At 72.8% G+C, this 114671-nt stretch carries 98 protein-coding genes and 2 pseudogenes (2 of these 100 only partly in view); 63 read left to right on the top strand and 37 right to left on the bottom strand.

Annotated elements, in window-relative coordinates; genetic code table 11:
• From AC6JBM_RS35315 to AC6JBM_RS35275, 9 genes are all read left to right on the top strand, one after another.
• Positions 1 to 1084, top strand: partial view of an outer membrane protein assembly factor BamB family protein gene (locus AC6JBM_RS35315; protein ID WP_497978294.1) — the 3' portion only. The gene continues 308 nt to the left of window position 1, outside the view; only the last 1084 of its 1392 coding nucleotides appear in the window; its start codon lies beyond the left edge, outside the window; the stop codon is at positions 1082 to 1084.
• Positions 1081 to 2382 (top strand): outer membrane protein assembly factor BamB family protein, encoded by a 1302-nt coding sequence (locus AC6JBM_RS35310; RefSeq protein ID WP_497978293.1) that lies wholly within the window; start codon positions 1081 to 1083, stop codon positions 2380 to 2382. The genes AC6JBM_RS35315 and AC6JBM_RS35310 overlap by 4 nt, the downstream gene beginning before the upstream one ends.
• Positions 2379 to 3725 carry an outer membrane protein assembly factor BamB family protein gene (locus AC6JBM_RS35305; protein WP_497978292.1) on the top strand — a complete coding sequence of 449 codons (1347 nt, stop codon included), beginning with the start codon at positions 2379 to 2381 and terminating at the stop codon, positions 3723 to 3725. The genes AC6JBM_RS35310 and AC6JBM_RS35305 overlap by 4 nt, the downstream gene beginning before the upstream one ends.
• Positions 3726 to 3735: 10 nt before the next feature.
• Positions 3736 to 4320, top strand: coding sequence for a hypothetical protein (locus AC6JBM_RS35300; RefSeq protein ID WP_497978291.1), 585 nt, complete (start codon positions 3736 to 3738; stop codon positions 4318 to 4320).
• A complete protein-coding gene (locus tag AC6JBM_RS35295) occupies positions 4308 to 5687 on the top strand; it encodes an outer membrane protein assembly factor BamB family protein (protein WP_497978290.1) in 1380 nt (459 codons plus the stop codon). Before AC6JBM_RS35300 ends, AC6JBM_RS35295 begins: the two co-directional genes overlap by 13 nt.
• A gap of 81 nt (positions 5688 to 5768) precedes the next feature.
• A complete protein-coding gene (locus AC6JBM_RS35290; protein ID WP_497978289.1) occupies positions 5769 to 6434 on the top strand; it encodes a response regulator transcription factor in 666 nt (221 codons plus the stop codon).
• Positions 6431 to 7633, top strand: a complete 1203-nt coding sequence (locus tag AC6JBM_RS35285) for a sensor histidine kinase (RefSeq protein ID WP_497978288.1) — start codon at positions 6431 to 6433, stop codon at positions 7631 to 7633. Before AC6JBM_RS35290 ends, AC6JBM_RS35285 begins: the two co-directional genes overlap by 4 nt.
• Positions 7634 to 7714: 81 nt before the next feature.
• Complete coding sequence (locus AC6JBM_RS35280) at positions 7715 to 9469, top strand: diguanylate cyclase domain-containing protein (RefSeq protein ID WP_497978287.1); 1755 nt, start codon at positions 7715 to 7717, stop codon at positions 9467 to 9469.
• 444 nt (positions 9470 to 9913) lie between these two features.
• On the top strand, positions 9914 to 10888 hold the full coding sequence (locus AC6JBM_RS35275) for a LysR family transcriptional regulator (protein ID WP_497978286.1): 975 nt from the start codon (positions 9914 to 9916) through the stop codon (positions 10886 to 10888).
• Positions 10889 to 11030: 142 nt separating this feature from the next.
• Here AC6JBM_RS35275 and AC6JBM_RS35270 read toward each other — a convergent pair whose 3' ends face one another.
• The gene (locus AC6JBM_RS35270; protein ID WP_497978285.1) at positions 11031 to 11612 is read right to left on the bottom strand and encodes a TetR/AcrR family transcriptional regulator; all 582 of its coding nucleotides are present in this window, start codon (positions 11610 to 11612) and stop codon (positions 11031 to 11033) included.
• 64 nt (positions 11613 to 11676) lie between these two features.
• Here AC6JBM_RS35270 and AC6JBM_RS35265 point away from each other — a divergent pair, with 64 nt between their 5' ends.
• Positions 11677 to 12693, top strand: a complete 1017-nt coding sequence (locus AC6JBM_RS35265; RefSeq protein WP_497978284.1) for a hypothetical protein — start codon at positions 11677 to 11679, stop codon at positions 12691 to 12693.
• 37 nt (positions 12694 to 12730) lie between these two features.
• On the opposite strand, the gene AC6JBM_RS35260 is transcribed toward AC6JBM_RS35265, so the two are convergent.
• The 3 genes from AC6JBM_RS35260 to AC6JBM_RS35250 are packed head-to-tail and all read right to left on the bottom strand — an operon-like array spanning position 12731 to position 15342.
• Positions 12731 to 13681: an asparaginase gene (locus tag AC6JBM_RS35260; RefSeq protein WP_497978283.1), complete on the bottom strand. Its 951-nt coding sequence runs from the start codon at positions 13679 to 13681 to the stop codon at positions 12731 to 12733.
• Positions 13678 to 14364 carry a type II toxin-antitoxin system CcdA family antitoxin gene (locus AC6JBM_RS35255; protein WP_497978282.1) on the bottom strand — a complete coding sequence of 229 codons (687 nt, stop codon included), beginning with the start codon at positions 14362 to 14364 and terminating at the stop codon, positions 13678 to 13680. The genes AC6JBM_RS35260 and AC6JBM_RS35255 overlap by 4 nt, the downstream gene beginning before the upstream one ends.
• A 24-nt stretch (positions 14365 to 14388) precedes the next feature.
• Positions 14389 to 15342 (bottom strand): helix-turn-helix transcriptional regulator, encoded by a 954-nt coding sequence (locus AC6JBM_RS35250; RefSeq protein ID WP_497978281.1) that lies wholly within the window; start codon positions 15340 to 15342, stop codon positions 14389 to 14391.
• 91 nt (positions 15343 to 15433) lie between these two features.
• Here AC6JBM_RS35250 and AC6JBM_RS35245 point away from each other — a divergent pair, with 91 nt between their 5' ends.
• The gene (locus AC6JBM_RS35245) at positions 15434 to 15952 is read left to right on the top strand and encodes a VOC family protein (RefSeq protein WP_497978280.1); all 519 of its coding nucleotides are present in this window, start codon (positions 15434 to 15436) and stop codon (positions 15950 to 15952) included.
• Between the two features lie 19 nt (positions 15953 to 15971).
• Here AC6JBM_RS35245 and AC6JBM_RS35240 read toward each other — a convergent pair whose 3' ends face one another.
• From AC6JBM_RS35240 to AC6JBM_RS35225, 4 genes are all read right to left on the bottom strand, one after another.
• A complete protein-coding gene (locus tag AC6JBM_RS35240) occupies positions 15972 to 17114 on the bottom strand; it encodes a peptidoglycan DD-metalloendopeptidase family protein (RefSeq protein WP_497978279.1) in 1143 nt (380 codons plus the stop codon).
• Positions 17115 to 17221: 107 nt separating this feature from the next.
• A complete protein-coding gene (locus AC6JBM_RS35235) occupies positions 17222 to 19294 on the bottom strand; it encodes a 3-hydroxyacyl-CoA dehydrogenase NAD-binding domain-containing protein (protein ID WP_497978278.1) in 2073 nt (690 codons plus the stop codon).
• A complete protein-coding gene (locus AC6JBM_RS35230; protein WP_497978277.1) occupies positions 19291 to 20484 on the bottom strand; it encodes a thiolase family protein in 1194 nt (397 codons plus the stop codon). The genes AC6JBM_RS35235 and AC6JBM_RS35230 overlap by 4 nt, the downstream gene beginning before the upstream one ends.
• Positions 20485 to 20564: 80 nt before the next feature.
• Complete coding sequence (locus AC6JBM_RS35225) at positions 20565 to 21833, bottom strand: HRDC domain-containing protein (protein WP_497978276.1); 1269 nt, start codon at positions 21831 to 21833, stop codon at positions 20565 to 20567.
• A 507-nt stretch (positions 21834 to 22340) separates the two neighbouring features.
• Between AC6JBM_RS35225 and AC6JBM_RS35220 the strand changes: the two genes are divergently transcribed.
• Positions 22341 to 23129, top strand: coding sequence for a S1C family serine protease (locus tag AC6JBM_RS35220; RefSeq protein WP_497978275.1), 789 nt, complete (start codon positions 22341 to 22343; stop codon positions 23127 to 23129).
• Positions 23130 to 23226: 97 nt separating this feature from the next.
• Positions 23227 to 24063 (top strand): hypothetical protein, encoded by an 837-nt coding sequence (locus tag AC6JBM_RS35215; protein ID WP_497978274.1) that lies wholly within the window; start codon positions 23227 to 23229, stop codon positions 24061 to 24063.
• Between the two features lie 40 nt (positions 24064 to 24103).
• Here the strand turns inward: AC6JBM_RS35215 and AC6JBM_RS35210 are convergent, their stop codons facing one another.
• Entirely contained in the window at positions 24104 to 24655 is a 552-nt protein-coding gene (locus AC6JBM_RS35210; protein ID WP_350623890.1) for a DUF3000 domain-containing protein, read from the bottom strand.
• Positions 24656 to 24724: 69 nt separating this feature from the next.
• Here AC6JBM_RS35210 and hemE point away from each other — a divergent pair, with 69 nt between their 5' ends.
• Complete coding sequence (gene hemE / locus AC6JBM_RS35205; RefSeq protein WP_497978273.1) at positions 24725 to 25738, top strand: uroporphyrinogen decarboxylase; 1014 nt, start codon at positions 24725 to 24727, stop codon at positions 25736 to 25738.
• 350 nt (positions 25739 to 26088) lie between these two features.
• On the opposite strand, the gene AC6JBM_RS35200 is transcribed toward hemE, so the two are convergent.
• Together AC6JBM_RS35200 and AC6JBM_RS35195 are read right to left on the bottom strand one after the other, a co-directional pair.
• Positions 26089 to 27279: a HEAT repeat domain-containing protein gene (locus AC6JBM_RS35200; RefSeq protein WP_497978272.1), complete on the bottom strand. Its 1191-nt coding sequence runs from the start codon at positions 27277 to 27279 to the stop codon at positions 26089 to 26091.
• 579 nt (positions 27280 to 27858) lie between these two features.
• A complete protein-coding gene (locus tag AC6JBM_RS35195) occupies positions 27859 to 28638 on the bottom strand; it encodes an SDR family NAD(P)-dependent oxidoreductase (RefSeq protein ID WP_497978271.1) in 780 nt (259 codons plus the stop codon).
• Between the two features lie 22 nt (positions 28639 to 28660).
• Between AC6JBM_RS35195 and hemG the strand changes: the two are divergent.
• Both hemG and hemQ read left to right on the top strand, forming a co-directional pair.
• Positions 28661 to 29975 (top strand): annotated as a pseudogene (gene hemG, locus AC6JBM_RS35190) (protoporphyrinogen oxidase).
• Positions 29976 to 29980: 5 nt separating this feature from the next.
• The gene (gene hemQ, locus AC6JBM_RS35185; RefSeq protein ID WP_497978270.1) at positions 29981 to 30676 is read left to right on the top strand and encodes a hydrogen peroxide-dependent heme synthase; all 696 of its coding nucleotides are present in this window, start codon (positions 29981 to 29983) and stop codon (positions 30674 to 30676) included.
• 811 nt (positions 30677 to 31487) lie between these two features.
• Here the strand turns inward: hemQ and AC6JBM_RS35180 are convergent.
• From AC6JBM_RS35180 to AC6JBM_RS35170, 3 genes are all read right to left on the bottom strand, one after another.
• Positions 31488 to 33014: an FAD-dependent monooxygenase gene (locus AC6JBM_RS35180; protein ID WP_497978269.1), complete on the bottom strand. Its 1527-nt coding sequence runs from the start codon at positions 33012 to 33014 to the stop codon at positions 31488 to 31490.
• Positions 33015 to 33201: 187 nt separating this feature from the next.
• Positions 33202 to 34470: an erythromycin esterase family protein gene (locus tag AC6JBM_RS35175; protein WP_497978268.1), complete on the bottom strand. Its 1269-nt coding sequence runs from the start codon at positions 34468 to 34470 to the stop codon at positions 33202 to 33204.
• A 100-nt stretch (positions 34471 to 34570) separates the two neighbouring features.
• Positions 34571 to 35215: a CatB-related O-acetyltransferase gene (locus AC6JBM_RS35170; RefSeq protein WP_497978267.1), complete on the bottom strand. Its 645-nt coding sequence runs from the start codon at positions 35213 to 35215 to the stop codon at positions 34571 to 34573.
• Positions 35216 to 35514: 299 nt separating this feature from the next.
• Between AC6JBM_RS35170 and AC6JBM_RS35165 the strand changes: the two genes are divergently transcribed.
• The gene (locus tag AC6JBM_RS35165) at positions 35515 to 36435 is read left to right on the top strand and encodes a GNAT family N-acetyltransferase (RefSeq protein ID WP_497978266.1); all 921 of its coding nucleotides are present in this window, start codon (positions 35515 to 35517) and stop codon (positions 36433 to 36435) included.
• A gap of 419 nt (positions 36436 to 36854) precedes the next feature.
• Positions 36855 to 37442 (top strand): TetR/AcrR family transcriptional regulator, encoded by a 588-nt coding sequence (locus AC6JBM_RS35160; protein WP_497978265.1) that lies wholly within the window; start codon positions 36855 to 36857, stop codon positions 37440 to 37442.
• A 216-nt stretch (positions 37443 to 37658) separates the two neighbouring features.
• Here AC6JBM_RS35160 and AC6JBM_RS35155 read toward each other — a convergent pair whose 3' ends face one another.
• Positions 37659 to 38105 carry a response regulator gene (locus AC6JBM_RS35155; RefSeq protein WP_497978264.1) on the bottom strand — a complete coding sequence of 149 codons (447 nt, stop codon included), beginning with the start codon at positions 38103 to 38105 and terminating at the stop codon, positions 37659 to 37661.
• 444 nt (positions 38106 to 38549) lie between these two features.
• Between AC6JBM_RS35155 and AC6JBM_RS35150 the strand changes: the two genes are divergently transcribed.
• Both AC6JBM_RS35150 and AC6JBM_RS35145 read left to right on the top strand, forming a co-directional pair.
• Positions 38550 to 38777: a hypothetical protein gene (locus AC6JBM_RS35150; RefSeq protein ID WP_497978263.1), complete on the top strand. Its 228-nt coding sequence runs from the start codon at positions 38550 to 38552 to the stop codon at positions 38775 to 38777.
• A complete protein-coding gene (locus AC6JBM_RS35145; RefSeq protein ID WP_497978262.1) occupies positions 38774 to 39094 on the top strand; it encodes a hypothetical protein in 321 nt (106 codons plus the stop codon). The genes AC6JBM_RS35150 and AC6JBM_RS35145 overlap by 4 nt, the downstream gene beginning before the upstream one ends.
• Here the strand turns inward: AC6JBM_RS35145 and AC6JBM_RS35140 are convergent.
• Genes AC6JBM_RS35140 through AC6JBM_RS35130 form a run of 3 tightly spaced genes read right to left on the bottom strand, consistent with a single transcriptional unit; the run spans position 39084 to position 42558 of the window.
• Positions 39084 to 40835 (bottom strand): GH25 family lysozyme, encoded by a 1752-nt coding sequence (locus tag AC6JBM_RS35140; RefSeq protein WP_497978261.1) that lies wholly within the window; start codon positions 40833 to 40835, stop codon positions 39084 to 39086. The genes AC6JBM_RS35145 and AC6JBM_RS35140 overlap by 11 nt on opposite strands.
• 27 nt (positions 40836 to 40862) lie before the next feature.
• Complete coding sequence (locus AC6JBM_RS35135; RefSeq protein ID WP_497978260.1) at positions 40863 to 41624, bottom strand: ABC transporter permease; 762 nt, start codon at positions 41622 to 41624, stop codon at positions 40863 to 40865.
• Complete coding sequence (locus AC6JBM_RS35130; RefSeq protein ID WP_497986581.1) at positions 41617 to 42558, bottom strand: ATP-binding cassette domain-containing protein; 942 nt, start codon at positions 42556 to 42558, stop codon at positions 41617 to 41619. Before AC6JBM_RS35130 ends, AC6JBM_RS35135 begins: the two co-directional genes overlap by 8 nt.
• Positions 42559 to 42602: 44 nt before the next feature.
• Here AC6JBM_RS35130 and AC6JBM_RS35125 point away from each other — a divergent pair, with 44 nt between their 5' ends.
• The 7 genes from AC6JBM_RS35125 (at position 42603) to AC6JBM_RS35095 (ending at position 50117) form a co-directional block, all read left to right on the top strand.
• Entirely contained in the window at positions 42603 to 43349 is a 747-nt protein-coding gene (locus AC6JBM_RS35125) for a TetR/AcrR family transcriptional regulator (protein ID WP_497978259.1), read from the top strand.
• An 87-nt stretch (positions 43350 to 43436) separates the two neighbouring features.
• Positions 43437 to 45821 (top strand): hypothetical protein, encoded by a 2385-nt coding sequence (locus AC6JBM_RS35120; RefSeq protein ID WP_497978258.1) that lies wholly within the window; start codon positions 43437 to 43439, stop codon positions 45819 to 45821.
• Positions 45818 to 46672, top strand: coding sequence for a class I SAM-dependent methyltransferase (locus AC6JBM_RS35115; protein ID WP_350621717.1), 855 nt, complete (start codon positions 45818 to 45820; stop codon positions 46670 to 46672). The genes AC6JBM_RS35120 and AC6JBM_RS35115 overlap by 4 nt, the downstream gene beginning before the upstream one ends.
• 13 nt (positions 46673 to 46685) lie before the next feature.
• Positions 46686 to 48188, top strand: a complete 1503-nt coding sequence (locus AC6JBM_RS35110; protein WP_497978257.1) for a deoxyguanosinetriphosphate triphosphohydrolase family protein — start codon at positions 46686 to 46688, stop codon at positions 48186 to 48188.
• Between the two features lie 5 nt (positions 48189 to 48193).
• A complete protein-coding gene (locus AC6JBM_RS35105) occupies positions 48194 to 48331 on the top strand; it encodes a hypothetical protein (protein ID WP_497978256.1) in 138 nt (45 codons plus the stop codon).
• Positions 48328 to 49689 (top strand): FAD-dependent oxidoreductase, encoded by a 1362-nt coding sequence (locus tag AC6JBM_RS35100; RefSeq protein WP_497978255.1) that lies wholly within the window; start codon positions 48328 to 48330, stop codon positions 49687 to 49689. The genes AC6JBM_RS35105 and AC6JBM_RS35100 overlap by 4 nt, the downstream gene beginning before the upstream one ends.
• Positions 49686 to 50117 carry a GNAT family N-acetyltransferase gene (locus AC6JBM_RS35095; RefSeq protein WP_497978254.1) on the top strand — a complete coding sequence of 144 codons (432 nt, stop codon included), beginning with the start codon at positions 49686 to 49688 and terminating at the stop codon, positions 50115 to 50117. Before AC6JBM_RS35100 ends, AC6JBM_RS35095 begins: the two co-directional genes overlap by 4 nt.
• Before the next feature lie 194 nt (positions 50118 to 50311).
• On the opposite strand, the gene msrB is transcribed toward AC6JBM_RS35095, so the two are convergent.
• Both msrB and AC6JBM_RS35085 read right to left on the bottom strand, forming a co-directional pair.
• Positions 50312 to 50719, bottom strand: coding sequence for a peptide-methionine (R)-S-oxide reductase MsrB (msrB, locus tag AC6JBM_RS35090; RefSeq protein WP_350621728.1), 408 nt, complete (start codon positions 50717 to 50719; stop codon positions 50312 to 50314).
• A gap of 199 nt (positions 50720 to 50918) precedes the next feature.
• Positions 50919 to 51662 (bottom strand): TetR/AcrR family transcriptional regulator, encoded by a 744-nt coding sequence (locus tag AC6JBM_RS35085; protein WP_497978253.1) that lies wholly within the window; start codon positions 51660 to 51662, stop codon positions 50919 to 50921.
• A gap of 79 nt (positions 51663 to 51741) precedes the next feature.
• On the opposite strand from AC6JBM_RS35085, the gene AC6JBM_RS35080 reads away from it, so the two are divergent.
• The 5 genes from AC6JBM_RS35080 (at position 51742) to ligD (ending at position 57523) form a co-directional block, all read left to right on the top strand.
• Entirely contained in the window at positions 51742 to 53256 is a 1515-nt protein-coding gene (locus AC6JBM_RS35080) for an MDR family MFS transporter (protein ID WP_497978252.1), read from the top strand.
• The gene (locus tag AC6JBM_RS35075; protein ID WP_497978251.1) at positions 53249 to 53851 is read left to right on the top strand and encodes an NADPH-dependent FMN reductase; all 603 of its coding nucleotides are present in this window, start codon (positions 53249 to 53251) and stop codon (positions 53849 to 53851) included. The genes AC6JBM_RS35080 and AC6JBM_RS35075 overlap by 8 nt, the downstream gene beginning before the upstream one ends.
• 14 nt (positions 53852 to 53865) lie before the next feature.
• Positions 53866 to 54615, top strand: coding sequence for an SDR family oxidoreductase (locus AC6JBM_RS35070; protein ID WP_497978250.1), 750 nt, complete (start codon positions 53866 to 53868; stop codon positions 54613 to 54615).
• 364 nt (positions 54616 to 54979) lie between these two features.
• A complete protein-coding gene (locus tag AC6JBM_RS35065) occupies positions 54980 to 56134 on the top strand; it encodes a hypothetical protein (protein ID WP_497978249.1) in 1155 nt (384 codons plus the stop codon).
• Between the two features lie 375 nt (positions 56135 to 56509).
• Entirely contained in the window at positions 56510 to 57523 is a 1014-nt protein-coding gene (gene ligD / locus AC6JBM_RS35060; RefSeq protein ID WP_350621732.1) for a non-homologous end-joining DNA ligase, read from the top strand.
• A gap of 613 nt (positions 57524 to 58136) precedes the next feature.
• On the opposite strand, the gene AC6JBM_RS35055 is transcribed toward ligD, so the two are convergent.
• The 8 genes from AC6JBM_RS35055 to AC6JBM_RS35020 all read right to left on the bottom strand — a co-directional run bounded on the left by AC6JBM_RS35055 (position 58137) and on the right by AC6JBM_RS35020 (position 69073).
• Complete coding sequence (locus tag AC6JBM_RS35055; protein ID WP_497978248.1) at positions 58137 to 59690, bottom strand: alpha/beta hydrolase; 1554 nt, start codon at positions 59688 to 59690, stop codon at positions 58137 to 58139.
• A gap of 98 nt (positions 59691 to 59788) precedes the next feature.
• A complete protein-coding gene (locus AC6JBM_RS35050; RefSeq protein ID WP_497978247.1) occupies positions 59789 to 60907 on the bottom strand; it encodes an ATP-dependent DNA ligase in 1119 nt (372 codons plus the stop codon).
• Positions 60908 to 60940: 33 nt separating this feature from the next.
• Positions 60941 to 61828 (bottom strand): DNA-3-methyladenine glycosylase family protein, encoded by an 888-nt coding sequence (locus AC6JBM_RS35045; RefSeq protein ID WP_497978246.1) that lies wholly within the window; start codon positions 61826 to 61828, stop codon positions 60941 to 60943.
• Positions 61825 to 62766 carry a hypothetical protein gene (locus tag AC6JBM_RS35040; protein ID WP_497978245.1) on the bottom strand — a complete coding sequence of 314 codons (942 nt, stop codon included), beginning with the start codon at positions 62764 to 62766 and terminating at the stop codon, positions 61825 to 61827. The genes AC6JBM_RS35045 and AC6JBM_RS35040 overlap by 4 nt, the downstream gene beginning before the upstream one ends.
• The gene (locus AC6JBM_RS35035; RefSeq protein ID WP_497978244.1) at positions 62763 to 65240 is read right to left on the bottom strand and encodes an AAA family ATPase; all 2478 of its coding nucleotides are present in this window, start codon (positions 65238 to 65240) and stop codon (positions 62763 to 62765) included. The genes AC6JBM_RS35040 and AC6JBM_RS35035 overlap by 4 nt, the downstream gene beginning before the upstream one ends.
• A complete protein-coding gene (locus AC6JBM_RS35030; RefSeq protein WP_497978243.1) occupies positions 65237 to 66382 on the bottom strand; it encodes an exonuclease SbcCD subunit D in 1146 nt (381 codons plus the stop codon). Before AC6JBM_RS35030 ends, AC6JBM_RS35035 begins: the two co-directional genes overlap by 4 nt.
• Positions 66383 to 66396: 14 nt before the next feature.
• On the bottom strand, positions 66397 to 68169 hold the full coding sequence (locus AC6JBM_RS35025; RefSeq protein WP_497986580.1) for an ATP-binding protein: 1773 nt from the start codon (positions 68167 to 68169) through the stop codon (positions 66397 to 66399).
• 193 nt (positions 68170 to 68362) lie between these two features.
• Entirely contained in the window at positions 68363 to 69073 is a 711-nt protein-coding gene (locus tag AC6JBM_RS35020) for a pyrimidine reductase family protein (RefSeq protein WP_497978242.1), read from the bottom strand.
• A 76-nt stretch (positions 69074 to 69149) separates the two neighbouring features.
• On the opposite strand from AC6JBM_RS35020, the gene AC6JBM_RS35015 reads away from it, so the two are divergent.
• The 11 genes from AC6JBM_RS35015 (at position 69150) to AC6JBM_RS34965 (ending at position 81233) form a co-directional block, all read left to right on the top strand.
• The gene (locus AC6JBM_RS35015; protein WP_497978241.1) at positions 69150 to 69695 is read left to right on the top strand and encodes a plasmid pRiA4b ORF-3 family protein; all 546 of its coding nucleotides are present in this window, start codon (positions 69150 to 69152) and stop codon (positions 69693 to 69695) included.
• 338 nt (positions 69696 to 70033) lie between these two features.
• A complete protein-coding gene (locus AC6JBM_RS35010; protein WP_497978240.1) occupies positions 70034 to 71347 on the top strand; it encodes an extracellular solute-binding protein in 1314 nt (437 codons plus the stop codon).
• Positions 71348 to 71437: 90 nt separating this feature from the next.
• Entirely contained in the window at positions 71438 to 72415 is a 978-nt protein-coding gene (locus tag AC6JBM_RS35005; RefSeq protein WP_497978239.1) for a carbohydrate ABC transporter permease, read from the top strand.
• Positions 72416 to 72477: 62 nt separating this feature from the next.
• Positions 72478 to 73323 carry a carbohydrate ABC transporter permease gene (locus AC6JBM_RS35000; RefSeq protein ID WP_497986579.1) on the top strand — a complete coding sequence of 282 codons (846 nt, stop codon included), beginning with the start codon at positions 72478 to 72480 and terminating at the stop codon, positions 73321 to 73323.
• Positions 73320 to 74723, top strand: a complete 1404-nt coding sequence (locus AC6JBM_RS34995) for a GH1 family beta-glucosidase (RefSeq protein WP_497978238.1) — start codon at positions 73320 to 73322, stop codon at positions 74721 to 74723. The genes AC6JBM_RS35000 and AC6JBM_RS34995 overlap by 4 nt, the downstream gene beginning before the upstream one ends.
• 1 nt (position 74724) lies before the next feature.
• Positions 74725 to 75762, top strand: coding sequence for a LacI family DNA-binding transcriptional regulator (locus AC6JBM_RS34990; protein WP_497978237.1), 1038 nt, complete (start codon positions 74725 to 74727; stop codon positions 75760 to 75762).
• A gap of 39 nt (positions 75763 to 75801) precedes the next feature.
• Positions 75802 to 78231 (top strand): glycoside hydrolase family 94 protein, encoded by a 2430-nt coding sequence (locus AC6JBM_RS34985; protein WP_497978236.1) that lies wholly within the window; start codon positions 75802 to 75804, stop codon positions 78229 to 78231.
• 59 nt (positions 78232 to 78290) lie between these two features.
• Positions 78291 to 79358: a LacI family DNA-binding transcriptional regulator gene (locus AC6JBM_RS34980; protein ID WP_497986578.1), complete on the top strand. Its 1068-nt coding sequence runs from the start codon at positions 78291 to 78293 to the stop codon at positions 79356 to 79358.
• Positions 79359 to 79414: 56 nt separating this feature from the next.
• Positions 79415 to 79870, top strand: coding sequence for a hypothetical protein (locus AC6JBM_RS34975; protein ID WP_497978235.1), 456 nt, complete (start codon positions 79415 to 79417; stop codon positions 79868 to 79870).
• Between the two features lie 185 nt (positions 79871 to 80055).
• Positions 80056 to 80529, top strand: a complete 474-nt coding sequence (locus AC6JBM_RS34970) for a hypothetical protein (RefSeq protein WP_497978234.1) — start codon at positions 80056 to 80058, stop codon at positions 80527 to 80529.
• A gap of 122 nt (positions 80530 to 80651) precedes the next feature.
• On the top strand, positions 80652 to 81233 hold the full coding sequence (locus AC6JBM_RS34965; protein ID WP_497978233.1) for a GNAT family N-acetyltransferase: 582 nt from the start codon (positions 80652 to 80654) through the stop codon (positions 81231 to 81233).
• A gap of 49 nt (positions 81234 to 81282) precedes the next feature.
• On the opposite strand, the gene AC6JBM_RS34960 is transcribed toward AC6JBM_RS34965, so the two are convergent.
• Positions 81283 to 81900, bottom strand: coding sequence for a TetR/AcrR family transcriptional regulator (locus tag AC6JBM_RS34960; protein WP_497978232.1), 618 nt, complete (start codon positions 81898 to 81900; stop codon positions 81283 to 81285).
• 88 nt (positions 81901 to 81988) lie between these two features.
• On the opposite strand from AC6JBM_RS34960, the gene AC6JBM_RS34955 reads away from it, so the two are divergent.
• Complete coding sequence (locus AC6JBM_RS34955) at positions 81989 to 82948, top strand: ketopantoate reductase family protein (protein ID WP_497978231.1); 960 nt, start codon at positions 81989 to 81991, stop codon at positions 82946 to 82948.
• A gap of 132 nt (positions 82949 to 83080) precedes the next feature.
• Here AC6JBM_RS34955 and AC6JBM_RS34950 read toward each other — a convergent pair whose 3' ends face one another.
• Together AC6JBM_RS34950 and AC6JBM_RS34945 are read right to left on the bottom strand one after the other, a co-directional pair.
• Complete coding sequence (locus tag AC6JBM_RS34950) at positions 83081 to 84292, bottom strand: acyl-CoA dehydrogenase family protein (RefSeq protein WP_497978230.1); 1212 nt, start codon at positions 84290 to 84292, stop codon at positions 83081 to 83083.
• Positions 84292 to 85314, bottom strand: coding sequence for a phosphotransferase family protein (locus AC6JBM_RS34945; protein WP_497978229.1), 1023 nt, complete (start codon positions 85312 to 85314; stop codon positions 84292 to 84294). Before AC6JBM_RS34945 ends, AC6JBM_RS34950 begins: the two co-directional genes overlap by 1 nt.
• Before the next feature lie 233 nt (positions 85315 to 85547).
• Here AC6JBM_RS34945 and AC6JBM_RS34940 point away from each other — a divergent pair, with 233 nt between their 5' ends.
• From AC6JBM_RS34940 to AC6JBM_RS34910, 7 genes are all read left to right on the top strand, one after another.
• Positions 85548 to 86312 carry an ACT domain-containing protein gene (locus AC6JBM_RS34940; protein ID WP_350621774.1) on the top strand — a complete coding sequence of 255 codons (765 nt, stop codon included), beginning with the start codon at positions 85548 to 85550 and terminating at the stop codon, positions 86310 to 86312.
• Positions 86312 to 86836, top strand: a complete 525-nt coding sequence (locus tag AC6JBM_RS34935) for an ACT domain-containing protein (RefSeq protein WP_497978228.1) — start codon at positions 86312 to 86314, stop codon at positions 86834 to 86836. The genes AC6JBM_RS34940 and AC6JBM_RS34935 overlap by 1 nt, the downstream gene beginning before the upstream one ends.
• A 107-nt stretch (positions 86837 to 86943) precedes the next feature.
• Entirely contained in the window at positions 86944 to 88197 is a 1254-nt protein-coding gene (locus AC6JBM_RS34930) for a cytochrome ubiquinol oxidase subunit I (protein WP_497978227.1), read from the top strand.
• Positions 88194 to 89144 (top strand): cytochrome d ubiquinol oxidase subunit II, encoded by a 951-nt coding sequence (locus AC6JBM_RS34925; protein WP_497978226.1) that lies wholly within the window; start codon positions 88194 to 88196, stop codon positions 89142 to 89144. The genes AC6JBM_RS34930 and AC6JBM_RS34925 overlap by 4 nt, the downstream gene beginning before the upstream one ends.
• 13 nt (positions 89145 to 89157) lie before the next feature.
• The gene (gene cydD / locus AC6JBM_RS34920; RefSeq protein ID WP_497978225.1) at positions 89158 to 90810 is read left to right on the top strand and encodes a thiol reductant ABC exporter subunit CydD; all 1653 of its coding nucleotides are present in this window, start codon (positions 89158 to 89160) and stop codon (positions 90808 to 90810) included.
• A complete protein-coding gene (cydC, locus tag AC6JBM_RS34915; RefSeq protein ID WP_497986577.1) occupies positions 90810 to 92378 on the top strand; it encodes a thiol reductant ABC exporter subunit CydC in 1569 nt (522 codons plus the stop codon). Before cydD ends, cydC begins: the two co-directional genes overlap by 1 nt.
• A 64-nt stretch (positions 92379 to 92442) precedes the next feature.
• The gene (locus AC6JBM_RS34910; protein ID WP_497978224.1) at positions 92443 to 93144 is read left to right on the top strand and encodes a permease prefix domain 1-containing protein; all 702 of its coding nucleotides are present in this window, start codon (positions 92443 to 92445) and stop codon (positions 93142 to 93144) included.
• A gap of 47 nt (positions 93145 to 93191) precedes the next feature.
• On the opposite strand, the gene AC6JBM_RS34905 is transcribed toward AC6JBM_RS34910, so the two are convergent.
• Positions 93192 to 93527, bottom strand: coding sequence for a PadR family transcriptional regulator (locus AC6JBM_RS34905; RefSeq protein ID WP_433084737.1), 336 nt, complete (start codon positions 93525 to 93527; stop codon positions 93192 to 93194).
• Between the two features lie 116 nt (positions 93528 to 93643).
• Between AC6JBM_RS34905 and AC6JBM_RS34900 the strand changes: the two genes are divergently transcribed.
• Positions 93644 to 94954 carry a hypothetical protein gene (locus AC6JBM_RS34900; protein ID WP_497978223.1) on the top strand — a complete coding sequence of 437 codons (1311 nt, stop codon included), beginning with the start codon at positions 93644 to 93646 and terminating at the stop codon, positions 94952 to 94954.
• An 81-nt stretch (positions 94955 to 95035) separates the two neighbouring features.
• Here the strand turns inward: AC6JBM_RS34900 and AC6JBM_RS34895 are convergent, their stop codons facing one another.
• The 3 genes from AC6JBM_RS34895 to AC6JBM_RS34885 form a co-directional block, all read right to left on the bottom strand.
• Positions 95036 to 95851: a hypothetical protein gene (locus AC6JBM_RS34895; RefSeq protein ID WP_497978222.1), complete on the bottom strand. Its 816-nt coding sequence runs from the start codon at positions 95849 to 95851 to the stop codon at positions 95036 to 95038.
• Between the two features lie 33 nt (positions 95852 to 95884).
• On the bottom strand, positions 95885 to 96634 hold the full coding sequence (locus AC6JBM_RS34890; RefSeq protein ID WP_497978221.1) for a CPBP family intramembrane glutamic endopeptidase: 750 nt from the start codon (positions 96632 to 96634) through the stop codon (positions 95885 to 95887).
• Positions 96635 to 96733: 99 nt separating this feature from the next.
• Positions 96734 to 97993, bottom strand: coding sequence for a L,D-transpeptidase (locus AC6JBM_RS34885; RefSeq protein ID WP_497978220.1), 1260 nt, complete (start codon positions 97991 to 97993; stop codon positions 96734 to 96736).
• Positions 97994 to 98427: 434 nt separating this feature from the next.
• Between AC6JBM_RS34885 and gltB the strand changes: the two genes are divergently transcribed.
• The 7 genes and pseudogenes from gltB to AC6JBM_RS34850 all read left to right on the top strand — a co-directional run bounded on the left by gltB (position 98428) and on the right by AC6JBM_RS34850 (position 109273).
• Positions 98428 to 102969: a glutamate synthase large subunit gene (gene gltB, locus AC6JBM_RS34880; RefSeq protein WP_497978219.1), complete on the top strand. Its 4542-nt coding sequence runs from the start codon at positions 98428 to 98430 to the stop codon at positions 102967 to 102969.
• The gene (locus AC6JBM_RS34875; protein ID WP_497978218.1) at positions 102962 to 104437 is read left to right on the top strand and encodes a glutamate synthase subunit beta; all 1476 of its coding nucleotides are present in this window, start codon (positions 102962 to 102964) and stop codon (positions 104435 to 104437) included. The genes gltB and AC6JBM_RS34875 overlap by 8 nt, the downstream gene beginning before the upstream one ends.
• Positions 104438 to 104493: 56 nt before the next feature.
• A complete protein-coding gene (locus tag AC6JBM_RS34870; RefSeq protein WP_497978217.1) occupies positions 104494 to 105264 on the top strand; it encodes a neutral zinc metallopeptidase in 771 nt (256 codons plus the stop codon).
• A gap of 121 nt (positions 105265 to 105385) precedes the next feature.
• Positions 105386 to 105778, top strand: coding sequence for a hypothetical protein (locus AC6JBM_RS34865; RefSeq protein WP_497978216.1), 393 nt, complete (start codon positions 105386 to 105388; stop codon positions 105776 to 105778).
• Complete coding sequence (locus tag AC6JBM_RS34860) at positions 105778 to 106971, top strand: hypothetical protein (protein WP_497978215.1); 1194 nt, start codon at positions 105778 to 105780, stop codon at positions 106969 to 106971. Before AC6JBM_RS34865 ends, AC6JBM_RS34860 begins: the two co-directional genes overlap by 1 nt.
• A 23-nt stretch (positions 106972 to 106994) precedes the next feature.
• Entirely contained in the window at positions 106995 to 108065 is a 1071-nt protein-coding gene (locus AC6JBM_RS34855; RefSeq protein WP_497978214.1) for a S8 family serine peptidase, read from the top strand.
• A 52-nt stretch (positions 108066 to 108117) separates the two neighbouring features.
• Positions 108118 to 109273: pseudogene (locus AC6JBM_RS34850) on the top strand (mechanosensitive ion channel family protein).
• Here the strand turns inward: AC6JBM_RS34850 and AC6JBM_RS34845 are convergent.
• Entirely contained in the window at positions 109254 to 110354 is a 1101-nt protein-coding gene (locus tag AC6JBM_RS34845; protein WP_497978213.1) for a low temperature requirement protein A, read from the bottom strand. The pseudogene AC6JBM_RS34850 and the gene AC6JBM_RS34845 overlap by 20 nt on opposite strands.
• Positions 110355 to 110456: 102 nt before the next feature.
• Here AC6JBM_RS34845 and pyk point away from each other — a divergent pair, with 102 nt between their 5' ends.
• The 4 genes from pyk to AC6JBM_RS34825 all read left to right on the top strand — a co-directional run bounded on the left by pyk (position 110457) and on the right by AC6JBM_RS34825 (position 114038).
• Positions 110457 to 111875 (top strand): pyruvate kinase, encoded by a 1419-nt coding sequence (pyk, locus tag AC6JBM_RS34840; RefSeq protein WP_497978212.1) that lies wholly within the window; start codon positions 110457 to 110459, stop codon positions 111873 to 111875.
• A gap of 39 nt (positions 111876 to 111914) precedes the next feature.
• Positions 111915 to 112784, top strand: coding sequence for an acyl-CoA thioesterase (locus tag AC6JBM_RS34835; protein ID WP_497986576.1), 870 nt, complete (start codon positions 111915 to 111917; stop codon positions 112782 to 112784).
• Between the two features lie 4 nt (positions 112785 to 112788).
• A complete protein-coding gene (locus tag AC6JBM_RS34830) occupies positions 112789 to 113244 on the top strand; it encodes an RrF2 family transcriptional regulator (RefSeq protein ID WP_433084764.1) in 456 nt (151 codons plus the stop codon).
• Positions 113245 to 113534: 290 nt separating this feature from the next.
• Entirely contained in the window at positions 113535 to 114038 is a 504-nt protein-coding gene (locus tag AC6JBM_RS34825) for an NADPH-dependent FMN reductase (RefSeq protein WP_497978211.1), read from the top strand.
• Between the two features lie 538 nt (positions 114039 to 114576).
• Here AC6JBM_RS34825 and AC6JBM_RS34820 read toward each other — a convergent pair.
• Positions 114577 to 114671, bottom strand: partial view of a hypothetical protein gene (locus tag AC6JBM_RS34820; RefSeq protein ID WP_497978210.1) — the 3' portion only. 133 nt of this gene lie beyond the right edge of the window; 95 of the gene's 228 nt are visible here — the last part of the coding sequence; the start codon falls outside the window, past its right edge; its stop codon occupies positions 114577 to 114579.

Here is a 114671-nt window from a genome sequence, read left to right as displayed (position 1 = left end):
GCAGCGGGCGGGCGCGGCCGACGAATCCTACGTCGCGTTCACCGGCCGGAGCGCGATCGCGCAGGTCGAGCGGGCCGACACGAGCGGGGCGTTCCAGGGTTGGGTCGCCGGCTTCGACGCCGCCACCGGGGCGCAGCGCTGGCAGCGGGAGCGGGCGCGCTTCGCCGGGCTGGCCGGGGACCTCGTCGTGGTGCAGGAGCTCGCGTGGCCCGGCGAGGAAGACAAGTTCGACACCTCCTACGGCAACCCCGACGACCCGGCCGTCGCGCTGCCGCGGGTGCCGCACCACGAGCGGTATCTGGGGCTCGACGAGCGCACGGGCACGCCGCGGTGGACGGCCGAGCTGGCGCCGGGGACCGAGAGCTGGCTCGACTACGCGCCGTACCCCCGGCTGCGGGGGCTGCGCGAGCTCGACCGCGACGGGGCGCTGCGGGTGCGGGACCCGGCCGGCGGGGCGGTCACCGGGCGCTTCCGGCTCGACTTCGCCGGCGTCGTCTCGCGCCATCAGGCCGGGCTGCCCGGGCAGGAGCTGGTGCTGCCGGCCGGGCGCGGCGGGACCCAGGTGTTCGACCTCGCCTCGGGGCGGCGGCTGTGGACGTGGGCGGGGGAGTCGCCCGCCTGGAACGGGCCGGTCCCCTGCCTGCGCGTGCACTACTGCGTCTTCGGCGACGGCGGGACCGACGTGCTCGACGCGGCCACCGGGGCCGTGCTGTGGCGGGCCCCCGGCTACTCGGCGCTGCTGGGCGACACCGGCGACCGGCTGGTGATGTTCCGCCCGGCGGCCGCGCTGGACCAGCCCGACGACGTCGCGGCGTTCCCGGCCGGGCGGGGCGGCGGCGTCGCCTGGGAGCGGCGGGGCTGGTTCCTGGCCAACGGGCCCTTCGAGGCGCCCAGCACCGCGTCCTTCGTCTGGCGCCCGGCCGGCACCACCGACGCGATCGTCGGGCGGCTCGACCCCGGGGACGGGTCGGTGCACATCATCGGCCGCGCCCCCGACTTCTACGGCTCGCCGCAGTGCTCCGCCACCGCCGACCGGGTCGTCTGCCTCGCGATCGGGGTGCTGTACGTGTGGAGGCTGCGGTGAGCCTGATCGATCTCGGCGACGCCGGGGCATGGTCGCCGCCGGACGAGCCGGTGCGCCGGGGCCGGGGGCGCCTGGCCGTGGCGGTGGTGGCCGTGCTCGCCGCCGCGCTCCTCGTCGCCGACGGGCCCCGCGACGGGCGGCCGCTGTTCACGCTCGAGGACCGGGTGCTCGACGCGCAGCTCGCCGGGGGGCTGCTGTTCGTCTCGCGGTACGAGGACGGCGGGCCCGGCCACTTCGAGGCGCGCACGGTCGGCGGGCGGATGCTGTGGAGCCGGCCGCGGTCCGGGGAGAACGAGGGCCTGGCCTTCGCCGCGGGCGAGGTGCTGATGCTGACCTCGGCGTACGGCCGGCAGTCGGCCCAGGAGGCCACCGCCACGGCGCTCGACCGGCGCACCGGCGCGCAGCTGTGGCACCGGTCCGCGTCCGTGGTCATCGGGTCCGCCGGCCCGGTCGTGCTGCTGGAGGAAGTCACCGGGGTGGCGCAGCCGTACACGCGCGTCGGCAACGACACGCCGACGCGGCTGCTGGGCGTCGACCCGCGCACCGGCGCGACCGCGTGGAAGCAGACGCTGCCGGCCGGCTCGCTGGTCTCCTACGACGGCTCGGCCACGAACCCGGACACGATCGGCTCGATCGACGAGCTCACCGGCGGCGGCACCCTGCAGCGCCGCGACCCGGTCTCGGGCGCGGTGATAACCCGCACGCCGCTGGCGGGGCTCGGCGGCAACGCCTCCGACTTCACCGTCTCCGGCGACCGGGTCGTGGTGGGCCGGATCGGCCTGCGGGGGGCGGACGTCTACGACCTCGCCTCGGGCCGGCTGCTGTGGCGCCTCGACCAGCCGGACGGGGGGCCGTTTCCCTGCGGGCCGGAGCGCTGGTGCGCCGTGGGCGGCGACGGCATCCACGGCCTGGACGCGGCGAGCGGGCGCCGCGTGTGGGACGTCGGGCAGTACAACGACATCTTCAACCTCTCCGGGGACCTGATCGTGGCCGGCGGCCTGGGCAACTCGACCTCGCTCACGCACGAGCCCGTGGTGCTGGCGATCGACGCCCGCACCGGCGCCGTCACGCACCGGCTGACCGGCTGGGTCGCCACGTACATCCCCGCCGGCCCCCTTAGCGTGGTCACGCACACCGACGCCGGGCAGTGGCAGGCCCTCGTCGGCCTCTACGATCCGCGGACCGGCCACGTGCGGGTGATCGGCCGCGGCCGCCTCGGCCCGGTGCCGCGCTGCCGGACCGGCGAGGGTGTGGTCGTCTGCCTGAGCGGTGGGCTGAGCGTCTGGAGGCTGCCGTGAGCGTGATCGATCTCGGGGACGCGGCACCCTGGTCGCCGCCGGAGACCCCGCGGCCCCGGCGGCCGCGGCTGTCCGGGTCCACGCGCTGGGCGGCGGCGCTCGCCGTCGCCGTGCTCGCCGCCCTGGTGCCGTCCACCGTCTCGGCCGTCTCCGCGCCCGTGCTGCACATCGGCACCGGGGCGCAGCGGGCCGACCTCGGGGGCGGGCGGATCTACGTCACGCAGTACTCCGGCGAGGGGCCGCACCGGCTGGAGGTGTACGACGCGACCGGCGCCCGGCTGTGGGGCGTCGACCTCGGCGAGGCGCAGCAGCTCGCCTTCGCCGACGCGGACGTCGCCCTGCTGCACGTGTGGCTCGGCGACGGGCGGGCGCTGGAGAACGTGCGCGCGCTCGACCCGCGCACCGGCCGGCAGCTCTGGCAGCGCGGCGGCGTCTCGCTGATCGGGCGCTTCGGCGGCCGGCTCCTGCTCGAGGACACCACGCAGCCGCAGGTGACGGAGGATCCGGCGCAGCACCCGCCGATCGCGGTGCTGGCCGCCGACGAGCGCACGGGCGCGACGCTCTGGAGCAGCACCGTGCCCGCCGGGCGCGAGCCTTCCGTCGGCCGCCCGATCGGCGGGGGATGGGAGCTGACCTCGCTCAACGTCCTCGGCCCGGACGGCGTCCTGACCGGCTACGACCTGGCCACCGGCGCCCCCGCGCGCACCGAGCGCCTGCAGCGGCCCGGCGCCCCCGCGCTCTTCGAGCTCGGCGAGGACCGCGGGGCCCCGGGCGCCCGGGCCGGGCAGGTCGTGGTCACGGCCGCCGGGGGCGACGACGTCTACGACCGGGCGAGCGGGCGGCCGCTGTGGCACCTGCCCCCGGCCGAGCTCGGCGGGCTCATCGGCTGCGCGCCCGGGCGGTGGTGCCGCGGCGACGGCGGCGGGTTCGCGGCGTTCGACGCGGGCACCGGCCGGCCGGCGTGGCGGGTCGAGGGCTACGACACCATCGTCGGCGCGAGCGTGCAGCCGCCGACGCTCGTGCTGACCGCGGGCGGCCGGCAGGGCGATCCCATGGCCCGGGGCGTGCTCGTCGACGCGCACACCGGCGCCGTCCGGGCCCGCCTCGACGACTGGCGGCCCGTCGGGGTGCAGGGCGGCCGCGTCGTCGTCTGGCGCCGCGACGACGGACAGCTCGACACCCGGCTCGGGCTGCTCGACCCGGCCGGCGGCGGGATCACGGTCATCGGGACCGGCGTGTCCTGGGCCGGCGTGCCGGCGTGCGCCGCCGACGAGCGGCTCGTGGCCTGCGGCGTCGGCGGAGAAGTGACTGTCTGGCCGCTGCCGGCGGCGGCCCGGCGTTAGCACAATGGACGTGTGCCGCCGAGCACTGCCGACCGCCGACCGCGCCGCCGTGATCGATCTCGGCGACGCCGGCACCGCCTGGGCCGCCGACGCGGGCCCGGCCGGGCTGCCCCGCGGCTGGGGGCTGGTGCTGTCGCTCGACCGGTTCACCGTCCGGCCCTGCGGACCGGCGCTCTGCGTCGCCGGGCAGCGCACGTTCGTCCTCGACCCGGCGAGCGGGACGATGCTGTGGACCCCCTACGTGCGCGCCGATCTCGTCGCGGCGCCCGGTGGCCGGCTGGCCGTGGCCGGGACGCGCACGGCGACACTGCTCGACCCCGCGACCGGCGCGCCCACGCCCGAGCTGCCCGGATGGGAGCCGCTCGGCGCGGACGCGGACCGCCAGCTGCTCGGCGCCGCCTCCGGCGATGACGCGACGCTGCTCGGGTTGCGGGCGGGGCCGGGGTGGCGCCGATCGGTACCGTCGACGGCCGCCTCGACGCGTGTGAGCTGGACGGCCCGCGCCTCGCCTGCCAGACCGGAGCCGGCGAGGTCGTGCTCCTTCGAATGGCGGCCAAGAGCTGATGCGGGGACGCTGGTAACGTGGGCGAACTGATCGATCTGGGTGAATCGCACGGGGTTGTCGACGGCGAGGCGATGCTGGAGTGGCCGCCGCCGCGCGGGGCCGGGCGCCGGCAGTGGCCGATCGTGCTGATGCTGACGCTCGTGGTGCTCTTCGCCACGGGCTCGCGGCCCGGGACCGCCGTCGAGGAGGCCGGCACCCTCGCCGAGCACGCCTCCAGCCTGGTCGCCGACCGCACCGCCGTCTACGCCGTCCGCGACGAGCCCGGGCTCACCGCCTACGACTGGAGCACCGGCAAGGTCAGGTGGACCCGCTCGCTGGCCGGGCCCGAGGGCGGGCAGGCCTACCTGGCCGCCGACCGCGCGTACGTGCGCCACCGCCCCTGCACCGCGACGACCGGCTGGAGCCTGGAGCGGATCGACCCCGCCACCGGCCGGGCGCAGTGGTCGCGGAGCGGCGCCCCGATCGCCGTCGTCGCCGGCCCGACCGGCGGCGCGCCCGGGCTGCTCACCATCGGCGACCAGGCCGCCGTCTGCCCGCCGGTCGTGCAACCGCGCGGCGCCGCCGCGAACCCGGTCCGCCTGGCCGGCCTCGACGCCGAGTCCGGCGCCGTCCGGTGGGCGTTCGACGTGCCCGGCGGGGCCCGGGTCGTCGCGCCCGACGTGCCCGGCAGCGCCTGGTTCGCGGTCTGGTACTCCGGCGGCCGCACCGAGATCCGCAGCGCCGTCACCGGGGGCGTGACCGTCGCCGCCGACGTCCCCGAGCTCGCCGACACCCCGCCGACCAGCGTCCGGGTCGTCGGCGGCCTCCTCGTGATCGTCGCGGTGCGCGCGGACGGGGCGCTCATCACGGCGTACGGCAGCGACACCCTGCGCTACCGGTGGCACATGCTGTTCTCCTCGTCGGGGCAGGCGCCGATCGCCGAGATCGCCTACGGCCCCGTGGTCGTGATGTGCGGCCCGATGGTCTGCGTGCCCAACTGGCGCGACCTCGCCGTGCTCGACCCGGCCACCGGCGCCGAGGCCTGGCGGCGCCCGGTGCAGCTCGACGCGGCCGGCCCCGGCGTGCTCGTCGCCCGCGACCGCGACGACTTCACGCGGGTGCGCGTCGTGGACTGGTTCACCGGCGCCGACCGCGCCGACCTCGCGGGCTGGGCCGTGGTGCCGACGGCCAGCGATGGCACGGACGACGACGACATCGGCTTCGCCCCGGCCGCCTCGGCGCTCGTGCAGCGTCCGGAAGGCGACGGTTCCCGGCTGGCCCGCATCGACCTGCGCACCGGCGCCATCAGCCCGCTCGGCAACGTCAGCCCGATCCCGTCGCGCTGCTCGGTGCGCCACCACCGGCTCGCCTGCCTCGCCGGCGGGGACTCGGTGCGGCTGTGGCGGTTGCCCGGGTAGCTACATTGGCACCCAGGGCTTTCACGGGAACTTCACGTCTCGTGAACCACACTGGCCCGGATTCGGCTGGGGGTGAAGGGCGTGCGCGTGCTGGTGATCGAGGACGAGACGAATCTCGCCGACGCGATCGTCCGGGGACTTCGGCGGCAGGGCATGGCCGTCGACGTCGCCTACGACGGGACCGCCGGGCACGAGATGGCGATGGTCACCCGCTACGACGTCGTGGTGCTCGACCGCGACCTGCCCGGCGTGCACGGCGACGACATCTGCGCCGACCTGGTCGCCTCGGGCGCGCTGACCCGGGTGCTGATGCTCACCGCCAGCGGCAGCGTCGCCGACCGGGTCGAGGGCCTGCAGATCGGCGCCGACGACTACCTGCCCAAGCCGTTCGCCTTCGACGAGCTCGTCGCCCGGGTGCAGGCCCTGGGCCGGCGCGCCACCCCGGCCGCGCCGCCCGTGCTCACCATCGCCGACCTCGTGCTCGACCAGGCCAAGCGGGTCGCGACCCGGGCCGGGCAGCCGCTGGACCTCACCCGCAAGGAGTTCGGGCTGCTCGAGGAGCTGCTCAAGGCCCGCGGCGCGGTGGTCTCCAGCGAGGAGCTGCTCGAGCGGGTCTGGGACGCCAACGCCGACCCGTTCACCACGACCGTGCGGGTCACGATGATGACGCTGCGCAAGAAGCTCGGCGAGCCGGCGCTCATCGAGACCGTGGTCGGCGCCGGGTACCGGACGCGGCCGCCCCAATGACCATCTACGACGCCCGCCGCACCGCCTTCTTCCGCCCGACCCTGCGCCTGCGGCTCACGCTGCTCAACGGCATCCTGCTCGTCGGGGCCGGGCTGGTGCTGGTCGTGCTGGCCTACATCCTGGTCGACGGCGCGCTCAAGCCCGCCGACCAGCTCCAGCCCGGGACCAGGGTGGTGCTGGCCGACGGCAGCGAGGTCGACGCGCACACCTGGCAGACCGACCTCGTCGACTCCGCCGAGTGGGAGCTGCTCACCCGGGGCAGCCTCGCGCTGCTGCTCATCGGGGCGGTCGGGGTCGCGGGCGCCTACGTCGTGGCCGGGCGCTCGCTGCGGCCGCTGCAGCGGGTCACCACCACGGCCCAGCGCCTCTCCGGCGAGTCCCTCGACGCGCGGATCAACTACGACGGGGCCGACGACGAGGTGGCCGAGCTCGCGAAGACGTTCGACGCGATGCTCGACCGCATCACGGCCGCGTTCGAGACCCAGAAACGCTTCGTGGCCAACGCCTCCCACGAGCTGCGCACCCCGCTGGCCGTGATGCGCACCGAGGTCGACGTGACGCTCGACGATCCGGAGGCGGACGTCGCGGAGTACCGCCGCATGGCCACGGTCGTGCGCGACGCCTCGATGCGGGCCAACGCGCTGGTCGAGTCGCTGCTGCTGCTCGCCCGCACCGAGGCCCAGGCCGGGCGGCGGCTCGGCCGGAAGGTGAGCACCGACCTGGCCACCGGGGTCACCGTCGCCCTGTCGGCGATGGGCAAGGAGGTCAAGCGGCTCAACCTCGACGTCAGCACCGACCTGACCCCGGCCAACGTGGTCGGGGACCCGGGGCTGCTGGAGCGGCTGGCGGGCAACCTCATCGAGAACGCGGTGCGGTACAACCATCTGGCCGGGCGGATCTGGGTGCGCACCGGCACCGACGAGACGCTCGCCTGGCTCGTGGTCGGCAACACCGGCTTCGAGGTCGAGCCGGCCGACCTGCCCGCGCTGTTCGAGCCGTTCCGCCGCGGCGGTCGGGAGCGCACCGGCGCGCGCGGCACCGGGCTCGGGCTGTCGATCGTCCGGGCCGTGTGCGAGGCGCACGGCGGCGGGGTCTCCGCGGTCGCCCTCGACGGCGGCGGGCTGGAGGTCACCGTCTCGCTGCCGGCCGCCGCGGTCACGCCGGTGCTGAGCGGCACCGCGCCCGTCCCCGTCGTGTGACGGCGGGCACTTCCGCTCAGAACCTCCGCGCGCCGGACCGATCTGTCCTGCGTTTCCCCGGATGCGTTGGAGGCGGGTCGGATGCGGCTGCGCAGCTGGCTGGTCGTCGGTGTCAGCGTCGCGCTGCTGCTGGCCATCGGCGCCGTCGGCGTCTCGGTGAACCGTTCCGCGCTGCGGGCGGCCGAGACCGTGCACCGCGCCGACTCCCTCGCCCTGGCCACCAACAACGGCGGCCTCGCCGCGCAGGTGCTGCTCGTCTCGGCCAAGGAGCTCAACGACTTCGCCACCGGCCACCCGCTGTCGATGACGCCCGGCGACCCCGGCGACGCGGCGGCGCTGCAGGAGTACGCGAAGAAGTCGCCGTCGTTCGGCTACGGGCTCATGCTCACCGACCTGACCGGCAACCCGCTGAGCGCCAGCGGCCCCGGCACCATGTTCCCCGACCCGCTGTCGGCCGCGTTCAAGCCGCTCATCTCCTCGCTCGCGCTCGGCCGGCCCGGGTTCTCCTCGATCATGACGGTGCGCGGCACCCTCGTGCAGGCGGTGGCCGTGCCCATCGTCGTGGGCAGCCAGCCGGCGGCGATCCTGTACGGGTTCATCCCCCTGACGAAGAGTCAGCTGCAGGAGTACCTCGTCAAGCTCAAGGACGACTCGCACGTCTCGCTGCTCGTGGACGCCGCGGGGGTGATCGGCGCGTCCAGCGACCCGGCCCGGCTCGGCAGCCGCGTGGACCCGGCGATCGCCGCGAGGGTGACCTCCACCGACTCGGTGTTCGTCACGTACTCCGAGCGCGGCCACTCGATGATCGCCACGGTCCACGGCGGGCTGCCGGGCGGCTGGGCATACGTTCGCACGCAGTCCACGGCCACCTTCGACGGGCCGGTGCGCAACCGCAGCCTGACCATCAACCTGGCGCTGCTCACCATGCTGCTCGTCGGGGTCGCGGGGCTGGCCATCCTCGGGTACCGCTCGCAGCTCGTCCGCCGCCGCGCCGAGGAGCGCTTCTCGGCCCTGGTCGAGCACGCCCCCGACGTCGTGGTGGTGCTCGACGACGAGGGGCGGGTGGAGTACGCCAGCCCGAGCGGCCGGCGCATCCTCGGCGTCACGCGCGTGGGCACCCCGGTCTTCGAGATCGTCCACCCCGACGAGCGCCCGCACCTGCGCGAGCGGTTCGCGGCCCTGACCGGGGAGAAGGGCGCCCTGGAGCGCATGCAGGTGCGGGTGCGCCAGGCCGGCGGCGACTACCGCTGGTTCGACCTCACCGCCTCCAACCAGCTGCACAACCCGGCCCTCGACGGCGTGGTGATCAACGCCCGGGACATCACCGACTCGCGCGAGATGCAGGACCGCCTCGCCCACGACGCCCACCACGACCCGCTGACCGGCCTGCCCAACCGCCGCCGGCTCCAGCAGCGCCTCGCCGACTCGCTGGAGGCCGAGCCGGTCGCGGTGCTCTTCGTCGACCTGGACGGCTTCAAGCCGGTCAACGACGAGCTCGGCCACGAGGCCGGGGACGAGCTGCTGCGGCAGGTCGGGGCGCGGCTGAGCGGCTGCCTGCGGCCGGTCGACGTGCTGGCCCGGGTCGGCGGGGACGAGTTCGTGCTGCTCCTGCCGGGGATCGGCACCGAGGACGAGACGCGCTCGGTCATCGCCCGGCTGCGGGCCTGCGCGGACGCGCCGTTCGTGATCCAGGGCGAGGAGGTCCGGATCGGGGCGAGCATCGGGGTGCACCTGGCGGCGCCGGGGGAGCATCCGGACGCGGTGCTGCGCACGGCCGACCAGGCGATGTACGCCGTCAAGAACGGCCGTGACCGGCCGGGACGGCATCGGGCCTGACGGCGGCGACCGGGAGCAACGTCTTCGCGACGGGCGGGGCGGGGGAGCGGACGGTCAGCGCGGTGCGCACGGCACCCCGCTGCACGAGCTCGATCCTCAGCGCCGTGACGCGTGTGGGTGTCACCTGGTCCCCCTCGGTTGCGTACCCGCCGCCGCTCACCTGTCTACCGCCCCCGTCGCGCGTGCGCACCGTAGTTGCCGAAGGCGTGCGCACCCGAGTGGTTCGATCACTCGGCGTAGAGTGATCCGTCCTCTACGGACCGTGTAACACGCTCGGAAGCGGCGCCGCGTTACGGTCTATCTCACACAGCGTCACGAAGTCCCTGATACGTCAGGTAACCGACGGTCACGAACGCAAGGGGGTATGGGCGGTTTTTGCCCCTGTGGCGAAAATCCGATACACGGCTTCCGCCGGTGCCCGCGCGCCTTCTAGGTTCTCCGGACATGGCCGTCAGCGACGACGTGGCACCCGACGAGTGGGAGTGTCGCGTCTTCCTCGCCGTCGCCGAGCACCGCCAGCACACGAAGGCCGCGGAGGCGCTGTCGCCGACGCGGCCGTCGCACCTGCGGGACCGGCCCTACGCGCGGCAACTGGTGGGCAAGACCATCGCCCGGATCGAGCGCTGGTGCGGGGAGCCGCTCTTCGAGGGCAACCGCGGGCAGCTGCGCCTGACCGAGCGCGGGCGGGACTTCGAGCGGGCGGCCCGCAGCGTCGTCGGCGAATACGAGCTGATGCGCCGGCCCGGCCCGGGCGACGGGCTGCCGCGGCTGGCGTGCCTGCCCCACCACGCGGCGTTCGTCGCGCCCGCGCAGGCGCGGCTGGTCGAGCGGTTCGGGCGGCCGCGGGTCGCGGTCGAATACCTCGAGCCGCATCGGCACGCGGCCCCGGAGCTGCACCGGCACGCGCTGCTCATCGGACCGCCCCCGGCGGCGGGCGGGCGCTCGGTGCGCCTCTACACGGCGCGCCTGGAGGCCATGGTCCCCGCGGCGCACTTCCCGGGCGTGCGGCTGGCGCTGCCGGAGCTGCTGCGGCGGTACCGTCCGATTCCGCACCTCACCGGCGTCCCCGAGGACCGTCGTGCGGCGTGGGGCCTGGACCGGCACCCCGGCGCGGGCACCGGGAGGCCGACGGCGGACACCGCGGCCGCGGTGCTGCGCCTGCGCCACGAGACCGCGGCGCGCTGGGACGGCCGGGTGCTCGTGGTGCCGTCGGACGTGGCGCTGCCGTTCAAGGCGGGGATGGAGTTCGGCGGGCGGTACGCGGACCGCTTCAAGTGGGTGCCGGTCGTCGCCGACGCGCCGCTGACCTACGAGGTGCACCTGACCGTGCGCTCCGGCGGGCCGGACGAGGCGGTGGAGGCGGCGGTCGCCGCGGTGCAGGCGGCCGCGCGCTCCCTGCCCCACCTCGGCGGCGGCTGAACGGCTTCCCGGCCCGGCCACGCCCTGCCGCGGGGTTGCCGCCCGGCCGTGCGCGGGTGGCGTGCGCCGTTGTCGGTCGCGGCCGCCGCGCGGGTGGCGTGCGCGGCTCGGGCGCGGCCGCGCGGGTGGCCGTGCGCCAGGGTCAGGCGCGGCCGCGGACGAGCGGCAGGAAGACCTCGTCGACGATCTCCACCAGCACCTCGTCCGGGACGGTCGGGATGCCGCGCATCGCGTACTCGGCGCGCAGCAGCATCATCGGGGTCGTCGCCACGCGCGGGTGCGCGGCCGCGGGTGGCGCCTCGTCGCGCGCCACGGCGCGTTCGAGCATGGACAGCCAGGCGCGGTCCATGGTGGCCGCGCCCGAGCGCTCGCGCATGAGCTCGAGCAGCGCCGGGTCCTCGGCCGCGGCGGCCAGGAGTCCGCGCAGGATCGCGCCGTGCGGGGACGACCAGGTCTCGTTGGCCCGGCGCAGCATCTCCAGGGCGTCGCCCCGCAGCGTGCCCGTGTCCGGGTTCGGCATCACGGCGTCGGAGAGGTGGCGGTACGCCGCGATGCCCAGGGCCGCCCGGTGCGGCCACCGGCGATAGATCGCGTTCTTGTTGGTCCCGGCCCGGGCGGCGACCCGGTCCATGGTCATGCCCGCGTAGCCGGATTCGCGCAGCTCGTCCGCGGCCGCGCGCAGGATCGCCTGCTCCAGCTCGGCGCCCCGGCGTCTCGTGGTCATGGCTTGCAGGGTACTCGACGTACCCTATAAGGTACTGGCCGTACCGTATTCGAAGGGTGGGGCGATGCGCGTCTTCGGCATGAACTACGACACCGGTTTCGTCAGCGGCGGGTCCACGACCCACGAGCCGTGGGACCCCGAGACCGTGCGGCGCGACCTGCGCGTCATCCGCGACGAGCTGCACTGCGACGCCGTGCGGATCACGGGCGGCGTCCAGGACCGGCTCGAACTGGCCGCGCGGCTGGCGGCCGAGGCCGGGCTCGAGGTGTGGTACTGCCCGTTCACCAACGGCCTCGACCGCGACGCGCTCATGGCGTTCGTGCTCGACGGCGCCGAGCGGGCCGAGCGGCTGCGGCGCGGCGGAACGCGGGTCGTCTTCCTCACCGGCTCCGAGATCGCCATGTTCACCGACGGCTTCCTGCCCGGCCGCGACCTGGCCGAGCGCATGGCGCTGTTCGCCGACCCGATGCGCATGCGCGAGGCGGTCCCGGCCGCGCGGGCCGCCGTGCACGACTTCCTCGCCGAGGCCGTGCCCGCCGTGCGGGAGCGCTTCGGCGGCCCGGTCGGCTACGCCTCGATCCCGCTGGAGGCCGTGGACTGGGCGCCGTTCGACATCATCGCCAGCGACGCCGGCTACCGCGACGCGACCAACGCCGCGGCGTTCCCGCAGAGCCTGGCGGCCGCGGTGGGGCAGGGCAAGCCCTACGCCGCGACCGAGTTCGGCTGCTGCACGTTCCGCGGCGCGGGGGACGTCGCGGGGGCGGCGGAGCCGGTGACGTACGACGCGCACGGCGCGGCCGCGACGATCACCCCCGGGCTGGAGCGCGACGAGGAGGGCCAGGCCCGCTACATCCTGGACCTGCTGCGCGACTACGAGGCCGGCGGCGTGGAGGCGGCGTTCGTCTACACCTTCGCGAACCGGCACCTGCCCACCACCGGGGATCCGGAGCGCGACTTCGACCTGGCCGCGCGCGGGATCGTGCGGGTGCTGCCGGACGGTTCGTGGACGCCGAAGGCCGCGTTCCACGCCCTCGCCGGGTACGGCCGCGCCCGCGCTCAGCGTGGCCTTGAGGCGAAGTGACCGCGCCCGAAGGCCGCTGCCTCTGCCCGGGGCGGGTTCAGAGCCGGGCGAAGTAGTCGCGCGCGGCCGCGACGCCGCCCTCGGCGCCCAGTGCGACCATGAGCGCGGCCCAGGCCTTTCCGGCGGTCAGCTCCGGGGCGAGGATGGCGCCGACGGCGGCCGCCAGCCCGTCGGGGCTCCGGGGCGCCCCGCCCGCGCGGGCGCGGGAGGTCACGACGACCGGGATGTCCCAGGACACCAGGTCGGCGACGGCGCCCAGCAGGGGGACGGGGACGTTGAGCGCGCCGGTGCCCTCCAGCACGACGCCCCTCGCCCCGGCGTCGGTAACGGCGGTGAGCGGCGCCGGGCCGATCCCCGGGTACACCTTGATCAACGCCACGTTCGTCTCCGGCTCGCCCGGCGGCGACGGCGGGCGCGGGGGCGGCGCGGCCGTCAGGGTGACGCGGCCGCCGCGCACGCGGCCGAGCGGCTCGTGCGGGGCGGAGGTGAACGCGCCCGGGCGCGACGTGGCGGCCTGGCGCACCCGCGCCGCCGCGTGCAGCTCCCCGTCGAGGCAGGCGACCGCGCCGAGGCCGGCCGCGGCCGGGTCCGACGCGGCGACCAGGGCGGCCGTCAGGTTGGCGGGGCCGTCGCTGTCCGGGGCGTCGAGCGGGAGCAGGGCGCCGGTGAAGACGATGGCACCCCGGGCCGCGCCCGCGACGAGGTCGGTCAGGTAGGCCGCCTCCTCCAGCGTGTCGGTGCCGTGGGTCACGACGACGCCGTGGAAGCCCTCCTCGCCGAGGGCCGCGCGGACGCGGCGCGCGGTCGCGGCCATCGTCTCGGGGGAGGCGTCCCACCCGGGCTCGGCCAGGACGTCCTCGACCGTGACGTCGACGTCGACGTCGGCCGGCCTCGTGGCGGCGGCGAGGAGGCCGGCGCCGGTGGCGACGGAGCCGGTGCGGTACGCGATGGTGTCCTTGGATGCCAGCAGGAGCACTCTGCGGGTCATGGGAGGCGGTTCTCCAGCCGCTCGATGCGCTCCAGCAGCGGGGCCAGCGCGGACTCCAGCGAGGGGGACTGGGCCTGCAGGTGGACGTAGCCGGCCAGCGCCGCGGTCACGGCGCGGCGGGTCAGGCGCAGCTCGGCGCCCAGGGCGCGCAGGGCCTGACCGGCCGCGCCGTCCGGCTCGGCGACCAGGCCCAGGAGCAGGTGCTCGCAGCCGACGTAGTTGTGGCCCAGCGCGGTCGCCTCGGTGACCGCGAGCTCCAGCGCGGCCGCGGCCGGGGCGCTGAACCGGCGGCCGTCCGCGGGCTCGGCCGGCTCGGGCGTCGCGCTGATCGCCGCGGCGATGGCCGACGGCTCGATGTCGATGGCGCGCAGGACGTGCAGGGCCAGGTTGCCGCCCTCGGCGACGATGCCGGTCAGCAGGTGGGCCGTGCCGACGGCCGGGGCCCGCTCGGCCGCCGCGCGCTCGGCGGCCAGGCGCAGCACGGTGCGCACGCGGGCGGTGAAGTGGGGCAGGCGGGCGGCCAGGGCCGCGTCGTCGAGGTCGCCGAGGACCGTCTCGCGGATCGCGGTCACTCGCCGGACGGCCTGCTCGAGCGCGCGCTGACAGATGGCCGAGACGGGGATCCCGGCGGCCTTGACGGCGTCGGCGAGATCGTCGGGGAGGTAGACGTTGATTTTCGGCACACCTCAGATATACCCCGCATGGGGTTATACGTCGAGTGTCGCGGCCTGGAACAGGGCGGCGATCGACCTGAGGTGGCCGGCCAGCTCCGGCGGGCCGCTGACCTCGAACGGCAGCCCGATCGAGGCGAGCCGGCGCGCATGCCATTCGCCGGTGTCGGCCGGCGCGAGCCACCGGCAGGTCCCGTCCGGCCGGTCGGTCAGGGTCCCGGGCGGCGGCCCGCCGAGGCGGTCCACCACGCGGGCGGCCGGCGCGTGGATCACGACGTCGGCCGGGTAGGTCGGGGCCATCCGCATCGTCCGGTCGGCGACGAAGGCGGCGACGTCCCCGCCGGGCACCTCCCGCGTGGCCGCCCGGGCGCCGGTCGCGGCGAGCTCGGTGACGCGGTCCAGCCGGAAGGTCCGCCAATCGTCGCGGTCGAGGTCGAACGCGAGCAGGTACCAGCGCCTCCCGGCCGTCACCAGGGCGCGCGGCTCGACGTGGCGGCCCTCGTCGCGGTACCGGAACCGCAGCCGCTCGTGGCCGGCGATCACGGCGGCGGTGACGACCAGCGCGTCGGGGTCCACCGGATCCGCGGCCAGGGAGAACGGGTGGGCCACGGTGGAGGAGGTCAGCGCGTCGACCCGGCGGCGCAGCCGGGACGGCAGGACCTGCAGCAGCTTGCGCAGCGCCCGCACCGCCGCCTCGTCGGCCCCGGTCACCGCCTGCGTCGCCGCGGTGGACAGCCCGATGGCGACGGCGACCGCCTCGTCGTCCTCCAGCAGCAGCGGCGGCATCGCCGCGCCGGCCGTCAGCCGGTACCCGCCCAGGCCGCCCTGCTCGGCGTGCACCGGATAGCCCAGCTCGCGCAGCCGGTCGACGTCGCGCCGCACGGTCCGCACGGACACCCGCAGCCGCCGCGCCAGCTCGCTGCCCGGCCACAGCCGAGGGGTCTGCAGCAGCGACAGCAGGGACAGCAGCCGGGCACGCGCGTCGGACATGCCTGTCATGGTGACCCGCGACTAGGACGGAAATTGGCCTATACCGGCCCTACCGTGGGGCGAAGTTCCACCACGACATGAGGGAGAGTTCATGAGCAGCACCCCACCCGCCGGGTACACGACCGTCGCGCCGTGGATCGTCACGCCCGACACCGGGCAGTTGCTGGACTTCGTCACCGCGGTGTTCGACGGGGTCGAGACGGGCCGCGTGCGGCTGGAGGACGGGACGATCGGTCACGCCGAGATCCGCGTCGGCGACACCGTCCTGCTCGCCTTCGACCGGCTGCCCGACTGGCCGGCCATGCCGTCGCTGCTGCGGGTCTTCGTCGCCGACGCCGACCGGGCGATCGAGCGCGGCGTCGCCGCCGGGGCCCGCGTGGTCACCGCGCCGGCCACCCATGCCTTCGGGCAGCGGGGCGGCCGGATTCGCGACCCGTTCGGCAACATCTGGTGGATCAGCGCGGTGGTCGAGGACGTCGCGCCCGAGGAGGGCATGCGGCGCCTCGCCGAGCCGCGGTACGCCGACGCGATGCGCGACGCCCAGGAGACCCTGGACCGGGAACTGAGCGGCCGCGCCCACAGCGTCGTCAGCCGCCTGCCGGCCGGCTGATTCCGCGCCGCGGCCCGGCTCAGCCGATCGGCGCGCCGTGTGTGCGCATGAAGGGCAGCGGGTCGATCGCGTTGCCCGGCGAGGTCGGCGGGGTGTTCACGTGGACCTCGAAGTGCAGATGCGGGGCGGAGGAGTTGCCGGAGCTGCCGACGTAGCCGATGACCTGTCCGGCCGCGACCTTCTGGCCGGGCTTCACGACGCCCTTGCGGACCATGTGGCAGTACAGGGTCGAGATGCCGCCGGCGTGCTGGATCTTCACGTACCAGCCGCAGCCGCCGACCGAGGCGCTGCCCGTCTGGTCGCAGCTGTGGCCGGCCTCGATGTTGCACACGACCTCGACCACGGTGCCGGCCGACGCCGCGTGGATCGGGGTGCCGACGAACGACATGATGTCGACGCCCACGTGGTTGGGGTTCGTCGGGGTGCGGAAGCCGGGCCGGGCCGAGAAGCCGGGCAGCGGGCTCACCCAGCGGCCGGCCTCGGCGACCGGGGCGCCGCCGGTCTGCGGGGCGGCCGCGGGGGCCGGGGCGGCGGCCGGCGGGGCCGCGGCGGGGGCGGTGCACGACGGCGGGGTCGCGCCTCGGTTGACGTAGGCGTCGGAGACGTACGCGCCGGAGTCGAGGCGGTCCCACATCGCGGTGACGCGCAGGGTGCCGGTGATCTGCTCGCCCTGGACCTGGCAGGCGATGTTGAGCGGGGTGCCGTTGGGCAGGCCCGCGTAGAGGATCGCGCTGCGGGCCGGGCCGCCGCGGGTCTTCAGCGGGATGGCGCCCGACGCCACGGTGCCGGCGGTCGTCGGGGCGCCGGGAGCGGCGGCGGGGGCGGCGGTCTGCTGCTCCGCCGTGCACGGGGGCGGGGCGGCCTGCGGGCGGCGCACCCACGCGTCGCTGATGAACGAGCCGTCGGTGAGCCGGTCCCACTGGTCGGTGACGCGGACCGGGCCCTGGTCGATGAGCTGGCCCTTCACCTGGCACTCGATGGCGACCGCGGTGCCGTTGGGCAGCGTGCGCAGGGAGCGGGTCCAGACCGCCGCGCCGGCGCGGACGTTCAGCGGGCGCTTGGGCGAGACGACCGTGGCGCCGACGCTCGCGGCCTGGGCGCCGGACGGGGGCACCAGTGCGGCCGCCAGCATGCCGGCCACGACGAAGATCGTTTTGCGCATGGTGCACCCCCGGGATCGAGCTGGCTCCGCGCTCGGGCCGGGGGGACCGCGAACCCCGCCAACGCTAGGCGCGGGCGGGGTTCGCAGTCCGATATTTCAGTATCTGTTCACTCTTTCGGGGCGTTTGCCGCGCCCTCGGGCAGGAAGCGAGCGCCGGTCACCTTCTCGGAGATGCCCTCGCGGTCCAGGTACGGCGTGACGCCGCCCAGGTGGAACGGCCAGCCCGCGCCGAGGATCATGCACAGGTCGACGTCGCGCGCGTCGGCGACGACGCCCTCGTCGAGCATGAGCCGGATCTCGCGCGCGAGCGCCTCGGTCGCCTCGGCCCGCAGCTGCTCGGCGGTCGACGGGGAGTCGCCGACCTCCAGCAGGGCGAGGACCTCGGGGTCGGGGTTGCCCTCGGCGTCGGTGAAGCCCCGCTTGCCGGCCCCGACGACCTTGGCCAGGTTGGCCGAGACGCCGAAGCGGTCCGGGAACGCGTGGTGCAGCGTCTCGGCGACGTGGTGCGCGACGGCCGGGCCGACCATGCTCAGCAGCGCCATCGGGCGCATCGGCAGGCCCAGCGGGTCGAGCGCGGAGTCGGCCACGCCGATCGGGGTGCCGTGGTCGACCGCGGCGGTGACCACGCCGAGGAAGCGGGTCAGCAGCCGGTTGACCACGAAGGCCGGGGCGTCCTTGACCAGGACCGAGGACTTCTTCAGCGCCCTGCCGACGGCGAACGCGGTCGCGAGGGTCGCGTCGTCGGTCCGGTCGGCGCGCACGATCTCCAGCAGCGGCATCATCGCGACCGGGTTGAAGAAGTGCAGCCCGACGACCCGCTCCGGATGGGCGAGGTCGGCGGCCTGCTCGGTGACCGACAGCGAGGAGGTGTTGGTGGCCAGGACGCAGTCGTCGCGGACGATGGCCTCGACCTCGGCCCACACCTGCTTCTTGACCTTGAGGTCCTCGAAGACCGCCTCCAGCACCAGGTCGGCGTCGGCGAACGCGGCCTTGTCGACCGAGCCGCCGATGAGCCCCTTGTACTTCGCGGCCCGGCCCGCGTCCAGGCGCCGCTTGCTCACCAGCTTGTCGATCTCGGCGTGGACGTAGCCGACGCCCTTGTCGACGCGCTCCTGGTCGAGGTCGGTGAGCACGACCGGGACCTCGAGCCGCCGCACGAACAGCAGCGCCAGCTGGGAGGCCATGAGGCCGGCCCCGACGATGCCGACCTTGGTGACGTCCCGGGCCAGGTTCCGGTCCGGGGCGCCCGCGGGCCGCTTCGCGCGCCGCTGCACCAGGTCGAAGGCGTAGAGGCTGGCCCGGGCCTGGTCGCCCATGATCAGGCCGGCCAGCGCCTCGTCCTCGGCCGCCGTGCCGTCCTCGAACGACGCGTCCTTGGCCAGCGCGAGCAGCTCGAGTGCTGTGTTCGCCGAGTGCACCGCGCCGTGGAGGCGCTCGTCGAGCTGGTGCTTGGCGAAGTACAGCACCCCGTCCCACATGTCCCGGTCGATCTCGGGCCGGGTCACCGTGATCTCGCCGTCGACCACGCCCTCGGCCCACGCCAGGGAGCGCTCCAGGTAGTCGGCCGGCTCGAAGATCGCGTCGGCGATGCCGAACTCGTGCGCCTGGGCCGGCTTGAGCTGCTTCTGGGTGAGCGGGTTCTGCAGGATGACCTGCGCGGCCGGGGCGATGCCGATGAGGTTGGGCAGCAGCTGGGTGCCGCCCCAGCCGGGCACGAGGCCGATCGCGACCTCGGGCAGGGCGAGGGCCGCGGCGCCGGACGAGACGGTCCGGTAGTGGCAGTGCAGCGCGACCTCGAGGCCGCCGCCCATCGCCGCGCCGTTGATGAAGGCGAAGGTCGGTACCGGCGAATCCTTGAACTTCTTGAAGACCCGGTGACCGAACCGGCCCAGCTCCACCGCCTGCGCGTGCTCGGTCAGCAGGGGCATGGCGGTGATGTCGGCCCCGACGCAGAAGATGTAGGGCTTGCCGGTCAGCGCGATGAACTTCGGCGCCGCCGCGATCGCCTCGTCGACGGCGGCCTCGAGGCTGGCCAGGCCGCCCGGGCCGAACGAGTTCGGCTTGGTGTGGTCGAAGCCGTTGTCGAGCGTGATGAGCGCGGCGCGCTCGCGGCTCGGCAGGGTCACGAAGCGCAGCAGCGCCTTCGTCACGACCTCGTTCGGGTTCGTCAGCGCCGTCACTTGCCACCCTCCCAGTTGGGGTTCTCCCAGATCACCGACGCGCCCATGCCGATGCCGACGCACATGGCGGTGAGGCCGTAGCGCACGTCGGGCCGCTCGGCGAACTGCCGCGACAGCTGGGTCATGAGCCGCACGCCCGAGGAGGCGAGCGGGTGGCCCACGGCGATCGCGCCGCCCCACGGGTTCACGCGCGGGTCGTCGTCGGCGATGCCGAAGTGGTCGAGGAACGCGAGCACCTGCACGGCGAACGCCTCGTTGAGCTCGAACAGGCCGATGTCGTCGATGGTGAGCCCGGCCAGCCGCAGCGCCTTCTCCGTCGAGGGCACCGGGCCGAAGCCCATGACCTCGGGCTCGACGCCGACGAAGCCGTAGGACACCAGCCGCATCCCGACCGGCAGCCCGAGCTCGCGGGCCACCTCCTCGGCGGCGATGATCGACGCGGTGGCGCCGTCGTTCAGGCCGGCCGCGTTGCCCGCGGTGACCCGGCCGTGCGGGCGGAACGGCGTCTTGAGGGTCGCGAGCTTCTCCAGGCTGGTCTCCCGCGGCGCCTCGTCGACGGTCGCCAGGCCCCAGCCGGTCTCCGGGTCGCGGGTGGCGACGCTGACCAGGTCGGGCTGCAGCTTGCCGGCGGCGTAGGCGGCGGCCGTCTTCACCTGCGAGGCGTAGCCGAACCGGTCGGCCCGCTCCTTGGTGATGCCGGGCAGCCGGTCGTGCAGGTTCTCCGCGGTGGAGCCCATCACCAGCGCGGACGGGTCGACGAGCTTCTCGGCGAGGATGCGCGGGTTGGGGTCGACGCCCTCGCCCATCGGGTGGCGCCCCATGTGCTCGACGCCGCCGGCGATGGCGACGTCGTAGGCGCCGAACGCGATGCCGCCGGCCACGGTGGTCACCGCGGTCAGGGCGCCCGCGCACATGCGGTCGATGGCGTAGCCGGGGACGGTCTTGGGCAGGCCGGAGAGCAGGGCGGCGGTCCGGCCGATGGTCAGGCCCTGGTCTCCGGTCTGCGTGGTGGCCGCGATGGCCACCTCGTCGACCCGCTCCGGCGGCAGCTGCGGGTTGCGCCGCAGCAGCTCGCGGATGCAGCGGATGACCAGGTCATCGGCGCGGGTGTTGGCATACATCCCACCGGCCTTGCCGAACGGGGTGCGCACGCCGTCGACGAAGACGACGTCGCGGACAGCACGGGGCACGGAGTCCTCCTAGCAACGAATTACCGGCCATGTTACTCGCCAGTAGGTCACTGGGGGCTGTGAACCCTTTCACCACCGTTTCAGGTCGTTTTGAGCGCCTCCGTCAGTCCCGGGGACACGAGGCCGACCTGCCACGGGCGCGCCCCGTAGCCCGAGAGCACCGCGGCGACGGCGTCCGCCGTGAGCTCCTCGGGGGGCGACCAGGCCAGGCGGCGTACCGAATCCGGGGTGATGAGGTTCTCCGGCGGCAACTGGTGCGCGCCCGCGAGCCCGGTCACCAGCTCCCGGCACCGCGCCAGCCGCGCCGCCGCGACCGGGTCGCGCTCGGCCCACCGGTGCGGCGGGGGCGGCCCCTCCGACGGCGGCGTGGTCGGCAGCTCCTTGTCCGACAGCGCGCGGGCGTCGGAGAGCGCGGTGAGCCAGGTCGGGGCGAGCCGGCGCACCGAGCGCCCGCCGAACCCGGCCAGGGCCAGCAGCGAGCGCTCGTCCTTCGGGTCGGCCTCGGCCGCGGCGATGATCGCGGCGTCGGCGAGGACCCGGCCGGGGCTCGCGTCTCGGCGCTGGGCGATCTCGTCCCGGGCCGTCCACAGCGCGCGGACGCGGGCCAGGGCGCGGGCGCCCCGGACGCGGTGGATGCCCGAGGTGCGCCGCCACGGATCGGCGCGCACCCGCGGCGGGTCCCCGGCCGAGGCGACCAGCGCGGCGAACTCCTGCGCGGCCCACTCGGTCTTGCCCTGCTTGGCCAGCTCCTCGGTGAGGGTGTCGCGCAGCTGGAGCAGGAGCTCGACGTCGAGGGCGGCGTACGTCAGCCAGGAGGCGGGCAGCGGGCGCGTCGACCAGTCGGCGGCGGAGTGGTGCTTCTCCAGGGTGTACCCCAGCAGCGACTCCGTCAGCGCGGCCAGCCCGACCCGCTCGAACCCGCACAGCCGGGCGGCCAGCTCGGTGTCGAACAGCCGGGTCGGGCGCAGTCCGAGCTCGGTCAGGCACGGCAGGTCCTGGCTGGCGGCGTGCAGGATCCACTCGGTCGGCGAGATCACCTCGTCGAGCTCGGGCAGCTGGCCGAAGGGCAGGGGATCGATGAGCACCGTGCCGGATCCGGCTCGTCGCAGCTGCACCAGGTAGGCGCGGTGCGTGTACCGGTAGCCGGAGGCGCGCTCGGCGTCCACGGCCACCGGGCCGGTGCCCTGGGCGAACCGTTCGACGGCGCGCGCCAGCTCGGCCCGGTCCGCGATCGGCTCGGGGGTCCCGTCTCGGGGGGCGGTCAGCAGGACGGGCTCGGTCTGGTGGTCCGGATTGCCCGGACTGTCTGGCTCCTCGTCCCGACGCCGCGTGGGGGGTTCGTCGGTCACGCGACAACCGTACGTTGCGCCATAGGTCCCTGTGTGCAGCCGGTCCGGCGCGTCGGCGTTCTTGAGTGTGTAGAGACACCGTGAACGGGACGGACAGGCCGTCCGTGTAGCCGGTACGGTTCGCGTGCGCGGGCGGTCCGGTTACTTACACAGGCTGCATCGGAGGTCGCGGCACTTGTGCCCGCCGTTTAGGGTGAGGGCCGACTGCGGTATCGCCGGACGCCCTTCACACTCCGGCGAAACGGGTGGAACCGTGACAGGAAGGAAACGAGAAGCATGACGGCCGGGTATGACCCCTCCAACCCGGTGGCTTCCGGCAGTTCCGATGGCTTCGACGACCGGCCGCGGCACGCGGCCGGCGACGACCCGGAACGACTCGGTCCACTTCCCCCTCGGATCACCCAGACCGGGGCGATGCCCACCAGCTCGATTTCGCAGCCCACCAGTTCCTGGCCGGTGTCGGCGGGCCCGGTGTCGGCAGGTCCGGTGTCGGCAGGTCCGGCCTCGATGTCCGCCCCGCCCCGGCGCAGCCCCCTGGCCGGGATCGCGCTGGCGCTCGCCGTGCTGCTGCTCGTCGTCGTCGGGGTGCAGACCGCGCTCATCGTCGACCTCGAGAAGAAGGTCGACAAGGCCAACGCCACCGCCAAGTCCGCCGCGACCGACGACGCCGCCCGGCTCAAGGCGCTCGAGGACCGCGCCGACAAGCTCGAGCAGAAGACCGGCGGCAGCCTCGATGCCGCCGCGGTCGCCGAGTCCGTGCGCCCCAGCGTCTTCCGGGTCACCACCAAATACGCCATCGGCACCGGGTTCGCGCTGGGCAAGGCCCCCTCGGGCGGCGGCACGAACCTGATCACCAACTACCACGTGGTCGCCGACGCGTACGAGAAGGGCGAGAAGGACGTCAATCTCGAGCGCACCGACCAGCGCTTCCCCGCCAAGATCATTGAGGTCCACCCGGACAAGGACCTCGCGGTGCTGCACACCGACGAGGAGTTCACCAAGCTCGCGCCCGCGGCCGCGGTGCCGAAGGTCGGCGAGCCCGTCCTCGTCATCGGCTCCCCGATGGGCCTCGAGGACACCGTCACCACCGGCGTCGTCAGCGCGTTCCGCACGCTCAGCGGCGAGGCGCTCATGCAGTTCGACGCGGCCATCAACCCGGGCAACTCGGGCGGCCCCGTCTTCAACGCCAAGAAGGAGGTGGTCGGCGTCGCGACGCTGAAGGCCCAGCAGGCCGAAGGCATCGGCCTGGCCATCCCGATCTCCGTGGTCTGCGAAACCGTCCCGGCGGTCTGCTGAGCCAGCGGGGCCGCACCACCCACCGGCGCCCCGGACGCGCCGGTCGTACGACTCCCGCCGGGGCGCTGCCCGGCAGGACCACCAGGAGGAAGAGAACATGACATACCCCGGCAGCCCCCAGGGGAACCCGAACGACGGATACGGCTTCCCCGACCCCAACGCCCCGGCCGGCGCATACCCGCCGCCGCCCCAGGCCCCGGTCAGCGGCTACCCCGCCGCTCCCCAGTCGCCCTACGGCGAGCAGCCGCCGCAGTACGGCCAGCCCGTGCCGCCGCAGCCGCAGCCCGTCCACGACCAGGGCACGACGCAGCTGCCGACGTACGGCGAGTCCTCTTACAACCTCGACCCGTCGGTCTCGGCCCCGCCGACCGCCCCGATGCAGCAGCCGGCCCCGCCGATGTCCGCGCCCCCCATGTCGGGCCCGCCGATGTCCGGCCCGCCGATGGCCTACGGCCCGGTCTCCAGCCCGCCCACCAGCGGCTTCCCGGGCCAGCCGGTCGGCTACCCGCCGGTCGAGCCGCCGAAGAAGCGCGGCATCGCCGTGCCGCTGCTCGCGAGCCTCCTGGCCCTGGCGGTCATCGCCGCCGGCGTCTTCGTCGGGCTGTACGTCCAGAAGTCGGACAAGCTCACCAAGTCCGAGTCGCAGTCGTCGCAGCGCCAGGCCTCGCTCGACCAGACCAACAAGGACCTCGACCAGACCAAGAAGGACCTGCAGGCCAAGGCCGACGAGCTCACCAAGTCCCAGCAGGACCTGCGCGGCACCCAGGCCGACAGCACCGAGGCCAAGCGCCAGCGTGACGTCATCGGCCAGTGCCTGAAGCTGCTGCTCGAGGCCCTCGACGCCTCGGCCGCGGGCGACAAGACCACGATGCAGAACAAGATCAACGAGATGGACAAGCCCTGCAACGAGGCGCAGACCATCCTCGGGATTTAGTACTGCGAGCAAAGCCCCCGTCGTCCGACGGGGGCTTTACTCATGCGTGCAGGGCGGTCACTCCCGGCGGCGGCAGGCCGGCCGTCGAGGCCAGCAGCGCGCACCACGCGTGCACGTGGGACTGCATGTCCTCGGTCGTCGGGGTCCAGGAGGCCCGGATCTCCAGGTCGGCCGCGGCCGGCGGCCCCGCGAGGTCGCCGAAGCGCGTCGACATCGTCTGCGTGACCGTGCCGCCGATCGCCGTGTAGGCCGCCCCGTGCCCGTCGAGCGCGTCCACCAGCCAGCTCCAGCCCACGCCGGGCAGCAGCGGATCGGTGGCCAGCTCGGCCTCGAGCTCGGCGGTCACGTACGTCACCAGCCGCATCGTGCCGTCCCACGCGTCGTGGCCGGCCGGGTCGTGCAGGAGGATCAGCCGGCCGGTGGCCACCTCGTCGCCGTGGCGCAGCACGGTGCCGCTGATGGCATGGGCAAAGGGAGCCAGCCGCTGCGGCGCCGGGACCTCCTCGAGGGTGATCTCCGGCCGGGTGGTCACGGCGCGCAAATCCTCCACCGCCCGGGTGAACGTGGGGGGAGTCGCGGTCGATGGCGCCATAACGGAAGACTAAGACCGAAACGTGCGTAGGGGGTGCCGCCGCGCCGCCCGTGCACAGTGAGTGAAACGATGGACCCGATGACGAAGCTGTTGTTGCGCGCCGCGCGGGGCGAGTCCGTGCCCCACACCCCGGTCTGGTTCATGCGTCAGGCCGGACGGTCCCTGCCCGAATATCGCGAGCTGCGCGCCGGAATCGGCATGCTGGAATCCTGCCGCCGCCCCGACCTCGTCTGCGAGATCACGCTGCAGCCGGTGCGCCGGCACAAGGTCGACGCGGCGATCCTGTTCAGCGACATCGTGGTGCCGCTGCAGGCCGCCGGCATCGACCTCGACATCGTCGCCGGCACCGGCCCGGTCATCGCCTCGCCGGTGCGCACCATGACCGACGTGACCGCGATCCGCCCGCTGGAGACCGGCGACGTCTCCTTCATCGCCGAAGCCATTCGCCTGCTGCTGGCCGAGCTGGGCTCCACGGCCCTCATCGGCTTCGCGGGCGCGCCGTTCACCCTCGCCAGCTACCTCATCGAGGGCGGACCGTCCCGGCATCACGTGCTGACCAAGGCGCTCATGTACGGCGCGCCCGACGTCTGGCACGCCCTGTGCGAGCGCCTCGCCGAGATCACGCGCACCTTCCTGCAGGTGCAGATCGACGCCGGGGTGGACGCGATCCAGCTGTTCGACTCGTGGGCGGGGGCGCTGTCGGAGGCGGACTACCGCCGGTTCGTGCTCCCGCACTCGCGGGCCGTGCTCTCCGGCCTCGCCGGCTGTCCTCGCATTCATTTCGGCGTCGGTACCTCGGAGCTGCTGCCAGCCATGGCGGAGGCGGGCGCGGACGTGCTGGGCGTCGACTGGCGCACACCGCTGGACGTCGCGGCGTCCCGGGTGCCGGGGCGGCCGCTGCAGGGCAACCTCGACCCGTGCGTGCTGATGGCACCGTGGGAGGCCGTGGCGGCGGAGGCGCGGCGGGTGCTGGGGGAGGGTGCCAAGGCGCCCGGACACATCTTCAACCTCGGCCACGGCGTGCTGCCGGAGACGGACCCGGACGTGTTGACGCGCCTGGTGGAGCTGATTCACGGGGAGTAGTTTCGTCGTCGCGCATTGCATCGAAAACCGTGATCAGTTAGGTCGGTCATGGTATGGTGTAACAAAGCGGAACGACACCCACCTCGGACCTGTGTTCGCCGCGGATTCGGGTGAGTGACGGGCTCTTCGGCTCTTCGGCTCTTCGGCTCTTCGGCTCTTCGGCTCTTCGGCTCTTCGGCTCTTCGGCTCTTCGGCTCTTCGGCTCTTCGGCTCTTCGGCTCTTCGGCTCTTCGGCTCTTCGGCTCTTCGGCTCTTCGGCTCTTCGGCTCTTCGGCTCGGTGCTCGGTGCTCGGTGCTCGGTGCTCGGTGCTCGGTGCTCGGTGCTCGGTGTGGCTAGTGGCTCGGTGTGGCTAGTGGCTCGGCCGCCAGCGCGGCCAGCCGTGGTCGCCGGCCAGCTGGGACAGGCGCGAGCCGAGCATCAGCGCGGTGGCCGGCTCCGCGGACTGCAGGCGGTAGTGGACCTGCTCGGCGATCTCGGGCGCGCGGTACTCGGCGTGCTCGAGCAGCTGCAGCGTTACCGACCACCAGTAGCGGTCCTCGTCCGTCGCGTGCGGGGCGCCAGCGCGGAACCAGTCGGCCAGGCCGTCGAGGAGGTCGTCGCCGACGCCGTCCGGGTCGGTGAGGCGCAGCGCCGCGCAGACGCGCACGACCACGTCGTCGTCCCAGCCGGACAGGTGGCCGCGGACGAGGGTGTGCAGGGACGCGTGGCCGAGCGCGCCGGCGGCGTCGATCTCCAGCGAGTAGACGTTGTCGCGGGCCAGGCGCTCGTGCAGCACCGGCAGCACGCGCGTGTCGCGGCGGCGGGCCAGGCCCAGCAGCGCCTCGCAACGCGTGTCGTCGTGGGGGTCATCGAGGCGCGCGGCCAGCGCGTTGCGCACGGTCGTCGAGTCCAGCTCCGACAGCTGGGTGCCGAGCGCGAAGCACGCCCAGTCGCGGACGTCGTTGTCGCGGTCGGCGCTCAGCAGGATCAGGGCGTGGATGGTGTCGTCCGGTGGGGCCTCGCCGAGGACGCTCGGGAGGGCCTGGGCCACGGCTCGGCGCACGCCCGCGTCGGGGTGGTGGGCCAGCGGCAGCAGTAGGGGGAGCGCGGCGTCGTCGTAGCACCACGCGACCGCGTCCGCCAGCTCGGCCGCGGTCGCGGCCGGTGAGCTCAGCAGGGCGGCGATGCTGCGCGCCGTGGGTTCCGCGTCCTCCGAGCCGGAGATCAGCGCGTCGATCGGGTCGAAATCGTGCACGTCGCGGGGGTGCGGGCGCGCGACCGGCGGGGAAAAATGGCGGAATTCATCGGAAAAAGATGAAAAGTCCGACATGTCGGGACTGGGCGACGGCTGGTCCGGGTCCGGGGAGCGCAGGTCCGCCAGGTCGGCGATCACCTCGGCCAAGGGGCTCAGGGCCAGTTCGTCCAGGTCCGAGGGTTCCCGGGCTGCCGGTACGAACAGCTCCGACGAGCTTGGGAACAATCCGGACACGTCGGCAGGGCCACCGGGGCGCGGGTCCGGTTGCTCGTCTGGCACGGGGCGGGAGGACGCGAGGTCGCTCATCCCCGAAAGTGTGCTCGTCTTCGCGAGGATCTTCCAGAGGGGTTCGCCCCTCAGAAGGACAATGCGGGGTGGACGATCACCCTACTCGTTGACATATCGACGCACATGGGAAAGGTGGCCTGGACAAGGGGCGGGTGGGGCGCTAGGGCGGAAATCAGGGGCCGATACGCCGTAAAAGTGAGCAAAAGCGAAAAATCGTATCAAAAGCGCGAAATTGAAAGGATGGGGCAAAGCGCGAAATTGGAGAGGTGGGCAAAAGCGAGAGCGGAGAACGGGTAGGCGTCGGGAGTGAGAGCCGGAGCCGAGGGAGCACCGACCGCCGGGCAGCGTCGAGCGGCGGTGCTGCGGACGACCGGCACGTCAAGCTCCGGGACCGCCGGTTCGTGGCGCAGACGCAGAGACCGCCGGGAGCGGTGCCGTCGAGTGGCGGTGCGGCGGACGACCGACACGTCAAGGCCGGGACCGCCCGGAGCGGCGCCGTCGAGTGGCGGTGCGGCGGACAACCGACACGTCAAGCCCGGGACCGCCGGGAGCGGTGCCTCCGAGTGGCGGCGCGGTGGACGGGGCGCGTGGGAGAGATCAGGGGCGGGCCCGGCTCGCCAGGCGTAGGGACTGCCACGAGCCGTCCGCCGCCCAGCCGCCGTCCACCGACAACGCCGCCCCGTTCACGAAGCCGCTCTTCGCCGGGTCGGCCAGGAACGACACCGCCTTGGCGATGTCGTCCGGCTGCGCGAACCTCGCCATCGGCACGTGCTCGGTGATGTCGGTGTCCACATAGGCGCCCGAGGCCTGCGACGCGTCGTCCATCTCCGTCTTGACCCAGCCGGGGCAGACCGCGTTGACGCGCACGCCCCGGCCGCCCCACTCGACCGCCAGGGTGCGCGTCAGGCCGATCAGGCCGTGCTTGCTGGCGTTGTACGCCACCCGGTCCGCCACGCCCAGGAGCCCCGCGACCGAGGCGATGTTCACGATCGAGCCCGCCCCGCGCACGAGCATCCGGCGCCCGAAGGCCTGGCACAGCAGGAACGGGCCGGTCAGGTTCACGTCGAGGACCTGGCGCCACTGGGCCGCGGTCGTCTCCTCGGCCGGGGCGATCGACGCGATGCCCGCGTTGTTCACGAGCACGTCCGCGCGGCCGTACCGCGCCTCGACCTCGGCCACGAAGCGCAGCACGTCCGACTCGTCCGAGACGTCGCCGGCGAAGGCGAGGACGTCGCCGGGGGCCAGCCCGTCGAAGTCCGCCACCGGCTCCCGGTCGATGACGGCCAGGAGATATCCCTCCGCGGCCAGGACTTCCGCGGTGCGCCGGCCGATGCCGTGAGCCGCGCCCGTGACCACTGCCACCCGTTCCTCAACCATCCCGCGACAATAGACTCCAGGTATGACTCAGCGCGTCGTGGTCGTCGGTGGAGGGATCGCCGGGCTCGCCGCGGCGCACCGGGTGCACACGCTGCGGCCGGACCTCGACGTCGTCCTGCTGGACCAGCGCGAGCGGCCCGGCGGGAAGCTGTCGACCGGGACCCTGGCGGGGCATCCGGTCGAGCGCGGGGCCGAGTCGTTCCTCGTCGGCGGGCCCAGCGCGGCCGTCCAGCTGGCCCGCGAGGTCGGGCTGGGCGACGCGATCGTGCACCCCGGCGGGGCCAGGGCGGCGGTCGCCATCGGCGGCACGCTGCGCGACCTGCCGGCCGGGACCCTGATGGGCATCCCGCTGGACGGCCCCGCCGAGGAGCCGGGCCGGGCCCTGCTGCAGCCCGGCGAGGACGTGACCGTGGGCGCGTTCGTGCGGCCCCGGCGGGGGGGACGAGGTCGTCGACCACTACGTCGAGCCGCTGCTCGGCGGCGTGTACGCGGGCCGGGCCGACCGCCTCTCGCTGCGCATGGCGCTGCCCGCCCTCGCCGCGGCCGCCGAACGGCACGACACGCTCACCGGTGCGCTGCGGGAGGCGGCCGGGGCCGGGCGCCGGGAGCCGGGCGCACCCGTGTTCGGCGCCGTCGCCGGCGGCATGACGACGTTCGTGGACGCCATCGCGCGGACCCTGCCGGACGTGCGCGCGGACACCACAGTGCGCACGATGGAGCCCCGGCAAGGGGGCTGGGAGCTCACCGTCGGGTCGACCCGGGACGCCGGGACCATCACCGCCGACGCCGTCATCCTCGCGGTCCCGGCCAAGCCGGCGGCGCGCCTGCTGCACCGTGACTTCCCGCTCGACTACGCCTCCATCGCCCTGGTCGCCTTGGCGCTGCCGGCCACCAAGCTGCCCGAGCTGTCGGGCTTCCTGGTGCCGGCGACCGAGGGCCTGGCCGTCAAGGCGGTCACCTTCTTCGACCGCAAGTGGCCGCACCAGCGGCGGCAGGGGCAGACGGTCCTGCGCGCCTCCATCGGGCGCCACGGCGACGAGGCCCAGCTCCAGCGCACCGACGAGGGCCTGGTCGAGGTCGTGCGGGCCGAGGTCGCGCGGCTGATCGGCGTCGACGCGCTCCCCGTGGAGCTGGATCGGGGGGTGTACCGCTGGGGCGGCGCCCTGCCGCAGTACACCCCCGGGCATCGGGACCGGGTCGCGGCCCTGCGCGACGACCTCGAGTCCCATCCGCCGATCGCGGTCGCCGGCGCGGCCTACGACGGCGTCGGCATCCCGGCGTGCATCACGTCCGGCCGGGCCGCGGCCGAGTCCATCCTGGCCAAGTTGGGAGAATGAGCGCCATGACAAGCACGAACGCCGCCCGCATCAAGGAGCTCAACGACAGCATCCGGTACACCATGTGGTCCGTCTTCCGGCTCGCCACGCCCTATGGCGCCGACAGCCGCGACGCCACCCAGGTCTCGGCGTTCTTCGCGGATCTGGCGACCAAGGACGTGACGGTCCGCGGCACGTACGACGTGGCCGGCCTGCGCGCCGACGCCGACCTGATGATCTGGTGGCACGCGCCCAGCGCCGAGGCGTTGCAGGAGGCCTACGCCGGGTTCCGCCGCACCAGCGTCGGGCAGCGCATGGCCCCGGTGTGGTCGCAGATGGCGCTGCACCGGCCGGCCGAGTTCAACAAGAGCCACATCCCGGCCTTCCTCGCCGACGAGCACGCCCGCGAGTGGGTGAGCGTCTACCCGTTCGTGCGCTCCTACGAGTGGTACCTGCTGCCGGACGAGGAACGCCGCGCGATGCTCGCCGAGCACGGGCAGCAGGCCCGCGGCTTCCCCGACGTGCGGGCCAACACCGTGGCCAGCTTCGCCCTCGGCGACTACGAGTGGATCCTGGCCTTCGAGGCCGACGAGCTGCACCGCATCGTGGATCTCATGCGCGAGCTGCGCGCGTCCCGGGCCCGCCGCCACGTGCGCGAGGAGGTGCCCTTCTACACCGGGCGCCGCCGCGAGATCGCGGACCTGGTAGCAAACCTTCCATAAAATATTGACAGAACCCCCCGCCGACCCGCAGCCTGCTTCATAGACGGCTGTGAAACTAGGTGCCTGTTGGTAAAGGGGTCAGTTGACGGCTGGGGTTCGGTTCGCGGCTGGTCGTGGTTGGCCCCATCGTCGTTGCAGGGGCGGGTCGGTGGAGCGGCGGGCGAGTCGTCGGGTCATGATCCACACGGTGGCCCAGTAGACCATGGCTTCATGGTGTTCGGGTCGGCGTTCGTAGTCACGGGCCAGCCGGCGGTAGCGCATCAGCCAGCCGAGGCTGCGCTACGACCCACCGGCGGGGCAGCACCTTGAAGGTGCGCTTCAGTGCGTGCGACGATCTGGACCCGGACGCGGGCCACCGCGTGGATCCAGGTCGTGAAGGCTGTGCCGTGGTATCCGGCGTCAGCCCAGATCAGCTGCAGCCGGGTGCAGACCTGAGCAGCGCGATCAACAACAGTTTCGCGCCGACGCGGTCGCCGACGTTCGCGGCGGTGACGACCACCGCGAGGAGGAACCCTCGGTCGCCAACCTCGGCGGCCAGTGGTTCTGGTCACCGACCTGTCCGACGGCACCACTAGCAGCTATGGGCCGCTGGAAGCAATCGTCCGCAACGAGATCAACCGGAAGTGGATCCACCCCCAGTGGTCGGACATGACCCGGGTTGCTGGTCACCAACCTTGGCCGCGCAGCGGGCGGGCCAAGGTTGCGGTGCGGGACTCGGTCGGGGCTCATCCAGTTGCGGGCCGGTGGAGTTCGATTTCCATGGCCGACGCGCCGAGTGTGTCTTTCTCGAGGCCCGTAGTTGCGGCCGAGGTCAGCGTGTGCCGAACCAGGTGGAGAGTGCTTCGCGCAGCGCTGGTACGGCGGTGTCGGCGGGCTCGTCGATGGGTGCGGCCCAGGCGATGCAGGCGTCTGGGCGGACCAGCAGGGCGTCGGCGGGTCGCTGGTCGGTCTTGGCGGTGTGCACGTCGACGCGCTGCCCCCAGTCGCGGGCGGCCTCGCGCAGGTCGGAGCGGTCGGCGAGATCGAGGAGGATGGGTCGGGCGGGGTGCAGGAGGTCGGCGACGCCGGTGACGCCCTGGTCGGTGTGCAGGGCTAGGTCGGGGGCGAAGGTGCCGGTCAGCGGGTGGTGGCCGGTGCCGGGCATGGAGTAGCGGATGTCCGTTCCGGCTACCAGGGCTCCCATACGGCGCAGCGGCTGCTCGTCGGTGAGCAGTTCGGAGAAGACCTCACGGAGCGCTTCTGCGGCCGGGTCGTGCCCCCGGCGCAGCGCCACCTGGGCGCGGGTGTGCAGCATGGTGCGGGTCCCGGCGAGGTGGCGTTCGGCGTGGTAGGTGTCCAGCAGGCCGGGCGGCGCCCAGCCGTGCAGGTCGGCGGCCAGCTTCCAGGCCAGGTTGACCGCGTCCATGAGGCCCGCGTTGAGTGCCACGCCGGTGGCCGGGAACAGGTGCGCCGCATCCCCGGCCACCATGATGCGCCCGGCTCGGTAGCGCTCGGCCTGGCGGTCCTTGAAGGTGAAGCGCGACAGCCGGGTCGATCCGGCCAGGGGCAGGTCCGCGCCGAGCACGCGGCGGATGCTGTCCTGCAGTTCGGTCAGGGTCATCGGGACGTCGTCGTACTCGGTGCTCTCGTCCTCGATGGTGTAGAGGGAGACGCTCGTGGCGCCGGGTGCGGAGCCGAGGCCGAACAGGCCCCGGTCCGTGCGGGTGAAACCGGCGTGGATCGTGCCGATGCCGGGGACGTCGAGATCGCCGCTGTCCAGCACGGTCACCGTGCCGGGCAGAGTGACCTGGGCCAGCCGGTTGACCTCCGGGTAGACGGTGCCGGGGAAGCCGATACCGGCCCAGTCGCGGACGCGGCTGCGGGCGCCGTCGCAGCCCACCAGGTAGCGGGCGCTGACCTGGTACGGCCCGTCCGGGCCCCGCACCTCCACCGTCACCGTGGTCTCGTCCTGGTGCACCTCGGTCACCTCGTGCCCGCGCCGGGCGTCCACGCCGAGTTCGCCGGCGCGTTCGTCGAGCAGCCGTTCCAGGTGCTGCTGCGGCAGCGGCAGCGCGTGCAGCGGCGGATTCGCCAGCCGGGTGAAGTCCAGGTGCACGCCGCCGAACGGGAAGCGGGGTGCCGGGGCGGGGCCGGGGCAGGCGGCCTGGAAGCGTTCCAGCAGGCCCCGGTAGCGCAGCAGCTCCAGGATCTGGCCGCCCAGACCTCCGGCCTTGGGGGTGTCGCGGCGGTTCGGGTGCCGCTCCAGCACCAGCGGCCGCACCCCGGCCAAGCTCAGTTCAATCGCCAGCATGAGGCCGGTCGGTCCGGCCCCCACAATGATCACGTCGGCGTTCTTCATCGGTCACTTTCCTTGCAATCGGTTGCCTGCGGTTCGGGCATGTCGTTCACACGCAGTTCTGCCGGTTCTGTGCCTGCGATCTCCTGCGCGGCTTGGACGATGGGCGTCACCGGTCTCGATGTGTGGGTGGCATCCCGCTGACCTCGTGGTACCGGCCCGGCCGAGGTGGGATTGTGATGTGTCGCAGTCAGTTTTCGATGTCGGCGACAGTAGAGGTCGGGGTGTTGAGGATGCCGTCGAACGCCTCCAGGACGGGCGTGTGCACGTAGGCGCTTTGGATCCGGATGCGGTCGGGGCCGGTGGCCTCGTGCGCCTGGCGGAGGTCGGCGATGCTGAGCCCGAGTCCGGCCTCGGCGAAGGCGGCCTCGATGCTGCCCGGCTCGGGTGGCTGCAGCTCGGTGTTCTCGATGGCGAAGCCGAAGCGCGTGTTCTCGTCGGGGCGCATGTCTGCGGTATATCCGGCGGGGCTGGTCAGGGCGAGGGCGACGTAGTCATCGCCCAGGCAGTTGTGCAGGTGCTGCCCCATAGGAAGCCCGGTGAGCTGCCCGTTGAAGGAGACCGGCGTCTTCTGGATGTGAGCGTTGTGTGCTGCCAGCACGATGCGGGTGCCGGGGCGGTGGCGTTCCAGGTGCCACAGGACGGATTCGGCCATGAAGACGTCGCGGGCAGAGGTGTCGGCGGTCAGGCCGGTACCGGCGTACAGGCCGGCCATGGCGCGGAAACCGTAGTCGGCGCTGCAGGCGGCCTCGAGGCAGCGCAGGGCGATGTCGTAGCTGGGCCGGTCGGCACGGGAGAGGTACAACAACTCGACGGCGCGAAAGCGCATGAGCAGCCGCATCAGGATCGCGCTGAGCGCGTCCTGCTCGGCGGCGGCCAGCCGGGTCCAGGCCGGCGCAGCCGAGGCCGCGGAGGCGCCGGCGAACGACCCGGCGATCCTTATCGCCTCCTGGATCATCGGGAGGGTCTCGGGATCGACCTGGCGCAGGTAGTTGGCGACCGGGGCCAGGGCGGGAAGCAGGGATCCGCCGGCCGCTGGGATGTCGATCCCGGCGAAACGCACCGGCTCGGCGGCGACGGCGTTGTACCGGCGCATCCAGCGCAGCGGCTCGTCGACCCCCACGGGGATCGCCGTGGCGAGCCGGGCCGCCAGCTCATCGTCCGCGCCTTCTCCCTGGGCCCAGGCGTCCAGGGGGAAGCCCTCGCTGAAGCCGTACTCGAAGGCCAGGACGGTGAAGCCGCAGCGTTCGGCCAGGAACCGCAGGATGCGCAGGCGCATGGCCGAGAACTCGGTGATGAAGTGGGAGTTCTCACCGACCGCGACGACGCGCGCTTCGCCGACGAGGTCGCGCAGCGGCTCCAGGTCGTCGAGCGGCGCCTCGAAGTCGAGGTGAGTGAGCGGGACGGCGTGGCCGCGAAGCCAGTCGGCGAACGGGTCGCGGCGGGACGAAGCAGGCAAGCTGACAGCTCAATTCTGATCGTGGAAAGGTGCATGAACGACAGATGGCGGTGCGTGAGACCGTAGGCGGAGGCAGTGCCGGAGCCTGGCGGCGCGCGTCCTACCGCCCGCGGGCCGCCGCTTCCTGCAACTCCTCGACGCTGCCGGACATGATCGTGGCGACGTGTTCGGTGATGAGCTGGAGCGGCCAGTCCCACCAGGCCAGCGCGAGGAGGCGGGCGATGTCGGCGTCGCTGTAGCGGCGGCGGATGAGCCTGGCCGGGTTGCCGCCGACGATGCCGTACTCGGGCACGTCGTCCACGACCACGGCACCGGAGGCGATGATCGCGCCGTGGCCGATGCGGACACCGGGCATCACCATGGCCTGGTAGCCGAACCAGACGTCGTTGCCGACCACGGTGTCACCCCGTCCGGGCAGGCCGGTGATGAGGTCGAAGTGCTCGGCCCAGGAGCCGCCCATGATCGGGAAAGGGAAGGTCGAGGGGCCGTCCATGCGGTGGTTGGCGCCATTCATGATGAACCGCACGCCCTCACCGAGCGCGCAGAACTTGCCGATGACCAGTTTCTCCGGGCCGTAGTGGTAGAGCACGTTGCGGGTCTCGAAGGCGGTTGGATCATCGGGGTCGTCGTAGTAGGAGAACTCGCCGACCTCGATCAGTGGCGAGGTGACCAGCGGCTTGAGCAGTACAACGCGGGGCTGCTCGGGCATGGGATGCATCGCGGTGGGGTCGGCGGGGACAGGCATCACGCAATCGTCTTCTTCCATGAGTTGGCGTCGTGCCGGGCTGAGTGCACACCCGCTGGAGGCCTTGAGGACGGATGTCGACATTGCCATTCTAGTCAGTACGGAACGTGCCGTACCGATAAAATGATGCCCTCGGCGGGCGCTTGCGTCAAGTACGGTACGTACCGTACCGTTAAGGTGTCGGCCCGGCTCGATACGTCCACGCCGCGGTGCCGACCGAGGCGACCGCACGTGCCGCACTCAACGGGCGCTCACCGCGTCCGTTTCTTCTTTTCGGAGGATCTATGCTTTTCCGTCCCATGGTCGAGGCTGATCTCGACCGCTTGGTCGGCTGCGTCGTCGACGAGGGCATCAGCTGGGCTGATCCTGAGCGGCTGCTGTCCTTCCTCGAATCCGGCAACTACCGCCATGCATGGATTTGGGTCGCCGAGGAGAACGGCGAGATCATGGCCCGCGCCGTGTGGTGGGGTCTCCCCGACGCCGGCAAGCCTCTCGCGCTGGACTGCCTCTACGTCCACCCCTCCGCCGATGAGCCCATCGGCCTGGCCGCCGACCTGCTCGGCCACGCCCACGCGGCCTACGAAGACAAGCCCGCGTACCACGTATTCGTCTCGAACGGCTGGCGCGATGACCCGACGTCCGCGGCCGCGATCGCCTGGCGCTGGACGGCCGCGGGCCGCGCGGGGCTGACCGAGGAACTGGAACGCCTGCGCTACGAGTGGACCGCCGAAGCCGAGGTGCCCAAGCCGTCGGGCCGGCTGGAGTTCCGCGGCGAGGACGACGACGAGGTGTTCATCGAGGCGTTCCGCCGGGTGGCCGTCGGCACGCTCGACCACCACACCCGCGAAGCCCTGCTCACCATGGACCCGGTCGCGCAGGCCCGCCAGGACGTCGTCGACTACCGCTCCATGCCCGGCGACCGCTCCTGGTGGCGCCTGGCCTACACCGGGGACGGCGAGCTGGCCGGGGTCGCGCTGCCGTCGGCGAACAGCGGCGGCCCGGTGGTCGGCTACCTCGGCGTGGTGCCCGAGCACCGCGGCCGGGGCTACGTGGACGACCTGCTCGGCGAGATCACCCGCAGCCACGCGGAACGCGGCGTACAGCGGATTGTCGCGGACACGGACGCGGGCAATGTCCCGATGGCCCGCGCCTTCGAACGTGCCGGCTACCACAATTTCGCCATCCGCCTGATCCTGTCCCCACTCCCGTCCCACACCTGACCGACCGTCCCACGCCCTGGCCGACCGCCCGGCGCCGGACTACGCGGGTCCGCGTCCAACCGGACCCGCATCGCCAGGTCGTGCAGCGTGTCGGCGGCGATGACCTGCTCGGGCAGCGCTGAGACCATGCCTGACCTCCTCCGCGCCGCCGTCATCCGCACCACGTGCGCGGCGAACGCGTCCGAGCACGGCGCCGCGCGATGCTCGGCAATCGTCGTCGCGATGACCTTCACGGCCTGTTCTCCGGCCCAGGGTCATCGCGTGCGCAGAGATCATCCCCGGTCAGCCACTCGAAGATCATGTCGTTGCGCATCGCGACGACCACCGGTCCGAAGGGAAGAGCGGGCACGGCGACCCCGTGCCCGCTCTGAAATCCGTTCCCGTCCGTACGGAACGTTTCGTGTCGATAAGGTGTCGGCATGACCGACACGCCCCACCGTCGCGGTGCCGACCGGACCGAGGCCATCCTGCGGGCCACGCTGGAACTCGGCCAGGAGATCGGCTACGCCAAACTGACCATGGAGGCGGTCGCCGCCCGAGCGCGCGCCAGCAAGCAGACCGTCTACCGCCGATGGCCGTCCAAGGCAGCCCTGCTGCTCGACTCGCTGTTGTCGCTGAACGGGCCTGCCCTGGACTACCCCGACACCGGCGACATCATGGCCGACTTGCGCACCCAGATCCACTCGGCTGTTGATCTGCTGGCCCAGCCACCCATTGGCCCCTTGTTCAAGGCGCTGATCGGCGAGGCCCAGCACGATCCCCAGATCGCCGCCGCGCTCAACGAGCGCTTCATCGCGCCCCAGGCGGACAAGACCGTCGCCCGCCTGAAGACGGCCCGCGACCACGGTCAACTCTCGCCCGCCTTCGACCTCGCCCTGGCGATGGCGATTCTTTCCGGCCCGCTGTACTTCCAACTCCTGATCACGCAGGAACCACTGACCCATCCGTATATCGACCGGATCCTCGACGCCCTCTTCACCGGGATGGCCCCCACCCACGCATCTTGACGTCCCATGTGAGGCCATCGCCGCGGAGAGCGCCCAGTTCCGTGACCAGCTCCGAAGTGCCTCATCGGCGATCGCCCGGCCCCTTCGCCAGTCGTCGATGGGTATCCCTCGACCGGGTAGTTCTGGCGCCGTCAGGCCTGGCCCGGTCAATCGGAGTTGATGGCATCCTGTGAACCATGAGGCCCAGGTGCTCGCCGGCGATCCCGGGGCAGCCGGCTAGGCGGCGGCCTTGCTGGGCAGCCGGACTGTGTCCAGCCAGAACCGGTTGATCTGCCGGACCACCCCGACGAACTCGTCGTAACCGGCGGGCTTGGCGATGTAGGCGTTGCTGTAGCCGGCGATGAGGTCCTCGACGGCGCCGGACGTTGTTAGCACCACCACTGGGATGCTCGCCACGGCAGCGTCGCCTTTGATTTGCCGCAGGACCTCCCGCCCATCGACACGGGGCAAATTCAGGCCGAGCAGGATGAAGTCCGGCCGCGGCGCGTCGGTGTACTCGCCGCGCCGGTACACGAAATTCAGGGCCTGCTCGCCGTTCCGAGCGACATGTAGGTGACTGTCCAACGCGTCGTCCTCGAACGGCTCCCGCGCCATCAACTCATCTCCGGCGTCGTCCTCGACGAGCAGGATGTTCGCCGTCGGCGTACGGTCGGTCATCGACATGGCAGAGTGTCCCTTCCGCCGAGCGTGCCGCTCGGGGCGGCCGACACCCCCGTCCTGGATCGGTTGCCGGTAACTGTACGGCGCGGCGGCGCCCACCGCCCCGGGCCGCCGGACCGCCAGAAATGCGACATGACCTTCATCCAGGTCAGCCGCTCCGAGGGCGCAGCCGCGCCCTGGCCCTCTAGCGATCATGCACCGGCGGCTCAGCCGCACCAGCGGCCCCGTTGACCGCGCCCCGCCTGGCTTGATTGATGGCCCTCACCGCCGGGTGCCACCGAATCGACCCGAAGCCGAATCCGCCCCTTTCCACGGGTCGGCACGGCTCGCACCCGTTCAGCATCCGCGGCGTGCACTCGCCACGGCCGCGCCGGCGGCCGAACGCATCGCCGCCCACGGGCACGCCAGCTGCCAGGGGTTTCGTCGCTGGTGGCAGGGCTGCCGCACATGCTCCACCGCGCCCACCGCGCCAACGACTTCGACGACCTGAGCATCACCGCCGGGACCCTGGCCGACTACGTGGACACCCGCCGCGGCTCCAACTCCGACTCCGGCTACTCGCACGGCAACACGTTCCCGGGCGCCACCGTGCCCAACGGGTTCAACTTCTGGACCCCGGTCACGAACGGCAACCCGGCGAGGCCCGCGACAAGCTCACCGACGACACCTCGATGACGAAGTGGCTCACGTTCGCGAACACCGCCACGATCACCGACCAGCTCACCGGGGCGGTGGCGGTGCGGCAGTACACGCTGACGTCCGCCGACGACGTTCCCGGCCGGGACCCGCGCGCGTGGACGCTGCAGGGCTCCGACGACGGCGTGACCTGGACGACCGTGGACACCCGGGCGGACGTCGACTTCGCCGACCGGCGCCAGACGCGGGCGTTCGTGGTCACCGGCAGCGCCTCGTACTCGCGCTACCGCTTGCAGATCACCGCCAACCACGGCGCCGCCGAGACCCAGCTCGCCGAGTGGCAGCTCATTGCATGAGGTTCGACCAGCCCGACCACACCGACAGCCCGCGCAGCCACAGCTGCGTGACGAGGTTGCCGTGCGAGACCGCGTAGATCTCGGTGTTGCCGGTCCACGGGTTGAGCAGCACGGCGGGGTCCGACTCCAGGGCCCCGCCGATGCCCGTCCAGGCGGTCCAGCCGCCGCCGGGCATGACCAGGGTGTACCGCAGGGTGCCGGAGCCGGTCGCGTAGATCTCCGTCGAGCGGTACTGCGGGTTGAAGAACACGGCCGGGTCCCCGTCGATCGAGCCGCCGAGGTCGTTCCAGGCCGACCACCGCGTGCCCGAGTAGTACCGCTGGACCAGGTGCCCGCCCGCGCCGCGCGCGTAGATCTCCGTGGTGCCGTAGAGCGGGCTGCGGAATGACACCGGGTCGCCGCGCAGGTCCCCGCCGAGGCTGTTCCAGCCCGACCAGCCCGAGCCGTAGTAGAGCTGCACGAGCGTGCCGGAGGTGGAGCGCGCGTAGATCTCCGTGGTCTTGTAGGCCGGGTTGTAGACGATCTCGGCCGGGTCGCCGGCCAGGTCGCCGCCGAGGTCGTTCCAGCCCGACCAGCCGCCGGCGTAGAAGCGCTGCATCAGGTGGCCGTTGGTGCCGCGGGCGTAGATCTCCGTCGAGCCGTACCGCGGGCTGTAGAACACCACCGGGTCCCCGGCGAGGTCCCCGCCCAGGTCCGTCCAGTCCGACCAGCGGCCCGCCCGCCAGTACTTCTGCGCCAGGTGGCCGTCGCGGGTGCGGGCGTACACCTCGACCGTGCGCGCGGCCGGGTTCTGCAGCACGTGCGGGGTGCCGGCGATGCCGCCGCCGAAGTTGCTCCAGCTCGACCAGCCGTAGCCGGGGCTCCAGTACCGCTGTGACAGCCCGTGGCTCGCGTCGGTGTAGACCTGCATCTGGGCCGTCGCCGGGTGGGCGATCGCGGCCGGCTTGGCGATCAGGGGCTCCGACGGGTCGATCCCGGCCAGGCGGCGCAGCTGGTCGAGGTCGCCGTTGAAGACGTCCTTGTCGTAGTTGCCCTGCTGGTTGTTGTCGCCGCCGGTGTACTGCCACAGCGCCCACTTCGACCAGCCGCTCGGCAGCTTCGGGGTGGTGCCGCTCCAGCTCGCGATGTCCAGCGGGTAGGACGCGAACTGGGTGGTGCTCCCGACGCACTGGTTCCACCAGGTGGCCGCGGTGTAGATCATCGCCTTGCGCCCGATGCGGGCCTGGACCTGGTCGAGGAACGCCTGGATCCAGGCGCGCATGGCGGTCTGGTCGAGGTTGTAGCAGGCGCCGACGGTGCTGAAGTAGGGCCACTCGAGGTCGACGAACGGCACCAGGGTCTTCGAGTCGTTCACCCAGGCCGCGTTGTCGATGAAGGTGTTGGCGTCGCCGACCGGGTCGCCGCGGTCGGGGCGGGCGAACGTGTACGCCCCGGCCAGCAGCTCGGCCCGCTTCGCGTCGGCGATGTCCCGGGCGAAGTACGGGTTGACGTAGTTGCCGGACTCGGTCGCCTTGACGTAGGCGAAGCTCACGCCCTGGGCCGCCTGCCCGGCCCAGTCGATCGTCTTGAAGACGCTGTGGTCGTGGCTGGACACGTCGATGCCCCTGACCGTGTACTGCGGCCCGGGCACCGCCGCGGCGACCTCCTCGCGCCCTCCCGCCTGGGCGTGCCCGTCCGCGTCCGGGGACGGCACGGGATTGATGAGCCCGGCGAGCATGACCACGGCGAGGAGGCTTCGCATTCGGGCACCGTATCCGGACTTATCGGTTTATGTCCGTGTTTTCACGCGGAACAGTACGGCCGCGGCGACGACGGCGACGAGCATGAGCCCCACGCACCAGGCGGCCGCGCGCCACGGGGCGTCGCCGACCGGCTGATCGAGCAGCAGCCCGCGCAGGCTCTCGGTGATCGGCGTGACCGGCTGGTTGCCGGCGAAGCCGGAGAGCCACGAGGGCATGGTGCCGATCGGGACGAAGGCGCTGCTGGCGTACGGCAGGAAGGTGATCCCGAACGTGTAGCCGCTCGCGCCCTCGGGCGACCCCGCGAGCAGCCCGAGCGCCGCCGACAGCCACGACACGGCGGCGATCGTCAGGACCAGGATGCCGATCGCGGCCAGCCACTGCCCGGCGTCCGCGCGGGGCCGGAAGCCGAGGGCGAACGCGACCCCGAGCACCAGCGTGGACGAGATGACGTTGCGGACCAGGCTGGCCACCACGTGCCCGGACAGCACCGCGGCGCCGCCGACGTCGAGCGAGCGGAGCCGGTCCATGATGCCGCCCTGCAGGTCGCCCGCGACGGAGACCGCGGTCATCGCCGAGCCGAACGACACGCACAGCAGCATGACGCCGGGCACGACGTAGGTGACGTACTCGGTGCCGGTCTGGATCGCGCCGCCGAAGAGGTAGACGAAGACGACCATGAGCATGACCGGCAGCGCGATCGACATGATCATGGCCTCGGCGTTGCGGCGCCCGAGCCGCAGCGAGCGGCCGCCCAGGACGGTCCACCGGGTCAGTGCGGTGCTAGACACCGGCGAGCTCCTTGCGCGAGGTGAGGGACAGGAAGACGTCGTCGAGCGTGGCGCTGTGCAGGGAGAACCGGCGGACCGCGGCCCCCGCCGGGTCGATCTCGTCGAGCACCGAGCGCACGTGCGCGGCGCTGCCGTCGGTGGTCACGCCGAGGGTCAGCCGGGCGTCGTCGCGCTGCACGACGCGCTCGCCGAGGCGCTGCGCGGCCGCGTCGTAGGACGCCCGGTCGGCCAGGCCGAGGTCGAGGCGCTGGTCGCCGAAGCGCTGCTTGAGCTCGGCCGGGCTGCCCTCGGCGACGACCCGGCCGTGGTCCACGACGGCGATGCGGGCCGCGAGCCGGTCGGCCTCCTCGAGGTACTGCGTGGTCAGCAACACCGTGCGGCCCGCCTCCACGAGCCCGTCCACCACGTCCCACATGGCCTGGCGGCTGGTCAGGTCCAGGCCGGTCGTCGGCTCGTCCAGGAAGATGACCTCCGCCGGTCCGGCCAGGCCCGCGGCGAGGTCGAGGCGGCGGCGCATGCCGCCCGAGTACTGCCCGGCCCGCCGGTTGGCCGCGGCGGTCAGGTCGAAGCGCTCCAGCAGCTCGTCCGCGCGCTGGCGGGCCTCGCGCCGGGACAGGCCCGACAGGCGGCCCATCATGCGCAGGTTCTCCGCCCCGGTCTGCAGCTCGTCCACCGCCGCGTACTGCCCGGTGAGGCTGATCGCCCGGCGCACCTGGGCGCGGTCGCGGACCACGTCGTGCCCGGCGACCCGGGCGGTGCCCCCGTCCGGGCGGGTGAGCGTGGTGAGGATGCGGACCGTCGTGGTCTTGCCGGCCCCGTTCGGGCCGAGCAGGCAGAACACCGAGCCGGCGGGCACCCGCAGGTCCACGCCGGTGAGCACGGCGAGCCGGCCGTAGGACTTGGTCAGGCCCGCGGTCTCAATTGCGTATGTCATACGCTTCATGCGTACGTTATACGCAGAAGTAGAATCCCTAGTCAATGAGCGAGCAGGAAAACGGCATACCGAACGCGCTGGCGCTGGCCTGGGGTCTGAAGGAGCGTCCCGGCAAGGGACCGAAGCCCGGGCTGAGCCTCGAGCGGATCGTCGCCGCGGGGGTGAAGATCGCCGCGGCCGAGGGGCTGGGCGCGGTCTCGATGAGCCGGGTCGCGGCCGAGCTCGGGGCGGCGACGATGTCGCTGTACCGGTACGTCTCGGCCAAGCACGAGCTGCTGGACCTCATGGTCGACATGGCCATCGGCCCGCCCCCCGAGGACGGCGGGACCGTGGGCTGGCGGGCGGGGCTGCGCGGGTTCGCCGACGCCTACCTCGCCCTGCTGCGCCGCCAGCCGTGGGTGGTGCGGGTGCCGATCAACACCCCGCCGATCACGCCCAACCAGATCGCCTGGATGAATTACGGGCTCTCGGTCATGCGCGACACGAACCTGCGCCACGACGAGCGGCTCTCCACGATCATGATGGTCAGCGGGATGGCCCGGAACTGGGCGCTGCTCACCGCCGACATCGACGCGGCCGCCGAGGCGCAGGGCGGCACGACGGAGCAGGCGATGCACGAGTACGGCCGGCTCCTGCACCTGCTGGCCGACCCGGAGCGCTTCCCGGCCGTCGGCGAGCTGCTGCGGTCCCGGGTCCTGGAGACCTCCCAGACCCGGCCCGACGACGACTTCGAGTTCGGCGTCGAGCGCTTCCTCGACGGCCTCGAGGCGCTCATGAGCCGCAGGAACTAGCCCTTCGAGTGGTTTTCACCCGCTTCCTCACTCCGGCCTCGGACGTTGCATACGGTGCGACGGACATCTCGGAGAGTTGGAGCGCGGGTGACAGCACTGGTCGAGCGGCGATCCCCGGCAACCGCCGCCACCGCCCCGGCCCGGCGGGTCCCGCCCGCGTGGGCGCCACCGGCGGTCCTGGCCGTGCTCGTGGCCGCGGGGCTGCGGTTCTACGGCGTGCCGATCGCCACGACCGTGATCTTCACGGGGTACGTCCTGCTGGCCGTCGTCACCCCCGGCACCCTGATCTGGCGGGCCGTGCGCGGGCGCTCCGGCTGGCTCGTCGAGGACCTCGGCGCCGGCCTCGCGCTCGGCTACGCCGGCGAGGTGCTCGCCTACATCCCGGCCCGCGCGGCCGGGCTGCCGCTGCTCGTGCTCGTCTGGCCGGCCGCGGTCATCGGCGCGTTCCTTGCCGTGCCCCGGCTGCGGCGGTGCTGGCGCGGCAGCCCCGACCCCCGCGACCGGACCCCGCTGTGGTGGTCGCTGATCCTGTCCGCCACCGCGGCCGTGGTCTTCTCCTGGAGCTGCGTGCGCTTCTTCCGCACGCACGACCTGCGCGAGCCGGGCATGCTCAGCCCCGACGCCGACTCGCCGTTCCACCTCGCGCTCATCGGCGACGCGAAGCACCACATGCCGCTGCTGTCGCCGTGGCTGCCCGACCAGCCGGTGCTGTACCACTGGTTCGTCTACGCCGAGATGGCCGCGACCTCGTGGGTCACCGGCATCGAGCCGCACGTGCTGCTCGTCCGGCTCGCGCCGCTGCCGATGCTGTTCGGGCTCGTCGCGCTGCTCGGGGTCATCGGCCGGCGGCTGACCGGCGTGTGGTGGGGCGGGGCCGCGGCCGCGGTCGTCACCTTCTTCGTGCTCACCCCGCTGCCCTACCACTGGCCGCTGGAGGGCTGGTTCTCGGCGTTCGGCACCAACGCCTACGAGGACGGCTCCTCCCTGCGCGCCCAGCTGTGGACGAGCCCGACCCAGACGTTCGGGGCGCTGCTCTTCGCCGGGCTGGCGCTCGCCCTGGTCGAGGCGATGGCCGCCCCCACCAAGGCCCGCTGGGCGCTTGTGACGATCCTCATCGCCGGCGTCACCGGCGCCAAGGCGACCTTCCTGCCGATGCTGCTGGCCGGGCTGCTGCTCGTCGTCGCCGTGCGCCTGGTCACGCGCCGGCGGGTGCACCCGGGCGCGCTGTTCGCCGCCGGGATCACCCTGCTCGGGCTGCTCTTCGCCCAGTTCGTGCTCTTCGGCGGCGCCTCGCAGGGCATGGCGATCGACCCGCTGCACTTCGCGCAGATCTCCGGCGCGCCGTACACGCTGAAGTTCGCCGCCCCCGAGTACCCGCACCCGCTGTGGCGCCTGCTCATCGTCACCGCCATCACCGTCAGCTGCTGGGCCTGCATCTGGCCCGGCCTGCTCGGGCTCGGGCGCCTGGCCCCGACCATCCAGCACGCCCGGCGGATGCGCCGTGACCTCGGCATCGCCGCCGATCCCGTGATCCTCATGTTCGGCATCGGCCTGTCCGGCGTCGGCGCGCTCATGGTCTTCGGCCACGAGGCCGGCGCCGAGGGCTGGTTCATGGTCTCCGCCCGGCCCTACCTGACCCTCGCGTCCGTGGTCGGCCTGGTGCTGCTGACCCCGCGCGGGCTGCCCGGGCGCAGGCTGCTGCGGCAGGTGTACGGCGCGATCGCCGTCGGCGCCGCGGTGCTCCTCGCCGTGCACAAGATCGGCTCGATGCACACGCCGAAGCTGCAGAACACCGGCAGCCTCGCGGTCACGCTGTGGGCGCTCGTCTGGCCGTACCTGCTGTCCTACGGGCTGCTCGGGGCCGCGGGCTGGTGGATGTACCGCCGCAAGCTCCCGGCCTGGAGAACCCTCGTGTCCGCGATGCTCGCCGGGGCGTGCATGATCACCGCCCTGCAGCACGTGTATCTCATGACCCGCGCGTCGTACCTCGGCGGCTGGCGCGGCGTCGTGCAGATCGCGACGTTCGTCACGCCCGGCACCCAGGAGGCCGGCCGCTGGCTGCGCGAGCACTCCGCCCCGGACGACCTGGTCGCCACCAACGCGCACTGCGTCGGCGACCCCTACGCGCTCACCGGCTGCGACAACCGCCACTTCTGGTTCTCCGCCTACAGCGAGCGGCGCTTCCTCGTCGAGGGCTGGGGCTTCACCAACCGGGCCCACGAGGAGGCCGCCAAGGCCGGCGTCAACGCGATCTTCGCGCCCTACTGGGACCAGCGCAAGCTCGCCGACAACGACGCCGCGTTCTACCACCCGACGGCGGCCACGGTCGGCAAGCTGCGCGACCAGTACCACGTCAAGTGGCTCATGGTCGACGAGGGCTACCTGCTGCTGCCGTCCACGTGGATCCAGGACTACGCCCAGTTCCGCTTCCGGGCCGGGCGCATCGCCGTCTACTCGCTGGGGGGATCGTGACGTCAACGCTCGTGGGGAACCGGCTCGCGCAGGCGCTGGCCTGCCCCCGTTGCCACGGCTACCTCGACGCGTCGCTGGTGTGCGGGGCGTGCGGCCCGGTGGGGGTCCGGCGCGGGGAGCAGCTGGACTTCGGCGGGTTCGGCGAGTCCGAGCTCAAGGCCGACGCCCTCAACCGGGTCAAGGAGCTGGTCAAGACCCGGTTCCACAAGCTGTACCCGGCCGCGATCAAGGTGCTCTCCCCGGTGCAGGACCGCCGGCTCATCACCCCGTTCCTGGGCAGCTTCGACCTCGACCGCAGCCTCGTGGCCGACTTCGGCTGCGGGACCCACCGCCGCGACGAGCGCGTGATCTGCATGGACGGCGGGTCGTACGGCAACGTCGACATCGTCACCGACCTGCGCCGGCTGCCCCTGGCCGACGGCAGCCTGGCCGGCGGGATCAGCATCGCCGTGCTCGAGCACGTGCCGGACCCGGCCGCGCACATCGCCGAGATGCACCGCGTGCTGCGCCCCGGCGGCCGGATGCTCGTGTTCGTGCCGTTCATGCAGCCGTTCCACGCCTCGCCGTACGACTTCCAGCGCTACACCGAGGTCGGCCTGCGCGAGCAGTTCGGCGCGTTCGAGGTCCTCTCGGTGAAGGTCGGGGCCGGGCCGACCTCCGGCATGCTGTGGGTGCTGCAGGAGTGGCTGGCGATGGTGCTGTCGTTCGGCAGCCGCCGGCTCTACCGCGCGATCCTGCCGCTGACCTGGGTGCTGTCCCCGCTGAAGGTGCTCGACCTGCTGCTGGCCCACCATCCGATGGCCGCGCAGGCCGCGAGCGGGTTCGTGATCGAGGTCCGCAAGCCCGCTTGATACAACTGGTCCCATGGAAGACCTGCGCGAACGACGACTCTTCGGCGGGGCCGTCATGGCCCCCGGCGACCTCTCCGCGAGCCCGTACCGGGTGGACCGGGACCGGATCGTCGCCTCGCCGTTCTTCGCCCGGCTGGCCGGCGTCACCCAGGTCATCAGCCCCGGTGGCTCCGGGCTGCTGGTGCACAACCGGCTCACGCACAGCCTCAAGGTCGCCTCGGTCGCCCGGGGCATCGCCGAGAAGATCGGCGGCGATCCGGTGCTGGACAAGCTCGGGGGGTGCGACGCCGACGTCGTCGAGGCCGCCGCGCTCGCCCACGACCTCGGCCATCCGCCCTTCGGGCACCTCGGCGAGCACGTGCTCGACCGGCTTGCCCGCGAGCGGCTCGGGCTGCCCGACGGGTTCGAGGGCAACGCCCAGTCGTACCGCATCGTCACCAGCACCCAGGTGCGGGGCGCGGCGATCGGGCTGGACCTCACCGCGGCGGTGCGGGCGGCGCTGCTGAAATACCCGTGGACGCGGCGGACGTACCCGGACCCGCACCCGATGCGCATGAGCCCGACGCCCCGGGGCGCCGGCGGCGACCCCGCGATCGGGTCGAGCAAGTTCGGCGCCTACGTCACCGAGCTCGCCGACGTCCGCCAGGCGCGGGCGCCCTTCGCGGGCCGCATCGCCGACTGGCAGCAGACGGCCGAGGCCTCCGTCATGGACACGGCCGACGACATCGCCTACGCCATCCACGACCTCGAGGACTTCCACCGCGTCGGCGTGCTCCAGCAGGGCGCCGTCGCCGCCGAGCTGGTCGCCTGGCTGCGCGACGCCGGCGAGCTGCGCGGCCTCGGCGACGCGCAGCTGCGCGCCTCCGGCCGCCGCCCGGGCCGCTCGGTCGAGGTCCTGCGCCGCCGGCTGCGGGCGAAGGACGGCTGGATCTGCGACGACGACGCGTTCGCGGCCGCCGTCGCCCATGTGCGCACCGAGCTCGCCGACGGGCTGCTCGCCGCCCCCTTCGACGGCTCCATCGACGCCGAGCAGGCGGTGGCCCGGTTCTCGGCCCGCTGGACCCGCCGGCTCATCGACGCCGTCCACGTGCGGCCCGACCCGCCGGTGCGCTCCGGCCACGTGCTGCTCGCGCCCGCGCAGTGGCACGAGGTGCAGATCCTGAAGTTCATCCACCACCGGTTCGTGCTGGAGCGCCCCGACCTGGCCCTGCACCAGCGCGGGCAGGCGCGGCTGCTGTCCAGCCTGGTCGAGGCGCTGCACGCGTGGCTGACCGACCCGGGGGAGGAGGCGCGGCTGCCGCGGCGCCTGCACGACCTCGTGGAGCTCGCCGAGGCCGAGACCGCGGAGCTGGACCCGTCGGACTACGGCCAGGAGCGCATCGACGTCGTGGCCATGGCCCGCGGCCGGGCGATCGTGGACTTCGTCGCCGCGCTCACCGACGGGCAGGCGGTCGGGCTGCTCGAGGCCCTCTCGGGGCGTTCGCGCCAGTTGTGGACGGACGCGTTCGTATTGTGAGTCCCATGCTTCGACTGCGCCCGATGACCCAGGAAGAGCTCGACGCCCGCCTGCCGGTGCTCCACCGGGACTACGCGGACGACGAGCTGCGCTCCGGCCGCGACCGGCCCGAGACGGTGCACGCGAACGTGGCGGCGCCGTGACCACGCGTCTGGTGGTGATCGGCGGCGACGCGGCCGGGATGAGCGCCGCCTCCCAGGCCCGGCGGCGGCGCCCGGCCGACGACCTCGCCATCGTGGCCTTCGAGCGCGGCCGGCACGTGTCCTACTCGGCCTGCGGCATCCCGTACCTGGTGGCCGGCGACGTCGCCACCTCGGACGACCTGGTGGCCCGGCGCCCCGCCGACTTCGCCCGCATGGACATCGACCTGCGCCTGTCCTCGACCGTGGCCGGGATCGACGTCGACCGGCGCTCGGTGCTGGTGCGCGGCCCGGACGGGGAGTACCGGGAGCCGTTCGACCAGCTCGTCATCGCCACCGGCGGCGTGCCCGCGCGGCCCGACGTGCCCGGGGCGCTGTCGCTGGGCATCCACGGGGTGCAGACGCTCGAGGACGGGATTCGGCTGCTCGGGTACCTCGACCGCCACGGGCCGAAGCGGGCCGTGGTCGTCGGCGGCGGGTACATCGGCCTCGAGATGGCCGAGGCGATGCTCAAGCACGGGCTCGAGGTCACGCTGGTCGACGCGGCCGACCAGCCGATGCGCACCCTCGACCCCGACATGGGCGGGCTCGTCGCCGACGCGCTGCTGGCCGAGGGCGTGACCCTGCGCCTGGGCGAGCGGCTCGAGGGCTTCGCCAGCCACGCGGGGCGGGTCACCGCGGTGCACACCAGCGGCGGCGAGATCCCGGCCGACCTGGTCATCCTCGGCCTCGGCACCCGCCCCGACAGCGACCTCGCCCGGGCCGCGGGCCTCGGCATCGGCGAGACCGGGGGCATCCGCACCGACCGGCGGATGCGGACCTCGGCCGACGGGATCTGGGCGGCCGGGGACTGCGTCGAGACGTTCCACCTCGTCTCGCAGCGGCCGGTGGCGATCGCGCTCGGCACGCACGCCAACAAGCAGGGGCGCGCCGTGGGGATCAACATCGGGGGCGGTTACGCGACCTTTCCGGGTGTCGTCGGTACGGCCGTGTCGAAACTCTGCGACACCGAGGTCGCCCGGACCGGGCTGTCCACCGCCGAGGCCGCCGCGGCCGGGTTCTCCTCGTTCGGCGTGGTCACCGAGTCGACGACCCGCGCGGGATACTTCCCGGGCGCGCGGAAGATCAAAACCAAGATCATCGCCGAACGTACGACGGGCCGCCTGCTCGGCGCCCAGATCGTCGGCGAGGAGGGCGCGGCCAAGCGGATCGACGCGCTCGCGGTGGCGCTCTGGCACGGCATGACCGTCGAGGAGATGACCTCGCTGGACCTGTCCTACGCGCCGCCGTTCGCGCCGGTCTGGGACCCGGTGCTCATCGCGGCACGCAAGGCGGCCGAGGCGCTAGGTTCGTTCTCGTGATCTTCAGCTCCGCCTTCGCGTCCCTGTCGGCCCACGACCTGTACCGCATCCTGAAGCTGCGCTGCGACGTGTTCGTCGTGGAGCAGCACTGTCCGTATCCGGAGCTGGACGGCCGGGACACCGAGCCGGAGACGGTGCACCTGTGGATGGACGCACCCGACGGGACGGTGGCGGCCTATCTGCGGGTGCTGTCGGAGCCCTCCGGTGACGCCCGCATCGGCCGGGTCGTCACCGCGGCGGCGTCGCGCGGGCAGGGGCTGGCCGGGGTGCTGCTCGGGGCGGCCCTGGAGCGCATCGGCCCGGACCGCCCCGCCGTGCTCGACGCCCAGACGGTGGCGACCGGGCTGTACTCGCGCCACGGCTTCACGGTGACCGGGCCGGCCTACGACGAGGACGGCATCGAGCACGTGCCGATGCGCCGGGCTTGACGGGCTGCTTTTCGCGCCCCGTCTTTTTTTCGCGCCGCGTCATTTCTTCGCGCCGCGTCGTTTCTTCACGCCGCGTCGTTTCTTCACGCCGCGTCGTTTCTTCACGCCGCGTCGTTTCTTCACGCCCCGGCTCCCGGTGATCGGGCCGGCCTTCGACGAGGGCGGCATCGAGCAGGTGCCGATGCCGCCGGCCGTCAGGGCTTCGGCTCCAGCTTGATGGACAGCGAGTTCACGCAGTGGCGCGTGTTCTTGTCCGTCATGCGCTCACCGCGGAACACGTGCCCGAGGTGCGAGTCACACCGCGCACACCGGATCTCGGTGCGCACCATGCCGTGACTGCGGTCCTCGATCTCCTTGACGGTGCCGGGGATGGAATCGTCGAAGCTCGGCCAGCCGCAGTGCGAGTCGAACTTGGTGTCGCTGGCGAACAGCTGCGCGCCGCAGGCACGGCAGTGGTACGTGCCCTCGGTCTTCGTGTTCACGTACTCCCCGCTGAACGGTGCCTCGGTGCCGGCGAGCCGCAGGACCCGGAACTCGTCCGGGGTGAGCCGGACCTTCCATTCGGCGTCGCTCGTGGGCAGGGTGACGAGTGGCTCAGTCATGCCTCAACGGTAGGCCGCCCGCGTTCCCGCGACCATTACGGCCCGCGAACGCCGTTCGCTCCGCTCCTCGCGACTTTGGCCGCCTCCGTCTCCTTGCCGAGCCTCGGCCTTTCGTGGCTTCCTGCCTTCTCCGGCCTCGGTCCTTCGTGGGGCTGCGTCGATGGTGGTCCCAGCCCACCCCGGGTTTGACGCCGGAGTCTTACCCCGTCGCCGTGTCGGGTAGGGCGGCGGCGATGCCGTTGAGCACATGGTTGAGGCCGTATTGGAAGCGTACGTCGGGTGATAGGTGGGAAAGCCGTCCCTCGCGGATGGTGCGGTTGAACAACGGATACTGCTCGGACTCGACGACGTGTCCGACGTACGGTCCGACGTACTGGGCCATCCACTGCTTGCGGTTCATACCGGTGTGCCGGGCGTGGTCGAGCCAGCCGATCTCGTCGCGGACCGCGCTGGCGACGTAGTCGCCGACCATGCCGCAGAGGCTGGTCATCTCGTCGATGTGCAGGCCGAACCCGTCGAGTGCGCTGAGCGCGAAGTCGTAGACCCGCAGCGAGTTGGGGCCGAGGGTGGGGCGCCGGGCAAGCGTCGCCTGCCAGGGATGGCGCAGACCGACCGCGCGGGTCTGGTGTGCCACCAGCGAGAGGTCAGCGCGCCAGTCACCGCTGGGCCGCCCGGGCAGTTCGATCTCGCCGACCACCGCGTCGAGCATGAGGTCGATCAGGTCGTCGCGCTTGGGCACGTACCGGTACAGCGACATGGCGCCGGTGCCCAACTCCTGGGCGACCCGGCGCATGGTCGCGGCGTCCAGCCCCTCGCGGTCGGCGACGTCGACGGCGGCCTGGGTGATCTGGGCCCGGCTGTACCCGGGCCGGCGGCCCGGCCCGGACCGCTCGACGTTCTCCGGGCGCATCCAGATGCTGACCTGAGCCTCGGCGGCGGACATCACACCTTCCTTTCTTGCGTACATGGTACTCGAAAAGCTAGCGTCATTTCGAGTACAACGTACGCGATTGGAGTCGATCATGAGTCGATCTTTCTATGTGGGCATGGTCGGAGTAATCCTCGGCATGATCACGGCCCCACCGGACGGCATGATGCTCGGGCCCGCGCTGCCGGTCATCGTGGGTGACCTCGGCGGCCTGGAGCACTTCTCCTGGGTCGTGACGGCCTACCTGGTCGCCATGGCCACCTCGACACCGATCTGGGGCAAGCTCGGCGACCTGTACGGCCGCAAGTGGGCGTACCTGGCCGCGATCACCCTGTTCCTGCTCGGGTCCGGACTGTCCGGCGCGGCGCAGAACATGACCCAGCTCATCGGCTTCCGGGCAGTGCAGGGCCTTGGCGGTGGCGGCCTCATGGTCGGCGCCCTCGCACTCATCGCCGAACTGGTGCCGCCACGCCAGAGCGGCCGGCTCATGGGCCTGTTCGGCGCGATGATGCCCGTCGCCTTCATCGCCGGCCCCCTGCTCGGCGGCCTGTTCGCCGACCACCTGAGCTGGCGGTGGGCCTTCTCCATCAACATCCCGCTCGGCGTCGCCGCCGTGCTGCTCATCGCCACCGCCATTCCGGCCGCGCCCCGACGGACCAAGACCCGCATCGACGTCCTGGGCGTCGTCCTACTCGCCACCGCGCTGGTCGCGTTGAGCCTGCTGGCGAGTTGGGCCGGCAGTCAGTACGCCTGGATCTCGGCGCCGATCGCCGCGCTCGCCGTGGTGAGCCTCGCCGCTCTGGCGGCCTTCGTTGCCGTCGAGCGACGCGTGGCCGAGCCGGTCGTCCCGCTGCGGCTGTACGGCAACCGCAACTTCACCCTTGCCCAGATCCTGCGGCTGCTCGCCGGCGCCGGGATGATGGTCTTTGCCACCTTCCTGCCGCAGTACCTGCAACTCGCCAGGGGCGTCTCCGCGACCGCGAGCGGCATGCTGATCCTGCCAGCGATGCTCGGCATGGTCCTCGTGCTGATCGTCAGCGGCCAGCTCATCAGCCGCACCGGCCGCTACCGCGCGTATCCGATCCTCGGCGGCACGCTGCTGGCCGGCGGGATGCTCGTGCTGCTCGCACTTGGGCCGGACACCGACGTCGCGCTCGCGTCGGCGCTGACGCTGTTCGCCGGCGCCGGCGTGGGCCTGCTGATGCAGAGCACCACGATCGTCACCATCAACAGCGCACCGCCGCGTGACATGGGCGCGGCCAGCGGCTCGGTCACGCTGTGGCACACCATGGGCGCCTCGCTCGGCGCCGCCGCGCTCGGCGCCCTCTACACCAACCGCCTGCACCACACGCTCGACGACCGGCTCGGCGCCGCCGACGCCGGCCAGATCATCTCCGGCGGCAAGCTGACCGCCAGCGTCGTCCGCCGGCTCCCGGCCGCCACCCAGGACGCGGTACACGCCGCGGTCACCAGCGGCGTCCACGCCATCGCCCTCGCCGGCGCGGCCCTCGGCGCGGTCGCGTTCGCGCTTGCCTGGCCCATCCGCGAAACACCGCTACGGAACGACCGTCCCACACCTACCCCCGTTCTGCAGGAGACTCATGTCTGACCACCGACTACAGCTGGCCGTCATCCTCGGCAGCATCCGAGACGGACGCATCGGCCCGACCGTCGCCAACTGGTTCGCCGGCGAGGCCGATCGCCGCGACGACGTCCTGGTCGACCGCGTCGACCTGGCCGACGTGCCGATCGGCTCGGCCGCACCGACAATGACACCCCCGCGCGAGGTGTTGGCGGCGCTGCGCGAGCTGACCCCGCGCTTCGACGCCGCCGACGCGTTCGTCGTGGTGACCCCGGAGTACAACCGCAGCTATCCAGCCGGGCTGAAGAACATCATCGACTGGCACAACACCCAGTTCCACGCCAAACCCGTGGCGTTCGTGTCCTACGGCGGGATCTCCGGCGGCCTGCGCGCGGTCGAGCACCTGCGTGCCGTCTTCACCGAGTTGCACGCTGTCACCACCCGAGACACGGTCAGCTTCCACAACGTGTGGGAACAATTCGACGGCGACGGCAGGCCCAAAGACCCGCAGCGACCCGCCGCCGCAGCCGAGACCCTCCTCGACCAGGTGGCCTGGTGGGCGCGGGCCCTCAAGCACGCCAGAGCTACCACCCCCTACCGGACGCTGAACACGGCGCGATGAGCAGGGAGGCGAACATGACGACACTCGCCGGGAAGACGGCGCTGGTCACCGGTGGCAGCCGAGGAATCGGCCGGGCCATCGCCAAACGCCTCGGACGTGACGGCGCCCGCGTCGCCGTGCACTACGGCAACAACGAAGTGGCGGCGAAGGAAACCGCCGCCGCGATCGAGGCCGCCGGCGGCCAGGCGTTCACCATCCAAGCCCGACTCGGCGTGCCGGGCGACGCCGAGACGCTGTGGGCCGCATTCGACGCCCAAGCCGACGGCCTTGACATCCTCATCAACAACGCCGGAATCCTTGGCGACCAAGCCGAAATCCAGGACGTCACCGGCAGCAACTTCGACCACGTCTTCGCGGTCAACACCCGGGCGCCGTTCTTCATCAGCCAACACGGGCTGCGACGACTGCGCGACGGCGGCAGGATCATCAACATCGGCACGATGCTGAGCCACGGCTCCGCCATGCCCAGATCGATCACCTACGCCATGTCCAAAGGAGCGCTCGACGTCCTCACCCAGATGCTCGCCAAGCAACTCGGCCCACGCGGCATCACCGTCAACACCGTGGCTCCCGGCGTCATCGACACCGACATGCACGAGGGACGGCTCGTCGGCGACGCTCTGGCCTGGCTGTCATCCCTGTCACCAATGGGCCGAATCGGAACGCCTGAGGACGTCGCCGACACGGCAGCTTTCCTTGCCTCGGACGACAGCCGTTGGGTGACCGGCCAATGGATCGACATCAGCGGCGGCACGCTGCTGTAGCGAGCCGCGCAACCACGACCTGATTGAGATCATCGCCAGAAGCACGCTCAACCGCGAAACAGGCAGGGCCTCGGCCAGCGCCGAGGCCCTGTGCCACTGCCGAACAAGATCCACGGGTGAGACACGGCGTTCCTGGACAACTTGACAGATCACATAACGGATCCCGTGCCTTCTCCGGCCTCGGTCCTTCGTGGCTTCGCTCTCCTGCGGCTCCGCTCTTCCGCGGTCGTGTTCCCTTGCGGCTCGGCCTTTTGTGGCGAGATGCCCGAATCGTCCGCGCGCCTGGCTCGTTGGCCCACCCGAAAGCCACGATTCGGACTTTTGTGGTGCAACGGGCGATTTGGCTTTGGGGGTCGGTTCGACGATGAGGCTGCTATACAAGGCTGTCGCGCTGGGCGCGGTGGGCGCCGCGGGCGTGACGTCCCTGGCGAGCGCCGCCGAGGCCGCGTCGACCCAGCCCCCGGACCTGCGCACCACGGACGCCGCCGCCGGCACCCTGCAGCTGGTGGAGACGCCGTTGTCCGCCGCGGAGCGCTCGGCACTCTCGGTGACGGAGGACCAGGACCTCCCGACGGCGACGAACACGGCCTGGCACGGCTCATCCGGCGCGGCCGGTGCTTCCGGGGGCGGCTCCGGCGTGTCCGACACTTCCGGCCACGGCTCGTCGTCGCCTTCGGGCTACGGCGACACGTCGGCCTCCGGCTACGGCGACACGTCCGCGAACGCCGCCGGCCACGGCGACACGGACGCGAACGCCGCCGGCTACGGCGCGGGCCGCCACTCTCGCACCTGGAACGGCGACACCCCGACCCACGGCTCCACGAACGCCTCGGACAACGGCTACGGCACCGGCACCGGCGGCTGGGGCAGCGGTGGCTGGGGCAACGGCCACGGTGGGCAGGGGAGCGGGGGCCACGGCAACGGCTCCGGGCACGGCAGCGGCAACGGCTCCGGGCACGGCAGCAGCGGCGGCTACGGCGGCGGCCCGGGCGGAACGCACACCGGCGGCGGGCACGGCCAGGGCAACAACCACGGGAACGGGCCGACCACCGGGGGCGGCAGCGGTCAGGGCAACGGCGGCCCCACGACGGGTGGCAACGGCGGCCCGGGCGGCAGCGGCCAGGGCAACGGCGGCCCGGCCACCGGCGGCAACGGCGGCCCGGGCGGCAGCGGCCAGGGCAACGGCGGCCCGACCAACGGCGGAGGCTCGGGCACCGGCGTGAGCCCGGCCGGCGCCGGCGGCGTCGCCGGCACCCCGGCGGGCGGCGCGGGCGTCACCTCGGTCGGCCAGCTGCCGGTCACCGGCCCGTCCTCGTCGATGATGACCACGATCGGGTTCGCCTTCATCATCGGCGGCGCCGGAGTGCTCTACCTGACGCGCCTCGGCGGCGATCCCGACGACGAGCGCGGCTCGACCCGCGTCCCGGGCCCGCGCAACCGCCGCCGCTCGGCCGGCGACGACCTGCAGCCGACGGGCGGCCGCCGTCCCCGGCCGCAGCCTTCCCGCCGCGGTCGCTGACCATCCAGCCTCAACCCCCGGTGCGCGGCGGACGACCTCGTCCGCCGCGCACGCATTTCCCGGCCCGCGCTCCGGCCACCGACCGCGCACGTCCCCACGCTCGCCGGCCACGTCGGCGCCCGCGTTGCGTCCCGCTTTTCCGCGTCCGGTTCCTCCTCCGCGTCGCCTGTTCTGCGCGCCGCCTCGTTCCGCATCCGGTTCCGCCTCCGTGTCGTCCCGCCTCCGTGGGCCGTCTCGCTTTCGTCTGCGGTTTCGCGAGGTCCGGCAAACCCACCCCCGTCCTCGGCGTGTGGACCTGGTGCCGGGCCGGTGAACCGGGGCTTCGCGGTGGCGTGGTGGCCGCGCGGCCGGCCGGTGCGGCGTAAGGTCCTTGGCATGGCCGATGCGCTTGAGGTCGAGGTCGCGGGGCGGGCTGTGCGGCTCACGAGCCCGGATCGGGTCGTGTTCCCCGAGCGGGGGTTCACGAAGCGGGACGTGTTCGAGTACTACCTGGCCGTCGGCGACGGGATCATGCGCGCGCTCGGCGATCGGCCCACCACGCTGCAGCGGTTCCCCGAGGGGATCGACGGCGAGGCGTTCTTTCAGAAGCGGGTGCCGGCTCGTGGGGTACCGGCGTGGATTGAAAAAGCGCAGATCGCCTTCCCCAGCGGGCGCAAGGCCGACGAGCTCTGCCCGGCCGATCTCGCGCATGTGGCGTGGGCGGCCCAGATGGGCACCATCGTGTTTCACCCCTGGCCGGTGCGCAAGGGCCACGTGGATCACCCCGACGAGCTGCGCATCGACCTCGATCCGCAGCCCGGCACCGGCTTCGGCAACGCGGCCGAGGTGGCCGGCGTGCTCAAGGGCGTGCTCGACGAGCTCGGGTTCATCGGGTGGCCGAAGACATCCGGGGGCCGGGGCCTGCACGTGTACGTCCGGATCAAGCCCCAATGGACGTTCGTCGAGGCCCGCCGCGCGGTGATCGCCCTGGCCCGTGAGGTGGAGCGCCGGGCGCCCGAGCGCGCGACGACCAAGTGGTGGAAGGAGGAGCGCGGCGAGCGGGTGTTCATCGACTTCAACCAGATGGCCCGCGACCGCACCATCGCCTGCGCGTACTCCCTGCGCGCCAACCCCCGCGCCACCGCCTCGACCCCGCTGCGCTGGGAGGAGCTCGGCGACGTCGAGCCGGACGACTTCGACCTGCGCACGGTCCCGGCCCGCCTGGCCTCACTCGGCGACCCGCACGCGGCCATCAACGACGTCTCCCACGACATCTCCGAGCTGCTCGAATGGTCCGAGCGGGACGCGGCCAACGGCGAGGGCGACATGCCGTACCCGCCCGAGTACCCGAAAATGGAAGGCGAACCGATGCGCGTCCAGCCGAGCCGCGCGCGCAAACAGGACGCCTGACCGCCCCACCCGCCGCGACTCCCGGTCGCCGCACCCAGCACCGCCGACTCGCCCGCACCCGCACGGCGACCGGCCCCGGCTCTGAACCCAGCACCGCCGACTCGCCCGCACCCGCACGGCGACCGGCCCCGGCTCTGAACCCAGCACCGCCGACTCGCCCGCACCCGCACGGCGACCGGCCCCGGCCTGACTCGCCCGCTGCCGCGGCTCTTGCGGGCGCGACTCCCGTACGCCTTCGGCCGCTCTCGGCACTTCCGTGGCCCGCACTCCAGCCACGGCCTCAAAGCCGTACGCAGGCACGATGCCGTACGCAGGCACGATGCCGTACGCAGGCACGATGCCATACGCAGGCACGATGCCATACGCAGGCACGATGCCTGCCCAGGCGCGACCGCCAGCGACCGGCCGTGGTCCGCAGCCGCCACCGGGGAACGCACCTCGGAGAGCGCGGCGCCATGATCAGCCGGCCTCGAAAGCCGCATAAGCGACTTGCCGCCTGTCAGGCGAAAAGTCCGAAAAGTCGCGGCGCGGAGCGCCCGACTTTTCGTGCCCAAAGCGAACCGCCCCGCCTCCCGAAGTCGTGGGAGGCGGGGCGGGCACCGGTGGTCGAGTGCTACTTCTCGCAGGTCGTGCCCGCGCCGGGCACCTTCAGGTCGATCAGGTAGCGGTTCACGGCGTCGATGATGCAGCCGGTCTGCGGGTACGCGGTGTGGCCCTCGCCCTTCCAGGTCACCAGCGTGCCGACGCCGAGCATCTTGGCCAGGGCGGGGGCCTGCTCGTAGGGCGTGGCCGGGTCGCCCAGGGTGCCGATCACCACGATCGGGGCCGAGCCGGTGGCGGGGCCCTTCGGGTACGGGTCGCGCTTGCCCGGCCACTGGGCGCAGATGAGGTTCAGGGCCAGGGCGCCACCGAAGAGCGGGTACTTCTGGCGCCACTGTGCCTGCAGCGCGCGGTCCTGCTCCACCGTCGGGGTGTCGTCGGAGTCGGCGCAGTTGACGGCCGAGTTGGCGTCGAACATGTTCGAGTAGTGGCCGTCCGCGTCGCGCTCGGCGTAGGCGTCGGCCAGCTGGAACATCTTGGCCGGCTTGCCGTTGCGCAGGTCGTTCATGGCCTGGGCGAGCAGGCGCCAGGACGACTCGCTGTAGAGCGACGACACGACCGCCGTGAACACCCAGCCCGACGTCGCCTTGCGGCCGCCGGCGCCCGTGACCGGGCTGGTGCGCGCGTCCGCGATCGCCTTCATCACCACCGCGCGCGCGTCCGGGCCGATCGGGCAGGACGAGGCGTTGTCCGTGCACCACTTGCTGAAGTTCGTGAACGCCAGCTCGAAGCCGGCCGCCTGCTTCTCCGCCGACTGCTGCGTCGACTGGGTCGGGTCGACCGCGCCGTCGAGCACGAGGGCGCGCACCTTCTTCGGGAACAGCTGGGCGTACACCGCGCCGAGCAGCGTCCCGTAGCTGTACCCGAGGTAGGTCAGCTGCGGCTCGCCGACGGAGGCCCGCAGCGCGTCGAGGTCGCGGGCGGCCTGCTCGGTGGAGAACAGCGGCAGCTGGTCGCCGTATTTGTCGCCGCAGCTCTGCGCCAGCTTGCGGGTCAGCGTGACGAAGCTCTGGTAGCCCTCGTCGCTGATCGGGTCGGGATCGATGCCGAAGTTCTGGTCGAGGTCGGCGTCGGAGAAGCACTTGACCGGCGAGGAGCGCCCGACGCCGCGCGGGTCGAAGCCGATGATGTCGAAGCGGCGCACGATCTCGGCCGGGAGGTACACCGAGCGATACACGCCGTAGTCGAACCCGGAGCCGCCCGGGCCGCCCGGGTTGATGAACAGCGAGCCGACCCGGTCGCGCTGGGTGGTGGAGCGGCCGCGGACCATGGCGATGTCGTAGGTCCCCGAGTCCTTCGGGTTGTTCCAGTCCCGCGGCACCTTCACCGTCGCGCAGCTGAACTGCACGTTCTGCGGCGGGGTGGGGAAGATGCCCTTGTACGCGTCCGGGCACGGCTGCCAGTCCGCGGCCGGGATGTCGAGCCCGCCCGACTTGCTCGCGTTCTCGCCCGCGGCGCCCGACGGCCCGGCCGAGGCCTTGGTGAGCGGCCGCCCCGAGGTCGGCGTCGTGAACTGCGTGCCCGAGGTGCACCCGGCGGTGAGCGAGGCGGCAAGGAGCAGCGCCACGAACCGCCGCACCGAAGTGCGGGAGGGCGAGGTGCGGGAGTCGGGAGCCAGGGAACCAAGGGCGCGAGGAAGCAGGGTGCGCAGGGCGGAGGAGAAGGTCACGGACGGCCCGCCAGGACGGACTCGACGTCGAAGCGGATGGGGCGGTCCAGCTGCTCGTAGGTGCACGACAGCGGGTCGCGGTCCGGGCGCCAGCGTTTGAACTGGGCGGTGTGGCGGAAGCGGTCGCCCTCCATGGCGTCGTAGCCGACCTCGACCACGAGCTGCGGGCGCAGCGGCACGAACGACAGGTCCTTCTTGCCCGTCCAGCGGCTCACGCCGCCCGGCAGGCGGGTCGCGGCGTCGCCCGCGGGGACCGACTCCAGGCTCTGCGCCGCGGAGCCGGGGGCCTGGCCGGCCCAGTTCCACGGGTGGTCGACGATGTTCTCGCGGTATTCGGCCAGCTCCTCGACCAGCTCGGCCCGCCGTTCGCGGGTGAAGGAGGCGGCGACGCCCACGTGGTGCAGCCGGCCCTCCTCGTCGTAGAGCCCCAGCAGCAGCGATCCCACGATCGGCCCGTCCTTGTGCCAGCGGAACCCCGCCACGACGGCGTCCGCCGTGCGGGAGTGCTTGATCTTGAACATGGTGCGCTTGCCCGGCTCGTAGAGGCCGTCGGCCGGCTTGGCGATGACCCCGTCGAGGCCCGCCCCCTCGAAGCGCTCGAACCAGTCCTGGGCCACGGTCGCGTCGGTCGTCACCGGGGTCACGTGCATCGGGGGCTTCACCCCGTCGAGGGCCTCGGTGAGGCGGGCGCGGCGGGCCGAATACCCCTTCCCGGTCAGGTCCTCGTCGCCCAGCGCGAGCAGGTCGAAGGCGACGAACGAGGCCGGCGTCTGCTCGGCGAGGAGCCTCACCCGCGAGGCGGCGGGGTGGATGCGCTGGCCGAGCAGCTCGAAGTCGAGGCGGGGCTCGCCGGTGTCGCGGCGGATCACGATGATCTCGCCGTCGACCACGCAGCGGGGCGGGAACTGGGCCCGGACCTGCTCGACGACCTCGGGAAAATACCTGGTCAGCGTCTTGCCGCCGCGGCTGGCGAGCTCGACCTCGTCACCGTCGCGGAACACGATGCAGCGGAACCCGTCCCACTTCGGCTCGTAGCTCATGCCGGGCGCGCTGGGCAGGCTGGGAATGCTCTTGGCGAGCATCGGCTCGACTGGCGGCAGGACTGGCAGCTCCACGAGCCCAAGTCAACCACACAGGTACGACAAGTTTCAGAACCGAGCGAACGACCGCAGCGGCATCCGCGGCCCGAACCGGGGCGCCCCGATCCCGGCGCGCGCGATCAGACCGCAGACCCGCCCGCGGTGCGGCGCGAAGGGGGCGAGCAGCGACAGCATGTGCTCGTCGCTGCCGCGCGCCACCCCGGTCAGCGCGAAGGTGACGTGGTTCTTGATGTGGTAGTCGCCGACGGAGACCTGGTCGGCGTCGCCATATGCCGCCCGGGTCACCTCCGCCGCCGTCCACGGCCCGATCCCGGCGATGCTCACCAGCCGCGCCGTGCAGCTCGCCGCGTCCGCGCAGCGCTCCAGCGCGGCCGCCTGCGCCGCGGCCCGCCGCAGCGTGTCGGCGCGCTTCTGCTCGACCCCGAGCGGGTGGAAGGCCCAGTACGGGGTCGCCGCGACCACCTCGGGCTCGGGCGGCAGGTAGAGCCCCGCGCGCGGCCCGGGTGCGGGCTCGGACAGCTTGCGCAGGATGCGCACGTATCCGGCGTGCGCCTCCTTGCCGGTCACTTTCTGCCCGAGGATCGCGGGCACGAGATGGTGGAAGACCCGGCCGGTCGCGCCGAAGCGCAGCCCGGCGTGCTCGCGGGCGAGGCGGTGCACGACGGGGTGGACGCGGGCGAGCTCGGCGAACCCCGTGACGTCGTCGCGCAGGCCGGCGATCGCGTCCGCGCGCTCGAGGAGCCAGGAAGCGCCCGGACCGAACGCCTCGAACACGAGATCATCGCCCTGGAGATCGAACGCGATCGTCCCGGGGCCGAGCGGCGTGCGGGTCGCGAACCAGGCCGAACGGTGCGAGATGGCCATGGTCGGGTCGCCCTGGATGAGCGCGAGGCCCCGGAAGGTGCCCGCGAGGTCGTACCGCGGTGGAACCTTCACGCCGCGGCCCGGGACAGGGCCCGGTGCAGCAGACGGGCATCGCCGAGCATGGCGCGCAGCTTACGCTCCAGACCCGCGATCGGCACCAGGTTCTGCGGCGCCCTCGGGTCCTTGTACGCCTGCGACGCGAACCGGGGCAGGGTGACCGCCGACAGGTGGGCGAGGGCCACCGCGGCGGCGGGCGTGAGGTCGGCCGAGCACTCCGCCCGCACGATCCCGGACCAGGGCGCTCCGGCGGGCCCGGGCAGGCGCAGGTACCAGGCAAAACGGTTCCACGACGTGCCCAGCACGAACACGGGCGTGCGCTGCCCGCCCCGCAGCGCGGTGACCACGGCGGTCAGCTCGGGCGGCAGGTACTCGACCCGGTGCGTCTTGATGTACCCGAGCGCCCGGGGCAGGTGCGCCCGCTCCTGCAGCGGCCCGTCGACGATGAGCAGGTCGTCGTCGGTGCGCTCCTCGCCGGAGACGCCCACCTCGAGCGCCCGCATGTGCCGCTGCACGCCGAGCGCGAGGTCCTTCGGCTCGCCGCGGGAAACGCGCCGGAAGGGGTACCGGATGCTGCCCGCGACCACCGGCGGCACGTGCCCGGCGGAGGTGAACAGCCCCCGCTCGATGCGGGCGGTGGCGATCCGCGCGGCGCCCCGGTCCAGCTCGCAGCAGACCACCCCGGCGGCGTAGGAGGCGGCGACGCCCGGGTGCGTGGTCCCCTCGTCGTCGGTGATCCAGACTCGCGCGTCGATGCGCTGCACCCCGTCGACGATGAGCACGGTGCCGGGCGCCGCGAGGCCGGGCGGCGGATCGATCGGTCGCCAGGCGTCCGCGGGCAGCTCGGCATCGGGCTGGATCTGCGCCGTGCTCTGCGCCTGCGGCCCCGCGGTCTCGGTCGCCTCGAAGGAGAGCCCGTACGCGGGGTCCCAGGCGTCCACGTGCAGCTTCACAGGCCCACCCGCTCGATCCGGGCCGTCCGCGCGTCGCGGCGGACCTCGAAGCGCACGGGAATCCGCTCGGCCAGCGCCCCCACGTGGGTCACGACGCCCACCATCCGGTCGCCGCGCGCGGCCAGGTTCTCCAGCGTCACCGCGACGGTGTCGAGGGTGGCCGTGTCCAGGGTGCCGAAGCCCTCGTCGAGCACGATCGACTCCAGGCTCGCCGACGCCGCCGACAACCCCGCGAGCTGCTCGGACAGCGCCAGCGCGAGGGCCAGCGAGGCCTGGAACGTCTCGCCGCCGGACAGGGTGCGCACGGCCCGGCGCAGGCCCGCGTCGTGGTGGTCCACGACGAAGAACTCGCCCTTCTCGTGGCCGAGGTCGTACTGCCCCGACGACAGCTCCCGCAGCGTGCGCGACGCCCCCTCGACGAGCGTGTCGAGCGCCTCGGCGAGCAGCCAGCGCTCGAACCGGTCCGCCCGAAGGTGCTGGGCGAGGGCCTTGGCGACCTGCGCCTCGCGGGCCATCTCGTCGCGCTGCTCGCGCATCCGGGCCGCGTCCGCGCGCCGCTCCTCGATCCGGCGCCGGGCCGCGTCCGCGCGCTCGAGCGCGACCGCGGCGTCGCGGGCCGGGTCGCCGCCCGGCGCGGGCAGCCCGGCCCCGGTGAACCGCGCGGCGAGCTCGTCGCGGATGCCGGACACGCGGCGCTCGGCCTCGCTCACCTCGTCCAGCGCGGCCTGGCGCCCGGCCCGGCGCCGGCCCGCCTCGCCGGCCGCCCAGGCCTGCAGGGTCGACCAGGCGTCGGCCAGATCGTCCCGGTTCGCCGGCGGCGGCCCGAACGCGGCCAGCCCGTCGCGGGCCCCGTCGAAGCCGCGCCAGGCGCTGCGCAGCCGCTCCTCGGCCCGGTCGGCCTGCCCGGCGGCGTTGCGCTGGGCCTCGCGGGCCTTGCGGACCTCGGCGCCCGCCTTCTCCAGGCCGCGGGTCAGCGCGGCGATGCCGTCGAGGTCGCGCTGCAGCGCCTCGGGCGCGGGCGCGTCCCGCAGCGCGGCATCGAGCTCGCCGAGCCGCTGCTCGAGCTGCTGCGCGTGGGCCCGCGCGGTCGCGAGCGCCCGGTCGAGCTCCCGCGCCGAGCGGTCCCGGTCCTCCACGGCCTTGTCCGCGGCGGTCGAGCGCTTGCGGGCCAGCTCGCCGGCCTTCTTCGCCGCGACCACGGCGGGCTCGTGCGGCTGGTCGGGCAGCTTGTGCACGGTCTGCTCGCAGACCGGGCAGGCCTCGCCGACGTGCAGCCCCGGCCGCAGCGCGACGGCCTGGTCGGCGGCCATGGCGGCGTTGTAGGCCTCGAACGCGGCCTCCAGCGCGAGCCGGGCCTTGGCCGCGTCCGCGCGCGCGGACTCCAGGGCCGCCGCGGCCTTGCCGTGCTCCGCCTCCGCGCCCGCCAGCGTCGCGCGCACGGTGGACGCCTCGGTGAGCAGGCGCGAGCGGGCCGCGTGGTGGTCGAGCAGCCGGCGCAGCGCCGTCGCGTCCCCGGCCGACTGCAGCTCCCCGCGCAGCTTCTCCTCGCGCTCCTCCGCGGCCCGGGCGGCATCCATCGCCCCGGTGACCGCGGCGCGCGCGGTGGCGGCGGCCGCGGCGAGGCCGGTCGCGTCGGCGGGCACCGCCACCGAGGAGAGGCGGGCGATCTCCGCGTCCAGCGTGGCCAGGGCGGTCGCGGCGGTCGCGGCGAGCCTCCCGGCGTCGGCGAGGCGGGGCGCGATGGCGTCGACGGCGGCGGCCACCCCGCGCAGCGCCTCGACCCGGGCCTCGGCCGTGGCCAGGGCGGCGTCGTCGATGTCGGCGAGGGCGTGGAGCTGGTCGTCGAGCACCTTGAGCTTGGCCTCGGCGGTGGTGCCCTCGGCCTGCGCCCGCTCGCGGATCTTGCCGTACACCTCCAGCCCGAGCAGATTCACCAGGATCTTCTGCCGCTCGGCGGGCTTGGCGTGCAGGAACGCGGCGAACTCGCCCTGGGGCAGCACCACGCACTTCGTGAACTGCTCGTAGGGCAGCCCGACGACGGTCAGCACGGCGGTGTCGACCTCGCCCGGGGTCCCGGCGAGGACCTCGGCGATGTCGTCCTGCTCGAGCCCGAACTCCAGCTTGCCCAGGTCGAGCCCGGGTGCCAGCATCTCCAGCCCGGCGTGCTTGGTGGTCACGGCGCCCTTGGCGTCCCGGCGCACGACGCGGGTGAGGACGTAGCGCTTGCCGGCCGACTCGAAGATCAGCCGCACCCGGGCCTCGGCCGCCGACGGTGCGAGGGCGTTGGCGATCGCGCGCCGGTCGCCCCAGCGGGGCACGGTGCCGTACAACGCGAAACAGATGGCGTCGAGCACCGTCGACTTGCCCGAGCCGGTCGGCCCGACCAGCGCGAAGAAGTCCGTGTCGGTGAAGTCGACCGTGGTGGGCTCGCGGAACACGGTGAACCCGTCGAGATCCAGGCGGACCGGCCTCATGAGTGCATCACCTCGTCGTGCAGCCGGTGGAACAGGTTCACGGTCGCCTCGTCGGCGTGGCCGCGCTGGCCGAGGTAGTCGGCGAACAGCTCGCCCGCGGAGCGGCCCGCGCGCGGCGCCTCGCCCCGCCCGGCGCCCGGGCCCGGCAGCAGCTTCGGGTCGATGCGCACCTCGAGCGCCTTGGGCAGCAGCTCCTGCACCTCCTCGCGCAGGCCGGCGCGGGGGGCCTCCTGGACGTACACCCGCAGCCAGGCGTCGCCCGTGTCCAATGTGGACAACTGGGCGAGGGTGCCCCGCACGGTGCGCAGGGGCGTCGCGACCGGCAGCGGGATCTCGCGCACCCGCGCGGCGGTGCTCGGGGTGAGGTCGACGACCGCGACGGAGACGATGTTCTCCTCCTCGCCGAAGTCGATCGGCAGCGGGCTGCCGCTGTAGCGGATCGGGCAGGGGCCGGCGACGGGCTGCGGGCGGTGCAGGTGGCCCAGTGCCGCGTAGTGCACGGAGGACGGGAAGACGGACGCCGGGACCGCGTACCCCATGATCGTGTGCGCCTCCCGCTCGCCGCCGCCCATCGTCGCGCCGATGACGGTCAGATGGGCGGTCAGCAGGTTCACGGTGTCGTCGCCGAAGCCCTTGGCGAGCCGCGCGATGAGGTCGCCGATGTAGCCGGCGTAGGACTGCGTCATCTCGGCCGCGGAGAGCTCGAACATCTCGCTCGCGCGCACGGCGTAGCGCTGGGAGAGGAACGGCAGCGCGATGAGCCGCCACTGCTCGCCGTTGCCGCAGACGCCGGACAGCAGGTGCTCCTCGGGCCGCCCGATCGCGCCGCGGATGGTGATCCCGGCGGCGTCGGCCCACGGGCGCAGCGCGTCGAGGGCGTTGCCGTTGTCGTGGTTGCCGCCGATGACCACCACGTCGGCGCCGGTCCGGCGCAGCGCCGAGAGGCCACGGGTCACGATCTTCGTGGCGTCGGCGGTCGGGGTCGCGGTGTCGTAGAGGTCACCGGCGACGATCACCAGGTCGGGGCGCTCGGCCTTGGCGACGTCCACGAGCCCGTTGATGGCCGCGATGTGGTCGGGGCCCCGGGACTGTCCTTTGAGGACCTTGCCGACGTGCCAGTCCGAGGTGTGCAGGATCCGCAAGCTGCCGGCCTTTCCTAGAACGGGATGTCGTCGTCGCTGATGCCGCCGCCGCCGACCCGGGCCACGACCGCGAACGGGTCGGTGGCGGCCTGGGCGATCGAGCGCAGCGTCGAGGCGGGCGGCGGGCCGGCCTCGGCCGGCCGGGTCGCCCACGAGGGGAACGGGAACTCGATGCACAGCGGCACCGGGATCTCCGGCTGGGACACGAACATGGTGCCGGGCTTGGCCAGCAGGGCGCGCTGGCGCTGGGCGGGCGGGAGGAAGCCGTACTCCGGCCGCGACGCCTCGGCCGGGTCGAGCCGCCCGACCACCCGGATCGCCGAGTTGGCCACGATCCGCCGCTCCACCTCGCTCGCGGTCTGCTGGGCGCCGATGAGCACCACGCCGAGGGAGCGCCCGCGCTCGGCGATGTCGAGCAGCACCTCCTTGATCGGGCTGGTGCCCTCCCGCGGCGCGTACTTGTTCAGCTCGTCGAGCACCACGAACAGCAGCGGCTTGGCGGTGCCGGCCTTCTCCTTGCGCTCGAACTCGGTGCGCAGCGTGACGCCGACGACGAACCGCTGCGCCCGGTCGGGGAGGTTGTGCAGGTCGACCACGGTCACCTGGGCCGACTCGGCGGTGTTGATCTGGTGCGGCTTGCGCTGGGCGAGGTCGCCGCGGATCAGCCGGGACAGGTCCTTCTTGCTGCCGATCAGCCGGCGCGCGAACGCGTTCACGGTGCCGAGGCCGACCGCGCTGCCGGCCCACTGCCCGCGGGTGGCGTCGTCGTTGAGCTGCTCGACGAGGTAGTCCACGAGGTCGGCGTACGAGTTCAGGCGGGTGCCGTCGACCGCGACCCCGCCCTCGGCCGGCTGGGCGATGCGCGCCAGGTGCGCGGTCACGGAGTGCACGACCATCGTGTACTGCTGCCGTTCGTCGTCGGCGTCGGCGAACACGTACGGCAGCAGCCGGTCGGTGCAGAATTCCGTCAGCGTCCAGTAGAAGGCGTCGACGCCGGACAGCCGGCTGCTCACGTCCGGGGTGCCGGAGGAGTCCCCGGCCCGCGGCGGCGCGTAGACCCGCACGTCCGGGAACGGCCCGGCGACCAGCCCGAGGCGCGCGTAGGCGTCCTCGGTGGCCTGGTCCAGCCGGCTGTTGGGGTGGTCGAGGAAGAGCAGGTCCTCGCCCTTGACGTTGAAGATGAGCGCGCGGGTGTTCGCGGTCTCGCCGGCGCCGCCGAGCACGCCGGAGCGGAAGACGGAGTAGAGCAGGAAGGTCGCGAAGCTCGTCTTCGTGGCCACGCCGGAGATGCCGGAGATGGACACGTGGGCGCCCCGCGAGCCGTCGAGGAAGTCGGCGTTGAGGAACATCGCGGCGCCGTCGCGGCCGAAGCCCATCGGGATGGTGCGCTCCATGCGGTCGAAGTACAGCGCCCCGGCCCGCGCGTCGCCCTGGGCCCGGCGGACCAGCGCGCCCGGGGTCGGGGGGACGTACACCTCCGGATCGACGCGGGTCGTGGTGATCTCCGCGGCCTCCTGGATCGTGGCCGGCAGCGTGCCGTCGGCGACCAGGAACACGTCGGAGTCGAACACGACGCCCTCGTGGCGGGCCCGGACCGCGGTCACCACGCCGGCGATGGTCACCGGGTCGTGCTCGGGCAGGTCACGCTCCGTGACGACGACGTCGTCGAGCTGGAGGTAGGCGCCGTCCTCGACGGCGACCCAGAACGTCAGCGGCGTGGCGTCGGCGGTGCCGAGCACGCGCCCGACGACCGGCCCGCCCGAAGCGGCTGCGGACTCGTCCTCCATGGCGTTCGACCCCCAGTACATGTGTTCGCCTGTGCATCGTGCCCCACGTCGCCCGCAAGGGCGAAGGCACCACGCCACGGTCGATGGATGAGTGCCCCATTCACCCGGGCAAAAGGGGACGAACCCGGTCGCGACTCACCTTTGTCCACAGGCTCGCGGCACGTTGTCCACAAGCATGTGGACGATCCTGTGGTTAACGAGCGTGCCGCAGGAAGAGCAACCCTTCGTCCATGAGCACGTGACGCAGGGTGAGCCGCTCCGGGGCGGCGAGGGGCGGGCCGTCGGTGATCCGCCCGGCCCCGGGGCCGGCGAGCAGCGGGGAGAGCGTCAGGCACAGCTCGTCGACGAGCCCGGCCGCGGTCAGGGAGCCGAACAGCCGCGGCCCGCCCTCGCTGAGCAGGTGCGCGAACCCCCGCTCGCGCAGCGCCGCGAGCCCGGAGACGAGATCCACCGCATCGTCACCGACGGTGATGATCTCGGCCACGTCGGCCAGCCGCCCGGGGGCGGCCCCGGCGCGGGTGAGCACGATCGGGCGGACCGGGGCGCCGGCCAGGGCGTCCTGCCCGGGATCGAGGTCGAGGCGCCCGGAGACGATGACCAGGGTGGGGTACTCGCACAGCCCGTTCGCCACCCGCCAGGCCCGCCGGCCGGCGTCGAGGCGCAGCGCGTGGTACCCCTCCTCGCGCACGGTCCCCGCGCCCACCACGAGCGCGTCGCAGAGCATGCGCAGGACGCCGAAGACGCGCTTGTCGGCCGGCCCGGACAGCGGCGCGCTGCGCCCGTCCACGTGCCCGGCCCCGTCCAGGCTCGACACGAAGTTCAGCCGCAGCCAGGGGCCCGGCGGGGTTCGATACAGGTCGATCAGATCCGGTTCGGCGACGACGTCGGGCCACAGCTGCTGCACCCACCGAATCTACTTGGCGGGAGATCGCGGCGTAGGGCTGCGGCGCGGGGGAGGCGCACCCGACAATGGCTGCACCATGGCTCGCATGATCTACCAGCTGCGCATCGCGCTGGACGGCGTCGACCCGCCGGTCTGGCGGCGGGTGCTGCTGCCCGGCGCGTTCACGCTGGACCGCCTGCACCGGATCGTCCAGCTGGCGATGGGCTGGGGCGACCGGCACCTGCACGTGTTCGACATCGACGGGGTGCAGTACGGCACGCCGGACCCGGACGGGCTGCTCGAGGTGCACGACGAGCTGGAGCACCGGCTCGACGCCGTGGCGGGCAAGGGCTCGCGGCTGCGGTACACGTACGACTTCGGCGACTGGTGGGAGCACGACGTGACGGTCGAGGACGTCGTGCCGGCCGACCCGGGCGTGCGCTACCCGATGTGCACGGGCGGGGAGCGCGCCTGCCCGCCCGACGACGTCGGCGGACCGCTGGGCTACCGCGACTTCCTGGCGGCGTACGCGGACCCGCGCAACCCCGAGCACGAGGCCATGCGGGCGTGGCTGGGCCGCGCCTTCGACCCCGCCGGATTCGACGCCGGGCGGGCCAGCACCCTCCTGCGGCGCATGACCTGAGTAACTTTCAGCCCGCGTAGGGCCACACCGTGCGGTCGTGACGCTCTGTAGAGCTTTGCCGCACCCCCAAAGGCCGCGAATCCGGCGAAAAGGTCGCTTGGAAATCTTGCGGTAACGAAATGGGAACGCTCCCATTGCCCCATTGACACGCCGTCGTTCGCAGTCCAGTCTCATGGGAGCGCTCCCGCGGCTGTGGCCGGTGCCACACCCCACAGCCGCGGGAGACATCAACTCGCATGTCCGCCATACCGCGCCGGCGGGGCTTCCCCCTGCCCGCCGCCGTACGCATCAACACCCCACACCACACCCACCCATCACGACCTGAGAGAGGGGTCAGGATGAGTTTCACCTCGCGCCGCGTCCGCTCCGTCGCCGCGGCCGCACTGACCGTCGGGCTCGCCCTCGGCATGGGCGCCTGCAGTGCCAAGAAGGACAACACGGGATCTGACGGCAGCACCGGCGGCCCGGTCACGATCTCGCTGTCCTACTTCGGCACGCCCGGGTTCACCCAGGCGGTCAAGGACTTCGAGGCCGCCAACCCGAACATCAAGGTGGACATCAAGAACGAGGGCCAGACCAAGGACTTCGTGCCGAAGCTGGCCCAGCAGCTCTCCGCGGGCAGCGGCGCGAGCGACGTGGTCATGCTCGAAGAGGGCATGCTTCTGCAGTACCTGAAGGACAACAAGCCCTTCGCCAACCTGCTCGACCTCGGCGCGTCGTCGCTGGAGAGCGAGTACCTGCCGTTCAAGTGGAAGAACGCGTTCACCGCGGACGGCAAGAAGCTCGTCGGTCTCGGCACCGACGTGGGCCCGCTGGCCATGTGCTACCGCAGCGACCTGTTCCAGCAGGCCGGCCTGCCGACCGACCGTGACGCGGTGAGCAAGCTCTGGCCGACGTGGGACGACTACGTCAAGCAGGGCGAGGTCTTCAAGTCCAAGAACCTGAAGGCGACCTGGCTCGACTCGGCGACCTCGGTCATGCAGCCGTACATCATGCAGAACAGCGACACCTGGTTCTACGACAAGAGCGACAAGTACATCGGCGACACCAACCCGGTCGTGAAGAAGGCCTACGACCTCGGTCTGGACATGGCCTCCAAGGGCCTGACCTCGAAGCTGGCCCGCTGGTCGACCGACTGGGACGCCGCGTTCAAGAACGCCGCGTTCGCGACCGTGCCGTGCCCGCCGTGGTACACGGGTGTCATCAAGGAGCGCGCCGGCGACGCGGCCAAGGGCAAGTGGGACATCGCCACGATCCCCGGCGGCGGCGGCAACTGGGGTGGCTCGTACCTCGCGATCCCGGAGCAGAGCAAGAACAAGAAGGCCGCGTTCGAGCTCATCAAGTTCCTGACCGGCAAGCAGGGCGGCATCGACGCCTTCAAGGAGGCGGGCCCGCTCCCGTCGTCGCAGTCGGCCCTGGCCGACCCGCAGATCGCCGGCGCGACGAACGACTACTTCAACAACGCGCCCGTCGGCAAGATCTACGTCGACGCCGCGAAGACCCTCAAGCCGATCTACCTGGGCCCGAAGCACCAGGCCCTCTGGGAGAACGCGTTCGAGCCGGCCATGCAGGCCGCTGAGCAGGGCAAGCTGAGCGCTCAGGCGGGCTGGGACAAGGCCATCAAGGACAGCAAGGCGCTGGCCGAGGGCTGATCGGTACCCCGATCGACACCGGGCGGAGGTGGCGGCAACTCGCCACCTCCGCTCGCCAGCGACCGGGCTTAGGCGTAAAGGACCACACCAATGACCACCAATGTCGAGGTCGCCGGGCCTCGCCACGGGCGGAGGGACCCGGTGCCGCCGACGCCCCGGCGCTCGCTGCGCCTCGGCCGGCTGGACATCAAGTACTCGCCGTACCTCTTCGTCGCGCCGTTCTTCCTGCTCTTCGCGGTCTTCGGCGCCTACCCGCTCGTCTACACCGCGGTGCTGTCGCTGCGCAAGAACACGCTGACGGGCGGCGACCAGGGCTACGTCGGCTTCGAGAACTACACGAAGGTCCTCACCGACGAGCACTTCTGGACCGTCATCGGCAACACGTTCGGGCTGTTCATCATCTCGACCGTGCCGCAGCTCATCTTCGCGCTGATGGTCGCCAGCTGGCTGAACAAGAAGATGCGCGCCCGCACCGCGATCCGCATGGGCGTGCTCATCCCGAACATCACCTCGGTCGCCGCCGTCGGCATCGTCTTCGGCCTGATCTTCGCCGACCGGTACGGCCTGGCGAACTGGCTGCTGCAGAGCGTCGGCTTCGACGCGGTCGAGTGGCGCAACCACCGCTGGTCCTCCTGGACGGCGATCGCCTTCATGGTCGACTGGCGCTGGACGGGGTACAACGCCCTGATCTACCTCGCCGCGATGCAGGCGATCCCGAAGGAGCTCTACGAGTCGGCCTCCCTCGACGGGGCCTCGGCCATCCGCCGCTTCTGGCGGATCACGGTGCCGCTCATCCAGCCGACGATCCTGTTCACGGTGATCATCTCGACCATCGGCGGCATGCAGCTGTTCACCGAGCCGCTGCTGTTCAACTACGGCCGGATCCAGGGCGGCTCGCTGAACGAGTTCCAGACGGTCGCCATGTACATCTACGAGACCACGTTCACGAACAACTTCAACGTGGGCCGGGGCTCGGCGATCTCCTGGCTGCTGTTCCTGATCATCCTCGTCTTCGCCCTGATCAACTTCCTGCTGGTGCGCCGCTCGGTGAGGGGGCAGACGCAATGAGCACCATGACCCCGACCAAGCCCGCCACCCGGCCGGCTCCGGCGCCGAAGCGCCCCGGCCGCGTGCGCAGCGCCTCCGCGGCGCTGTGGGACGCGAGCCCGCTGACCTACCTGGCGCTGATCCTCACGATCGTGCTGTCGATCTTCCCGATCGTGTGGTCGTTCATCGTGGCGTCGCGGGACAACAGCGCGGTGACGGACATCCCGCCGCCGCTCACGCCGGGCGGGAACTTCTTCTCCAACGCCCAGCGGGTGCTGGAGAACACCGACGCGAACTTCGTCTACGGCCTGGTCAACTCGGCCATCGTGGCGGGCTGCGTGACGCTGTCGGTAGTCTTTTTCTCGACACTGGCCGGCTTCGCGTTCGCCAAGCTCAAGTTCCGCGGCAAGAACGCGCTGCTGCTCGTCATCATCATGACGATGATGATCCCGACGCAGGTCAACATCATCCCGCTGTACCTGCTGATGGTGAAGCTCGACTGGACCAACACGCTGCAGGCGGTCATCGTGCCCTTCCTGGTCAAGGGCTTCGGCGTTTTCATGATCCGGCAGTACGCCGAGTCGGCGATCAGCGACGAGCTGATCGAGGCGGCGCGGATGGACGGTGCCTCGACGTGGCGCACGTACTGGAGCGTCGTGCTCCCGGCACTGCGCCCGGCCGCGGCGGTCCTCGGCCTGCTGACGTTCATGGAGACGTGGAACGACTTCCTCTGGCCCTACGTGGTGCTCAACGGTGACACACCGACCGTCCAGGTCTCGCTGAACATTCTGGCCACCGGTTACTACAAGACGGACTACGTGCAAGTCTTTACCGGGACAGCCCTGGCGATCGTGCCGCTGCTCATCGTGTTCATCGCATTCGGCCGCCAGATCATCGGCGGCATCATGGAAGGTTCGGTCAAGGCGTGACCAACATCGACCCGCTGACGTTCCCGCCCGGATTCCTCTGGGGGGCGGCCACCGCGTCGTACCAGATCGAGGGGGCGGCCGCCGAAGACGGCCGCACACCCTCCATCTGGGACACGTTCAGCCACACCCCGGGGCGGACGAAGGGCGGCGACACCGGCGACGTGGCGTGCGACCACTATCACCGCTACCGCGAGGACGTCGCGCTGATGGCCGATCTGGGGCTGGGCTCCTATCGGTTCTCCATCGCGTGGCCCCGCGTGCAGCCGGGCGGCCGCGGGTCGATGAACAGCAAGGGCCTCGACTTCTACCAGCGGCTCGTGGACGAGCTGCTGGAGCGCGGGATCACCCCGTGGGTGACGCTGTACCACTGGGACCTCCCGCAGGAGCTCGAGGACGCCGGCGGCTGGCCGGCCCGCGACACCGCCGCCCGGTTCGCCGACTACGCCGCGCAGGTGCACGGCGTGCTCGGCGACCGGGTCCGGCACTGGACCACGCTGAACGAGCCCTGGTGCTCGGCGTTCCTGGGCTACGCCTCCGGCGTGCACGCCCCGGGCCGCAAGCACGCCCCGGACGCGCTCGCCGCGACGCACCACCTGCTGCTCGGCCACGGCCTCGCGGTGCAGGCGATCCGCGCGAACGACCCGGAGGCCCAGCTCGGCATCACGCTGAACCTCTACGCGATCTCGCCGGCGGACCCGGACTCCGCGGCCGACGCCGACGCCGTGCGGCGCATCGACGGCCTGGCCAACCGCCTGTTCCTGGATCCGGTACTGCTCGGCGCCTACCCGGACGACGTCCGGCAGGACCTGAGCGAGGTCACCGACTTCGGCTTCGTGCACGACGGCGACCTGGAGACGGTCTCGGCCCCGCTGGACCTGCTCGGCGTGAACTACTACAGCCGGCACGTGGTCGGCGCGCCCGACCCGGACCTGCCCGCCGAGCCCTACTGGCGGGCCCCCACGTCCTGGCCCGGCAGCGAGCACGTCCGCTTCCACCAGCGGCCGGGCGTGCCCGTGACCGACATGAACTGGGAGGTCGACGCGCCCGGGCTCACCGAGACCCTGGTGCGGGTCGCCCGGGACTACCCGGCGATCCCGCTCTACATCACCGAGAACGGTGCGGCGTACGTCGACACCCGCACCGCCGACGGCGCGATCGACGACGTCGAGCGGGCAGACTACTTCGACGCGCACTTCCGTGCCGGCCTGGCCGCGATCGAGCAGGGCGCCCCGCTGCGGGGGTACTTCGCGTGGTCGCTGCTGGACAACTTCGAGTGGGCGTGGGGGTACACCAAGCGCTTCGGCCTGGTGGGCATCGACTACGACACACAGACGCGCACCATGAAGACCAGCGGGCACCGCTACCGCGAGGTCATCAAGCGCAACGGCCTGGCCGAGTAGCGTGCACCGCCCGACACTTGACGAGGTCGCTGCCCTGGCCGGTGTCGGGCGCGGCACCGTCTCCCGGGTCATCAACGGCTCGCCCCAGGTGAGCCCGGAGGCGCGGGCCGCGGTGCAGAAGGCGATCGACGCGCTCGGCTACGTGCCGAACCGGGCCGCCCGGGCGCTCGTCACCCGCCGCACCGACTCCGTGGCCCTCGTGGTCTCCGAGTCCGAGGAGCGGGTGTTCGGCGAGCCGTTCTTCGCCGGCATCGTCCGCGGCGTCAGCTCGCACCTGGCCGACACCCAGATGCAGCTGTGGCTCGCGATGGCACAGTCGGTCGCCGAGCGCGTGCTGGTCGAGCGCCACCTCAACGACCAGCACGTCGACGGCGTCCTGCTGCTGTCGCTGCACGACGACGACCCGCTGCCCGGCCTGCTGGCCGGCCGCGGGCTGCCGACCGTCCTGGGCGGGCGCACCGCGCACATGCTCGAGACGGGCACCATCGACGGCCAGATTAACGGGCACACCGTCTCGTTCGTCGACAACGACAACGAGGGCGGTGCCCGGCTGGCCGTCGAGCACCTGCTCAACCTGGGACGCCGCTGCGTCGCGGCGATCGCCGGCCCGCAGGACATGGGCGTCGGCAAGGCCCGCCTGCGCGGCTATCGCGAGGCGCTGCGGGCCGCGTCCCATCCGTTCGACGACCGTCTCGTCGCATACGGCGACTTCAGCGAGGCGAGCGGCGCCGAAGCGATGAACCGCCTGCTGCATCTCAACCCGGGGCTCGACGCCGTCTTCGCCGCCTCCGACCTGATGGCCGTGGGAGCCATCCGAGCCCTGCGCGAGCTGGGCCGGGCCGTTCCCGCGGACGTCGCCGTGGTCGGGTTCGAGGACTCCGCCGTGGCCCGGCAGACCCTGCCGCCGCTCACCACCGTGCACCAGTCGGTGGAGGGCATGGGTCGCGAGATGGCCAGGCTCCTGCTGGCCCGCATCGCCGGCGGGCCGGCCCACTCGACTGTGCTCGACACGCACCTCGTGGTGCGCGAGTCGGCCTGAGACTGTGCCTTCCCCTGTGGGCACGCTAGGAGGCAAAACGTGCGCTACGGCCACTTCGACGACGAGAGTCGCGAGTACGTGATCGACCGGCCGGACACCCCGCTGCCCTGGATCAACTATCTGGGCACCGAGGCGTACTTCGGCATCATCTCCAACACCGCCGGCGGCTACTCGTTCTACCGTGACGCGCGGCTGCGCCGCCTCACCCGCTACCGGTACAACAACGCGCCCTTCGACCTCGGCGGCCGCTACCTGTACCTGCGCGACGCGGCGAGCGGCGAGTTCTGGTCCCCGACCTGGCAGCCGACGCAGACGGAGCTCGACGACTACGAGTGCCGCCACGGGCTGTCCTACACGACGATCTCGTCCGGCTACCGCGACATCAAGGCGCAGGTCACGTACTTCGTGCCGCTCGGCGAGACGCTGGAGGTCTGGCGGCTGCGGCTGACCAACGAGCGCGACACCGCCGCCGAGCTCTCGGTCTTCTCCTCGGTGGAGTTCTGCCTCTGGGACGCCCAGGACGACGCCACCAACTTCCAGCGCAACTTCAGCACCGGCCAGGTCGAGGTCGTCGACGGGGTCATCTACCACAAGACGGAGTACCGCGAGCGCCGCGACCACTTCGCCTACTTCGCCTGCTCCGAGCCGCTGGCCGGGTTCGACACGGCCCGCGAGTCCTTCCTCGGCCCGTACCGCTCGTGGGACCGGCCGATCGCCGTGGAACGCGGCAGCTCGTCGGACTCGGTGGCGCACGGCTGGCAGCCGCACGGCTCGCACCACGTGCGCGTCACGCTGGAGCCGGGGGAGACCCGCGAGATCGGCTTCGTGCTCGGCTACTGGGAGAACCCGAAGGACGCCAAGTTCGACCCGCCCGGCTCGCAGACCGTCAACAAGCACATGGTCCGCCCGGTGATCGAGCGCTGGCTCAAGCAGGAGACGGTCGACGCCGGCTTCGCCGCGCTGCGCGAGAACTGGGACCGGCTGCTCGGCGGGCTGCAGGTGGACACGCCCGACGGGGACACGAACCGGATGGTCAACATCTGGAACGCGTACCAGAACATGGTCACGTTCAACATGAGCCGCTCGACCTCGTTCTACGAGTCCGGCATCGGCCGCGGCATGGGCTTCCGCGACTCCAACCAGGACCTGCTCGGCTTCGTGCACATGATCCCGGAGCGGGCCCGCGAGCGGATCCTCGACATCGCCGCGACCCAGCTGGCCACCGGCGGGGCGTACCACCAGTACCAGCCGCTGACCAAGCGCGGGAACAACGACATCGGCTCGGGCTTCAACGACGACCCGCTGTGGCTCATCCTCGGGGTCGCGGCCTACCTCAAGGAGTCCGGCGACCTGTCGATCCTCGACGCGCCGGTGCCCTACGACAACGAGCCGGGCTCCGAGACGCCGCTCTACGATCACCTGCAGCGCTCGCTGCGGTACACCCTGGACCGCCTCGGCCCGCACGGCCTGCCGCTGATCGGGCGCGCCGACTGGAACGACTGCCTGAACCTCAACTGCTTCTCCGACACGCCGGGGGAGCCCTTCCAGACGACCGAGAACGCCACCGGCGGGGTCGCCGAGTCGGTGTTCATCGCCGGGCAGTTCGTGCTCGCCGCGAAGGAGCTCGCCGGGATCGCGCAGCGCGTGGGCCAGCCGGCCCAGGAGTACCTCGACGCGGCCGAGAAGATGGCCGGCACGATCGCCGAGCACGGCTGGGACGGGGCCTGGTTCCGCCGGGCGTACGACTTCCACGGCAACGTCATCGGCTCGGCCTCCAACGACGAGGGCCAGATCTTCATCGAGCCGCAGGGCATGTGCGTGATGGGCGGCGTCGGGGTCGAGGACGGCACCGCGGCGAGGGCCCTGGCCAGCGTGCGGGAGCGGCTCGCCACCCCGCACGGGATCGTCCTGCAGCAGCCGGCCTACACCTCCTACCGGCTGGAGCTCGGCGAGATCTCCTCCTACCCGCCCGGGTACAAGGAGAACGGCGGCATCTTCTGCCACACCAACCCGTGGCTCATGATCGCCGAGACGATCGTCGGCAACGGCGACGGGGCGTTCGACTACTACAAGCGGATCCTGCCCTCGGCCCGGGAGGCGATCAGCGAGGTGCACCGGTGCGAGCCGTACGTTTACGCGCAGATGATCGCCGGCCGGGACGCGCCGACCCACGGCGAGGCCAAGAACTCCTGGCTGACCGGCACGGCGGCGTGGAACTACGCGGCCATCACGCAGTGGATCCTCGGCATTCGTCCCGAGCTGGCCGGTCTGCGGGTGGCTCCGGTCATCCCGGCGGACTGGCCCGGGTTCACGGCGGTCCGCCGGTTCCGCGGGGCGACGTACACCATCACGGTCCAGCGCGGCGACACCCGCTCGCTGACCGTCGACGGGGAGTCGATCGACCCCGATGGCGTCATCCCGCCGGCCATCGAGGGCTCCGACGTTGAGGTGATCCTGACGATTTCGTGAAAGATCGCGGGGCTGCCGGGTGGCCCGATGACGAGATGTGCGCACAATGAGGCGTGAACATCCCGTCCCCGGGCCGCCCGCGCTCCGCCGGCCGGCCCACGCTCGACGAGGTCGCCCTGCGCGCCGGTGTCGGCCGCGGCACCGTCTCGCGCGTGGTCAACGGCTCGCCCCAGGTGAGCCCCGAGGCCCGCGCGGCGGTGCGGAAGGCGATCGACGAGCTGGGGTACGTGCCCAACCGAGCCGCCCGCGCGCTCGTCACCCAGCGCACCGACTCGGTCGCGCTGGTCGTCTCGGAGTCGGAGGAGCGCGTCTTCGGCGAGCCCTTCTTCGCCGGCATCGTCCGCGGCATCAGCTCGGCCCTGGCCGACACCCAGCTGCAGCTCTGGCTGGCGATGGCCCAGTCCCCGGCCGAGCGCGAGCGCGTCGAGCACCACTTGACCAACCAGCACGTCGACGGCGTGATGCTGCTCTCCCTGCACGACGCCGACCCGCTGCCGCTGCTGCTGGAGCGCCGCGGCCTGCCCGTGGTGCTCGGCGGCCGGCCGGCCCAGATGCTCGCCGACGACGAGCAGCTCAACTTCACCGCCCAGCTGTCCCAGCTCTCCTACGTGGACGCGGACAACGAGGGCGGCGCCCGCATCGCCGTCGGGCACCTGCTGGACCGCCAGCGCCGGCGCATCGCCGCGATCGCCGGCCCGCAGGACATGGCCGTGGGCGTGTCCCGGCTGACCGGCTACCGCGAGGCGCTGGAGCGCGCGGGGATCCCGGTGGACGAGCGGCTCATCGCGTACGGCGACTTCTCCGAGGCCAGCGGCGAGCGCGCGGTGCGCGAGCTGCTCGAGTCCGACCCCGGGATCGACGCGGTCTTCGCCGCCTCCGACCTGATGGCCGTCGGCGCCCTGCGCGGGCTGCGCACGATCGGCAAGCGGGTGCCGGAGGACGTGGCCCTGGTCGGCTTCGACGACGTGGCGATCGCCCGGCAGACCGACCCGCCGCTGACCACCGTGCACCAGCCCGTCGAGGCGATGGGGCGGGAGATGGCGCGACTGCTCATCGCGCGCATCGGCGGCGCGGCCTCGTCCTCGGTGATGGTCGAGACGCACCTGGTCCGCCGCGCCTCCGCGTAGGGGTTTGCCGTTCTCCGGTTCCGGGCAGCAGGACATCGGAGGAGGTGGCGATTTCGATGAGCAGTGAGTGGAAGAAGCGGCGGCGCCGGGCCGAGAGCGTGGCCGAGGAGGCCTGGGACCACCTGGTCTCGGCCCTCGACAACGCCCGCTCGTTCGGTGGCACGGTGAAGGACCGCGCATACGACTTCAAGGACCGGGCCGGCGACCTGGCCGGCGAGGCCTCGGACCGCTACAGCTCGGCGTCGGACCGGGTGAGCTCGGTGTCGACCGAGGCGTGGAAGCGGGCCAACCTGGCCCTCGACGCGCTCTCGGGCCGGCGCTCGCGCACGCCGTGGGGCTGGATCGCGGTGGCGGCGCTGGGTGGCGTGGCGGTGGGCTGGGCGGTGGCGGCCTCGGCGCCGAAGGCCATCCAGGCCGCGAGCGAGCGCTTCAGCGAGGAGCCCGACGAGCTGCCGGCCTCGGCCGAGCCCCCGGCGCCCTACGAGCCGGTGGTCCCGCCGGTCACGCCCTGACCTGAGCTTTCCCCCGGGAAGAGGTAACCGGGCCGGCGCCGTGCGGGGCGCCGGCCCGCTCTGGTCCGCGCTCCCTCCGGTCGCCGCCCGGCTCGCTCGCGCCGGTGGCGGATCTGCTCGCTGTCCGCGGCGCGACCCGGCGTGGTATGACTACCGCCGACGTCTGACCGGGGGAGGCTGTCTCGATGCGAGGCCGTGCACTTGCCGTTGCCGCTGCGGCGCTCATGCTGGCCGCCGGGTGCGGTGACGAGCCGGATCAGGGCGCGGCTGCGCCCGCGGTCACGTCGGCTGCCGTGATGCCGGCCGCGGCGTCTCCGTCGCCGTCGGTGAGCTCGCAGGACTGTCAGGACGTCAAGGCCACGCTCGACCAGTACTACCCGCTGTTCGTCGCGGTGCAGGGCAAGGTGCTGGAGTCGGTCAAGCGCAACGACCAGAAGACCGCGGTCGAGGGGATGCAGAAGGCGGACCAGCTCGTCAGGGAGTGGGTGGGACTCGTCGAGCCGCAGGTGGCGAAGGTGACCCAGGCCGACCTGCACGACGCGCTCGTGACGCTGCTCGACCAGATGCGGCAGTACACCACCTCGAACGGTATGAACGCGGGCAACGTGGCCAAGGCCGCCGAGAACGTGAAGGCGGCGCTGGGCAAGGTCTGCGCCTGATCCACCGGCACTGCGCTCCTATGAGGGGCGGCCGAGCCGATGAGCGGCCGCCGAGGGAAACCCGTTGCGAGTGGCCGGCATCCGGCGTCTGCTTGTTCGGCCGCCACACCACGGGAGGGACCATGACGCGCGTGCCGCTGCCCACCCCGACGCTGCACACCGCTCGCCTTCGACTGCGCCCCTTCGACGACGCGGATGCGAACGACCTCTTCATGCTGCACAGCAGCGCCCACGTGCTGCGCTACTGGGACGCGCCGCCGTGGAGCGAACGCGCGCGCGCCGAGCGGTTCATCACGGCTTGCCGGCAGATGGCAGAGGAGGGCACCGGAGCGCGGCTGGCCGTGGACCGTGTCCGCGACGGGGCGTTCATCGGCTGGTGCGGCTTGAGCAGGTGGAATCCGGACTACCGCAGCGCGTCGCTGGGCTACTGCTTCGACGATGCCGCGTGGGGTCATGGCTTCGCGACGGAGGCCGCGCGCGCCTTGCTGCGGTGGGCATTCGACGCGCTGGACCTGAATCGCGTCCAGGCCGACACCGATACGCGCAACGTGGCATCCGCCCGCGTGCTGGAGAAACTCGGCTTCGTGCGGGAAGGGACGTTGCGGGAGGACTGCATTGTGAACGGTGAGGTCTCCGACTCGTGGGTCTACGGGCTGATCAGGCGAGAGTGGCGTCCGCCGTCCGAGCTGGTTCCCGCCCGCTGAGTCCTCGCCGCTTCCGGCCAGGGCCGCAGCACTGCGCACAACGACGGTCTCACGTCAGCTCACCGGCACTACCCCGCTCGTGCTCGCGCTGCCCGCCTGAGTGCGGCCGGCGCAGCCCGTCCAGCACGAGGGTGATGACATCGTCGGCCTCGGCCCGCCAGCCGGGGCGGTCATGGGCCGCGCCGATGCCGTGCAGCGCCATCATCACGGCACCGGCATCCACGTCGTCGCGCACGGCGCCGTCCCGCACGGCGGCGGCCACCAGGTCGGTGACAGCCTGCTCCAGCGCCCGGCTGCCCTCGGTGAGGACACCCGAGCGACCGGCCATGAGCGTGGCCAGCGTCCGGGCCAGGCCCTTGTGGGCATCCATGTGGTCGACCATGCCGCGCAGGAAGGTCGCCAAAGCCTCCGCCGCGGGCAGCGTGGCCTGCAGCCGGCGGGCACGGTCGCACAGCGCGGCGACTTCCCCGTGGTAAACCGCCTCGGCCAGCGCCTCCCTGGTGGGGAAGTGGCGGTACAGCGTGCCGGTGCCCACCCCGGCCAGGCGGGCGAAGTCGTCGAAGCGCAGGTCGAAGAAGTCGCCGGCGTCGAAGATCTCCCGGGCCGTGGCGAGCAGGGCCTCGCGATTGCGGCGGACGTCGGCCCGCAGCGGCTTGTCGGCGGTCATGCGCTCCCTCCCGTTGACAAATGGAGATGACCTCCATATTTTGGAAAATGGAGATGACCTCCAGATCGATCCTACCCCAAGGTGTGACGTGAAGATCCTGATGTTCGGCCGGGGCGTGATCGCCACTGTCTACGGCTGGGTCCTGCAGCGGGCGGGACATGACGTCGAGTTCTACGTCCGGCCGGGCCGCGCGGCGACATACGGCGACGCAGTGGACCTCGACCTGTTCGATACGCGGCGCCGGGTGTGGGGGCGGCGCGTCGTCGAGCAGTGGCCGGTGCGCTACCGCGAGGCGCTGGAGCCGGACCACGACTTCGACCTGATCGTGCTGAGCGTGCCGCACCACCGCCTCCCGGAGGCGACGGCCTTCCTGGCTCCGCGTGTCGGCCGGGCCACGGTGCTGGTCTTCGGCAACATCTGGGCCGAGCCGCTGGCCGCGATCGGCGCACTCCCCGTCGACCGGGTCGCCTGGGGCTTTCCCCAGGCCGGTGGCGGTTTCGGCGCGGACGGCGTGCTCCGGGGGATGCTGCTGCCGTCGGTCGTCTTCGGCACCCTCGGCCGGCCCCCGACCGACCGGGAGCGGGCCGTGCGCCAGGCGTTTCGCGAGGCCGGGCTCCGGCTGAAGGAGCGGCCCGACTTCCGCGGCTGGCTGTGGGTCCATTTCGCGTCGGATGCCGGCCTGTTCTCGCAGGGCCTGCGGGTGGGTTCCCTGTCCAAGCTGGCCGGGGCGACTCGCGACCTGCGCGCGGCGCTGCTGGCCGGCCGCGAGCTGCTGCCGCTGCTCGAGGCGCGCGGGGTTGACCTGCGACGGCACCGGGGCGGTGTGCTGCCGTTCCGGGCGCCCGCCTGGCTGATGGCCCCAGTGCTCGCCTGGCTGACCGCTCATGTCACGCCGGTGCGCGCGAATTTCGAGGCGCACTCCGACCCCGACGCCGAGGAGCCGCGTGAGGTCTGCCGGGACACCCTCGCGGAGGCGCGACGGCTGGGCATCGCGGTACCGCGGCTGGAGGCGGCGGAACCGAGTTTCGCCCGCGAGGGGAAGCACTGAGTCAGCGGCTACGGTGCTTCCCCACGCGCGCTCGGCCGGGGCATCCTTGATCGCCTGCTCGAACGCGCGGCCGCCTTGCACGATCGGCGGTCGAACGGGTCGCGTTCCGTGCGGGCCGCGCCGGACCCGGCCTCAGCTGTACTTGCGCAGCTCGCGCCGGGCCAGGGAGGCGCGGTGGACCTCGTCCGGGCCGTCGGCCAGGCGCAGGGTGCGGGCGCTGGACCAGAGCGTGGCCAGCGGGGTGTCCTGGCTGACGCCGGCCGCGCCATGGGCCTGGATCGCCTTGTCGATGACCCACTCCGCCATCGACGGCACCGCGATCTTGATGGACTGGATCTCGGTGTGGGCGCCCTTGTTGCCGACGGTGTCCATCAGCCAGGCGGTCTTGAGCACCAGCAGGCGGGCCTGCTCGATGCGCACCCGCGATTCGGCGATCCACTCCTGGATGACGCCCTGCTCGGCGAGCGGGCGGCCGAAGGCGACCCGCCGGCTGACCCGCCCGCACATCAGCTCCAGGGCGCGCTCCGCCATGCCGATGAGCCGCATGCAGTGGTGGATGCGGCCCGGGCCGAGCCGCGCCTGGGCGATCGCGAAGCCCTGGCCCTCGCCGGCGATGAGGGCGTCGGCGGGGACGCGCACGTTGTCGAAGACGACCTCGGCGTGCCCGCCGTGGGCGGCGTCGGTGTAGCCGAAGACGTGCATGCCGCGCTTGACGGTGACGCCGGGGGTGTCGCGCGGTACGAGGATCATGCTCTGCTGCCGGTGCCGCTCGGCCTGCGGGTCGCTCTTGCCCATGACGATGAGGATCTGGCAGTTGGGGTTCATCGCGCCCGAGGACCACCACTTGCGGCCGTTGATGACGTAGCCGTCGCCGTCGCGCTCGATGCGGGTGGCGATGTTGGTGGCGTCGGAGGAGGCGACGTCGGGCTCGGTCATGCAGAAGGCCGAGCGGATCTGGCCCTCCAGCAGCGGCTTGAGCCACCGGTCCCGCTGCTCGGCCGAGCCGAACTGGGCCAGCACCTCCATGTTGCCGGTGTCGGGGGCCGCGCAGTTGAGCGCCTCCGGGGCCAGGTTCGGACTGCGGCCGGTGATCTCGGCCAGCGGCGCGTACTGCAGGTTCGTCAGCCCCGCGCCGTGGGTGGCGTCGGGCAGGAACAGGTTCCAGAGGCCCCGCCCGCGCGCGGACCGCTTGAGCTCCTCGATGACCGCGGGGCGCGCCCAGGGGTCCTCGGCCTCGGCCAGCTGCCGCTCCAGGACGGGCTCGGCGCGGTACACCTCCTCGTCCATGAAGTCCGTGAGCTTCTCGTGCAGCTCGGCCGTGCGTTGGTCGAAACCGAAGTCCATCAGCTCTCTCCGTTGATCGCTGCGATGCCCTCTTCGAGCAGGGGCGGAACCAGGTCGCCGATCTCGTCGAAGCCCGCCCCGACGGTCTGCCCCCGCGTGTACCGGTAGTGGATCCCCTCCAGCACGACGGCGAGCTTGTAGCAGGCCAGGCCGACGTACCAGTGCAGGTCGTCGCTGAGCGGGGCGCGGCTCGCGTAGCGCTCGAGCAGCTCGTCGCCGCTGGGGAACCCGGCCGCCGCGCCGAGGCCGTCCGCGATCGGGTTGCGGCCGGTCTTGATGCGGTCCAGCACGTTCCAGTACGCCAGCAGCAGCCCCAGATCCGTCTGCGGGTCGCCGATCGTGGCCATCTCCCAGTCCAGGACGGCGGCCACGCGCAGGGTGTCCGGGTCGACGATGAGGTTGTCGAGGCGGTAGTCGCCGTGCACGATCGCGGGCCGGGGGCTCGCCGGGATGGTCGCGGCGAGCCGCTCGCGCAGCGTGTCGGCCGCGGGCAGGTCGCGGCTGCGGGAGCCCTCGAGCTGCTTGCTCCAGCGGCGGACCTGGCGCTCCAGGAAGCCCTCGGGCCGGCCGAACTCCGCCAGCCCGACCGCGGCCGGGTCGACGAGGTGCAGCTCGGCGAGGGTGTCCATCATCGCGAAGGCGACCTGGCGCCGGCTGTGCTCGCCGAGCGGGTCGGTCTGCGCCCGGTGGCGCAGCACCACGCCGGGCACCCGGGCCATGAGGTAGAACGGCGCGCCGAGCACCGAGTCGTCCTCGCACAGCAGCAGGGCCTCGGGCACGGGCACCGGGGTGGGGCCGAGCGCGGAGATGACCCGGAACTCGCGGGCCATGTCGTGCGCGGTGGCCAGCACGTGGCCCAGCGGCGGGCGGCGCAGGACGAAGGCCTCGTTGAGCACGTAGGTCAGGTTGGACCGGCCGCCGGCCACGAGCTCGGCGGCCAGCGGCGCGCCGACCAGGCCGGGGGCCTTCTCGTCCAGGTAGGACTGCAGGCGGGGCAGGTCGAGACCGGGCGGGGTGGTCATCCGATCAGTCCAGGGTTGAGACACGTTCTCTGTCAAGCGACCGGGGGTGATTCGTCACGAATAATTCCGCACTGGCAGTGCGGAAACACCCCGGGGAAACGTTCCGGCATCGACACCGCTGCGAAACGGCGCGGAAACTCGCGGTAGGCAACCTGGTCGCAGTAAGGGAGAGCAAGGCGTACACCAACGGCGGCGTGCACCTCGGCCCAAGGACGAACGGGAGGTCGACTCACATGCTGCTCAGGCTGAGAGTTGCGCTGCCCGACCGTCCCGGCTCACTCGGGCAGGTTGCCCGGACGCTGGGTGTGGTCGGCGCGGACATCGTTTCGGTAGTCGTACTGGAACGGGTCAGCGGCCGTGCGGTGGACGACTTCACCGTGGCATGGCCGGCTTCGGCCCCGGTCGACCGCGTGCTCACCGGACTGGCGGCGATCCCAGGCGTGCGCTTGGACGGTGTGTGGCGCGGCACCGAGCTCTCGGAGCCGTGCAGCGGCCGCGAGGTCGCGCTGATCGGACAGGTGGCGGCGAACCCGGAACACGGCCTGGCGACGGTCGTGGACGCGGCGCCCGCACTGTTCGGCGCGGACTGGGCGGTGGCGATCAGAGTCGGATCCGACTGGGCGGGCGGCGGCGCGCGTGCCCAGGCCTGGTCCGACGTCTCGGTGGTCAGCGCGAGCTGGCGCGCTCCGGATGTCCCCCCACAGGTGGACATCGCACCACTCCGGCCCCGTGCGTTGAGTGCAGCTGACGGCGTTCATCTCGCTGTCGCGCCTTTCCAGCGCGGAGGTCTGGTCCTTGTTGTCGGACGCGGCGGGGCGGACGGCGACGCTGGAGCACCACCGTTCCACGGTTCCGAGGTGGAACGGCTGGCGCAGCTGGTCGGTGCAACCGCATCTGTGTTGGGGGAACGGCTGGCGGGGCCCGGTTTGGCGGAACCGGGTGAGGCGGGGAGTTCCGTTGCCGGAACCCCCGCTCCCGCCGGCACAAGGTCCCGGTGATGGCGCTCTGGCGCATCCGGGCCACGGTGGACGACCGGCCCGGCTTCCTCTCCGTGCTCACCGCGAGCCTGGCCCTGCGGAAGGTCAACATCCTCTCCGTGCAGGTGCACACCACCGAGGCCGGTGCCGTGGACGACTTCCTGGTCGAGGCGCCCGACGACCTCACCGCCGCGGCCCTGGCCGACGCCGTGCGGCGCGGCCGCGGCCGCGACCCGTGGATCGCGCCGGCCGACGTGCGCGGGCTGATCGACGAGCCGACCCGCGTGCTGGCCCTGGCCACCAAGGTCCTCGACGGCGGCTGCGACCTGGAGGAGGCCCTGGCCGCGCTCCTCGGCGACTGCGACATCTCCTGGCGGTCCAGCGGCGCCGGCGGCTTCACGGCCACCGGGATGCAGCTGGAGGACCCGGCCGGTGGCACGCTCTACGTGCGCCGGCCCGCCCCCGAGTTCACCCCGGCCGAGTATGCCCGGGCTCAGGCCCTGGTCGAGCTGGCCCGGGTCGCATCGAGACGCACCGCTTCCTGAGTCTTTGCTCAGCAGCGCCCCCTCGTGATCGAGGGGGCGCTTTTTGTTGCGCCCGCCTACGTGTAGTCTGCCAACATGTCGGTAGGGTACATGTCGGGGGACGACGTATGAGCGCTCTGGAGTATGCCCGCACGCAGTTCGGGCTCACCGCATCGCTGCACTTCACGTTCGTCATGGTCACGCTCGGCCTCGTGGTGCTCGTCGCCGTCATGCAGACGCGCTACACGATCACGGGCCAGGAGGTGTACGGCCGGATGGCCCGCTTCTGGGGCCAGCTCTACGCGATCAACTACGCGGTCGGCATCGCCACCGGGCTCGTCATGGAGTTCGAGATCGGGCTCAACTGGAGCGGCCTGTCCCGCCTGACCGGCGACGTGTTCGGCGCGCCGCTCGCGCTGGAGACGCTCATCGCCTTCGTGCTCGAGTCGACGCTGCTCGGCATGTGGATCTTCGGCTGGAGGCGGCTCGGCAAGCGGCTGCACCTGGCGCTGATCTGGGGCACCGCGGCGACCGCGCTGCTCTCCGCGTTCTGGGTGCTCGTGAGCAACGCGTTCCTGCAGCACCCGGTCGGGTACGCCCTGGACGAGCACGGCACCGCCCGGCTCACGGACTTCGGCGCCCTGCTCACCAACAGCGCCCTGTGGTTCGCCCTGGCCCACGCGGTCTCGGCGACCATGATCGCCGGGGGCGTGCTCGTGGCCGGCGTCTCGGCCTGGCGGCTGCGCCGCGCGAGGACCGACGACTTCGAGCTGTTCCGCCGCTCGCTGCGGCTGGGCATCCGGGTCGGGCTGATCGGCACCTTCCTCACCATCGGCTTCGGCTACGCCCAGTTCGGCTGGATCGACGCCAGTCAGCCGATGAAGATGGCCGGCCGCGGCGACACCGCGCTCGAGCGCCAGGCGGAGCTGGTGCAGCGGTTCGGCCCGGGCGACTACCTCGTCAGCGGCAACGTCGGGGTCGCGCTCGGCCTCATGATCCAGATCGCCAACCTGCTGTTCCTCGTCCTCGCCGTGGCGCAGGCGCTCACCTTCCGCGACGCGCTGATCCACCGCCGCTGGGCCCGGCCGATGTCGTGGCTGCTCACCGCGCTCATCCCGGTGCCGATGCTCACCGCGATCGCCGGCTGGTTCGTGCGGGAGGAGGGGCGGCAGCCGTGGGCGGTGTACGGCCTGCTGCGCACCGCCGACGCCGTGTCCCCGATGAGCGCGGGCGCGCTGCGGTGGTCCACGTTCGGCTTCTCCGCGCTCGTCGTGGCGCTGGTGCTCCTCGACTGGTGGCTGCTGGCCCGGGCCGCGGCGCGACCACCCGGCGAGGCGTTCGCGCCCGAGCCCGCCGAGCAGCGGCAGGAGGCCCTCGTATGAGCACCATGTGGTACGTCATCCTGGGCGCGGTGTCCGTCGCCTACTTCGTCCTCGGCGGGCTCGACCAGGGCGTGGCCATGCTGCTGCCCGCGCTGCGCGGCGACGACCGGCGCCGCGAGGCCCTCAACGCGCTCGGCCCGATGTTCCTCGGCAACGAGGTCTGGGCGGTCGGCGCCGCCGGGGTGCTCATCGCCGCGTTCCCGCGGCTGGAGGGGGAGCTGTTCACCGCCGCGTACCCGGCCGTCGTCGCGGCCGTGCTCGGGCTCGCCGCGCTCAGCGCGGGCGTCCAGCTGCGCGGCCGGGCCCGGCGGCGGGGCGGCTTCGACGTGCTCATCCCCGCGGCCGGGCTGACCCTCGCGACGGCCTGGGGCCTGCTGTTCGGCGTGCTGCTGCACGGCGTGCCGATCGGCGCCGACGGCCACGTGCACGGCCTCGCGCCCTTCGCCGATCCGATGGTGTGGCTCACGGCCGCGGCCAACGTGCTGCTGGTGCTCGCGCACGGGGCGGCGTACCTGCACTGGAAGCTCGGCCGGCCGCTGCGCCCGGGCCTGCCCCTGCTCGCCGGCGGGGTCGCGGCGCTGGCGCTCGGCGGCTGGTGGCTCGCGGCCCCGGCCGGCATCCGCAACCCGGTCGCCGGCACCGTGCTCGCGCTCGTCGCCGTGGCGGCGGTGATCGTCGCCGGGTGGGTGCCCCGGCCTTGGATGGCGTTCGCGGCGACCGCTGTGGCGTGCGCCCTACCCGTCGTCGCGGCCGCGTCGGCGCTGTTCCCGGGCGTGCTAGCGTCCACGCTGGATCCGGGCGCGACGGTGACCGTCGACGGCGCGGCCGCGGGCGCTGACACGCTGCGGCTGCTCACACTCGGCGCGGCGCCGCTGCTTCCGGTGCTCGTCGCCGTCCAGGCCGCCTGCTGGTGGCTGTTCCGGCGCCGGACGTCTCCGTACTGGTAGGGCGGCGCGACACGTGGACAGAAGACTTTTGCGGCTCGGGCCGGTCCGGCGTTATGTGCTGGTGCTGGCGGGCTCGGCGCTGATCGCCGCGGTGCTCGTCGTGGCGCAGGCGGTCAGCCTCGCGACCCTGCTCGCCGCGGCCGCCGGCGGGCGGCTCGACCGCACCGCGCTGGTCGTCGGCGCGGTGACGGTCCTGCTGCGCGGGCTGCACGCCGGCGCGCTGAGCGCCGTCGCCGGGCGGTCCGCCGCCGCGGTCAAGGCCCACCTGCGCGAGCAGCTGCTCGACGCGGCCGCGCGGCGCGGGCCCGCCTGGCTGTCGGGGCAGCGCGCGGGGGAGCTCGCGACCCTGGCCGGCCGCGGGGTCGACGGCCTCGACGGATACCTCACCGGCTACCTGCCGCAGGTCTTCCTGGCCGCGTTCGTCCCGCTCGCGACCCTGGGCTGGCTCGCCGTGACCGACTTCGCCTCGGCGGTCGCCGTCGCCCTGACCCTGCCGCTCATCCCGGTCTTCGGCATCCTCGTCGGCCGGTCCACCGGCGCCCGCACCCAGCGCCAGTGGCACGAGCTCTCCCGGCTCGGCGGGCACTTCCTCGACACCGTGCGCGGCCTGGCGACCCTGCGCGCGCACGGCCGCGCGGGCGCGTACGTGCGGCGGGTGCGGGAGAACGCGGAGGGGTACCGCCGCGCCACGATGCGCACCCTGCGCCTGGCGTTCCTGTCCGCCCTGGTGCTGGAGCTGGTCGCGACCGTCTCGGTCGCGCTGGTCGCCGTGCCCGTCGGGCTGCGGCTGCTGGACGGCCGCCTCACGCTCGGCGCCGCGCTGGCCGTGCTGCTGCTCGCGCCCGAGGCCTACCTGCCGCTGCGCGCCCTGGGTACCAGGTTCCACGCCAGCCAGGAGGGGCTCGCGGCTTCCGCCGAGGTCCACGCCGTGCTGCACGACGCGCCGGGCCCCGGCGGCAGCCCGGCGACCACCGAGGCCCGGCTGCCACCGGCGGACGCGGCCCTGGTGCTGGAGCGGGTGGAGGTCCGCTACGGCGACGTCCTCGCCCTGCGCGACGCGAGCCTGACGATCGAGCCCGGCGACCGGGTGGCCCTGGTCGGCCCGAGCGGCGGCGGCAAGTCCACGCTGCTCTCGCTGGTGCTCGGCTTCACCACGCCCACCTCGGGCCGCGTTCTGGCCGGCGGCGTGGACCTCGCCGCCCTCGACCTCGCGGCCTGGCGCGCCCGGCTCGCCTGGCTGCCGCAGCGCCCGCACCTGTTCGCCGGCACCGTGGCCGACAACATCCGCCTCGGCGCGCCCGGGCCGAGCCTGGACGAGGTGGTCACGGCCGCGCGCGCCGCCGAGGCCGACGGTTTCGTGCGCGCGCTGCCGTCCGGCTACGACACCGACCTCGCCCTGCACGGCCTGTCCAGCGGCCAGCGCCAGCGCCTGGCCATGGCGCGGGCCTGGCTGCGCACGGACGCGTCGCTGCTGCTGTTCGACGAGCCGACGGCGCGCCTGGACGCGGCCAGCGAGGCGGCGGTCGTGGCCTCTGCGGCCCGCCTGGCGGCCGGCCGCACGGCGCTGCTGGTCGCCCACCGCCCGGCCCTGCTGTCGATCGCCACGCGCACGGTCACCGTCGACGGCCGCCTGACCGAGTCGCGCAGCCCGGTGGTGGCCGCGTGATGCTGAACCCGCCGGCGGTGCTGCGGCTCGCCTTCGCCGGCCTCCTCGCCGTGCTGACGGAAGCCGCCGGGATCGGCCTGGTCGGCACCGCGACCTGGATGATCGTGCGGGCGGCCGACCAGCCGCCGCTGGCCGCACTGGCCGTCGCCATCGCCGCGGTGCGCGCGTTCGCGCTGCTCAAGGGCGGCATCCGGTACGCCGAGCGCCTGGCCGGCCACGACGTGGTCCTGCGCGTCCTGGCGTCGCTGCGCACCCGCTCCTTCGCCGCCCTGGCCGCCCGCAACGAGGCGCCCGCGGCCGGGGACGCGCTCAGCCGGGTGGTGTCCGATGTGGACGCCGTGCAGGACCTGCTGCTGCGGGCCGTCCTGCCCGCCGCGACCGCCGCCGTCGTCGGCGTCGCCGCCGTGGCCGCCTTCGCCGTCGTCTCGCCGCCGGCCGCGCTGGTGCTGGCCGCCGCCCTGCTCGTGGCCGGCCTGCTGCTGCCCCTGCTCGGCAAGGCCCTGTCCCGCCCGGCCGCCTCGCTGGCCGCCGCCCGCGGCGACGTCACCCGCTCCACTGTGGACATCGCGCACGGCGCCGCGGAGCTGCTCGCCTTCGGCGCCATGCCGGCCGCCCTGGCCACCGCCGCCGAGCGCTCGCGGCGCCTGGCCCGCCTGGAGACGCGCGCCGCGGCCGCCGGGGCGGTCGTCTCGGCGGCCGCGACGGTCGTGCCGGCGGCGGCCGCCCTGGCCGTCGCCGCCCTCGTGTCCGGCTCCGCCGCACCGGTGCTCGCGCTCGTGGCGCTGAGCGTGGGCGAGGTGGTCGTGCCGCTGGCCGGGGCCGCCGCGCGCCAGGCCGAGGTGCGGGGCGCCCTGAGCCGGGTCCGTGAGCTCGTGGCCACGGGCGCGCCGGACGCACCCGATGCACCGGACGCGCAGGAGTTGCGGGCCTGCCGCGACCCGGTCTCGGTCCGGCTGCACGGCGTGACGGTGCGCTATCCGCACGGCGGCCGCGACGCACTGTCCGATGTGGACCTGGTCCTCCCGGCCGGCCGCCGGGTCGCCGTCGTCGGCCCGAGCGGCGCCGGGAAGTCCACGCTGCTGTCCGCGATCGCGGGCGCGGTCCCGCTGCGCGACGGGCGGATCGAGGGCCGCCCGCCGGGGGCCGAGCCCTGGCAGGTCGCCGGCGGGGTCTTCGCCGACGCGTACGTCTTGCACGCGACCGTGCGCGAGAATCTCACTCTCGGCCGGGCCGGCTTCGGCGACGCCGACCTGCGGGCCGCCCTGTCCGCGGCCGGGCTGCCCGCCTACGCCGACCGGCTGGACGAGCTCGTGGGGGAGGACGGCGGGCGGCTCTCCGGCGGGCAGCGCCAGCGGCTGCTGCTGGCCCGGGCCCTGGTCGACCCGCCGCCGGTGCTGCTGCTGGACGAGCCCACCGAGGGCCTCGACCCGGCGGCCGCGGACGCGGTGCTGGCGACGGCCCTGCGCGCGGCCGGGGACCGCACGGTCGTGGTGGTGACCCACCGCCGCGCCGACCTGACCGCCTTCGACGACGTGGTGACCGTCGCGGACGGCCGCGTCACGGGGTGACGATGGTCCCGGGTCGGGCAGGGCTTCTGGCCTTGCGGCGGGGCGCTGTGCAATTCTTGAGCGCGTGAAGGGGGTGCCGCGGCCCGCGACCGGACCGATCGACGCGTATGTCGACGGCCTCGCCGCCGCGCTGCGCGGACCCGGGCGCATGCGCGCGGAGATGATCACCGAGGCCCGGCACAGTCTCGAGGACGCCGCCGCCGCGCACGCCGACGCGGGCCTCGGCGCAGCGGAGGCGGAGCGCGCCGCCGTGGCCGAGTTCGGGACGCTGGACGAGGTCGCGCCGGCCTATCAGGCCGAGCTCGCCGCGCAGCAGGGGCGGCGGACCGCGACCTGGATCGCGCTGGCGCTGCCGCTCGTGAACGTGCTCGCGCCGCTCATGTGGTGGGACAGCCCGTGGAGCGTCAACGAGCACGCCTCGCACCTCTACTGGGTGCTCGTCGACCACTTCAAGTACACGTCGTTCGTGGCCGCCGGCGTCGCGGCGCTCGTGGTGCTCGGGTTCTCGTGGGGGAGCCGGTATCTGCGCGACGGCGTGCGGTACACCCGGCTCGTCGGGCTCGGGGCGATGACCTTCCTCGGGCCGCACGCGCTGCTCGGGGCGGCCGTGTTCGGGCTCAGCATCTACCAGTGGCCGGCCGCGGCGACCTGGCCGCCGGTGATCCTCGGGATGGCGGGGAACCTCGCCGCCTTCGGCTATGCCGGGCTCATGTCGGTGCGCTGCTTCCAGTTCGCGGTGCACGCGCGGGCCGCGGTCGCCGCCTGACGAGCCCGCGGCCGGGGAGGCCGGCGAGCGGGTCAGGCGAGCGGGGCCTAGGAGGCGGGAGCCGCCGGGGGCATCAGGACCGCGCCGATCGTCGAGGTGAACTCCTGCCAGGCCGAGCGCTCCTCGGTCAGCACCTTGCGGCCCGCGTTGGTCAGGCGGTAGGTCCGGCGCTCCCGGCCGCCCACCGTCGACCAGGCGCTCTCCACGTAGCCCGCGCGCTCGAGGCGGCGCAGGGCCGGATAGACGGTGCCGGTGGGGAGGGTCAGGGAGCCGCCGCTGCGCTCCTGGAGGGCCTCGATGATCGCGTAGCCGTGGCGGGGTTCGCCGTCGAGCACCGCGAGCAGGAGTGCGTCGAGGTGCCCCCGTAGCGCGTCCGCCTTCATGTGTAGCGAGTCTACGGGTTCGGGTCCCGGCGCGCCACGGCAGGGGTTTAGGGATCGTGACCTTGGGCAGGACCGCTGCACGAAAAACGTTTCTGGGGGGATCTGGTGGGAACGGCATGAGGCGGCGGGCCGAAACCGCGCGGGATGTCGATCTGCAATGGCCCACGGGGCTGGGGATCGCGCTGGCGATGGCGTCCGGGCGGGGACTGGCCTACCGGCGGGGCGTGCCCCGGCCCGTGGTGGCGGCCCCGCGATGGAGCGCCGCGGGGCGGGCGGCGGAGTCCGCCGTCGACGCCGGGGGCGTGGCCCGGTGGCTCACGGGACAGTTGCCGGCCGGGCGGTACCACGGCCTCGTCATCGGCTCGCCCCACGGCGCGGCGCTGCATCTGGCCGCGGCGCTCGGGGTGCCGTGGCTGCCCGCGGGGTTCGAGCTGGCCACGCCGGACCTCGCGGTGCGGGAGCGGAGCACGGGCAGTACCGCCGCCGACAACACGGCCGCGGCGAAGGCGGGCGAGCGCGGTGCGCGGGCGGTCCTCGCCGCGAACCCGGACGTCGCGGTGCGGCAGGTCTACGACCCGGTGTGGCGCGGGTGGTCCACGGCGGCGGCCGCGTACTCGGTGGTGCGCTGGCAGCGCCTGCCCGACGCCTACCGGGACTGGATCGCGGAGCGGCTGCGCCCGGGCGCGCCGGTCATCGTGACCCGCGACGTCGGGCGCTGGGCGACCGTGGCGGGCCAGCCGGGGTACGCCTTCCAGCTCGGCAGCCGCGCCTCGGGCCTGGCCCCGGAGGACTACCTCGACCGGCGCGACGCCGCGGTGCTCGGGGAGCGGCCGGTCGACAGCGACTGCGAGCGCAGCGTCGACCGCGGGCTCGTCGAGGACCTGCGCCGGTTCGCGGCCGCGCACGGCCACCCTGTGCGCCAGGTGCTCTACCGGCACCCGGACGTGCTCAGCGGGGCCGTCGCCGACCTGTACCGCGACTGGCTGCGCGCGGGCCACCGCACCGGCAACCGGCTGGTGGTCGAGTGCGGGCGGCTGCTGGACCCGTGGCACGTGGTGCGGGCGGGGCTGGTGCCGTACTGGTGCGAGCACCCCCTGCGCGCCGCCGTCCGCGCGGTCTCGTGGTGGCTGGCCGGCAGCGAGCCGTTCACCGCCGTCGACGTGCTGCCCGAGCCGCCCGGCGTGACGCTGCCGACCACCGCGCCGCTGGCCGAGTGGGAGGCGGTCGCGGGGTTCGCGACCCGGCACGGGCAGGTCGACCCGCGGTGCGCGCGGGCCTACCCGTCCGGCGCCGTCCCCGCCCACCACGCGACCCAGGTGCTGCGCTCCCAGCCGCCGGACCTGCCGTATCTGCCGTTCCTGGAGGCGGAGTCCGCGCTCGTCGGGCTCGCCGAGCGCGGACAGACCGACGGCCTGCTGGTGCTCTAGCCGCTCGGCCAACGTGTGCGAGGGGGTTTGGGTGGAGCGGAGCTCCCCCAACGGGGAGCGACCGAAGGGAGCGCGGCAGCTTCAGGCGGCCGTGGCGTCCTCGGACTTCTCCTTGTTCTTCTGCACCTTGCTGATGACGTCGTGCAGGGGCTTCGTGCCGCTGCCGACCACCACGCCGGTGATGATCGCGTCGATCCACACCGGGATGCCCTGCCAGCCGTCGCCCGCGATGGAGTGCAGCAGGTAGAGCCCGCCGGACGCGGAGGCGACGGTGGCCAGGGCGACCGCGATGCCCCAGGAGATCAGGCCCCGGTCGGCGCGGCCCCGGTCCACCATGGACTTCGCGTGCGCGACCTGGACGAGGTCGTCGAGGGTGGCGTCGTGGTACTTGTTCGCCATGTTCGCCACCGCCTTCTCCAGCTCGCCCTTGGCGTGCTGGCCGGGCATGAACCGCGCGAAGGGCTCGAGCACGCGCTCGACCGCGGTGGCGAACGCGAACAGCACCCCGAACAGGGCGGTCGCGTCCGGCAGGTGGATCTCGTCGGCGTTGATGCCGAAGTGGTACAGCGCCCAGGACCCGGCCCCGCCCGCCGCGACGAGCGCGAACGCCACGATCAGCGAGCCGACGCTGGCCGGCTGGGTGGCGACCGCGGCGGCCTCGCTGCCGGGCGCGGCCGGGGGCGTGTCGGGCCCGACGGCGACCGCGGCGCCGGCCACCTCCCCGGGGACCGCGGTCACCCCGGGGACCCCGCCCGACGCGGCGGTCGGCTGGGCCGGGATGCGCTGGGTGACGTCCTGGTCCGGCGGGACGGCCAGGTTCTGCGGTGCGACCGTGGCGGCGGCCACGACCCGGTTGCTGGAGGTGCCGAGGACGACATTGCGTCGGACCAGTGCCATGCGCGAGAGGCTAGCGCTCGTCGATGGCCCGGATCATCCTGGGGACGGCGACCCGACAGGCGGGGCCGGCGCCGGGGTCTCGGGCGGGAAACGGCTCAGCGCGAACGGGCCGAGGTCGACGGCGGCGTGCACGAGCACCGGCAGGAGCAGGCTGCCCGTGAACACGTACAGCACCGTCGCGCACGCCCCGAAGACCGAGGTGCCGACGATGCCGGGCAGCCCCTGGTACAGGTGGCCGAGGCCGAAGAACAGGCTCACGAGCGCGCCCGCGATCCAGACGTTCAGGTGCAGCCCGCCGACCGCGCCGGCCAGGAAGGCGCCCCGGAACACCAGCTCCTCGCAGATGCCCGCGGTGAACGCGGTGCCGGCGCCCCACAGCCGCTCCCGGCCGGTGCGGGGGAGCAGGAACGCGACCTGGGGCGGGACGGCGGCGAGGCGGTGGCGCAGGAACCGGTCCCGGGCCCAGACCACCCCGGCGAAGAGCGCGGAGACGCCCAGCGCCAGCGCGATCCCGCCCGGGCCGGGCAGCCGCAGGCCGTAGTCGTCCGGGTCCACGCCGGGGCCGAACGCCATCGGGAGCAGGGCCACGGCGCTCAGCAGCCACCAGCTCAGGATGTACCGCCGATGGAACCGGATCCGGCCGTCGGGCCGCGACTCGATCTCGGCCCGGCGGCGCGCCACGGTGCCGGGCGAGCGCGCGATGCGCACCACGAACCAGGCCACGAGCAGCGCGAGGACGGCCGCGCCCGCGGGGCCGAAGCGGGGGTCGATCCAGGGGGTCACCGGGCAATGATGACAGCGAAAGGGCCGCCGCCTCGTCCTCGCGGACGGGCGGCGGCCCCGGTGAACGCTTGAGCTGCCCTGGTGTTGCTGGTGCTGGAGCTAGGCCGAGGCCGAGGGGTTCGCGGACGCCGGAGTGCTCGGCGTCGCGACGGTGGTGTCGGCCGGCGGCGGCAGTGCGCTGCCCTTGACGTACTCGTCCCAGGACTTGTCCCAGTCGGTCCAGCCGTTGCCCCAGGCGAGCTTGCGGGTCGTGTTCTTCACGATCACGACGTCGCCGATCTTGGTCAGGTTGTAGAGGTACTTCGCGTTCGACTCCGACACGTTGGTGCACCCGTGCGACACGTTGCGCTTGCCCTGGTCGCCCACCGACCACGGGGCGGAGTGGATGTACTCCCCGCCGCTGGTCATGCGCTGCGTCCAGTAGACGGTCTCGCGGTACGGGTCGTCGGGGTCGGTGCCGACGAACAGCTCGGACTGGTTCTTGTCCATGACCACCATGTTCCCGGAGGACGAGGGGGTCTTGGCCTTGCCGAGGCTGACCGGCATCGTCTTGATGACCGTGCCGTTCTGCTCCACCGTCATCTGGTGGGTCTTGTCGTCGGTCGTCATGACGATCTTGTCACCGATGCTGAACGTGCTCGTGACGTCCTTGGTGCCCCAGCCGGTCTTGGTGAGCTGGAGCCCGCCGACGGCCAGCCGGACGGTGATCTTGGTGCCGGCCTGCCAGTACTCCTTCGGGCGGTAGTGGACCTCGCCGCCGTTGAACCAGTACCAGGTGCCGACCTGCGGCGGCGTGCTGGTGACGATCAGCCGCTTCTGCACCGAGGCCCGCATCTCCTGCGGGACGCTGGAGCCGAACCGCACGACGACGGGCATGCCCACGCCGTACGTCTTGTTGTCCGCGACAGCCGTGGAGACGTTGACCGTCTTGCCGGGCTTCGCCATGGTCGTGAACGTGATCTTCTTGCCGGCGGTGTCGCCGGCCGAGGTCACGGTGGCCGAGTATTGCGTGCCGTACTTGAGCTGGGCCCCGGGCACCCACGCCGTCCCGTCGGCGTTGAGCCCGCCGTTCACCGCGGCACCGGAGGCGTCCGTCAGCGTCACCTGGGCGTTGGAGCCCGGGGGAGCCTGCAGGGACAGCTCGGTCGCGGTGGAGACGTTGCTCGCACCGTCGTCGGGAGCGGCGAAGGCCGCCTTGGGCTGCTCGGCGGCGGACGCGGAAGCCGAGGGGCCGCCGGCACTGCTGTCAGCGCCGGTCCATTTCGGTTTCGGCGAATCGTCGTTGCTGCATCCCGCAGCCAGAACGACGACGCTCGTGAGCGCGGCGATCGTGGCCAGTGCGCGTGCGGAGACTCCCATGTCCACACCTCCTTCGTTGGGCTAGAGCATGCACCGGTTACCGCACCGGTGTATCCCGTGTTAGTGCCACTGGTTCACAGTTCCGCGAACTGTGTGGTGGCGGGCGATCTTGCCGTGCATCATCGTAGGAAGTAACGGATGGCGAGGGCCACCCGCTCGTTGGACGTCTTCCGGACTGCCACAGGTTGCGTGACAGTTCGGTAACGACCGCTCGAGCGTCCGCTCCGTGGGATTTGTCACGATCCCGCGCGGTAGGTTTCCGGCCCGTACGCACGGTACGTTGTCTCGCAACATACGCGGCGGGCGCGCTCGGCATGCGGTACGGACTCGAGTACCGAGCATGCAACTTGCGCCCGCTCTTCGCGTACACTGGCGAGACCGCTCCTCAGGGCCGACGTTGTCCCGACTTGCACTCGATGACGTCAGGAGGCCCGATGGTGTATCCCGGACCGCAGCAGCAGGGTCTGTACGACCCGGCTTTCGAGCACGACGCCTGCGGGGTCGCCTTCGTCGCCGACATCCACGGCCGCAGGTCCCATGACGTCGTGTTCAAGGGGCTCTCGGCGCTGCGCCGGATGGACCACCGTGGCGCCCGCGGTGCCGAGCCGAACACCGGCGACGGCGCGGGCATCATGATCCAGATCCCGGACGCGTTCCTGCGTGAGGCCGTGCCGTTCCCGCTGCCCCCCGCCGGGCAGTACGCGACCGGCCTGGCCTTCCTGCCCACCGACGACGACGCGGCCGCGCGCGCCCAGCGGGTGCTGGAGAAGTACGCGCTGGTCGAGGGCGCCCAGGTGCTCGGCTGGCGCGACGTGCCGGTCGACGCGAGCGACCTCGGGGCCACCGCCCTGGCCGCGATGCCCCGCATTCGCCAGGTGTTCGTGAGCGCCGAGCGGCTCGGCGCGCCCGGCACCGTGCTCGAGGGCCTGGAGCTCGACCGGGTCGTCTACTGCGTGCGCAAGCAGACCGAGCGGGAGACCCGGGAGCGGGGGATCCAGCTGTACCTCCCGTCGCTGTCGTCCCGCACGATCACCTACAAGGGCATGCTCACCCCGGACCAGGTCGTGTCCTTCTTCCCCGACCTGTCCGACGAGCGGGTGGCCTCGGCCATCGCGCTGGTGCACTCGCGCTTCTCGACGAACACGTTCCCGAGCTGGGAGCTCTCCCACCCGTACCGCATCATCGCCCACAACGGCGAGATCAACACGATCCGCGGCAACCGCAACTGGATGGCCGCCCGCGAGGCGCTGCTGGCCAGCGAGAACCTGCCCGGCAACATCCGCCGGCTGTTCCCGATCTGCACGCCGGAGGCGTCGGACTCGGCGAACTTCGACGAGGTCCTCGAGCTGCTGCACCTGGCCGGGCGGAGCCTGCCGCACGCGGTGCTCATGATGATCCCGGAGGCGTGGGAGAACGACCCGCGGATGGACCCGCTGCGCCGGGCCTTCTACCGCTTCCACGCCTGCCTGATGGAGCCGTGGGACGGCCCCGCCAGCGTCGCGTTCACCGACGGCACCGTGGTCGGCGCCGTGCTCGACCGCAACGGCCTGCGCCCGGGCCGCTGGTGGCAGACCAGCGACGGCCTGGTCGTGCTGGCCAGCGAGGCCGGCGTGCTCGACATCGACCCGGCCACCATCGTCGCCAAGGGCCGCTCGGCCCCCGGCAAGATGCTGCTGGTCGACACCGCGGCGGGCCGCATCCGCACCGACGACGAGGTCAAGGCCGAGCTGGCCGCGGCCGAGCCGTACGAGGAGTGGCTGCACGCCGGGCTCATGGACCTCGACCAGCTGCCCGAGCGCGAGCACGTCGTCTACACGCACGACTCCGTGCAGCGGCGGCAGCAGACGTTCGGGTACACCGAGGAGGAGCTCAAGATCCTCATCGGCCCGATGGCCCGGGCCGGCGCCGAGCCGCTGGGCTCGATGGGCACCGACACCCCCGTCGCCGTGCTCTCGACCCGCCCGCGGCTGATGTACGACTACTTCACCCAGCTCTTCGCCCAGGTCACCAACCCGCCGCTGGACGCGATCCGCGAGGAGCTGGTCACCAGCGTCGCGGCCACCATCGGCCCCGAGGGCAACCTGCTGCGCCCGGGCCCGGCGTCGTGCCGGCAGATCGCGCTGCCGTACCCGGTCATCGACAACGACGACCTGGCCAAGATCCTGCACATCGACGAGGACGGCGACCTGCCCGGCTTCAAGGCCGTGCGGGTGTCGGGCCTCTACCCCGTGCGCGACGGCGCCACCGGCATCAAGCGGCGGCTGGTCGAGATCATGCGCGGCGTCTCCGAGGCCATCGAGGACGGCGTGCGCATCCTGGTGCTCTCCGACCGCGACTCCACCGTCGACCTCGCCCCGATCCCGTCGCTGCTGCTCACCGCGGCGGTGCACCAGCACCTGGTCCGGGAGCAGACCCGCACCCAGGTCTCGCTGGTGGTCGAGTCCGGCGACTGCCGCGAGGTGCACCACGTCGCGCTGCTGTCCGGCTTCGGCGCCTCCGCGGTGAACCCGTACCTCGCCTTCGAGAGCGTCGAGGACCTCATCAACACCGGCGCGCTCGCGAACGTCGACCCGGACACCGCGGTCCACAACTACGTCAAGGCGCTCGGCAAGGGCGTCCTGAAGATCATGTCCAAGATGGGCATCTCGACCGTCTCGTCGTACTGCGGCGCCCAGGTCTTCGAGGCCGTCGGGCTCGACCCGCGGCTCGTCGAGCGGTACTTCACCGGCACCCCGAGCAAGATCGGCGGCATCGGCCTGGCCGAGGTGCACGCGGAGATCGCCGCCCGGCACGCCCGCGCCTACCCGGCCAACGAGGCCGAGCGGGCGCACCGCCGGCTCGAGGTCGGCGGCGAGTACCAGTGGCGCCGCGAGGGCGAGCTGCACCTGTTCAACCCGGAGACCGTGTTCCTGCTGCAGCACGCGACGCGCTCGCGGCAGTACGACGTCTTCCAGCGCTACACCGCGAGGGTCGACGAGCTGGCGGGCCGGGCGGGATCGCTGCGCGGCCTCTTCGAGCTGCGCACGGGCGTGCGTCCGGCGGTGCCGATCGACGAGGTGGAGCCGGCCGCGGAGATCGTCAAGCGCTTCGCGACGGGCGCCATGTCGTACGGCTCCATCTCGGCCGAGGCGCACGAGACGCTCGCGATCGCCATGAACAACATCGGCGGCAAGTCGAACACCGGCGAGGGCGGCGAGGAGGTCGACCGCCTGCACGACCCGCGCCGGCGCTCGGCCGTCAAGCAGATCGCCAGCGGTCGCTTCGGCGTCACCACCGAATACCTGGTCAACGCCGACGACCTGCAGATCAAGATGGCCCAGGGCGCCAAGCCGGGCGAGGGCGGGCAGCTGCCGGGCAACAAGGTGTGGCCCTGGATCGCCAAGACCCGCCACGCCACCCCCGGCGTCGGGCTCATCTCGCCGCCGCCGCACCACGACATCTACTCCATCGAGGACCTCGCCCAGCTGGTCTTCGACCTCAAGAACGTCAACCCGTCGGCGCGCGTGCACGTGAAGCTCGTGTCCGAGGTCGGCGTCGGCACCGTGGCCGCCGGCGTGGCCAAGACGAAGGCCGACGTCATCCTGATCTCCGGCCATGACGGTGGTACGGGCGCGTCGCCCCTGAACTCCCTCAAGCACGCCGGCACGCCGTGGGAGCTGGGCCTGGCCGAGACGCAGCAGACCCTGCTGCTGTCGGGGCTGCGGGACCGGGTCAGCGTGCAGGTCGACGGGCAGCTCAAGACCGGCCGGGACGTGGTCGTCGCGGCGCTGCTCGGCGCCGAGGAGTTCGGCTTCGCCACCGCGCCGCTCATCGTCTCCGGCTGCATCATGATGCGCGTCTGCCACCTCGACACGTGCCCGGTGGGCATCGCGACGCAGAACCCGGTGCTGCGCGAGCGGTTCACCGGCACCCCGGAGTTCGTCGAGAACTTCTTCTGGTTCCTGGCCGAGGAGGTGCGCTCCTACCTCGCCGAGCTCGGCTTCCGGACCCTGGACGAGGCGATCGGCCACACCGAGCTGCTCGACGTGCGCCCGGCGATCGACCACTGGAAGGCCGGCGGGCTCGACCTGACCCCGCTGCTGCACGTGCCGCCGATGGACGACGACGCGGCCCGGCGCCAGACCACCAAGCAGGACCACCGGCTCGAGCGGGCGCTGGACAACCAGCTCATCGCCGCGGTGTCCCCGGCGCTGGACGCCGGCGAGGCGGTCACGCTCGAGGTCACGGTGCGCAACGAGCACCGCTCGGTCGGCGCGATGCTCGGCGGCGAGGTCGTGCGGCGTGTCGGCGGGGCCGGCCTGCCCGACGACACCGTGCACATCACACTGCGGGGCGTGGCCGGGCAGTCCTTCGGCGCCTTCGTCCCCCGCGGGGTCACCCTGCGGCTGGTGGGCGAGGCCAACGACTACGTCGGCAAGGGCCTCTCCGGCGGGCGGCTCATCGTGCGCCCGGACGAGCGCGCGCCGTTCGTCGCCGAGGAGCAGACGATCGGCGGCAACACGGTGCTGTACGGCGCGACCGCGGGCAAGCTGTTCATGCGCGGCCGGGCCGGGGAGCGGTTCGCGGTGCGCAACTCCGGCGCCCTCGCGGTCGTCGAGGGCGTGGGCGACCACGGGTGCGAGTACATGACCGGCGGCACCGTGGTCGTGCTCGGCACCACGGGGCGCAACTTCGCCGCGGGCATGTCCGGCGGCGTGGCGTACGTGCACAACCTCGACCGGAACCTGGTCAACGCGGAGCTGGTCGACCTGCGGCCGGTCAGCGACCCCGAGAAGCTGCGGGCGTACATCGCCGAGCACCACGCCGAGACCGGCTCGGCGGTCGCGGAGCGGATGCTGGCCGGCTGGGGCACCGCGGTGGTGGAGTTCACCGAGGTCATGCCGCGCGACTACGAGCGCGCGATGGAGGCGATACGGGCCGCCGAGGCTGCCGGCCGCGACGTGGATGCGGCTGTCATGGAGGTGGCACGTGCCTGACCCGAACGGTTTCCTGAAGTACGAGCGGCGGCTGCCGGCCCGCCGGCCGGTTCCGGTGCGGCTGCAGGACTGGCGCGAGGTCTACCCGCCCGCGACCGACGAGCTGATCCGGGAGCAGGCCAGCCGCTGCATGGACTGCGGCATCCCGTTCTGCCACGACGGCTGCCCGCTGGGCAACCGCATCCCGGACTGGAACGACCTGGTCCGGGGCGGCGACTGGGACTTCGCGATCGAGGCCCTGCACGCGACGAACAACTTCCCGGAGTTCACCGGGCGGCTGTGCCCGGCCCCGTGCGAGGCGGCCTGCGTGCTGTCCATCGCCGGCGGCCAGGCGGTCACGATCAAGCAGGTCGAGGTCGAGATCATCAACCGCGCGGTGGCGGCCGGCCGGATCACCCCGCGCCCGGCGCCCGAGCGCTCGGGCAAGAGCGTGGGCGTGGTCGGCTCCGGCCCGGCCGGGCTCGCCGCCGCGCAGCAGCTGGCCCGGGCCGGGCACGACGTCGTGGTGTACGAGCGCGACGACGCCCTCGGCGGGCTCCTGCGCTACGGCATCCCGGACTTCAAGCTCGAGAAGGAGCACATCGAGCGCCGGCTCGAGCAGCTGACCGCGGAGGGGGTGCAGTTCCGCACCGGCGTCCACGTCGGCGTCACGGTCTCCGTGGACGAGCTGCGCGCCTCGCACGACGCGCTGCTGCTGGCCTGCGGCGCGCTGGCCGGCCGCGACACGCCCGAGACGCCCGGCCGCGAACTGCGCGGCGTCCACCTGGCGATGGAGCACCTGGTCGAGTCGAACCGCGTCGTCGCCGGCAGGCAGCCGTCGGCCGCGATCACGGCCGAGGGCAAGCACGTCATCATCATCGGCGGCGGCGACACCGCGGCCGACTGCCTGGGCGTCGCGCACCGGCAGGGCGCCGCGTCGGTGTTGCAGCTGGACCAGTACCCGACGCCGCCCGACCAGCGCGACGAGTCCCGCGACCCGTGGCCCACCTGGCCCTGGATCCTGCGCAACTACCCGGCCCACGAGGAGGGCGGCGAGCGCGCCTTCGCCGTCGCCGTGACCTCGTTCGAGGGCGACGCCGAGGGCAACCTCACCGCGGTGCGCATCGCCGAGGTCAAGGTGTCCAGAGTGGACGGCCGCCGCATCGTGAGCGTCGTGGAGGGGACCGAGCGGGAGTACCCGGCCGACCTCGTGCTGCTCGCGATCGGCTTCGAGGGCACCGAGGAGGGTCCGCTGCTGACCAACCTCGGCCTGACCCGCAACCGGCGCGGCGGCATCGACACCGACGCCACGTGGCAGAGCGCGGCGCCCGGCGTCTTCATCGCGGGCGACATGCACCGCGGCGCCTCGCTGATCGTGTGGGCCATCGCCGAGGGCCGCGCGGCGGCGGCGTCGATCCACGCGTACCTGGGCGGCGACGGCACCCTGCCCTCGCCGGTCGAGCCTTCCGCGGTGGCCCTGTCGGCCTGAGGTGCTAATCGGGTGCGGCCTTCTTCGGCAGGCCGCACCCGGGTACCCCCTCGGCCATGAAACGGGCTTTATGGGGTCTGGCCTTCGCGGTCTGCTGCTGGTTCCCCGCGCAGACGGCCCTCGCGAACGGCAGCTTCGCCTCGGACCTGAACATCGCCATCCGCGTCGCCGAGCACTACTGGGGCGCGAAGATCGTGGGCTTCCGCCCGATCACGAAGATCATCCCGTACGTCGTGGACGGCCAGATCTCCTGCGGGACCCAGCCGATCCCGGCCCAGAACGCGGCCTACTGCCCGATCGGCGACTTCATCGCCTACGATCGCACCTGGTCGGAGCAGGTCTACAACGACATGGGCGACGCGTTCGTGTTCTACCTCCTGGGCCACGAGTACGGTCACGGCATCCAGCAGCGCCTCGGCATCCAGTACCAGTTCACGATCTACCAGGAGCTGCAGGCCGACTGCTTCGCCGGCGCCATGATCGGCGACTCGATCCGCACCGGCGACCTGACGCTGGACACCGGCGACCTGGACGAGCTCAAGGCGGGCCTGATCTCGGTCGGCGACCCGCCGGACGAGCCGTGGTTCAAGGAGGGCGCCCACGGCTCGCCGCAGCAGCGGGAGTCGTCGTTCTTCGGCGGGTACGACCACGGCCTGGACTCCTGTGACGTGCACAAGGGCAGCCTCACGTCGACCACGCCGGCGGCGTTCCCGTCGCTGCCGGCACCGGCACCGACGCCGAGCTTCCCGGGCACGCGCAACCCGTTCCCGGGCTGGACCAACCCCCTGCCGGGCCCGACCACCCCGACGTGGCCCTTCTTCCCGTAGCCGTTTGCGTCTTTTGTGGCGGTTTGAGTCTTGTTCGGCACGGCGGCTTCGGGGTCGCCGCGCGCCGGGACGCTCCGTTACGGTCATCGGGTTCGATGCGCATCGTGGCGGGGAGGGCGCGGTGGGTGAACCGGGGTTCGTGGTCGAGCCGGGCGCGGTCCACGCGTTCGGGCGCGACTTCCAGCACGATCTGGACGTGCACCTGTCCGCGGAGAAGGTGCAGGCCCTGCACCTCTTCGCGGCCACGCCGGTGTTCGGCACCAGGGCGGTGAACAAGGACGTTCAGCAGGTGGTGACCACCTACCATGCCCGGCTCACCGAGCTGTTCGAGTTGATGGAAGTCCTGATCTTCAACGGCAGCGTGATGGCGCAGGCGGCACATCAGATCGCCGAGGCGTATGCATCGGCCGACGCTCTGTCGGCAGGCCGGATGAACCTCGTTGCCGGGGAGGCACGGGCGGCCGTGGCGCGTGATGCCGGCGCTGTCGACCCCAGGACCGGCAGGCCCGTCTGATGGCCAAGGACTATCGGGAGTACAAGCTTCCGGACCTGTGGAAGATCCTGCGGGACGAGGACGCGGAGGCCGGCTTCGTGCACGTCAACACCCTCAACCGGGTGCGGGCCGCGCTCGAGCAGCAGCGCGATCTGCTGAGGGCGCACCGCGACCGTCTGGCCGAGGGCTGGCCTCCGGGCCGCAGCGAGGCGGCGACGGCGTTCGTGGACAAGCTCAACGGGATGATCGACACCATGACGGCCACCGCGGGAGCCGTCAACCGCATCTGCATGGGCGTCGACGAGGCGTTCGCGGCGATCCGGGACGCGAAACGCCTGCTCGAGCCGATGCTGGCGGCGTATTCGGAACGCGGCCCGGGGCAGGGACTCCAGGTCGCCGACGCGAACCGGTCCCGGCTCGACCAGCGGGCGCGCGAAGTGCTGATGGCGGCTGACGCGAGGGTGACCGGTGCGGGTGCCAAGATCAGCACCGGCATGCCGTCGGTGGCGCGGTTCGCCGAGCCGACGGAGGTCGTCACGCAGGCCACGGACTCAGGCGGCGCAGGGCCCGGGTCCAAGGGCCGGACATCGGGGGGAGGTTCCGTTTCGGCGCTCCTGCCGGCGCCGCGATTCGATCCGCCGCCCCCATCGCAGGACCGTGACGGCCCAAGCCTCGGCGCGCCGGCCGATGGTGGCGGATTGGCGTTGAGCGGCGGGACGCCGGATCAGACGGCATCACCATTCGCCACCCCCACCGGCAACCCGGTGGCCTACCCGACGGACGTGATCGGCGGCGGCTATGGAGCCGATCGTTCCCGCCCGCTTCCGACGCCGGCATTCGGCGTTCGCGAAGGCATGGCACCGGGCGGAGTGATCGGTGCGCCCCGTCCCGCGAACGGCCCGGAAGAGCAGGGCGCTGCCGCGCCGATCGCTGGGGGCGGTATGCGGTCCGGTTCCTCGTCCGTGGCGCCGCGCCGGTCGGCGTCCGGAAGACCGGCCGCCTTCACCGAGGCCGAGCCGGCAAGGAGCCCGCGCGGTACGGCCGGCGGCGGCTACCGTGATCGCTCTTACGAGCGCTACCTGGAGCGGCGGCGCACGAGGCGCGGCGATGACGACGATGCGTGGGAAGTCATCGAGGGCGTCAGTCCGCTGATCGACGCGCCTCGTGAAAGGCCTCATGATCCCGGTCCGGGCGTCGTGGGAATCGACCGTTGACGACCTGGATTCGCCGTGGGTCCGTGGCCGCGGCGGCGACGGTCCTTGCGCTGCTGGCGACCGGCGGTCCGGCGGCCGCTGACAACGTCCGTGCGCGAGAGTGGCACGTCTCCGCGCTCGGCCTGACCGAAGCCCACAAGTCGAGCCAAGGAGACGGCGTGGTCGTCGCCGTGATGGACACCGGCGTCGACACGAAGCACGCGGAACTCGCCGGGGCGGTACTTCCGGGGAAAGGCTTCGGTGAAGGCAACGTCTCGGACGGCCGGAGCGACTCCGTCGGTCACGGTACCGCGGTGGCCGGCCTGATCGCAGGTCGCGGCCTTCCGGGCGGCGGGGGAGTGCTCGGTGTGGCGCCGAGGGCGTTGATCCTTCCGCTGCAGACCTTGCGCGGGGATGACGGACTGGGCGTTCCCGGATTCCTGGCCGAGGGCATCGACTGGGCGGTGGACAACGGCGCGAAGGTCATCTGCGTCGCCGGCGGGACCACGCAGGACGAGCAGGTTCAGGAAGCGGTCGACCGCGCGTTGCGGGCGGACGTCGTCGTGGTCGCCGCCGTCGGGAACCTCCCGCGCCAGACCACCGTGGCCTTTCCGGCCAGCCTGCCAGGGGTCCTCGCCGTGGGTGGAACGGACCGCGACGGCGAGCACGCCCCGGTGTCGGTGACGGGGCCGCAGACCCAGGTGGCCGCACCCGCGACCGACATCATCTCGACCGGGCTGGACGGCAACTACACGGTTTCCACGGGGACGAGTGACGCGACGGCGATTGTTGCCGGCGTTGTCGCGCTCGTCAGGGCCAGGTATCCCGGGCTCTCCGGCGCCGAGGTGGTGCGCCGCATCACCGCCACGGCGGTCGACAAGGGCGCGCCCGGCCGCGATGACGAGTTCGGGTTCGGCATCGTCGATCCCGTCGCCGCGCTCACCGCCGACGTCCGGCCGCTCCCCGGCTCCCCGGCGGCGTCCCCGGGCAGCGCTGTGCGGGGCGGGCAGGAGCCGGGTGGGAGCGGCGTGACGTGGGCCCTGGCCGGGGGTGGCGCGGTGCTGCTGGTGGGCGTGATGGTCGTGGTCCGGAGGCGGCGCCGGGCGCGACGCTGATCACCTCCGGCAGTGGGTGTGGCGATCACCCTTGGCGGGTAAGGCGCGCAGAATGCGGGATTCGGTCTTTGACACGCTCTTGCCGCTGGGGATCGCGCTCGGGGCCGCGCTCCTGGCGTTGCTCGCGGTACACGTCGTGCACAAGATTCTGGTGCGCGTCGGGCGGCAGTCGTCGCTCGTCACCGAGCTGGCGCTGCGCGCGCATCGGCCCACGCAGTGGGTCCTGGTGTTGTGCGCGGTCTACTTCGCCGTCCGCGCCAGCGCCGACGGGGCCTCGTGGCGGCACGCGTTTCTGCACGCCGATCAGCTGGTCATCATCGCGGCGGCGGCCTGGCTGCTCGCGGCGCTGCTCGTGGTCGCCGAGGATGCGGCGCTGGCTCGGTTCAACACCGAGGTGCCCGACAACCGTACGGCTCGGCGCGTCCACACCCAGGTTGTCATGATCCGGCGGGTGACGGTCGCGGTCGTGGCCGTGCTCGCGGTCGCCGTGATGCTCATGACGTTTCCGGGGGCGCGGCTCCTCGGCACGAGCGTGCTGGCCAGCGCGGGGTTCCTGGGGATCATCGCCGGTCTCGCGGCGCAGAGCGTCCTGCGCAACGTGTTCGCGGGGCTGCAGCTCGCGTTCTCCGACGCCGTACGGCTCGGCGACGTCGTCATCGTCGAGCAGGAGTGGGGGGCGGGTCCAGGAGATCACGCTGTCCTACGTCGTCGTGCACGTGTGGGACGACCGGCGGCTCATCCTCCCGACGTCCTACTTCACCGAGAAGCCGTTCGAGAACTGGACCCGGACGAACTCGGCGCTGCTGGGGGCCGTGATGTTCGACGTGGACTGGTGGCTGCCGGTGCCGGAGATGCGTGAGGAACTGCGCCGGGCGCTGGAGTCCACGGACCTGTGGGACGGGCGGGTGTCGGTGCTGCAGGTGGTCGAGGCCACCGGCAGCGCCATGCAGCTGCGCGCGCTCGTGAGCGCCGTCGACGCGCCGAAGCTGTGGGATCTGCGCTGCTTCGTGCGCGAGCACCTCGTGGGCTGGCTGCGCGACACGCACCCGGACGCGCTGCCGCGGGTCCGCGCGGAGATGACCTCGGCGATGCCGCTGCACGCGACGCTCACGGGGCAGACGCTCACCACCGACGGCGACTCGCGCGTGTTCAGCCACAGCGTCGACGGCCGGGCGCGGGCCGAGGCGTTCACCGGGCGGGAGCCGTAGCCACCCGCGTCGCCACGAGCCCGGCGAGCACGACGGCCATCACCGGCAGCGCGTACTGCCCGAAGAAGCCCGCACCCAGCACCAGCAGTGCCGACGCGTACGTGAGCCAGGCCAGGCGGCGGGGCAGGTGCAGCGCCTGCAGCGCGACCAGGAGCACCGCGACCGGGATCGAGACCGGCAGGAGCGCGATCTCGGGGTCCTCCAGCACGACGGCCAGGCCCGCGCCCAGCGCCGCCGCCGACGCGAAGACGAAGAAGTGACCGTAGCCCCACACGAAGGCCTGGCGGTTGCCGGTGAGGCGGTCGTGGACCGGGCGCTCGAAGTACAGCCACCAGAACGCGAACACGATGACCAGCCCGGCGCCGGCCACCCACCACAGGCGCCCGGCCGCGAAGCCGCCCTGCACCGCCAGGGTGGTCGACAGGACGACCTCCCCGAGCACGATGATGAACAGCAGCCCGTAGCGCTCGGCGATGTGGTGCGGGTGCCACGGCGTCGGCCAGGGCCGCTCGGCCCACACCGGCACCGACAGCTCGGCCGCCGCCATCACCACGAACAGCAGGGTGTGCGCGGTGCCGTGGCTGAACAGCAGCAGGCCCCACCCGACCATGCACGCGCTCACCCCGGCGGCCATGCGCAGGGCGGTGCGCCGGACCTCGGCGGCGCCGCGGGCGGCGCGCAGCCACTGGGTCGCGAGCCCGATGCGCATGATCACATAACCGAGCGTGACCACGCGCAGGTCGCCCTCGAAGGCGTCGGCGACGCCGGCGGCCAGGACGAGCACCCCCGCGATCTGCAGCAGCGCCGTCAGCCGGTAGGGGACGTCGTCGGTGTCGAAGGCGGAGGCGAACCAGGTGAAGTTCATCCACGCCCACCACACGGCGAAGAACGTCATGAGGAACCCGGCGATGCCGTGCGCCACGTGGTGCTCCGCCACCGAGTGGTGCAGCAGCTGCCCCAGCCGGGCGATGGCGACCACGAAGCACAGGTCGAACAGCAGCTCGAGCGGGGTGGCGACGCGGTGCGCCTCGTGGGTGTCGCGGGCGCGCATGGGTCGCCGCCACTGGGGGAGGGTGGACATCGGACCAGTATCGAGCAAAGGCCGGGTGACCGGAGTCTCAACTGATGGCGCCGGGCCGGGGCAGCGGATACGCGCCGTGAACGAGGGTCTAGCCTCAAGGGTGTGACTCGACGCGCCAAAATCGTCTGTACGCTCGGCCCGGCCACATCGTCGGCCGAGCGGCTCCGTGGCCTAGTCGACGCCGGGATGGACGTCGCGCGGCTCAACTTCAGCCACGGTAGCCACGAGGACCACGCCTCGGTGTTCAACCTTGTTCGGGAGGCCGCCACCGCCGCCGGCCGCCCCGTGGGCATCCTCGCGGACCTCCAGGGTCCGAAGATCCGTCTCGGCCGCTTCGCAGACGGACCGCACGAGTGGGCGGCCGGTGACACGGCCGTCATCACCAGTGACGACATTCTCGGCACCGCCGACCGGGTGTCCTGCACGTACAAGAAACTTCCGCAGGAGGTCAAGGCCGGCGACCGGCTGCTCATCGACGACGGCAAGGTCGCCGTCGAGGTGACCGCGGTCAACGGCAACGACATCACCGTCCTCGTGACCGAGGGCGGCATGGTGTCCAACAACAAGGGCGTCTCGCTGCCGAACGTGGCCGTGAGCGTGCCCGCGCTGTCGGACAAGGACGCCGAGGACCTGCGCTTCGCGCTGCGCCTCGGTGCCGACTGGATCGCGCTGTCCTTCGTGCGCTCGCCGGACGACATCAAGCTCGTCCACGAGATCATGGAGGAGGAGGGCATCCGCCGCCCGGTGCTCGCGAAGGTCGAGAAGCCCGAGGCGGTCGCCGCCCTCGAGGCCATCGTCAACGCCTTCGACGGCGTCATGGTCGCCCGCGGCGACCTGGGCGTGGAGATGCCGCTGGAGCAGGTGCCGCTCGTGCAGAAGCGCGCGGTGCAGCTCTGCCGTGAGCAGGCCAAGCCGGTCATCGTCGCGACCCAGATGCTCGACTCGATGATCGAGAACGCGCGGCCGACCCGCGCGGAGGCCTCCGACGTGGCCAACGCGGTCCTCGACGGCGCCGACGCCGTCATGCTGTCGGGGGAGACGAGTGTCGGGAAGTACCCCATCCTGACCGTCTCCACGATGGCGCGGATCGTCGCCACCACCGAGGGCGGGGCGCTGACGGTGCCGCGCCTGCAGCACGACCCCCGCACCCGGGGCGGCGCGCTGACCTCGGCCGCGTCCAACATCGCGCGCAACATCGGCGCGAAGGCGCTCGTGGCCTTCTCGCAGACCGGCGACACCGTGCGCCGCCTGGCCCGCCTGCACTGCGAGCTGCCGCTGCTGGCGTTCACCCCGGAGCCCACGGTCCGCAACCAGCTCACCCTCAGCTGGGGCGTGCAGACCTTCGACGTGCCGTTCGTGGAGCACACGGACGAGATGTTCGAGCAGGTGGACATGGCCCTCGTCGGGCTGCCGTGGCTCTCGCCCGGCGACGACGTGGTCATCGTGGCGGGCTCGCCCCCCGGAACCCCGGGATCGACGAACACCCTCCGCGTGCACCAGCTGGGAGCACTCTCACAGTAAAAAGTTCGGGCGAGCTGCGAAGATTGTCCGGTGACTGAACTGGCAACCGGGCAGGAAGCCGTGGATGAGCTCGTCCGACTGCTCGACCTCGAGGCGTTGGGGGACGACCGGTTTCTGGGCATCAGCCCGCCGGACGGCCCCCAGCGCGTCTTCGGCGGCCAGGTGGCCGGCCAGGCCCTCGTCGCCGCCGGGCGCACCGTGGACCGGCAGCGGCGGGTCCATTCGCTGCACGGCTACTTCGTGCGCCCGGGCGATCCGGAGGTGCCGATCACGTACGCCGTGGAGAACATCCGCGACGGGCGCTCCTTCTCGGTGCGCCGCTCGGTCGCGCAGCAGCACGGCAAGGTGATCTTCTTCATGTCCGCGTCCTTCCACCGCCTGGAGGACGGCCTGGACCACGCGGAGCCCGCCCCCGCCGACGTCCCCCCGCCGGACGAGGTCCCGACGACGGCGGAGCGGCTGGCGAGGTACGAGGAGCGCGCCGGCATCTGGTCGATGGTCCCGCGCCCGATCGACGTGCGCTACGTCGGCGAGCCCGGCTGGGTCCCGGCCGGCGACCGCCCCGCCGAGCCCCGCCAGCGCGTGTGGATGCGCCTGGCCGGCAAGCTCCCCGACGACCCGGTCCTGCACACCTGCGTGCTGACCTTCGCCTCGGACCTGACGCTGATCGACTCGGTCCTGTCGGCCCACGGCGCCGTGTGGGGCCCCGGCGGCTTCGCCGGCGCGAGCCTGGACCACGCGATGTGGTTCCACCGCCCCTTCCGCGCCGACGAGTGGTTCCTCTACGACTGCGTGAGCCCGTCCGCGTCGGGCGCCCGCGGCCTGGCCACGGGCCGTATGTTCACCCTGGACGGCCGGCACATCGCCACGGCCGTGCAGGAAGGTTTGCTGCGTCGCGTGGGAGGATGAGGACATGCGGCTTTCGGCCCGAGTTGACTATGCGCTGCGCGCGGTGGCGGAACTGGCGGCGACGTCGGCCGACGGCAAGCTGGTGACCGCCGACCGCCTGGCGTCGGCCCAGCAGATCCCCCCGAAGTTCCTGGAGAGCATCCTCCTGCAACTGCGCCGCGGCGGCGTCGTGCTCGCCCAGCGCGGCCCGGAGGGCGGCTACCGCCTCGCCCGCCCGGCCGCCGAGATCTCCCTGGCCGAGATCATCCGCGTGATCGACGGCCCGCTCGCCAACGTGCGCGGCCAGCGCCCGGAGGAGCTCGGCTACCACGGCGCGGCGCAGGCGCTGCAGGACGTGTGGATCGCGCTGCGGGCCAACGAGCGGCTCATCCTCGAGACCGTGACGATCGAGGACGTGGTCACGGGCGAACTGCCGGAACGGGTGCGGGACCTCGTCGCCGATCCGCGCGCCTGGGTCTGAGGTTTTCCCTGCTCGGGTCCGCGTCAGTGGCGGACCGTCGCTCCCGCCAGGAATCCCGGCGTCCGCGGTGGCAAGACCGCACCCACGCCTTGCCGCCGCGGCAAGCCCTCGGCAGCGTCGTCCCGCCGCTGCTCCTGCCCGCGCTGCCCCCTGCGCCGCATTGCACATTGCCCCCTTGGCCCCTGTGCTGCGTTGCCCTCTTGCCGCGTTGTTCTCGTCTCCCCCCCCCGGTCTCAACTCACCCCTAGTCGCTATTTCCTATCGGAAAAACAGGAGTTAGGATCGTCGGCGTGACGATTGTCGTGGTCTCCGGAAACCCTCGCCCGCACTCGCGGACCCTGCACCTGGCCGAGGAGGTCGGCGGCGCTCTCGCCGCGCGGCTGGGCCTGGCGGCCCCGCGCACCGTCGACGTGAGCGACCTCGGCGTCAGGCTCCTGCAACCCGGCGACGGCGCCCTGGCCGAGGCGGTCGCGGCCCTGCGCCGCGCGAGCGTGCTCGTCGTGGCCACGCCCACCTACAAGGGCAGCTACACCGGCGTGCTCAAGGTGCTCCTCGACCAGCTCCCTGCCGACGGCCTCAAGGACATCGCCGCCGTCACGGTCGTCACCGCGGGCGTGCAGCCCCAGGCGGACGCGGCCCAGCGCCACCTGCGGGACCTGCTCGGCGAGCTGGGCGCGGTGCCGGTCGACCCGGGCCTGGCGGTGGTCGAGGGCGAGCTGGCGAACGCGGGCACCGCGGCCGCCGAGTACGTCGACGGCATCGCCGCCCACTTCGACACCGCCGCCGCGCGCTGACCTCCACCACCGCCCCACCCCAGTGCACCTGCTCGCGAACGGCCCCACCTCGGTCGCGTGCGGGCGGTCCGCTTCAAGCCGGGCCGGTCGCGCGCCGGTGGCGTCGAGTTGGCCTGGCTGATGCTGCGCGGATGGCGTCGGTTCGAGCCGCCCGGTCGCGTGCTGGCGGCGTCACTTCGAGCCGGCTGGTTGTGCGCGCCAGCGGCGCCCGGCTCGGGCTGGCTCCGGGGCGCTGCCTTCACCGCGCCGGATGTGCGCGCCAGCAGCGTCCGGCTCGGGCCGGCTCCGGGGCGCTGCCTTCACCGCGCCGGATGTGCGCGCCAGCAGCGCCGGGTGCGGGCCGGTTGCCCGCGTCGTCCGGGGTGCTGATTCCACCGCGGACGGGCGCCGAGCGGGCCACCTGCGCGGCGACTTCCCCGCTGTGGGCGGCGTTCGAGCGGCGGCCCCGAAACGGACCAACCACCCCCGGAATGCCGAATACCCCGTCAGGGGATAAATGCGGATATGTCGCGGCGCGAAGCGCCCGACATATCAAGCATCAGTTGTGCAGCGCCGCCGCCGCCGTCAGCAGCGAGCCGGCGTCCTCCGCCCCGCCGCGCTCGCTCATCTCGTTGAGCGAGCGCGCGATGCTCA

It is taken from the genome of Dactylosporangium thailandense (genome assembly GCF_059739745.1).
Note: the sequence above shows the minus strand (reverse complement) of the source record. Positions and strands in the feature narration are given on the sequence as shown.

Coding starts and splice junctions, on each gene's coding strand:
- AC6JBM_RS35285 (WP_497978288.1), top strand. CDS start 6,431: ATGACCATCTACGACGCCCGCCGCACCGCCTTCTTCCGCCCGACCCTG.
- AC6JBM_RS35280 (WP_497978287.1), top strand. CDS start 7,715: ATGCGGCTGCGCAGCTGGCTGGTCGTCGGTGTCAGCGTCGCGCTGCTG.
- AC6JBM_RS35275 (WP_497978286.1), top strand. CDS start 9,914: ATGGCCGTCAGCGACGACGTGGCACCCGACGAGTGGGAGTGTCGCGTC.
- AC6JBM_RS35270 (WP_497978285.1), bottom strand. CDS start 11,612: ATGACCACGAGACGCCGGGGCGCCGAGCTGGAGCAGGCGATCCTGCGC.
- AC6JBM_RS35265 (WP_497978284.1), top strand. CDS start 11,677: ATGCGCGTCTTCGGCATGAACTACGACACCGGTTTCGTCAGCGGCGGG.
- AC6JBM_RS35260 (WP_497978283.1), bottom strand. CDS start 13,681: ATGACCCGCAGAGTGCTCCTGCTGGCATCCAAGGACACCATCGCGTAC.
- AC6JBM_RS35250 (WP_497978281.1), bottom strand. CDS start 15,342: ATGTCCGACGCGCGTGCCCGGCTGCTGTCCCTGCTGTCGCTGCTGCAG.
- AC6JBM_RS35245 (WP_497978280.1), top strand. CDS start 15,434: ATGAGCAGCACCCCACCCGCCGGGTACACGACCGTCGCGCCGTGGATC.
- AC6JBM_RS35240 (WP_497978279.1), bottom strand. CDS start 17,114: ATGCGCAAAACGATCTTCGTCGTGGCCGGCATGCTGGCGGCCGCACTG.
- AC6JBM_RS35220 (WP_497978275.1), top strand. CDS start 22,341: ATGTCCGCCCCGCCCCGGCGCAGCCCCCTGGCCGGGATCGCGCTGGCG.
- AC6JBM_RS35215 (WP_497978274.1), top strand. CDS start 23,227: ATGACATACCCCGGCAGCCCCCAGGGGAACCCGAACGACGGATACGGC.
- AC6JBM_RS35210 (WP_350623890.1), bottom strand. CDS start 24,655: ATGGCGCCATCGACCGCGACTCCCCCCACGTTCACCCGGGCGGTGGAG.
- hemE (WP_497978273.1), top strand. CDS start 24,725: ATGGACCCGATGACGAAGCTGTTGTTGCGCGCCGCGCGGGGCGAGTCC.
- AC6JBM_RS35200 (WP_497978272.1), bottom strand. CDS start 27,279: ATGAGCGACCTCGCGTCCTCCCGCCCCGTGCCAGACGAGCAACCGGAC.
- AC6JBM_RS35195 (WP_497978271.1), bottom strand. CDS start 28,638: ATGGTTGAGGAACGGGTGGCAGTGGTCACGGGCGCGGCTCACGGCATC.
- hemQ (WP_497978270.1), top strand. CDS start 29,981: ATGACAAGCACGAACGCCGCCCGCATCAAGGAGCTCAACGACAGCATC.
- AC6JBM_RS35180 (WP_497978269.1), bottom strand. CDS start 33,014: ATGAAGAACGCCGACGTGATCATTGTGGGGGCCGGACCGACCGGCCTC.
- AC6JBM_RS35170 (WP_497978267.1), bottom strand. CDS start 35,215: ATGCCTGTCCCCGCCGACCCCACCGCGATGCATCCCATGCCCGAGCAG.
- AC6JBM_RS35165 (WP_497978266.1), top strand. CDS start 35,515: ATGGTCGAGGCTGATCTCGACCGCTTGGTCGGCTGCGTCGTCGACGAG.
- AC6JBM_RS35160 (WP_497978265.1), top strand. CDS start 36,855: ATGACCGACACGCCCCACCGTCGCGGTGCCGACCGGACCGAGGCCATC.
- AC6JBM_RS35155 (WP_497978264.1), bottom strand. CDS start 38,105: ATGTCGATGACCGACCGTACGCCGACGGCGAACATCCTGCTCGTCGAG.
- AC6JBM_RS35150 (WP_497978263.1), top strand. CDS start 38,550: ATGCTCCACCGCGCCCACCGCGCCAACGACTTCGACGACCTGAGCATC.
- AC6JBM_RS35145 (WP_497978262.1), top strand. CDS start 38,774: ATGACGAAGTGGCTCACGTTCGCGAACACCGCCACGATCACCGACCAG.
- AC6JBM_RS35140 (WP_497978261.1), bottom strand. CDS start 40,835: ATGCGAAGCCTCCTCGCCGTGGTCATGCTCGCCGGGCTCATCAATCCC.
- AC6JBM_RS35130 (WP_497986581.1), bottom strand. CDS start 42,558: ATGACATACGCAATTGAGACCGCGGGCCTGACCAAGTCCTACGGCCGG.
- AC6JBM_RS35125 (WP_497978259.1), top strand. CDS start 42,603: ATGAGCGAGCAGGAAAACGGCATACCGAACGCGCTGGCGCTGGCCTGG.
- AC6JBM_RS35110 (WP_497978257.1), top strand. CDS start 46,686: ATGGAAGACCTGCGCGAACGACGACTCTTCGGCGGGGCCGTCATGGCC.
- AC6JBM_RS35105 (WP_497978256.1), top strand. CDS start 48,194: ATGCTTCGACTGCGCCCGATGACCCAGGAAGAGCTCGACGCCCGCCTG.
- msrB (WP_350621728.1), bottom strand. CDS start 50,719: ATGACTGAGCCACTCGTCACCCTGCCCACGAGCGACGCCGAATGGAAG.
- AC6JBM_RS35085 (WP_497978253.1), bottom strand. CDS start 51,662: ATGTCCGCCGCCGAGGCTCAGGTCAGCATCTGGATGCGCCCGGAGAAC.
- AC6JBM_RS35080 (WP_497978252.1), top strand. CDS start 51,742: ATGAGTCGATCTTTCTATGTGGGCATGGTCGGAGTAATCCTCGGCATG.
- AC6JBM_RS35075 (WP_497978251.1), top strand. CDS start 53,249: ATGTCTGACCACCGACTACAGCTGGCCGTCATCCTCGGCAGCATCCGA.
- AC6JBM_RS35070 (WP_497978250.1), top strand. CDS start 53,866: ATGACGACACTCGCCGGGAAGACGGCGCTGGTCACCGGTGGCAGCCGA.
- AC6JBM_RS35065 (WP_497978249.1), top strand. CDS start 54,980: ATGAGGCTGCTATACAAGGCTGTCGCGCTGGGCGCGGTGGGCGCCGCG.
- ligD (WP_350621732.1), top strand. CDS start 56,510: ATGGCCGATGCGCTTGAGGTCGAGGTCGCGGGGCGGGCTGTGCGGCTC.
- AC6JBM_RS35035 (WP_497978244.1), bottom strand. CDS start 65,240: ATGAGGCCGGTCCGCCTGGATCTCGACGGGTTCACCGTGTTCCGCGAG.
- AC6JBM_RS35025 (WP_497986580.1), bottom strand. CDS start 68,169: ATGGAGGACGAGTCCGCAGCCGCTTCGGGCGGGCCGGTCGTCGGGCGC.
- AC6JBM_RS35015 (WP_497978241.1), top strand. CDS start 69,150: ATGGCTCGCATGATCTACCAGCTGCGCATCGCGCTGGACGGCGTCGAC.
- AC6JBM_RS35010 (WP_497978240.1), top strand. CDS start 70,034: ATGAGTTTCACCTCGCGCCGCGTCCGCTCCGTCGCCGCGGCCGCACTG.
- AC6JBM_RS35005 (WP_497978239.1), top strand. CDS start 71,438: ATGACCACCAATGTCGAGGTCGCCGGGCCTCGCCACGGGCGGAGGGAC.
- AC6JBM_RS34975 (WP_497978235.1), top strand. CDS start 79,415: ATGAGCAGTGAGTGGAAGAAGCGGCGGCGCCGGGCCGAGAGCGTGGCC.
- AC6JBM_RS34970 (WP_497978234.1), top strand. CDS start 80,056: ATGCGAGGCCGTGCACTTGCCGTTGCCGCTGCGGCGCTCATGCTGGCC.
- AC6JBM_RS34965 (WP_497978233.1), top strand. CDS start 80,652: ATGACGCGCGTGCCGCTGCCCACCCCGACGCTGCACACCGCTCGCCTT.
- AC6JBM_RS34960 (WP_497978232.1), bottom strand. CDS start 81,900: ATGACCGCCGACAAGCCGCTGCGGGCCGACGTCCGCCGCAATCGCGAG.
- AC6JBM_RS34950 (WP_497978230.1), bottom strand. CDS start 84,292: ATGGACTTCGGTTTCGACCAACGCACGGCCGAGCTGCACGAGAAGCTC.
- AC6JBM_RS34945 (WP_497978229.1), bottom strand. CDS start 85,314: ATGACCACCCCGCCCGGTCTCGACCTGCCCCGCCTGCAGTCCTACCTG.
- AC6JBM_RS34940 (WP_350621774.1), top strand. CDS start 85,548: ATGCTGCTCAGGCTGAGAGTTGCGCTGCCCGACCGTCCCGGCTCACTC.
- AC6JBM_RS34935 (WP_497978228.1), top strand. CDS start 86,312: ATGGCGCTCTGGCGCATCCGGGCCACGGTGGACGACCGGCCCGGCTTC.
- AC6JBM_RS34930 (WP_497978227.1), top strand. CDS start 86,944: ATGAGCGCTCTGGAGTATGCCCGCACGCAGTTCGGGCTCACCGCATCG.
- AC6JBM_RS34925 (WP_497978226.1), top strand. CDS start 88,194: ATGAGCACCATGTGGTACGTCATCCTGGGCGCGGTGTCCGTCGCCTAC.
- cydC (WP_497986577.1), top strand. CDS start 90,810: ATGCTGAACCCGCCGGCGGTGCTGCGGCTCGCCTTCGCCGGCCTCCTC.
- AC6JBM_RS34905 (WP_433084737.1), bottom strand. CDS start 93,527: ATGAAGGCGGACGCGCTACGGGGGCACCTCGACGCACTCCTGCTCGCG.
- AC6JBM_RS34900 (WP_497978223.1), top strand. CDS start 93,644: ATGAGGCGGCGGGCCGAAACCGCGCGGGATGTCGATCTGCAATGGCCC.
- AC6JBM_RS34895 (WP_497978222.1), bottom strand. CDS start 95,851: ATGGCACTGGTCCGACGCAATGTCGTCCTCGGCACCTCCAGCAACCGG.
- AC6JBM_RS34885 (WP_497978220.1), bottom strand. CDS start 97,993: ATGGGAGTCTCCGCACGCGCACTGGCCACGATCGCCGCGCTCACGAGC.
- gltB (WP_497978219.1), top strand. CDS start 98,428: ATGGTGTATCCCGGACCGCAGCAGCAGGGTCTGTACGACCCGGCTTTC.
- AC6JBM_RS34870 (WP_497978217.1), top strand. CDS start 104,494: ATGAAACGGGCTTTATGGGGTCTGGCCTTCGCGGTCTGCTGCTGGTTC.
- AC6JBM_RS34860 (WP_497978215.1), top strand. CDS start 105,778: ATGGCCAAGGACTATCGGGAGTACAAGCTTCCGGACCTGTGGAAGATC.
- AC6JBM_RS34845 (WP_497978213.1), bottom strand. CDS start 110,354: ATGTCCACCCTCCCCCAGTGGCGGCGACCCATGCGCGCCCGCGACACC.
- AC6JBM_RS34830 (WP_433084764.1), top strand. CDS start 112,789: ATGCGGCTTTCGGCCCGAGTTGACTATGCGCTGCGCGCGGTGGCGGAA.